The organism is Pseudomonas sp. WHRI 8519 (assembly GCF_040224055.2).
Classification (GTDB): domain Bacteria; phylum Pseudomonadota; class Gammaproteobacteria; order Pseudomonadales; family Pseudomonadaceae; genus Aquipseudomonas; species Aquipseudomonas putida_X.
The window spans coordinates 4,620,109-4,733,200 of the sequence record NZ_CP167996.1 but is presented as its reverse complement, the minus strand read 5'-3'; the positions used below and the strand labels follow the sequence as shown (position 1 = coordinate 4,733,200).

The following is a 113,092-nucleotide window of genomic DNA, read 5'->3' as shown; positions in this document are numbered from 1 at the left end:
GCTCAACCTCCCCGACAGCGCCGAATATGCGCGGGGCCTTGCGCTGTCGGTAGAGAATTTCCCGGCATTCCCCGATTCGGTAGAGGCCCTGCAACGCCTGCGTAAGCACTTCAAGCTGGTCGCCACCACCAACTCACGCATCTGGGCGCTCAACCACATGGCCCGTACCCTGGGTGAGCCTTTCGATGTGCGGGTCACCGTGGACGATGTGCGCTTCGAAAAGCCCGACCCGCAGTTCTTCGCTTACACCCGGGGCGTTCTGGCTACCCAGGGCATCGTCTTCGAGCAAATCCTGCATGTTGCGCAAAGCCAGTACCACGATATCGGTGTGGCCAAGCGTTTGGGTTACCAGGTGTGCTGGATCGAGCGCCGCCATGCGCAGAAGGGTACCGGCGGAACGCTGGAGTCCGAGCGCACCGAGCCCCACTACCACTTCACCTCACTGGCGCAATTGGCCGATGCGGTGGAGAAGGAACTGGGCTGAATTGGAATGGGGCCGCATTGCGGCCCCGGTGTCATGACATTGCGGACGAGTGCCTCATGAATATCCAGTCTCTATGGGCCGCCACTGCCGAGCCCGACGTGCCGCTCTCGTCGCTGCAAGGCGATCGCAGGTGCGACGTGGTCATTATCGGTGGCGGCTATACCGGCCTCAGCGCCGCCCGCCACATCGCCGACAGTGGCCGTGAACCGGTGGTGCTGGAGGCCAACAGCCTGGCCTCCGGTGCCAGCGGACGTAATGGCGGCGTGGTGTCGCCGAAGTTTCGCGTCAGCTTCCAGAGCGTGATGCAACGTTTCGATCGTGACACCGCACTGCACCTGTATCGCACCGGCTATGAGGCGGTAGACAGTGTGATAGAGACCGTCGATACCCTGGGCTTGAGCGAGGCCAAGCTGACACTCAATGGTCACATTGCGGCGGCGCACAACGATAAGGCGCTCGCTGGCCTGCAGGCGACGTCGCAATGGATACGGCAGGAAACCGGCACTCGCAGCTCGGTAATGCTGGATGCCGAGGAAGTCGCGCAGATGACGGGTTCCCAGCGCTTCAGGGGAGGCATGTTGACCCCCAAGGCCGGGGGGCTGCACCCGCTCAATTTTGCCCGTGGTATCGCACGCCACTTGCACGGGCGCGGGGTTCAGGTGTTCATCGACAGCCCGGCCCAGCGTGTGGAGTGCCGCGCCGATGGCGTAGTGGTTGAGACTGCCCGAGGGCGCGTGCACGCCCAGCAACTGGTGTACGCCACCAATGCCTACTCCGACCTAACCCCCGTCACCGCCAGCTTGCACCGGCGTATCGTGCCGTTTTGCAGTGCGATCATCGCCACCGAGCCACTGCCGAGCGCAGTGCTGGCCAGCCTCCTGCCCGGCGGCCAAGTGTGCGGGGATACCAAGCGCATGCTGCGCTGGTTCCGAGTGATTGGTGACCGCCTGATCTTCGGCGGGCGCGGGGCATTCGGCAAGGATGGCAGCAATGCTGCCTACAAGGCGCTGGAGGAGAACATGGCAGAGATCTTCCCGCAGTTGTCTGGCCAGCCGATCGCTTATCGCTGGTCGGGTTTGGTAGACATGACCCTGGACGGCTTGCCCCATGCCGGTAAGTTGGATGAGCGGCGTTTCTATGCCATCGGTTACAACGGGGGTGGGGTCGCCATGTCGACCTATATGGGCGCCCGCCTGGCCGAGCTTACCGCAGGTCGTCCGCTTGACTTGCGTCTTCTGGCTGGCGAGCGTCTCAACCCGATCCCCTTGCATGCCTTCCGAGCGCCGGGTGTGCGCCTGGCCGCCGGCTGGCAGCAGTTTCTCGATGCCATTGGCCATTGACCAGGAGCTTTCATGGCGCAGGTTCTGCATTACCGTCTAACCGATCCGATCAGCCATCAGTATGGGCCAGGTTACGAGGTGGGCCGTGGCGAAGGCGCGCAGGCGCTTCGTTGCGCAGCATTGGATGCTGTGCTGCTGGGGATGCTCGAAGAGGGCGAGCTGAAGCTGAGCGGGGAGGGTTTCGTGTTGCAGCTCAAGGCAGGTGACTGCTTTGTGGTGCCCCAGGGTGTGGCGCTCGACTGGCAGGCGCAAGGCGCGCTGCGTTATTGGTTCATTCGCATTCCGGGTGTGGAGGGGGCGGCCAGCCATGGCCAGCCGCTCAAGTTGGCACTCGATGGTCGCTTGCAATCCTGCAATCCGCCGTCCGCCGACGTACTGCTCAGCCCCACGCCACGCGCCTGGAGCCAGGCGGTGTTCGAGCAGGGCGCGTTACGCATTGGTGTTTGGGCGTGCGAGCCGTACCAACGGCGGCAGGTGGAGCCGGGTTACAGCGAGCTGATGCACATCATCGATGGCCAGATCACGCTGACGGAGAGTAATGGCACCCAACACACCATTGCAGCGGGTGAAACGGTAGTCGTGCCGGCCGGAGCCACCAACGCCTGGGCCAGTGAAGTGCTGGTGCGCAAGGTCTATTGCATTTACGGTTAGGCCGAAGGCCGCCTCATCGCCTTATCCAGACACGTCGGAAAACGGTCAGATTTAAAAATCCTGTTGGGCTCACGCAGATAGTTACCGAGCCCACCAGCCCCCAGCGAGCATTTCTACTGCGCTTCGATGATCATACGGCTTTGACCAGGCTACGCACTGGCACGGTGCTCTTGACCACGGGCGACTTGATCACGATGTAGCTGAAGTATTTCTCGATGCCGATGTCCTTCTCCAAAATCGATTCCATCAGTTCCTGGTAATGCTGGATGCTGCTGCACAGGAAGCGCACCAGGTAGTCGTAGCCCCCACTGATCAGATGACACTCCAGCACCTCATCGATGTTGCGGATACTCGATTCGAACTTCACGAAATCCGCACGCTTGTGGTCCTGCAGGGTAACTTCTGTGAACACGGTTACCGAGTTGGCGAACTTGGCCAGGTTCACGTGGGCTTCGTAGCCACTGATATAACCCGCTGCCTCCAGGCGTTTGACGCGCTGCAGGCAGGGGCTGGGGGAGAGCCCCACGGCTTCGGCGAGGCTGACGTTCGTCATCCGCCCGTCCTTTTGCAACTGGACAAGAATGTTGATGTCGATGCGATCAAGTTTGGTTGCCGCGTCCATCGTTGAGTCCTCAGTTGATTGCGCGCCGGTCTGCCTGCTTCAGGCCCTCAGTGCCCATTGGTGGGCATGGGCCATGTCGGCCAGGCTTGCGTATTCACAACGTTTGGCGTCGAGTGCCGAATGCGTGAGGTTCCAGGGAGTGGACTGTGCGCGCCGCAGGGTACAGATCGGGAAGTCGACCAAGCTGTTCCAAGGGTCGTCCGGTTCACTGCTGCGAACGGGCAGCATGCCCATCCGCTGTACTTCAATCTCCTGCAGAGCCTGTGCCAAGGCCGGTCGCCAGTCGTCGTCAGCCGGTTCAACGACAGCATCGAAGGCCACCGGCAAGCGCCGGGTCAGGCTTTCGATATCGATGCCGTGCCGGGGGGCGATGAGCACCAGGCGATAGAACTTGCTCAGGTACTGCAAGGCGCCAGGAGCGTCCTCGTAGATCGGCCACTGCGCTGCAGCGCTACCAAACGCCACACTTGCATCCCAGTCCGGAACAACAAGCAATTGCTGCGCCAGGCGTTGGTACAGTAGCCCGTGCAAGGCGGCCGGGCTGTTGGCCTGGCGCGCCAGTTGCAGTGTCAGCTGACGATAAGCGGCGAGTAACTGTTGGTCGTTGAGCCGCTGGGCAGATTGCGCCGCAAGGGGGCGCAGGCCCTCGAGAATGCCCCGTTCGCGGTCGACCAGGGTGGCATACGACAAGCCCAGTGCCTGGTAATGCGTGATTTTCATGGGTATTGACTCCTGTGGTGGTTCAGCGGGTCCGTCCGGGGCTATACCCAGGGCCGCGTCAGCGGCCCTGGGCGATTCATCAGGCACCCGCGGCATCCAGTGCCTGGCCAAGCATCTGCAAGGCCTCGGCCAGCTGCGCCGGGGTAGTGACCAGTGGCGCCAGGAAGCGCACTACGTTGCGGTGCACGCCACACTTGATGATCAGCAGGCCGGCATGCCGGGCCTCATCGATCACGCGTTGCGCCAAGGCCGCGTCCGGGCTGTTGGCAGCATCCCCGGCAACCATCTCGATCGCTTGCATGAAGCCCAGGCCGCGCACCTCGCCGATACGCGGGTGTGCCTGTTGCAAGGCCAGCAACCCTCGGTGCAGTTGCTGCGCCAAGGCTTCGCCCTGTGCCAGCAGGTCCTGGCTTTCAAACAGGTCCAGCACCGCGAGTGCGGCCGCGCAGGCCACACCGTTGCCGCCGTAGGTGCCGCCCAGCCCACCAGGTGCAGGGGCGTCCATGATCGCTGCACGGCCCACCACACCCGACAGCGGCAGACCACCGGCCAGGCTCTTGGCAACAGTGACCAGGTCAGGCTGGATGCCGGCGTGCTGGAAACCGAACATCTTGCCCGTGCGGCCGAAACCGGCCTGGATCTCGTCAAGGATCAATACGATGCCGTGGTGATCGCAGCGCTCGCGCAGCCCTTGCAGGAATGCTTTGGGTGCGGCGATAAAACCGCCGTCACCTTGAACGGGCTCGATCAGAATGGCCGCGACCCGGTCTGGCGCAACATCGGTGGCGAACAGTTCATCGAGGCGCGCCAGGGCTTCATCACTGTCGATGCCGCGATAGGGGTTGGGGTAGGTGGCATGGTAGATCTCGGCCGGGAAGGGGCCGAAGTTCTGCTTGTAGGGTTGGCTCATGCCGGTCAGCGTCACGCCCAGCAGGGTGCGGCCGTGGAAGCCGCCGGTGAAGGAAATGACTGCAGGGCGGTTAGTGTGGCCACGGGCGATCTTGATGGCGTTTTCTACGGCTTCGGCACCGGAAGTGAACAGTGCCGTCTTGTAATGCTCACCGTTGCCCACCAACGCGTTCAGGCGTGCGGCGACGGCGATATAGGGCTCGTATGCAACCACCTGGAAGCTGGCGTGTGAAAGCTGCTGAACCTGGCGTTGCACCGCCTCCACCACCCTGGGGTGGTTGTGCCCGGTGTTGAGTACGCCGATGCCGCCAACGAAGTCCAGGTAGCGACGCCCGTCGACATCCCACAGTTCGGCACCGCTGGCACGCGCTGCCACCAGCGGATGGGCGGTGGCGATGCCGCGTGGCACGTTCTCTTCGCGCCAGGCAAGCAGGCGTTGGTTTTCGCTCAAAGGTGGATTCATGGTGATCTCCGGGGCAAGTCAGGGAGTGGGGAGATTTCAGGATAAAGACTGGCCGGGGTGACAAGCGCTGAAGTTGGGGGAGGCGGTGGTGAGATCGGTTGTTTTGCAGGGGGGTTACGAAATATTAAGCTGGTCGGTGGTCCTGGCTGGATGGCGAGGACCACGCCAGGCTCACTCAACTCGCCTGGGGCACCACGATGGTGTCTTGCGGGTGCAGACGCATCCACAGGGGCGCGCCGACCTGCGGCAGGCTCAGGTTGCCTTCATGATGGCTGGGCTGACGCAGGCTGATGGTCGGCCCATCATCGAGGTCGACGAACACCTTCAGGCTCTCACCCTGAAAGACGATGTCCGAAACCCGGCCGTGCAAGCGGTTCCATTCCGGCCCTGCGCTGCCGTTGTCCAGCAGCAGTTTTTCCGATTGCAGGGCCAGGAACAGCGCACCACTGGCCGGGACCTCACGGCTGGTGCGCAGCGGGGTCGCGCCCAGGCTAAGGCCTGTAGCGCTGCGTTGCAGGGGCACCAGCGTGCTTTCACCGATGAAGCTGGCGACGAAGTCATTGGACGGGTGGTCGTGAAGCCTGCGCGGGGTGTCCACCTGCACCAGTTTGCCGCCACGCATGATTGCGATGCGGTCGCTCATGGTCAGGGCTTCGCGCTGGTCGTGGGTCACGTAGATCATGGTTGCCCCCAAGCGTTTATGCAGGGCACGCAGCTCGATCTGCATGGTTTCGCGCAGTTGCTTGTCCAGCGCAGACAATGGCTCGTCCATCAGGATCAACTTGGGTTCGAAGACGATTGCCCGGGCCAGGGCCACGCGCTGGCGCTGGCCGCCCGACAGGGCGCTGATCGCGCGGTCTTCATAGCCGGCCAGTTCCACCGTGGCCAGGGCCTTGGCTACCTGCTCGCGGCTGTTGCTGGCACTGATGCCGCGGGCGCGCAAGGGAAACGCAACGTTCTGCCCCACGGTCATGTGCGGGAACAAGGCGTAGTTCTGGAATACCACTCCGATGTCACGCTTATTGGGGGGCATCAATGTGACGTCACGCTCGCCAAACAAAATGCTGCCCGAACTCACCCGCAAAAAGCCGCCAAGGATACTCAGCAGCGTGGTCTTGCCCGAGCCGGAAGGCCCCAGCAACGACATGAATTCCCCGGCCTCGACCTTCAGGTCGACCTGATCCAGCGCCTTGAGGTTGCCGTAGTGCTTGCTTACCTGGTGAACGGTGACCGATTCGAAACCATCAGTGAAATGCATCGCGAATTCTCCTGCACTGGGCAACTGGGCTAGCGGGCTGTGTTCATCTGAGCACAGCCGGCCACCCGGTTCGTGCTGTTTTGCTCCGGTTCAAAAGTCAGATCTGCTGAGTCGGGCTCAGCCCAGGCCACCCATGTGCCAGGCTTTGATCTCCAGGAATTCGTCCAGCCCGTACTTGGAGCCCTCGCGGCCGGTACCCGACTGCTTCATCCCGCCGAATGGCGCCACTTCCATGGAGATGACCCCGGTGTTCAGGCCGACCATGCCGAACTCCAGGCGCTCGCCGACGCGCCAGGCACGGCGCATGTCTTGGGTAAAGTAGTAGGCGCCCAGGCCATAAGGCGTGGCGTTGGCGATTTCCAGCGCCTCGGACTCTTCAGTGAAGCGGAACAGCGGCGCCACCGGGCCAAAGGTCTCTTCGCTGGCCAGGAGCATGTCGGGGCTGGCGTCGCGCAACACGGTCGGCTGCACGAACAGGCCATCGCCTTGAGGCAGGCCACCGGCGATCACCGAGGCGCCCTTGGCCACGGCGTCGTCGATGTGCCGGCGTACCTTGTCAACGGCGGCGGTGTTGATCAGCGGGCCGAGGGTGACCCCGGGGGTGAAGGCATCGCCGACCTTGAGCTTGGCCACCTCGGCGCTGAGGCGTTCGGCGAACCGGTCATAAATGCCATCCTGCACCAGAATGCGGTTGGCGCACACGCAGGTTTGCCCGGCATTGCGGAATTTGCTCAGCATCACGCCCTGGATCGCCAGTTCAATGTCAGCATCGTCGAACACGATGAAGGGCGCGTTGCCACCCAGTTCAAGGCTCAGCCGCTTGATGGTGGCCGCGCACTGGCTCATCAGCAGTTGGCCGACCTTGGTCGAGCCGGTGAACGACAGCTTGCGCACACTGGGGTTGGCCGTCAGCTCGCTGCCCACGCCAGCGGGCAGCCCGGTCAGCACATTGAATACCCCGGCGGGAATGCCCGCACGCTCTGCCAGCGCTGCCAGCGCCAGCGCCGACAGTGGCGTCAGCTCGGAGGGCTTGACCACGATGGTGCAGCCCGCCGCCAGGGCCGGGGCGCACTTGCGCGTAATCATGGCATTGGGGAAGTTCCACGGGGTGATGGCGGCCACCACCCCGACCGGTTGCTTGAGCACCAGAATGCGCCGGTCGCTGCTGGGCGCGGGGATGGTGTCGCCGTAGATACGCCGGGCTTCCTCGGCAAACCATTTGACGAAGCTGGCGCCGTAGCCGATTTCGCCTTTGGCTTCGGCCAGTGGCTTGCCTTGCTCGGCACTCATGATCACCGCCAGGTCGTCCTGGTTGGCCAAAATTGCCTGGTGCCAGGCTTCCAGCAGACGGGCCCGCTCCGCCGGCGGCACGTCGCGCCAGGCCTGGAAGCTGGCTTCGGCGGCGGCGATGACGCGGCGGGTTTCGCTGGCCCCAAGCGCCGGAACATGGGCCAGCGTCTGACCATTGGCAGGGTTGACGACAGCCAGGGTGGCGCCATCGTCGGCGTCGATCCACGCACCATTGGCGTAGGATTTCTCCATCAGTAGAGACGGGTCACGTAATTGGGCTTTCAACATAGGGTTACCTGTAGCTCGGTTGCCGTGATAGGCAAAGTGTAAGAAGCCGGCGCCAGCGCCCGATGCCAAGTTGGCCCGGGTGGGCAGCCAGAGATGCCGAATTGAGTGAGGTGACAGCAGGACCTGCCGCTACGCTCGAGGCGAAGCGGCAGGGGGTCAGGCCTGTTTGTTGCGCCCGGCGATGACCACCAGCAGCAGGGAGGCGAGGATCAGCATGGAGCTGATGGCCGCGATGGTCGGGTCGATTTCGTCACGCAGTGCCGTGAACATGCGCTTGGTGATGGTCTGGTTGTCGCCGCCCGAGATGAACAGCGCCACCACGGTTTCATCCAGCGAGGTGATGAAGGCGAACAAGGTGGCCGACACTACGCTGGGTTTGATCTGTGGCAGGGTCACCGCCATGAATGCGCGAAAGCGGTTCATGCCCAGGCTACGCGCCACCATTTCCTGGGACATGTCGAAATTGCGCAGGCCTGCCAGCAAGGCAATGATCACGTAGGGCAGCGCCAGCATGATATGCGCCAGCACCAGGCCGGTCAGCGAGCTGACCAGGCCGACCCGGGCGTAAACGAAAAACACCCCAGCTGCGATCAGGATGATCGGCACCATCATCGGCAACAGCAGAATGATCTGCAGGGTGCGGATGATCTTGAGCGACGAATTGTTGATCGCATAGGCCGCGGCCATGCCCATGGGCAGCGAGATCAGGGTCGTGGCCAGGGCCGTGATCAGGCTGACCTTGGCGGCGCTCATCCACTCGATGCTCTGGAAGAACGCCGCATACCAGTTCAGCGACCACTCCTTGGGCGGAAACTGCAGAAAGCGTGCTTCGGAGAACGACATCGGCACCACGATAAGCACTGGCACGATCAGGTAGGCGAGGATCATCGCCACCAGCAGCCCGAACACAACGTTCGAGATGCGCAGGTTGCAAAACAAGGCTTTCATGTCAGCGCGCTCCCAGAACACGTTCGATCGGGATGAAGCGGTTGATGCCCCAGAAGATCAGGAACACCACCAACAGAAGGACCAGGCCTACAGCACTGGCAGCGCCCCACGCGTGGTACAGCTCGACGTTGCGTTGCACCAGCATCGACACCAGGATGGTGCGCCCGCCACCCAGCAACTCGGGTGTGATGAAGAAGCCCAGGCAGATCACGAATACCAGGATCGAGCCTGCCATGACGCCGGGGGCAGCCATGGGCAGGAACACCCGGCGGAACGAATAGAACGGCGAAGCACCGAGGCTGCTGGAAGCTTGCAACAGGTCCTGGGGGATCTTGCGCATGACTGCGTACAGCGGCAGTACCATGAACGGCAGCATCACATGCAAGGTACCGATCACCGTGCCGGTGGTGTTGTGCATCAGGTTCAGTGGCCTGTCGATCAGGCCCAGGTCGAGCAGGGTCTGGTTGACCAGGCCACGCCGCTGCAGCAGCACCAACCAGGCGTAGGAACGCACCAGTACGCTGGTCCAGAAGGGGATGATGACGCAGACCAGAATCAAGTTGCCCCACAGCCCCTGCAGGCGCGCCGCGGCGTAGGCGATGGGGAAGCCCAGCAGGATCGACAGCACGGTGACGATCAGGCTGATCTTGAAGGTCAGGGCGAAAGTGTCCCAGTAGATGCGCTCCTCGAAGATGCGCAGATAATTGGCCAGGGTGAAGCCATCATCACCCTGCACCGACTGCATGGCCAGCCAGCCCAGGGGCAGGATCAGCAACACCGCAACCATCAGCAACGCCGGCAGCAGCAAAAGCAACATGCTCGCGTGCTCTTTGCGCTCTTCACGCTGCAGTGCCTCGGGCGTGGTCATGGGGGCTGCCCCTGAGTCGGGTATCGAGTGTGTGAGATAAGCCTGTGTCATGTCGCCTCCGATTACTGCTTCTGCACGAACGACAACCAGCGTTCTTCAGCCTTGATTCCGGCGTCCGATGCCCACCACTGGGCCGACAGCAGGGCCTGGCGTTGCATGTTGCCGGGTGAGGAGGGCAGTTCTTCAGCACGTTGGGCCGGGATGACGCCGGTTTCGAAGGCCTTGGGGTTCAGCGGGCCGTAGTCGATGATCATCGGCAAAGCGGCCTGCAGGCGGGCATCGATCAATTCGTTGACGAACTTCATCGCGGCATCACGGTGCTTGGTGCCTTTGAGCACGCACAAGGAATTGGTTTCGAGGATGCCCTGGTCGTAGGTGAACTTCACCGGTGCACCGTCTGCTTGCACGGCGCTGATACGGCCGTTCCAGGCCTGGATCATGTCGACTTCGCCGTCGCTGATCAGCTGCGCCGATTGCCCGCCGGAGGTCCACCAGGTGGCGATGTGGGGTTTGATCTGTTCGAGCTTCTTGAATGCGCGGTCGACGTCCAGTGGGTAAAGCTTGTCGGGTGCCACGCCGTCAGCCAGCAGGGCGATCTCCAGGGTAGGGCGTGGCAGGTTGCGCAGCGAGCGTTCGCCCGGGTACTTGTCGGTGTTCCAGAAGTCGGCCCAGGTTTTCGGCGCGTTGGCCTTGTCGAAGGCATCGGTGCGGTAGGCCAGCACGGTGGAATAGCTGATGTAGCCGACGCTGTAGTCATCCTTGAGGGCTGCCGGCAGTTGCGCGGCATTTGGGATCATGGCGAGGTCGAGCTTTTCGAACAGGCCTTCCTCTTCACCGCGGATACAGTCGCCGGTGGGAAGGTCGACCACGTCCCAGCTCACATTGCCACTTTGCACTTGGGTCTTGATGATCGGGTAGGCCTTGGGCGAGCTGTCCTGCTTCAGGGTCAGGCCCAACTTCTTGGCCGCAGGCTCCAGGATCGCCTTGCTTTGTGCTTCCTGATAGGCGCCGCCCTGTGAGACGAAGGTGATCGAATCTTCAGCCTGGGCAAGCGATGCGCTGCCGATCAGCAAGGCGAGGGTGGAAACTTGCAGGGTGCGTAGCGTGGATATTGTCATGTGCATAACTCCCATTCGGATGTGGGCAGGTGCAGGAGGCGAGCAGGGGCGGTCTTGTTGGGCCGCTGAATGGATGACCCCTCGGTCTAATGTACCGGCAGGTCCCAGGCGCAAGGGCGCACAAATGGGCGCTGCAAAAGTGCTTTATTGCAAAAACCGAGGGGTTGACGGCATATCGTGCGCAGAGGCCCCAGATATGCCGGTTTCAACGCGAACAGTGCTCAATCGAGCCGGGCCAGGGTGTCACTGATGGCGGCGCCCACCTGCTGGGTGGAGAGTGAACCCCCCATGTCAGGTGTGACCGAACCCTCGGCGATCACGCGTTCGATGGCCTGGAGCATGTCGTCGTGGGCGCGCTGGTAACGCTCATCGCCTTGGCCCAGAAACTCCAGCATCATGGCCCCGGACCAGATCATTGCGATCGGGTTGGCGATGTTCTTGCCAAAGATGTCTGGCGCAGAACCATGCACCGGCTCGAACAGGGATGGGAAGGTGCGTTCAGGGTTCAGGTTGGCCGACGGTGCGATGCCAATGGTGCCCGCACAGGCCGGCCCCAGGTCCGACAGGATGTCGCCGAACAGGTTGGACGCCACCACTACATCGAAGCGCTCGGGCTGCAGGACGAACCGGGCGCAGAGAATGTCGATATGCTGCTTGTCCCAGGTGACCTGCGGGTAGTGAGCCACCATCGCTTCGGTGCGCTTGTCCCAGTAGGGCATGCTGATGGCCATGCCGTTGGACTTGGTGGCCGAGGTGACATGTTTGCGCTCGCGCTTTTCGGCGAGGTCGAAGGCGTACTTGAGGATGCGGTCGACGCCACGGCGGGTGAAGATCGACTCTTGGATGACGAATTCGTTTTCAGTGTTCTCGAACATGATGCCGCCGATGGACGAATACTCGCCTTCGGTATTTTCCCGCACCACCACGAAGTCGATGTCGCCGACCTTGCGGTTGGCCAGGGCGCACGGCACGCCCGGGAAGAGCCGCACCGGGCGGATGTTCACGTACTGGTCGAACTCGCGACGGAACTTGAGCAGCGACCCCCACAGGGAGACATGGTCAGGCACCTTGTCAGGCCAGCCTACTGCGCCGAAGTAGATGGCGTCGTAGTGCTTGAGTTGCTCGGCCCAGTCGTCGGGCATCATCTTGCCATGTTGCAGGTAGTAGTCGCAGCTGGCCCATTCGAACGTGTCGAACTGCAACGCCAGGCCGTGCTTGTGCGCCGCGGTTTCCAGCACACGAATGCCCTCAGGCAGGACTTCGAGGCCAATACCGTCACCAGGGATGGCGGCAATGCGAAAAGGGTGCGTGATCATGGGCAGGGGCTCTGTTCGATGAAGGAAGCCCTAGGCTAATCTTATTCATTTCGGACAAAATCAGCTCCTACGTTGAAACTTGGTTTCTGAATCGTGAACAATCTGCCTAACTTGCACGACCTTGAGGTATTCCTGCTGGTCGCCCGTCGGTCCAGCTTCACCGGCGTCGCAGACGAGCTGGGGATGTCACCCGCGTTCGTCAGCAAGCGTATTCGGGCACTGGAGCAAGACCTGAATCTGCGCCTGTTGCACCGCTCCACCCGCAGCGTGACGCTGACCGACGAGGGGGAACGGGTCAGCCGCTGGGCGCAGCAACTGCTGTATCAGGTCAGCCAACTGGGTGATGAGATCGATGCCCTTCACGGCGAGCCCAAAGGCTTGCTGAAGGTAGTGAGTAGCGCCGGCCTCGGGCGGCGGATGGTGGCGCCGGCATTGGCGGAGTTGGGCGCGCGCTATCCGGGCCTGGATATTCGCCTCGATGTTCACGACCGCCTGGTCGACTTGGTGGAGGAGGGCGTGGACCTGGACATCCGGGTGGGTAACGACCTTGCCCCCCATGTCATCGCCAAGCCGCTTGCGCAGAATCATCGCGTGTTGTGCGCCAGCCCGCAGTACCTGCGTGCCCATGGCACACCTGCTTCGCTGGCGGATCTCGGGCACCACGATTGCCTGGTGATCAAGGAGCGCGACCACCCCTTTGGCGTATGGAACCTGACGGGCCCCCGAGGCCCGGAGACGGTGAAGGTGACCGGCAGCTTGTCGACCAACAACGGGGAAATCGCTCGGCAGTGGTGCCTGGATGGCCGTGGGATATTGCTGCGTTCGAGGTGGGACATCAAAGATGACTTGCTATCAGAACGGTTGGTGCAGGTGCTCGGTGAGTATCGGCAGGCTGCGGATATCTGGGCCGTATACACATCGCCGTTGCTCAATTCGGCGAAGGTGAAAGTAACGGTGGAGTTTCTCAGTGAGTACTTCAGGGGCCGTTGTAGTTAAGAGGCTGCAGACAACGTCAAGTGGCCCTCAGCGGGCGAAAGTGCGCGTGAATTGCGCGCGCAAGGCTCACATGCTGGCCGGCCGGTCACCGCACATTGCCGCGAACCGCTGGCCCACCTGGGCTGAGAAACCAACCCCACACTGCTGCGCCATTGCCCGAGCAGTGTGGGGTTGGTACGACATTGCCTAGAGCGCCCCGAAACGCACCTCCACCGACAGGCTGCCCAGGTTATCGCTCAGGCCAGCCCCATAACGCCCAGCCAGGTCGTCGTTGATGCACAGCTGCAATTCACCCTGCTGGCCGCGCGGCAATTGCACCTGATCACCCACCAGGAACGGCACGCCGTTGCTGCCGATGCGCCCGATCAATGCCCCTTCGTTCTGCCCCGGCAGGGTGTAGCCCGGCTTGGCGATCAACGCCGGGTTGCCCTTCGCGCCTACCATGCCGGTGGCCGGGTTGGCCGTCCACTGCCCGCCCGTACACACCGCCAGCTGCCAGCTTTGCCCATTGACCTGCATGCCCGTGGCCTGCCATGCCTGGTTGGCCTGCACCTGCAGCGTGCGTTTGAGCAGGTCGCTGGCCACCACGTCGGCCGCCTGGAACGTCAGCGCGGTGATGGTCAAGGTTGGGTTGGCCGTGCCGGTGGTGGGGAATACGCCGTCGCCGACCAGAAACAGGTTGGGGTGGTCCCAGCTGCGCTGGTCCTTGTCCACCACCGATTTGGTGCGGTCCGCGCCCATGCGGTAGGTGCCCATCAGGTGGCCAGCGCCGAAGAACGCGTAGTTCTGGCCGTCGTAGTTGAACACTGTTTGCGAACCGGGCTTGAGTTCAGGGTTCAGGTTGGTCAGCTCGGTGGCGCCCATCAGTTTGGTGATGATATGGGTGGCGGCCAGGCGCGCTTGTTTGAAGCCCTCCTTGGTGTAGTCGGACAGCGCGTAGGTGATCTGCGGGCGGGGCAGGCCCAGGCCGTCGGTGAACTCCGTGCTGCGCTCCACCCGGCACAGCGCATGGTCAGGGTCTTCCTCCACCTGCTCGATCAAGAAGCCCAGACGGAACTGGCGGGTCAGCACGCTGTTGAGCTGTTGCACCAGCGCCTCGCCAGACAACGCCAGGTTGTTGGGGTTAGCGCCGCCGTCGTTGGTGCCGTCGATGAAATCGCAGACCGAGGCGTAGGGGTCGTTCACCGACCAGTTCCAACCTTCGTTGCCGATCTCGATACGCCAAGCGGCACGCTGGCTGCGGAACGGGCCATCGCGCATATCCTCGATCCCCGAGGTGGACAACGGCCCGCGGAACGGGAACAGCGGCTTGCCTTCGGGCATCAGGCCCCAGGCCAGGTACACCGGGTGGTCCGCCAACGCCTGGCCAACCTGGCCGCTGCTGTTGGCGACCCCTTTAGGGCTGTTGGGGCCGATGGAGTTGAGTAACAGCTTCGGCGTTTCGATCGCGTGGGCGGCGATCACGTAGCGCTTACCCTGGGCCGTGCCGGTCTGACGCGTGCCATTGTTCTGGTACTGGATGAAATCAATCCCCGTGACCCCATTGGCATCGACCTGCACCTGGCTCGCCACGGTCTGGTAAAGGATGCGCACATTGCCGGTATCCAGTGCCTTGGCCATGGTTACGGTGGCGTCGTACTTGGCCTGGATCGGGCAGATCGGCGTGCAGCTGGTGTTACCGGCACACACCCGGCGGCCGTTGTCGCTCTGTGAGTTGCGCCCGGCCGGGGTCTGCCGGACGTTGAGCGTGACACCGGGGTACGGCTTGCCGTCCGGTGCTTTCTCCGGGCTCTGGTACACCGCGCCCGTGACGTTCTTGCCCAGGCCCTGGTCGACCAGCGACGGCGGGATGCCGTGCATGCTGTATTCATACCCCTGCGGGAAGGTCACGCCCAGGTAGGCCTGCGAGGCGACATCGGCGGACACGCCCATTTCCTCCTCGGCGCGGCAGTAGGCGGTCTGCAGGTCGTCGTAGCTGATCGGCCAGTCGACCCCGACGTTGTACGCAGTGCGCATGCGAAAGTCGTTGGGCAACAGGCGCAGGGCGGTGCCCATCCAGTGCCACATGGTGCCGCCGCCTACCCGTTCGTAGGTGCTGGCGAACAGTTGCGGCCCCTTCTGTACCAGATAGCTTTTCTGCACCTTGTCAGGGTCGGTGCTGCCGGCGGTGATCAAGTCCTGGATCGTCGCGCGTGGGGCGAACTGGGTGGCCGGGGTCTGCTCGGTCTGCTCCGGCGGGTAGGGCGACTCCGGCGACTTGAGCACGGCAGTGTAGAAACGCTCCAGATACTCGCTGCGGTTGGGCGGGATTGCCGGGCCCGACTCGAGCACCAGCACTTTCAAGCCGGCCAGGCCCAACTGGTAGGCCATGACGCTGCCGGCCATGCCGGCGCCCACCACGATCACATCGGCGGTTTCGATATTCTGGGTGTGTACGTTGCTCATGGCTGCTGCCCTTCCTTGGCGTCGACACCGGTGAATTGTTTGAGGGTCGGTGGCTGCTCGGCCCAGTAGCCGAAGTGGTACTGGCTATAGCCCATGGGGTGAGACTGGGCGATCTTCCACGCCCAGCTTTGCTTGTAGGCTTGGTCAGACACCACGCGGGTGTCACCCTTGCGCTTGCTGCCTTGGTCATATGGCTGGTACCAACTGCCGAGCAGCCACAGCTTCATGATCGAACGGGCGCCTTGGGCGATCTGCGGGTCCGCATTGCCGAGTACGGCGCTGGCGATTTGCGCCGGGGTTTGGCCCTTGATACTGACGTACAGCTCCAGCAGGTTGCTGAACGCTGCGGTCCCCATCCCTTGCTGGGCGGTGGCGAAGAACACCGGCGGCAGGTTGATCGGGTCCACCGAAGGCGCCAGCAGCTCTGCTGACAGGCCGGTGAGGATGGCGGACAGGTCGATGAAGTTCTGCAGGTTAGTGTCGCTCATGGCATCACTCCTTGGCGCCAGTGGATTGGGCACGTTCAAGCAGGAAGGTGAAATCGGCGAAGCTGGTGCGCGGTGACTGGGTCACGCGGGTGGTCGCGTTGTTGTGGCACTCCATGCAACTGGATGAAGCTTGCGGCGTAGTGCCCTGGTTGTAGGTTTCCAGCGTGGCGTTGGCCAGGAAGTTCGGCGCAGGCGTGCCCAGCGGATTGGTTGGCGACGGTACTTGGCAGTCCTCGGCGGCGTCGGTCGGCCACTGGGTGCTGATCAACTGGTAGTTGGCCCACACAGTGCCCTTGAGCGCGCCTTGCCACTGCGCGTTGAGCTGCTGGGTCGCAGCGGTGAGCGGGATCTCGCGCACAATCTGCGAAGGCGTGGCTTTCTTCGAGGGGTCCCACGGCTGCGCTGGCGGCTCGTTCACCGGACGGTCGCTGGCCTGGGCGTCGTAGAACAGGTAGGGGCCTTTGCGCTCGTTCATCGGCGTGGTCTTTTCCGGCACGTTGCGCACGTGTTCGAAGCTCGACCATATCCACTGCGGCGCGCTTTTGGTCTTGTGCACGATGTGCAGGCCGACCAGCCCGACCTTCTGCGCGCTGCACGACTCGGGGATCACCGCGCCCTTGTTCGGGTCGGCGTTGCCGGGCGTGTAGACCAAGGCGTCGACGGCGTGGAAGTCCTGGGCGTTGTCGTTGCCGCCGAGTACCTTCCAGGACGACTTGACCATGATCGCGCCGACCTGTTGGGCCTCCTGCGAGCCGCAGGCAAAGGCGATGCGGTTATCGGCCTTGCTCAGGAACGCTTGCTGGCCCTCCTTGCTGTACAGGCCATTGTTGACGATGTCGTCGAACATCGGCTGGTTGACCATGATCGCGTTACGCGTGTAGGTGCCGTTCTGGTCCACCAGTGGGCCGGTCTTGAATGGCTGGATGAATTCGTCGAGCACACCGGCGACCTTTCCCATCTGTTGCAGCACGGGTAGGTCACCCTTGCCTTGGCAGGCGGCGGGCAGTGGCGCCTTCTGGTTCCAGGCGACCGGCTTCTGGCCTTGGGGCAGGAAAATCTCGTAGCTCTCCTTCCACGACTCCCACACCGTTTGCCCCGGCGCGCCGATCTTCGCCGAGGTGTTGGCGCTGCCGTCGGCGCCGGCGGGCCAGTTCAGGGCAACGAATGTCTGCCACGACAGCACGTCGAAAGCGTGTTGCAGGTTGTCCAGGGTAAAGGGGGATGTAGCGTGGACGTCGAAGGGAATTGCAGGTGAAAGCACCGGCGGGCTGGCCGCATCGGCCATGGCCAGCGCACTGGTAAAGCTCGCTCCCAGGCACGCCAACCGTTTCAGGGTTATTTTCATTATCGTCTCCTCAGCAGATAAAGCGTCGGGACGACGAGGCGTACTGGCCCTTCATGGACCGAATGTTCAGCGTTATCCCTGACGCTAGGCTGGAGGCTAGCCGTTGCTTCAGAACGCTCAGAAATATCCGACTAGCGGTAGGGGTATCACCAAGCAGGGCACCTGCAGATCAGCGCCAAGCGGCACCCGCGTGCTGTTGGCGCGCCTTATTCAGCCCACTCAGGGTCTGCGGTAAACACGACCGTCAACCAGCGGTCCGGCCCCTCACCACCCAGCGCATCGCCGACTTCACAGCGCAGCGCATCCCACGCTTCGATGCTTTTGGCTGGAAGGTGCTTGGGCACGATGAAATACAGTTCGATCTCCCGAGAGCGGCCAACCTTGGCCACATACGCCCGATAGGATTCCAGGCCGTGGCGTGCGACAAACGCACGGGCCACCTCATCCACGTGCAGCATCAGGTCGCCAGGCGTGACCAGGAAGATATCCGCCATGGCCTGGCGCACCACCGACAACGGCAGGGGAATGATGACCAGGCACACCAGCGCGAGCACCGCCGGGTCGATGTACGGCGATACCCACGCCCACTGCGTGCCCTGCACGGCAAAGCCAAAGCAGAAGGCGACGAGCAACGCTGCGGTGATGCTGGCCGACATTACCCAACCCTTGACGTCCATACGCACGAAATCCGAGTTCAGCTGGCGGTTGGCCCGGGCTTCGACCGCAGCGATGGTCGCGCAGGCGATCACGGTCAGCGCCGCATAAACCATGGCGATGCCGAACTCCAGGTGGCGGCCGCCTTCGAGCAGGCTGCTGACGGCATTGATCAGGGCGTACAGCGCCACTCCGCTGAGCAGGACGCCATTGAGCGCCAGCACCATCGGTTCCAGGTGCCAGAAACCCATGGTGAAGCGTTCGCGCAGCTTGCGTGACACGTGCCGGCTGGTGGCATGGGAAGTGATCAGCTTCACCACCACCAGCGACAGGCCGCTCATGCCAGCGTCGGCCAGCGAGTAGACACCGTCGAAAATGATCGAGAACGAACCGGAAGCCAGGCCGAAGGCGATGCCGATGGTGGCGATGAACAGGGTGACGGCGATCGAGGTGCGTAGCAGGCCCTGTTCGCTGGTGATGTCGAAGAAGGCGGATCTGTTGGGTGTTTCCATGGGTGAAACTCATTCAAAAGGTGGGTTGCCTGGGCGGGCCCCATTGCTGGCGAGCCGGTGATGGAGCCCGTACAGACTAGACGCGAAACTGCTCCATCAACGCCTGCTGCTGATTGGCCAGGCGGTTCAGCGCTTGGCTGATGCGCGCCGATTCGTCCGCCTGGCCCGAGAGCGATTCAGTCACGTCGCGGATGCCGGCCACGTTACGGTTCACTTCCTCGGCCACCGCGCTTTGTTCTTCGGCGGCTGAAGCGATCTGCAGGTTCATGTCGCTGATCACCGCCACGGCTTCACCTATGCGCTGCAGCGTCGGCAGTGCCTGTTCCATTTGCAAGGCGCTGGCCTGCGCCTGTTTCTGGCCATCGTGCATGGCGCCGACCACATCCTGAGTGCCTTGCTGCAGGCCCTCGATGACCTGGCGGATTTCTTCCACCGACACCTGGGTGCGCTGCGCCAGGCTACGCACCTCGTCGGCCACCACGGCAAAACCCCGCCCGGCCTCGCCAGCGCGGGCCGCTTCGATGGCGGCGTTGAGGGCCAATAGGTTGGTCTGCTCGGCAATGGCGCGGATCACCTCCAGTACCGAACCGATCTGCTCGCTGCGCTGCTCCAGTGCGCGTGCCTCGCCCATGGCGGCATCCATCCCGCATGCCAGGTTGTCAATCGTCTGGCGGGTGCTGGCGATCAGTTCCAAGCCTTCGCGGCTTGCCTGGTCGGCGCCACGTGCGGCCTGGGCTGCTTGCGCTGCATTGTGGGCGACATCCTGGGCCGTTGCGCTCATCTCGTTGGCGGCGGTTGCCACTTGCTCGATCTCGCGTTGCTGCTGCTGCATGCCACTGCTGGTCTGGCTGGCGATGGCAGCAGACTGGTCGGCGGTGCCGCGGGCTTCGAGCAGCGAGCCTTTGACTTGGGCAATCACAGGTTGCAGTTTGTCGAGGAAACGGTTGAACCAGCCGCTCAACAGGCCCAGTTCGTCCTGGCGCGCGTAGTCCAGGCGCCGAGTCAGGTCGCCCTCACCGCTGGCGATATCCTCCAGGCGTGCCGCTACGGCCAGAATCGGCCGGGTCACACCGCGTGCGGTCAGCCAGACCAGCAGCAAGCCGACGATCGCGGCACCCAGGCCGATCAACAGGCTGGTCAGATTGGCGCTTTGGTTGTGTTCGCTCAGCCTGTGGTTGAGAGCGACGGCGGGGGCTTGCAACACGGCTTCGGGCAGTTCCAGCAGCACCTGCCAGGGGGCAGCGCCTGGGATTGGCGCGAACGGGCGACCGACGCGAAGTACTCCCTGCGCCACGTCGTTGTCCAGCGGTTTGCCCAGCTTGCCGGCGTCGCGGCTGTGGCCAGCCAGCAAGCCGGTATCGCTGACGATGCTCACCTGGCCCTGGCCATCGAACAACTCTTGGCGGCCCGCCAGGCTCAGCTGCTGCAGGTTGTCCAGGCCGATGTCCAGGCCCACCACGCCCACTACCTTGCCGCCTTCCAGCAGGGGCAGGGCGATACTCGTCATCAATACCTGGCGGCCATTGACCTCATCGAGGTAGGGCTCGACGACACAGGCTTTGGCCGTATCCTGCGGGCAGGTCAGCCAGCGGTTCTGTGCTACGCCGTTGGCGCCGATCGTGCTGTCGGCCAGCATCGCTTCAGGCATCGCCTCCTGCTCAAGGGTGCCGGGGCTCGGTTGCGACCAGTACAGCGAAAATCGCCCGCTGTCGTTGCTGCCCACCGCGTCTTGGGCGACGAACTGGCTGTCCTGGTGGTCCAGCCCGTTGGGCTGGAACACCACATAAAGCCCGATCACGTCCGGGTTGCCAGCCAGCGCGGTGCGCGCCTGGCGGGTCAATTCGGCGCGCAGGTCGCTAGCGCCGTGGGCTTTGAGCACCTGCACCAGGCGGGCAAAGCCGTTGGCGTACTGGTAGGCGTCCATGAAGTAGCGCTGAATGCGCAGGGTCTGGGTCTCGCCTTGGGCCTGCAGGCGCAGGCGTGCGCTGTGGTCGAGCATTTCACTGTTGGCTTGGCTGACCAGGGCTGCACTGCGCTGCGCCTGGGTCAGCGAGGTGGCCACCAGCAGTGCGACGATGGCCAGCAGGCACAGGCCGGCAAGCAAGGTGATCTTCCACTGGATGGAAAGGCGACGCAGCGGCATGAGAACGTTCCTTTTCGAGCAAGGACAACGCCCGCGTTCAGGCGCGGGCGGTGGAGATGGCAAGTGTCATTCGGCAACGTAGTTCGGCGGGGCGGCAGTGAAGGCCTTGGTCAGCCAGGCCAGATACACCAGGCCAAGAAGCGCCCATACCCCGCCGAACATCAACGAGTGTTCGTTGAGGTCCAGCCACAGCGACACGATGATGCAGAAACCGATGGTCGGCAGTACCAGGTACCTGAGCTTGTTCGCCAGCCCCCGGCGATTGCCTTCACGCAGATAGCAGTGGTTGATCACCGATAGGTTGACGAAGCTGAACGCCACCAGCGCCCCGAAGTTGATGATCGAGGTGGCGGTAACCAGGTCGAAGAAGATCGCCGACAGCGATATCAGGCCGACCACGGCTATGTTCAGCACCGGTGTTTTGTAGCGCGGGTGCAGGCGAGCGAAGATGCCGGCCGGGATCACCTTGTCACGCCCCATCACGTACAACAGGCGCGAGACGCTGGTCTGCGAAGCCAGGCCCGAGGCGATGGTGTTGATCACCGTGCAGGCGATGAAGATCGACTGGAACAGCTTGCCACCCACGTAGAGGGCGATTTCTGGCAGCGCCGCTTCTTGGTCATGGAAGCGTGCCATGGTCGGGAAGTAGGCCTGGATGAAGTACGACACGGTGATGAACACCAGGCCACCGATCAGTGCAGTCAGGAAGATCGCCCGTGGGATGGTCTTGGCCGGGTCGCGGGTTTCCTCGGACAGGCATGTCACGGCGTCGAAGCCCAGGAACGAGAAGCACAGGATGGTCGCACCGGCCGCCAGGGCGCTGAACTGGGTCTGGCTGTCGGCGAACGGCAGCAGGCTCCACGCGGTCCCCAGGCCTTCACCCTGGTCCAGGCCACGCACGCACAGGTAGATGAATACGGCGATGATCGCGACCTGCACGGCCACGAACAGCAGGTTGAAGTGTGCCACCAGGTTGACGCTGCGCATGTTGATCAGGCTGATCAGGGTGACGAAGCCCGCTACCCAGATCCACTCCGGCACTTCGGGGAACATGGCCGACAGGTACAGCTTGGCCAGCAAGGCATTGACCATCGGCAGCAGCAGGTAGTCGAGCAGCGACGACCAGCCGACCAGGAAGCCCACATGCGGGTTGATGGCGCGCTGTGTGTAGGTGTAGGCCGACCCCGATTGCGGGAAGCGGCGCACCAGGGTGCCATAGCTCACGGCGGTGAACAGGATGCCGGCCAGCGCCAGGATGTAGGCACTGGGCACATGCCCTGCGGTAATCCCTGAGACGATGCCGAAAGTGTCGAACACGGTCATCGGCGTCAGGTAAGCCAGACCGATGATGATCACGTGCCAGAGGCGCAAGGTTTTACGGAGTTGGCCGTTGCCGGTGGCGCTGTGGTCAGGCTGCATACTGGCATGGCTCCTTCGGCTGGGCGTGAACGGCGGGCGAGTTGTAGTGCGCATGCGGCAATGGCGAGCGGGTGGGCTCCATGTTGTTCACCTTTATTGTTGGAGCAGAGGTAGACGCAGGCGATGCGCCGGGGTCGAGCTGGCAGTGCCTGGTCTAGGAAGGTGGAGCGTGCGGGCAGGGGCGGTGAGGCATCATGACGGCGCGTCTGTTCTTCTTCGTGGAGTGGCGCTGGGCAAGGTGGTGAAAATAAAAAACGATGGGTAGGTTGGTGTCAAGTTAAACATGACAAGATGTTGCTAGATTGAAATAATTATCGATTTATTGGCCTAAATGTTCGGTTTTTGCGCGCTTTTTTGCGGTTATGATCGATGCGGATGTTCGTAAAATTTAACGAATAGGAAGATTCCCAAGCGTGCGTCAGGCAGGTCGCGATTGCCCATTGCGTCCGCGTGGGACCCTCGGGCCAGGAGTAGGAGTGATACTATTCTGCTCCCGCGCAGCTCCTGGCTGTGAACACGCCCATATGGACATCAATCGGTTCTATTCATGAAGAAATCAGTAGGCATCCTTTCCGGCCTGGCCATCGCCATTGCCGTCGTCACCACAGCCGGCGCCTGGTACACCGGCAAGCAGCTGCCTGCGCAGCTGGAGCGCACCGTCAACCAGAGTAATGCTCAGCTGAAGAAGGCCCTTGTCGGGGTTGGCGGCAGCATGACCATCGAAGTGGCCTCGCTTGAGCAGCACCTTTTCACCAGTACCGCGCACTACCGCCTCAAGGTCCGCGATATTCGCCTGTCTGACGGTGAACCGGTCAGTTTCGAGGTGGGTGTCACCGATCATATCGAGCACGGCCCTTTCCCTTGGTCGCGGGTCAAGGCCTTCAAACTGATACCAGTGCTGGCAGCCAGCAACAGTTCGCTGGACAAAGACGACTTCACCGCGCCTTGGTTCGCCGCCGCCGGCGACAAGGCCCCGGTCAGCTCGCGAACCAGCCTGGGCTTTGACGGCAGTGTCGATGGCAGCATCCTCCTGGCGCCGGTCAAGCTGGCCGAAGACAACGGCACTAGCCTCGATTTTTCAGGCATGCAGTTGCAGGTCAGTGGCGACAGTGAAGGTAAAGCGTCGAAATTCCATGGCGCTGCCGATCGTTTCGAAATGAAGATGGTTGGGGAGGATCACCCACCGGCCACGTTCGAGCTCAAGGGGCTGAAAATCGGCGGTGAACTGGCCGCCACCCAGCATGATGCGATCTATGTCGGTAACGTCGATGTGTTGCTGGCCGAAGCCAAGGTGACGCTGGGGCCCAAGCAGCAGGTCCTGCTGCTCAAAGGCCTGGAGCAGCACGCCGTGCAGAACCTCGATGGCCCCGACACCGTCGGTGGTCGTGTGGATTACAAGGTCGCGGACATCAATTGGGATGGCCGCGCAGTCGGCAGCGGGCAGATGGCGGTCAGCATCAAGTCGCTCAACGCTCCGGCCTTCCAGTCGCTGTCGCAGTGGTATCAGGCTCATCTGCCGGAGTTCGAGCAGGCTGCCGCTGCAGGGCAGCCTATCCCGCAGATCCAGATGGGTGAACAGGAGAAGGCGGCTTTTCAGGGCGACTTGAAGCAGCTGTTGGCATCCAAGCCGCAGGTGGCGGTGGAGAATCTCTCGTTCAAGACGGCCAACGGTGAGAGCCGGTTCAACCTGGCGATGGATTTCGCCAGCCCCACCTCTTTCGACCTGCCGCCTGACCAGTTGAGCAAGCAGTTGATCACTCAGGTGAAGAGCAAGCTGTCGCTGTCCAAACCGATGATAGGTGACCTGGCGACCTTGCAGGCGTTGCTGGAAGGGCAGACCGATGCCCAAGCGATCGCCATGCAATCCAGCCAGGCGGGTGAGATGGTCGGCCTGATGGCGCTGCAGAGCGGCATGGCCACCGTGCAGGGTAATGACGTGGTGGCTAGCCTGCATTACGTCGATGGCATGGTCGACTTCAATGGCAAGAAGATGACCGTTGAAGAATTCGCCATGATCCTCGCGGCGCACTTTGCGGCGATGCAGCCGCAGGGCTGATCGATTGAGCCTGTACCGGCCTCATCGCCGGCAAGCCGGCTCCCACTGGTGCGCACGGGCCTTGAGCCTGTAGTCGTTCAGCGGGCCCCACTGGTGTGCGCATGCCCGGGGCGTGCACTAGTCGGTGGGAGCCGGCTTGCCGGCGATGAGGCCCGTGCAGGCCACACAAAAACCGCTTTAGAAATCCCCAGATTGTCTGTAGCCTTCGGCGTCCGATAATAATCCGCGCCCGCAGAGGGCCGTGGCGGCTTGCCTGCCGTCCGGCGCCCTTAGCCGATCTGTCAGGGCCGGGTGATACACTCGATTTGACGCGCATGCGCGCCTGCAGGTCCAGCGATCATGACCCAGATATCCGAACGCCTGTTGGTTCAGGCCCACCTCGACGCCAAGCAGCCCAACCCGCTGACAGCCGAGCAGGAGGCCGAATACCGTGCGGCCATTGCTGCCGAGCTCAAGGCGCAAAATGCCGTGCTGGTTGCCCATTACTACTGTGACCCGGTTATCCAGGCGCTCGCCGAAGAGACCGGCGGTTGCGTGTCCGACTCGCTGGAAATGGCCCGTTTCGGCAAGAACCACCCTGCCCAGACGGTGGTCGTCGCCGGTGTGCGTTTCATGGGCGAGACCGCGAAGATCCTCACCCCGGAAAAGCGCGTGCTGATGCCGACCCTGGAAGCCACTTGCTCGCTCGACCTGGGTTGCCCTGTCGAAGAGTTCTCGGCCTTCTGCGACCAGCATCCCGAGCGCACCGTGGTGGTGTATGCCAACACCTCTGCTGCCGTCAAAGCGCGGGCCGACTGGGTCGTGACCTCGAGCTGCGCGCTGGAAATCGTCGAAAGCCTGATGGACAACGGCGAGACCATCATCTGGGGCCCGGACCAGCACCTGGGCCGTTACATCCAGAAGCAGACCGGTGCCGACATGCTGCTGTGGGACGGTGCCTGCATCGTCCACGAAGAGTTCAAGTCGCGCCAGCTGGCAGACATGAAAGCGCTGTACCCCGATGCGGCGATCCTGGTGCACCCGGAGTCGCCAGAGGCGGTGATCGAGCTGGCCGATGCGGTAGGTTCCACCAGCCAGCTGATCAAGGCGGCGCAGACACTGCCCAACAAAACCTTCATCGTCGCCACCGACCGCGGCATCTTCTACAAGATGCAGCAGCTGTGCCCGGACAAGGAATTCGTCGAAGCCCCCACCGCCGGTAACGGCGCGGCCTGCCGCAGCTGCGCGCACTGCCCGTGGATGGCCATGAATACCCTGGAGCGGGTGCTGGAGTGCTTGCGCAAGGGGACTAATGAAATCTTCGTCGACCCGGCGCTGGTGCCAAAGGCGATCAAACCCTTGAACCGCATGCTTGACTTTACCCAGGCGGCTCGGCTGAAGCTGTCGGGTAACGCCTGAGGTTCAATCGCCGGCGCCCTTGCTATGGACTGCCCCCAAGAAGTTGGACGCCAATCCGACCCTTGGGGGAGCCACTGTCTTGCTCAACTTCTAAAAGCTGGCCCGATCCCTGTGGGAGCCGGCTTGCCGGCGATTGGGCTGCGAAAGCAGCCCCTTACCGCCCCATCATCTCCTGCACCATGCGCCGCTGCTCCATGATCTCGCGCTGACGCTGGTCGATCTGTGATGCCAGTGGGAAGTTGCTGCCGGCACGACGCTTGGCGTAATCCAGCTGCTGGATCGCCTGGTCAAAGTCCCCCACCAGGGTAAAGTACTCTGCCCGCGCCCGGTGCAAGCCGATGGTATTGCCCGCCAAGCCACGCACTTCGGCCATTTCGTACCAGACATCCGGGTCATCCGGGCGGCTCTTGAGCAGGTCGTTCAGCACCTTTTCGGCCTCGGCGGGCTTGTTCTGCTTGATCAGCAGGTCGGCACGCACCTGCTTGAGCGGGTAGTTGCCCGGATACAGGCCTTGCATGCGCTCCGCCCGCTGCTGCGCATCGGCCAGGCGGTTGTTGGTGATGTCCAGGTCGATCTGCGCCAGGTTATAGGTGATGTCATTGGGCGCCTTGGCCAGCAGTGGCTTCAGGTTCTCACGCGCTTCGTTGAGCTGGCCGCCTTTGATCTGCGCCAGGGCCAGGCCATAGCGGGCAGCGTCCAGCTTCGGATCTTCATCCAGCTGCGCGCGGAAGCGTTTGGCGGCCAGGCCCGGTGTGCCTTCATAGATGAGGGCCACGCGGGCGCGGATCAGCTGATAACGCTGGCTGTCCTCGACGCCGCCCTTGGGGGCCTGTTCGGCACGGTTGCGGGTGTCGGCGATACGCGATTCGGTGACCGGGTGAGTCAGGAGGAATTCCGGTGGTTTGGCGTCGTAGCGGTACTGGCGCGCCAGGCGCTCGAACATGGTTGGCATGTTGCGCGGGTCGTAACCGGCCTTTTCCAGGTTCTGGATACCGACCCGGTCGGCTTCCTGCTCGTTCTGCCGCGAAAAGCGCCGCTGCTCCTGGATCGCCGCTGCCTGAGTGCCGGCAATCATGCCGATGCCGGCATCACCGGCGCCCCCAGCCGCCAGGACGATACCGGCCAGCAGCGCCGCCATCATCGGCAGCTGCATGCGTTGTTGGGCCTCCACGCCACGGGCGAAGTGGCGCTGCGACAAGTGCGCCAGTTCGTGAGCCAGTACCGAGGCGTATTCGCCCTCGGTCTGGGCGTTGAGGAACAGGCCGCCGTTGACCCCGACGATACCACCCGGGGCGGCGAAGGCGTTCAGCTCGCGGCTGTCGATGAGGATGAATTCCAGGCGCCGGTCCTGCAGCTGGCTGGTTTCGGCCAGGCGGTACACGGTGGTTTCGACGTAGTCCTTGAGCTGGGGGTCGTTCAGCTGGTTGACCTGGCCACGCAGCAGGCTGAGCCAGGCACGCCCGAGCTGGTGCTCCTGCTGCGGCGAGACGATCGCGGAACTGGCGTCGCCCAGTGAAGGCAGGTCGCTAGCATGGCCGGGAACGGCCATCAGGCAGGCCAGCGTCAACAGGGTAGGGCGCAGTAGATTCATGCACGAAGCTCGCGTCGGGTCAAAGCCCCTACTGTAGCCGGCTCACACGTTGGCGACCAGTGGCGGTATGCTAGCCAGCCTGTTACCAAAGACGTCTGTTCCACGTTTGGAGACCCCCTGATGACCAGCACCCTGACCTGCGACGCCGAACTCGACGCCAGCGGGCTGAACTGCCCCCTGCCTCTGCTCAAGGCGAAGATGGAGCTCAACCGACTGGCCAGTGGCGCGGTGCTGAAGGTCATTGCGACCGACGCAGGCTCCCAGCGCGACTTCCGCACTTTTGCCCAGCTGGCCGGTCATACGCTGCTGCATGAAGTGGCCGAGGCCGGCACCTATACCTACTGGCTGCGCAAGGCCTGACCCAACCAAGGATCGTCAATGTTCAAAGTGCTTCGCGACTGGATAGAGCGCTACTTCTCCGATGAGGAGGCTGTGGTGCTGGCGGTCCTGCTGTTTCTGGCCTTTACCGCGGTCCTGACCCTGGGCGGCATGCTTGCGCCGGTGCTGGCGGGCATGGTGCTGGCTTTTCTGATGCAGGGCCTGGTCAATGCCCTGGAGCGCCTTAGGGTGCCGACGCGGCTGGCGGTGATGGTGGTGTTCGCTCTGTTTATGAGCGCGCTGGCGGTGTTCCTGCTGGTGCTGGTGCCGTTGCTGTGGCATCAGTTGATCACGTTGTTCAACGAGTTACCGGGCATGCTCGGCAAGTGGCAGTCGCTGCTTCTGCTCCTGCCTGAGCGCTACCCGCACCTGGTGTCTGACGAGCAGGTGCTGCATGCCATCGAATCGGTGCGTGGCGAGATCGGCAAGTTCGGCCAATGGGCGCTGTCTTTTTCGCTGTCGAGCCTGCCGCTGCTGGTCAGTGCCATGATCTATCTGGTGCTGGTGCCGATTCTGGTGTTCTTCTTTCTCAAGGACCGGGAGCAGATCGGCCGTTGGGTCAGTGGCTACCTGCCGCGCCAGCGGACCTTGCTGAACCGGGTTGGCAATGAGATGAACCGGCAGATCGCCAACTACATCCGCGGTAAGGGCATCGAGATTCTGATCTGCGGTATTGCCACCTACATCGCGTTCATCAGCCTGGGCCTCAACTACGCGGCGTTGCTGGCGTTGCTGGTAGGCCTATCGGTGGTGGTGCCTTATGTAGGGGCGGTGGTGGTGACCGTGCCGGTGACGCTGATCGCATTGTTCCAGTGGGGTTGGGGGGATCAGTTCATCTATCTGATGACGGTGTACGCCATCATCCAGGCGCTCGATGGCAACGTGCTGGTACCGCTGTTGTTCTCAGAGGCAGTGAGCCTGCACCCGGTGGCGATCATCTGCGCGGTATTGCTGTTTGGCGGGCTATGGGGCTTCTGGGGGATCTTCTTCGCCATCCCGCTGGCGACGCTGATCAAGGCCGTGCTCGATGCCTGGCCGCGGCACGAACCTGCCGTGGCGCCCATGCTGTGAGGTTAAGTGGCAAGCTTCGAGCTGCAAGCTGCAAGTAAAAGCAGATAGCGGTGTCCATGCGATCCGCTTTTGCTCGCAGCTTGCAGCTTGCAGCTTGCAGCTTGCAGCTCAGCGCTGGTTCAGCGCCTGTGCCGCTGCCAGGACGGCATCCACATGGCCTGGTACTTTCACGCCACGCCACTCCTGGCGCAGTACGCCATCCTTGTCGATCAGGAAGGTGCTGCGGTCCACGCCCATGTATTCCTTGCCATACAGCTTCTTCAGCTTGATCACGTCGAACAGCTGGCACAGGGCCTCGTCCTTGTCGCTGATCAGCTCGAACGGGAAGCCCTGCTTGGCCTTGAAGTTTTCATGCGACTTGATGCCGTCGCGCGACACACCGAACACCACGGTGTTGGCCGCCTCGAACGCTGCGTGCTGGTCGCGGAAGTCCTGGCCTTCGGTGGTGCAGCCTGGGGTGCTGTCCTTCGGGTAGAAATACACGACTACCTGACGGCCCTTGAGCTCGGCCAGGCTGACGGACTGGCCGCCGGTGGCCTGGGCCTGGAAGTCGGCGACGGGTTGGTCGAGTGCTACTGCCATGGATGCATTCCTTAAACGGGGTTCTGTGGGCGCCAAGGCTCGATCAGCGCATCCAGGTTGAGGGCGTCGGCAAAGTCGAGGAACTGGTCGCGCAGCCAGCTGATCTGGGTGCCGGCCGGCAGGATCACGGTGAACTGGGCGTTGAGCATGCTGCTGCCGGTCTGCGGTGCCAGGTAGGTGTCGCAGGTCATGGCTTCGAGCTCGACACGGTGGTCGAGGAAGAACTGGCACAGCTCGTTGATGATGTCCGGGCGGTAGGCCGCACTGACATAGGCCACATACGGCAGGGCCTGCGGGCGCACTTCCTGGTCGGCGCTGCGCACCACGTCGAGGGTCAGGCCGTGTTTCTTGCCCAGGCCGGGGAGGGTGGACTCAAGGCGTGCCAGGGCGTCCCAGCTGCCACCGACCTGCAATACCAGGGCGCTGGTCTCGCCATGGCGGCTCAGGCGCGAGGTGACGACCGCGCAGCGGTTCTCGAAGGCAGCGCGGCTGAGGACGTTGGCCAGCTCCATGGGGTTGGGGCCCAGGGCACTGATGACAAGGAATTGTTCGCGGACGGTGGGGGTGGACATGCAGCATTCCTAAAGCGATGAGCGGTCGGCACAGGACGGGCGAAAGCCTCCTGTCGGCAGGGCCCGGGGCTCGCATGCGAGGACGTGGACGCTGGCCGGGGAGCAAGGTCGACGGCCCGGCGGGCCGCGCTGCACCGATCAAAGGGTCAAGGGTAGCGAAATAAGGCGCCGAGGGGAATGCTCCACCCGCCTGCTTCGCTTGTGCAAGGCCGATGCCCCCAGTACCATTACCGCTCTCTTTTTCCGGCAGGAGCGTTTACATGATTGCGGGCAGTATGGTGGCATTGGTCACACCCATGGATGCACAAGGGCGTCTTGATTGGGGCAGCCTCGGCAAACTTGTAGACTTCCACCTGGAAAACGGCACTCACGCGATCGTCGCCGTCGGCACTACCGGCGAGTCAGCCACCCTGAGCGTCGAAGAACACATCGAGGTCATCGAATTCGTGGTCAAGCGGGTGGCTGGCCGCATTCCGGTCATCGCCGGCACCGGTGCCAACTCCACGTCCGAAGCCATGCACCTGACCCAGAACGCCAAGGATGCCGGCGCCGACGCCTGCCTGCTGGTGGTGCCGTACTACAACAAGCCGACCCAGGAAGGCCTGTACCTGCACTTCAAGCACATCGCCGAAGCCGTCGACATTCCGCAGATCCTCTACAACGTACCCGGCCGCACCTCCTGCGACATGCAGGCCGAGACCGTGATCCGTCTGTCGACCGTGCCCAACATCATCGGCATCAAGGAAGCCACGGGCGACCTGGCCCGTGCCAAGGCCATCCTCGATGGCGTCAGCGAGGACTTCATCGTCATGTCCGGCGACGACCCGACTGCCGTCGAGCTGATCCTGCTGGGTGGCAAAGGCAATATTTCGGTCACTGCCAACGTCGCCCCGCGCGAAATGGCCGACCTGTGCGAGGCTGCCCTTGCGGGCGATGCCGAGAAGGCCCGCGCGATCAACGAAAAACTCATGCCGCTGCACAAAGACCTGTTCTGCGAAGCCAACCCGATTCCGGTGAAATACGCGCTCGTCGAAATGGGCCTGATGCAAAAAGGCATTCGCCTGCCACTGACCTGGCTGAGCGAAGGTTGTCACGAAAAAGTCCGTACTGCCTTGCGCCAGTCCGGCGTACTGGTTTAATCGAGGAAGTACACCGCATGAAGCGATTGGCTGGTCTTTCCGCGCTCGCCCTGATCATTTCCAGCACCAGTGGGTGTGGCTGGCTGTGGGGCGAGGATGGCTATTTCCGCGACCGCGGCAGCGATTACCTGCAGGCGCACCCGACTGCACCGATGCAGCTCCCCCAGGACGTCAGCAACGTCAAGCGCCTTGACCCGCTGCTGCCGATCCCGCGCAACGTCGCCGACGATACCGCCAAGGGCGAGTTCGAAGTGCCGCGTCCGCAACCGCTGTCGGCTGGCGCCGACGTCACCGATTTCAGCCTGCAGCGCAGCGGCAGCAGCCGTTGGGTGCTGGCCCAGCGTTCCCCGGCCGAAGTCTGGCCGGTAGCGCATCAGTTCTTCGAAGACAATGGCTTCCGCATTGCCGAAGAGCGCCCGCAGACCGGCGAATTCACAACCACCTGGCAGCGTTTCGACGAACTGTCGGCATCGCTCGGCCAGCGTCTGGCGAGCACCACCAGCAGTGGCGACAGCGAGGTGCGCGTGCGTGTGCGCATGGAGCCTGGCGTACAACGCAACACCTCCGAGGTGTATGTCGTCAGTATCGAGCGCCCGGCGGGCAGCACTGCCGAGCCTGAGTTCCCGTCCACGTCCAGCAACACGGCCGCCGATGCGCTGCTGGTCGACGAAATGCTCGCCAGCATGAACCGCAGCGCCGAGAAGGGCGGTTCGGTGTCCTTGCTGGCTGCGCGCGACTTCGATGCGCCGAGCCGCGTCAGCCTGAGTGAAGACGGTAGCGGCAACCCGGTGCTGTTCCTCGGCGCCGACCTGGACCGCGCCTGGTCCGGTGTGGGGCGTGCCCTGGAGCAGGGCGGTCAATGGCGTGTGGAAGACATCAACCGCAGCCTGGGCCTGTACTACATCAACCTGTCCGAGAAGCCCGACGACAAGCAGAACCAGCCGGGCTTCTTCAGCCGGATGTTTGGCAGCGAGCCAACCAAGGAAGAGCTTGAGGCCCGCGCCGAGCGTTACCAGGTGCGCCTGAGCAAGGTTGGCGAAAGCGTGCAGGTTACCGTCGAGAAGAACATCAACACCGTGGCCCCGCCCGATGTCGCTCGCCGCGTGCTGAGCGCCATTCAGGACCACCTGGGTTAAGTGCGCTTCGCGGTACTGGGAAGCGGCAGCCAGGGAAATGGCACGCTGATCGCCAGTGGTGACACGTTCATCCTGGTCGATTGCGGGTTTTCACTGCGTGAAACCGAGCGGCGCCTGGCGCTGCTCGGGGTGCAGGCGTCTCAGCTGAGCGCCGTGCTGGTCACCCACGAACATGCCGACCATGTGCATGGGGTGGGGTTGCTGTCACGGCGCTACAATGTACCGGTCTACCTCAGCCAGGGCACATTGCGCGGCATGCGCAAGCCGGTGGAGGCGGCCGGTTTTCTTGCTTGTGGCGACAGCATGCATATCGGCAGCCTGCAGGTGAGTGCGGCGCGGGTCGAGCATGATGCCTATGAGCCGCTGCAGTACGTCATCAGTGACGGTCGCCGTCGCTTTGGCATGCTCACCGACCTGGGGTCGTACGACGCGTTGTTGCTTGAGCGCTATCAGGGCCTGGATGCACTGCTGATCGAGGCCAATCATTGCCGCGACATGCTGGCGCGCGGGCACTACCCGTACTTCCTCAAGCAGCGGGTCGGCGGCATGCAAGGACATTTGAACAACCACCAGGCCGCGCGCCTGGTGGACGAGTTGGGGTGGAGCAACCTGCAGCACCTGGTGCTGGCCCACCTCAGCAGCAAGAACAACCTGCCACATCTGGCCCGCCAGTGCTTCGTCGACACCCTCGGGTGCGACCCGGACTGGCTCCAGGTGGCGAATCAGGAACACGGGCTCGACTGGCGCGAAATCGCCTAGCCCACCCACTCAAGCAAGCGGAGCCCAATCATGGAAAAACGCGAAGAACTCTACCGCGGCAAGGCCAAATCGGTTTACAAGACCGACGACGCCGACCGCTTGATCCTGCTGTTCCGTAACGACACCTCGGCGTTCGACGGCAAGCGCATCGAACAACTGGACCGTAAAGGCATGGTGAACAACAAGTTCAATGCCTTCATCATGCAGAAGCTCGAAGAAGCCGGCGTGCCGACCCAGTTCGATAAGCTGCTGGGCGACAACGAGTGCCTGGTCAAGAAGCTGGACATGATCCCGGTCGAGTGCGTGGTGCGTAACTATGCCGCCGGCAGCCTGGTCAAGCGCCTGGGCGTGGAGGAGGGCATCAAGCTCGAGCCGTCCACCTTCGAACTGTTCCTGAAGAACGACGAGAAGGGCGACCCGTTCATCAACGAATCCCACGTTGTGGCGTTCGGCTGGGGCACTGCCGAGCAGCTGGCAGAGATGAAGAAGCTTTCGCTGAAGGTCAACGAAGTACTGAACAAACTGTTCGATGACGCCGGCCTGCTGCTGGTCGACTTCAAGCTGGAGTTCGGTGTATTCCACGGCCAGATCGTCCTGGGTGACGAGTTCAGCCCGGACGGCTGCCGCCTGTGGGACAAAGAAACCCGCAAGAAGATGGACAAGGACCGCTTCCGCCAGGGCCTGGGCGATGTGATCGAAGCCTACGAAGAAGTTGCCAAGCGCCTGGGCGTGCCGCTGTAAGCGGCGCATTCACGCAAGCGCCTGATACCACGCGATTTTTTTGAAAATAAAGGTTTGCGTTTTCAGAATTCGCTGGTATGATGCGCGGCATTGGAGAGATGCCGGAGTGGTCGAACGGGACGGATTCGAAATCCGTTGTACTGGCAACAGTACCTAGGGTTCAAATCCCTATCTCTCCGCCATACATGTAGTAGAAAAGCCCCTGAAAACGATGCGTTTTCAGGGGCTTTTTCGTTATGCCTGACTAATCCCCATCGCACGACCTTGCCATGTGCCGCTAGCGGCGGGGCCCGCCGGGCCGGGAACAGAGCGCCAGGCTGCGGCCCGATCGATAAACCGCCTCAGCCGCAGCAAGCTTGGCGTGACAACCTGCCGCTGGGACAACCTGCCGCCTTGCTTACGCGCTCGCAATTTGTTTGTGCTGGCATTTCAGATACAATCAGCGAAACGATTCAGCCCTGTCGGTCAATACGACAAAAGCCTGGGTCGTTTTCTGGTTCTTTAAGCCGCTGAACAATGATCACAAAAAGCCTGCGCACAAGAACACGAAGCACCTGGGCCAGCCACAGGCCCGTCCTCCGTTCTACAGACTGGAATTGATCAATGTTCAAGAAAGCTGGCAAAACCTTGCTGGGTTTGGCTGTCGCTGCGAGCTTCATGCAAGCGCACGCCGCAGAAACCAAAAAAGTCGATGTGCTGCTGGTCGGCGGCGGCATCATGAGCTCCACCCTGGCCGTGTGGCTGCACGAGCTGGAGCCAAGCTGGTCGATGGAAATGGTCGAGCGCCTGGATGGCGTCGCCGAAGAAAGCTCCAACGGCTGGAACAACGCCGGCACCGGCCACTCCGCGCTGGCTGAGCTGAACTACACCCCGGAAGACAAAGACGGCAACGTCAACATCTCCAAGGCCATCGAAATCAACGAAGCCTTCCAGATCTCCCGCCAGTTCTGGTCGTGGCAGGTCCGTCAGGGCGTGCTGAAGAACCCGCATTCGTTCATCAACACCACTCCGCACATGAGCTTCGTGTGGGGCGATGACAACATCAAGTTCCTCAAGAAGCGTTATGACGCGCTGCAGGCGAGCCCGCTGTTCCGCTCGATGGAGTATTCGGAGGACCACGCGCAGATCGCCAAGTGGGTCCCGCTGATGATGGAAGGCCGCGACCCGAACCAGAAGCTGGCCGTGACCTGGACGCCATTGGGCACCGACGTCAACTTCGGCGAGATCACCCGCCAGTTCGTCGGCCACCTGAAGACCCAGGACAACTTCACCTTGAAGCTGTCCAGCGAAGTCCAGGACATCACCCGCAACGAGGACGGCTCCTGGCACGTCGAGTACAAGAACCTGAAGGACGGAACCGAGTCGGCCACCGACGCCAAGTTCCTGTTCATCGGTGCCGGCGGCGGCGCGCTGAAGTTGCTGCAGAAATCGGGCATTCCTGAAGCCAAGGAATACGCAGGCTTCCCGGTCGGCGGTTCGTTCCTGGTGACCGAGAACCCGACCATCGCCATGCAGCACATGGCCAAGGCCTATGGCATCGCCTCGACGGGCGCGCCACCCATGTCGGTACCACACCTGGACACGCGTGTGCTGGACGGCAAGCGCGTGATCCTGTTCGGGCCATTCGCCACCTTCTCGACCAAGTTCCTGAAGAACGGTTCGTACCTGGACCTGCTCAGCAGCACCACGATGCACAACGTGTGGCCGATGACCAAGGTCGGCATCGATCAGTACCCGCTGGTCGAGTACCTCGCTGGCCAGCTGATGCTGTCGGACGACGACCGCTTCGAAGCGCTGCGCACCTACTTCCCGAACGCCAAGAAGGAAGACTGGAAGCTGTGGCAGGCCGGTCAGCGCGTGCAGATCATCAAGCGTGACGCCGACAAGGGCGGCGTGCTCAAGCTGGGTACCGAAGTGGTGGCCTCGCAAGACCGCACCATCGCCGGCTTGCTGGGCGCATCGCCAGGTGCCTCGACCGCTGCGCCGATCATGCTGCACGTGCTGGAAACCGTGTTCAAAGACAAAGTCGCCACCCCGCAATGGCAAGCCAAGATCAAAGAGATCGTGCCGAGCTACGGCACCAAGCTCAACGATTCGGCAGCGGCCACGCAGAAAGAGTGGAACTACACCGCTGAAGTCCTGCAACTGCAGAAGCCGCCGGTCATCGACCAGAGCGTCGAAACCAGCACAGGCGCGAGCCAGCCGGTTGAAAGCAAGCCAGAGAACGACATGGCGCTGTAAGCGTTAGTGTTTGTGAACGAAAAGCCACGGGGGAGACCTCGTGGTTTTTTTTTGCCTGTTCCGGCCGCGCTGTCAGCCTTGGCTCAGCGCTGACGCAAAATGCACTCCAGCAAACCGGGGAAGCGTGCCTCGAGCATTTCGCTGCGCAGTGAGTTCATATGCGTGGTGCCGACATTGCGTGTCTGCACCAGCCCCGCATCGCGCAGCACACGAAAATGATGGGACATGCTGGACTTCGGCCGGCCACCGTCCAGCTCGCCGCAGCTGGCTTCCGCCACGCCGGCCAGGTGGCGCACGATTTCCATACGTACAGGGTCGCTCAGCGCATACAGCAGGCGCTCGAGGATCAGGTCTTCAGCGGTGGGATGTTTGTAGGCTCGCATGGGCGTCATGATAACGGGGGTTTCATTAATTGCCATAGTTCGATTATGATCGAACTATCGTATTCAGATGACCCCGGAGTTTTCCATGTCTGCACTGTTCGAACCCTATACCCTCAAAGACGTGACCTTGCGTAACCGCATCGCCATTCCGCCGATGTGCCAGTACATGGCCGAGGACGGTGTCATCAACGATTGGCATCAGGTGCATTATGCTGGCCTGGCCCGTGGTGGCGCCGGCCTGCTGGTGGTCGAAGCCACTGCGGTGGCGCCAGAAGGGCGCATCACCCCTGGTTGTGCCGGTATCTGGAGCGACGCCCATGCCCAGGCCTTCGTGCCGGTGGTGCAGGCGATCAAGGCGGCAGGCTCGGTGCCGGGCATCCAGATTGCCCACGCGGGGCGCAAGGCCAGTGCCAACCGCCCGTGGGAAGGTGACGACCATATCGCTGCGGATGACGCGCGAGGCTGGGCCACCATCGCCCCGTCGGCCATCGCTTTCGGCGCCAACCTGCCGAAAGTGCCACGTGAAATGACCTTGGACGACATTGCCCGGGTCAAGCAGGACTTCGTCGATGCGGCACGCCGGGCGCGTGATGCAGGCTTTGAATGGATCGAGCTGCACTTCGCTCACGGGTACCTGGGGCAGAGCTTCTTCTCCGAGCACTCCAACCAGCGCACCGATGCTTACGGTGGCAACTTCGAGAACCGCAGCCGCTTCCTGCTGGAAACCCTGGCAGCCGTGCGCGAGGTGTGGCCGGAAAACCTGCCGTTGACCGCCCGCTTTGGCGTGCTGGAATACGACGGCCGTGACGAGCAGACGCTGGAGGAGTCCATCGAGTTGGCCCGGCTGTTCAAGGCTGGTGGTCTGGACCTGCTCAGTGTCAGCGTTGGCTTCACCATCCCGGAAACCAACATTCCATGGGGCCCGGCCTTTATGGGGCCGATCGCTGAACGTGTGCGTCGTGAGGCGGGTTTGCCAGTGACTTCGGCGTGGGGCTTCGGTACGCCGCAGTTGGCGGAAGGGGCGTTGAAGGCCAGTCAGCTCGACCTGGTGTCGGTGGGGCGTGCGCACCTGGCCGACCCGCACTGGGCATATTTCGCGGCCAAGGAACTGGGCGTCGACAAAGCTTCGTGGACGTTGCCTGCGCCTTACGCGCACTGGCTTGAGCGTTATCGCTGATTGCTGCAGGGGCTGCTGCGCAGCCCAATCGCCGGCAAGCCGGCTCCCACTTGGATTGCGCCGGCTTTTAGAAATGGGTAAGACCGTTGCTCACACAGGTAAAGCGCTGACTTGAAGAACTGCGCGGTCGCGGTGGGCCGGCTTGCCGGCCCACAATTGGTGTCCAACTTCTTGGGGGCAGTCCATTCTGTGGGAGCCGGCTTGCCGGCGATTGGGCCGCACAGCGGCCCCGTCTCAAAACCGATCCAGCCGGTAACGCTTCAACTCGGCCCGAGGCTCCCCTTCAGCCAACCCACCCACCCATTCCGCTGTCACCGCCGCCTGGGTCAAGCCCAGGTGCTGATGCCCAAACGCTAGCAGCACGCGCCCATCACACACCCGGTCGATCACCGGCAGCGAATCCGGCAGCGAAGGCCGAAAACCCATCCACGGCGTCGCGCCTTCGGCATTCAATTCGCGCTGGAACAAACCCTTGCTCAAGCGGTGCAACTGCCACGCCCGCTGCATGCTGGGCGGTGCATCAAGCCCGGCGAACTCCACCGTGCCAGCCAGGCGCAAGCCCTCGGCCATCGGCGTCATGATGAACTTGCGCTCCAGCGAGGTGACGGCGAATGGCAAGCGCTGGTGCTCGCCAGGCAGCATCAGGTGATAGCCACGCTCGGTATCCAGCGGGACGCTTATGCCGGTCAGAGCCGTGGTCAGTTGCGCTGAGTGCGCGCCGCAACTGATCAGCACCTGGCGCGCGTGGAACGTACCCTGAACGCTGTTGAGCTGCACGCCATTGCCATTGAGTTGCCCGCCATCGATCTGCGCCTGGACGAAGCGTACGCCAGCCGCCTTGGCGGCTTCGAACACCTCAATGACCACACGGTAAGGGTCGATGAAATGCCCGGTACGGGGGAAAAACAAGCCACCGAGGATGGACGGGGTCAACTCCGGCGCAGCAGCGCGCACCGTGTCGGCTGACCAGAATTCGGCCGGCACCGCCTGTTGCTGCATCCGGGCCAACAACGCCTCCAGAGCCGAGCGCGAATCGGCGCGCTCGAACACCAATAACGAGCCGTCTTCCTTGAACAGCTCGCTGCGGCCGATGGAGCCGAGCAAACGCTGCCAGGCGGCGAGACTGCCTTCGTTCAACGTACGGATGCCGGCTACGCTGCGCTGGAAGGGCTCCGGGCGCAGGTTGAGCAGCAGGCGGGCGAACCAGGGCAGGGCCTTGGGCAGGTATTTCCAGTCCAACCGCAGTGGGCCCATCGGGTCCAGCAGCATGCGTGGCAGGCGCTTGAGTATCGATAGGTCGGCGATGGGGAACACCTGCTCGGTGGCCAGGTGCCCGGCGTTGCCGTACGAGGCTCCGTGGCCGGGCGGTTGGCGGTCGAACAGCACTACCTGGCGCCCCTGGCGGGCCAGTTGCAGGGCGCAGGCGACGCCGACAATGCCGGCGCCGACCACGGCGATATCGGCTTCAGAGGTGTCGACCATGTTCAGCCTTCCCGGGTGCCGTCGAGCAGGCGCCGCAGCTGCAGCGGGTTACCGTGTTTCAACGCCGGCGGCAGCAGCGCATCGGGGAAGTCCTGGTAGCACACCGGGCGCAGGAAGCGCAGGATCGCCGCCGTGCCCACCGAGGTGGTGCGGGCATCGGAGGTGGCCGGGAACGGCCCGCCGTGGACCATGGCATCGCACACCTCGACACCGGTCGGCCAGCCATTGACCAGAATGCGCCCGGCCTTGCGTTCAAGGGTTGGCAACAGCGCGCGGGCGCGGTCGATGTCGGCATCGTCCAGTTGTAAGGTCGCGGTCAATTGGCCCTCCAGATGCTCAGCCACCTGACGTACCTGTTCATCGCTCGCGCAGGCCACCACCAGTGACGATGGGCCGAACACCTCGGCCTGCAAGGTTGGGTCGGCCAGGAAGGCTTCGGCCTCGGTCACGAACAACTGCGCCTGGCATTGGTTAGGGCCTTGTCCAGCCTGACCACTGGCCGCAACCTGGGCATTGGCGTTTTCCGCCATGCCACCGATACCGGCTTGGTAAGCACTGAAGATGCCCGGTGTGAGCATGGTTTGCCCAGCGGCCTGGCCAACGTGTTCGCTTGCCGCGTCGATGAACCGCTGTAACGCCGGCCCTTGGCGGGCGATCACCAGGCCGGGGTTGGTGCAGAACTGGCCGGCACCTTGGGTCAGTGAGGCGACGAAGCCTTGTGCCAGCGCCTCGGCGCGGGCCTGCAGGGCGGCCTCGAACAGGAACACCGGGTTGATCGAGTTCATTTCGGCGTACACCGGGATCGGTTCCGGGCGTGCCTGGGCCACCTTGCACAGCGCGATACCACCGCTGCGAGAGCCGGTAAAACCAACGGCTTTGATGCGTGGGTCGCTGACCAGCGTAACGCCGACTTCATGGCCGCAGCCATACAACAGCGAAAATACGCCGGCCGGCAAATCGCACAGCTGCACCGCTTGCGCCACTGCCTGGCCAACCAGTTCGCTGGTACCAGGGTGGGCGCTATGGGCCTTGACCACCACTGGGCAGCCGGCAGCCAACGCCGAGGCGGTGTCGCCACCGGCCACCGAGAAGGCCAGCGGGAAATTGCTGGCACCGAACACGGCTACCGGCCCAAGGGCGACCTGGCGCTGGCGCAGGTCGGCGCGCGGCAAGGGCTGGCGTTCTGGTAGGGCGCTGTCGACGCGCACATCCAGCCATTCACCGGCCCGCACTACACGGGCGAAGGTGCGCAACTGGGTACAGGTGCGGCCCCGCTCGCCCTGGATGCGCGCTTTCGGCAGGCCGCTCTCGGCCACCGCGCGGTCGATCAGGGGCTCGCCCAGCGCTTCGATCTGCGTGGCGATGGTTTCGAGAAACTGTGCCCGTTGTTCGAGCGTGGTTTCGCGGTACGCATCGAACGCCGCCCAGGCCTGGGCGCAGGCCTGGGCCACGTGCTCATCGCTGGCGCCCAGGTAGGCCGGCTCCAGCGCCTGGCCGGTGGCCGGGGCGATGGCGCGGATGGCTTCGCGGCTGCCGGTTACCGGCGTTTGGCCGATCAGCAGGTTGCCTGTGAGGGGCATGTAGCCTCCTTGGAAATCAGATTCGGGTATCAAGGACGTCGTGGGGGCGGGCACGGCCGCTCCCACAAGGAAAGCACCGGCGGCTCAGGCGATGTTCTGTTCGGCCGACCAGCTCGCATACCAGTTGCGGAACAGCGCGTACTGCTGTTCGGCATAGTTGCGCTGAGCGTCGGTCAGCACATCGGATTCGTTGAAGTGCAGGCTGTACTCGCTATCGCCGTTCAGCACCATCAGGTGCTTGTAATACAGCACCAGGTCGCAGCCTTCATCGAACGACGACAGCACCGCCAGCGCCGCTTCCAGCTCGCGGGCCAGGCGACGGGCCTGCGCATCGCCCTTGGCCGCCTGCTTGCTCAGGCTTACCAGGTGCAGCACCTCACGCGGCAGGGCGTTACCGATGCCGGTAATGGCGCCGGTGGCGTTGCAGTTGACGAAGCCATGCACCACTTGGGTGTCCACACCCACCATCAGGGTCACGTCGTCATCCTTGGAGGTGATGTGCTCGGCGGCGTAGCGCAGGTCGGCACCACCGCCGAACTCTTTGAAGCCGATCAGGTTCGGGTATTCGCGGCGCAGCTCGAAGAACAGGTCGGCGCGTGTAGCAAAGCCATAGTAGGGGCTGTTGTAGATCACCGCTGGCAGCTTGGGTGCGGCAGCGAGGATGGCCGAAAAGTGGTGCTTCTGGGCGATCAGCGAGGCACCGCGGCTTAGCACACGGGGGATGACCATCAGGCCGGCGGCACCGACCTTGGCCGCGTGAGCGGCATGAGAGACCGCTTCACGGGTGTTCACCGCGCCGGTGCCGACGATGGTCGGGATGCCGGCGGCCACCAGGCGGGCCACACCCTCCTGGCGCTCGGCTTCGGTGAGCAGTGGCCAGTCGCCCATCGAACCGCAGTACACCACGGCGCTCATGCCGGCCTCGATCAGCTCGCGGCCTTTGCGCACCAAGGCGTCGAAGTCCGGTTTGCGCGCGGCGGTGCACGGGGTCATCAGGGCGGGCATGGTGCCGGTGAAAATGCTATCAGTCATTGTTGTTACTCCTGGCGAAAGGGGGCGAAAACGTCGGGGCTCAGATGCCCCAGGCGAAGGGGTCTTGTTCGTCGATCAGCAGCGTGCTGTCGGCGGTCATGTAGGCGCGGCCGGTGATGAACGGGCGAATGCGCTCGCCGTCGCGCTCGTAACGGGCATGGAACTGGCTACCGGTGATGCTGGCTTGGACCCAGGTCTGGCCTTCGCCAAGCTTGCCGTCGGCGGCCAGGCAGGCCAGCTTGGCGCTGGTGCCGGTGCCGCAGGGCGAGCGGTCGTAGGCTTTACCGGGGCACATCACGAAGTTGCGGCTGTCGGCGTTGGCGTCCTCGGCGAACAGCTCGACGTGGTCGATGGCTGCGCCGTTTTCACCGGTGATGCCCTGCTGTTCGAGTGCCTTGAGCATGGCCCAGGTGTACTCGGTCAGGGCCTCACGGTTGTCCAGCTCGATACGTTGGCCGTGTTCGGAAACGAGGAAGAACCAGTTGCCGCCCCAGGCGATGTCGCCGCGTACCAGGCCATGGCCGGGCACGTCCACTGCAACCTGCTGGCGATAGCGGTAGGACGGCACGTTACCGATGGTGATGGCGCCGTCTTCATGCAGGGTCGCGCTGACCTGGCCGACCGGGGTGTCGATCGTGTGCACGCCCGGTGCGATCAGGCCCAGGTGCTGCAACGAGGCGACCAGGCCGATGGTGCCGTGGCCGCACATGTTCAGGTAGCCGGCGTTGTTGAAGAAGATCACCCCGCAGGTCGCGTCGGCCGAAACCGGTGGGCAGTACAGCGCGCCGACCAGTACATCGTTGCCACGTGGCTCCAGCAGGCAGGCGCGGCGCCATGGGTCGTGCAGCTCGCGCAGTTCGTCGCGCTGTTCGGCCATGCTGCGGCCGTGCAGTGGCGGGAAACCCTTCATCACCAGGCGGGTCGGTTCGCCGCCAGTGTGAGAGTCGATGACGTGAATCTGTTTCATGGCTTGTCCCTTGCGTAAAAGATCAGGAAGCGACGGCAGCAGGGTTGCAGGTAGCGGTGTCAGCGCTGGCTTCGCTTTCGTCTTCACCTTCCAGGCGCACAAGGTGGGCAGGCACGCCAGTCGCGGCGCCCCAGTAGTAGATGCCCAGCGCGCAAGCCGCGACGACTACAGTGTCAAACGGGTGGCCGATCACACCCAGGCCGCCGAAACTGCCAAGCCAGGACAGCAGGATGGTCACCGCGTAAAAGCCGATCAGCCAGGCGCTGGAGCGCACCTGCTGGGCCAGCGACAGGTGCTGGGTAGGGACGAAACGAGCACACAGCAGGTACAGCACGAACATCACGATCTGCAGGGCCAGCAGCCACGACACGGTGTTCCAGCCCGACCAGTACACGATCAGCGCGGCGATGATGAAAGACAGCGGGCCGAGTACGGCCATGCCCTTGACCCGGAACGGGCGCGGCATCTGTGGCGCATTGCGGCGCAGGGCGGCAACGGTGACCGGGGCCACGGCGTAGCTCAAGACCAGGGCAGCGGATACCACGTTGATCAGCGCTTCCCACGAGGGGAACGGCAGGGTCCAGAACACCGACAGGCCGAAGGTCAACCACAGGGCCGGGCGCGGGATGCCGGATTCTGCATCGATACGGGTGAAGTACTTGAAGAAGGTGCCGGTCTGGGCCCAGCCGTAGACCACACGCGGCGTGGCATTCATGTAGATGTTGCCGCAGCCGCTGGGGGAGATCACCGCATCGGCCACCACCAGGTAGGCCAGCCAGCCTACGCCCAGTGCCAGGGCGATGTCGCGGTAGGGCAAGGCCAGTTCCTTGGTCACCGCAGCCCAGCCGTCACTCAGCATTTCGGTTGGCACGCTGCCGAGGAAGGCCAGTTGCAACAGCGCATAGATCGCGGTGGACAGCAGCACGGAGAGGATCAGCGCGATGGGGATGGTGCGCTGTGGGTTTTTGACTTCGCTTGCCACCGAGATGATCGGTGTCAGGCCCAGGTAAGCGAAGATGATGCCGCCAGCCGACACAGCCATTTCCACCCCGGACATGCCGAATGGGGCGAAGCCCTGGACCTCGAAGTTCTCTGGCTTGAAGAAGCTGAACAGCACGCCGATCACCAGCAGCGGCACGATGAACTTGAACACGCTGACCAGGTTGTTGGCCTTGGCGAAGGTCTTGACGCTGCGGTAGTTCAGGAAGAAGAACAGCCCCAGCAGGGCAAACTGCACCAACCAGCCGAGCACGGTGGGGACACTGGAGCCGGCCTCGGTCAGCCCGGGGAACCAGGCCGCCGCGTACTGGCGAGAGGCGACCACTTCGATGGCGATCAGGCTAGAGAAGGCGATCAGGGTGATGAACCCCATCAGGTAGCCGAGCAGTGGGCCGTGCGAGTACACCGGGTAGCGCACCACACCCCCGGCGCGTGGCAGCGCGGCGCCGAGCTCGCAGTAAACGATGCCCAGTAGCAGTACGGCGAAGCCGCCGAGGAACCAGGAGAGGATGCCGGCCGGCCCGGCAATGGCCGAGACGTGGCTGGCGGCGAACAGCCAGCCGGAGCCGAAGATGGCGCCGAGGCCGATGAACGTGAGGTCCAGCAAGGACAGCTGTTTCTTGAATTTGCCTGACATGGGGGCGCCTTTTTGTAGGTTTTGGATAGGCAGGTCTGATGTCACCAGGTGCGGCTTCTGGGGCCGCGCTCTTATAGGTCTTGGACGGCTTGCGTGGGGCATAGAGTGGACCGAACGGGGCTACGGTTCTTGATGGTTTTCTGCAGGGGGGATGACGAAATCGGCACAATCGCAGAAAAGGCTGGCGCGCCGCTCGCCAGGCTGGATAGGCTGGAGGCCCTGTTGTTCAAGGGCTTGAGAGTTTTGCCGGCGATGGCGCCGGTGCCCCTACCAGAGAGTTGAATGATGGCCGACGCCACACTGGCAGCCCTGTACCAGAACCTCGACCAGCATCGCCCCGCTAGCCTGCAGGACCTGCTCGCGGGGGTATCCCTGCTGCTGCCGATCCTCGATGCCATCCCCAACGCCGCGATCTTCATCAAGGATCCGGATGCCCGCTATGTGCTGGCCAACAACACCCTGGTCCAGCGCTGCGGCCTCAAGCGCCTGCAGCCACTGTTGGGCAAGACCAGCGCCGAAGTCTTCCCGGCGCAACTGGGCCCCGGCTATACCGAGCAGGACCGCCGCGTGCTCAAGGATGGGCTGGTGCTGGAAGACCAGCTTGAGTTGCACCTGTACGGCAGCCGTGAACCAGGCTGGTGCCTGACCCACAAGCGCCCGCTGTACAACCAGGCGGGCGAGATCCTGGGCTTGGTCGGCATTTCGGTCGACCTGCAATCAGCCGCCGACAGCCACCCCGCCTATCAACGCCTGGCCGCGGTGGACGAGCACATTCGCAAGCACTTTCACCAGCCGATCAGCCTGGGTGAGCTGACCCGCATTGCCGGCATTTCCGTCGCGCAACTGGAGCGTTACTGCAAGCGTGTGTTCCATCTCACACCCCGGCAAATGATTCACAAGGCGCGGCTGGAACATGCCCATCGGCTGCTGCACAGCGACTTGCCGATCACCGAAGTGGCGCTGCAGTGCGGCTACACCGACCACAGCGCCTTCAGCCGGCAGTTCAAGCAACTCACCGGTTTCACCCCGCGCCAGTACCGCCAGGCGACTGCGGCTCAGGAGGGTTGAAACAGGGTGCGGGCCTCGTCAAAGCACTGTTCGGCAATGGCCGAGCGCGGCTCGCTACGGCGCAGCAGCAGGCCGACGGGGCTGTGAATGCTGGCGTCGGTGATCGGGACGATGCGCATGTGCTCGCTCAGGTCTTCCAACCCGCAATCGAGCGGCATGATTGCGCAGCACACCCCGGTATTGATGGCTTGGACCAACTGGAAGCTCGAGTCGCTTTCCAGCACGGCATTGGGTTCCAGGCTGCGGCTGCGAAAGCTCAGGTCGAGCGACTGACGGTAGTGCATCCCCTTGCTCAGCAGGCCCAGAGGGATTTCGCCCAGGTCCTCCCAGCGCAAGGTGTCGGCCTCGAACTGGAAATGCCGGGTATCGTGCAGCAGGCCCATGGTGGTGGTGCCCAGTTCGATCACCTCGAAGAAGTTGGCGTTGACCTGGTCCAGATAGCAGATCCCCAAATCGAGCTGGTTGCGGCTCAGGCCATCCATGATCTGTTCGGTGCTGTGGGAGCTGAGCTGAAACTGCAGCTCCGGGTATTTTTCGCGCAGCGGCAGCAGCAACTGCATGGGGTTGAAGCTGGCCAACGGTACTGTGCCCAAGCGCAGGCTACCAACCACTTGGCCACGGCAACTGGCCGCCTCGGCCTGCAGGCCATCATGGGCGGCGAGCAGGGTGCGGGCCCAGGCCAGGATGCGCTCGCCGGCTTCGGTGAAGCCCTCGAAGCGTTGGCCGCGCTTGACCAGCACCAGGTCCAGTTCGTCCTCCAGGTTGCGCAGGCGCATGGACAGGGTCGGCTGGGTGATATGGCACAGCGCCGCGGCCTGGCCGAAGTGGCGGGTCTGGTCGAGGGCGATGAGAAACTTGAGCTGCTTGATGTCCATGGGAGTGCCTGGGGCCTTGGTGTGCTGACCTTAACCAAGTCAGCGATAGATGTCATTGATCGGGCGGTACGGCATATCGATTGGACGCGCTCTGGTCATGTCTCTAGCGTAACGAGCCTGCCCTACAAGGAGCTTCACTGTGCGTGTTCAACCCGATGCGGTCTTCGTTCCGCTCAATATCGCCGTTCTGACGGTCAGCGACACCCGCACCTACGACAACGACACCTCCGGTGAGCTGCTCGCCAGCCGCCCGGTGCAGGTCGGCCATCGCCTGGTGGCGCGCGCGCTGCTCAAGGACGACCTGTACAAGGTCCGCGCCCAGGTGGCCACCTGGATTGCCGATGACCAGGTGCAGGTGGTGCTGATCACCGGCGGCACCGGCTTCACCGGCCGGGACAGCACACCCGAAGCGGTGGAGTGCCTGTTCGATCGGCGTATCGACGGTTTCGGCGAGCTGTTCCGGGCGTTGTCGATTCTCGATGTCGGTAGCTCGACCTTGCAGAGCCGCGCCTCGGCCGGGATGGCCAATGGCACCCTGGTGTGTTGCCTGCCAGGTTCTACCGGTGCCTGCCGCACGGCGTGGGAAGGCATCCTGGCAGAGCAGCTGGATGCGCGGCACCAGCCTTGTAATTTTGTGAAGCACCTCAAGCCCACCGCGCCCTGCACAACGCGCGGTTGAACAGCCCCGGCGATAGGGCCAGTCAGCTCAGCACATGCTCCACTGGCTGCAACGCCGGTGGCAGCGGCTCCACGCCCAAGGCCCCCAGCACATCCCGCTCGACCGTGCGCACCATGGCATCGGTCGGCAGGTCGTTCTCGTCTCGCCCGAACGGGTCTTCCAGTTCATTGCCGATGGCATCCAGCCCGAAGAAGGTGTACCCCACGATGGTGGTGAACAGCGGCGCCAGCCAGCCCAGCGGCTCGGCCAGGGCGAACGGCAGCAGCAGGCAGAAGATGTAGATGGTGCGGTGCAGCAGCAGGGTATAGGGGAAGGGCAGCGGTGTGCCCTTGATCCGCTCGCAGGTGGCCTGCACCTCCGACAGCCCGACCAGGCGTTGTTCCAACAGGCTGTAGCGCCATTCACTGATGTGCCGCTGCTCGGCCAGGCGTGAGCAGTGGGCGCCAACCTCTTGCAAGATACCGTCGCAGACATTGTGCGGACGGATCGCAGCGGGGTTGGCCAGCCACGGCCGGGCGGCGGCCACTTCATCCTCATTGCGCAACCGGGCATTGAGCGCATGGGCAAAGCCGCACAGGCTGCGCAGCAACTCGGCGCGCAGCTTTTCATCGGTGATCACCCCGCTTTCACGTATGAACGAGCGGGCCTCGATGATCATCTTCCCCCAGGCCTTGCGCCCCTCCCACCAACGGTCGTAACAGGCGTTGTTGCGAAAGCTCATGAAGATCGACAGCGACAGGCCAAGCAGCGTGAAGGGGGTAGCGCTGACGGGGTAGAAAAACGCCGGGAAGTGGCGTTCGACCAGCACGATCAGGGCGGCGAGCAAGGTGACCGTCAGGCAGCGCAAGGCAATGCGCTTGACGATCGAACCCTTGAGGGTGAACAGCACGCGCAACACGTCGGGGCGGGAGTGGACGATCATGGCGATCCAGAGACGGCGGGTCAGCCGCCGGTCATGTTCATGAAGCGCAGGATCTGCACATCGCCACCGACCTCGAAATGATGGCGATAGGGCTTGAGGTGCAGCGAATCGCGGATGGCTTTTTCCAGCCGCTCGGCATCACCCGGGTGGGCACGCAGCACCTGTTTGAGGTCCATCGAATGTTCATTGCCCAGGCACAACAACAGCCGGCCTTCGACGGTCAGGCGCACACGGTTGCAGGTGGCGCAGAAGTTGTGGCTGTGCGGCGAGATGAAGCCGACACGGGTGCTCGGCGCTTCTGCCAGGCGCCAGTAGCGCGCCGGGCCCTGGGACGACTCGGTCGATTCGATCAGGGTGAAATGTTCGGCCAGCCGCGCGCGTACTTCGTCACTGGAGCAGAACGACTCGCCGCGTTCGTGCTCGCTGATCACGCCCAGCGGCATTTCTTCGATGAAGGTGATGTCCAGTTCGCGGTCGATGGCAAAGCGCACCAGGTCGACCAGCTCATCGTCGTTACGCCCCTTGAGCACCACGCAATTGAGTTTGATGCGCTGAAACCCCGCGCGGCGGGCCGCGTCGATACCGGCAATCACCTGGGCCAGGTCGCCGGTGCGGGTCAGTTGCTTGAAACGTTCTGCATCGAGGCTGTCGAGGCTGATGTTCAGGCGTGACAGGCCTGCGTCGAACAGCGGCTGGGCCAGGCGCGGGAGCTGCGAGCCGTTGCTGGTCATGCACAGTTCTCGCAGGCCGGGCAGGGCGGCAATGCGCCCGCACAGGTCGACGATGCCCTGGCGTACCAGCGGTTCGCCACCGGTAAGGCGGATCTTGCGGGTGCCTAAGGCGACGAAGCGTTCGGCTACCTGGAACAGTTCCTCAAGGCTGAGGATCTGCTGGCGCGGCAGGAACTGCATGTCTTCGGCCATGCAATAGACACAACGGAAGTCGCAGCGGTCCGTGACCGACATCCGCAGGTAGTCGATTTTCCGGTTGAAGCCGTCGATCAGGGCCCGGCTGTTCTGTTCCACGTTCGCGCTCGGCAAGGGAGGGGGACTGGTTCCACGCTATAACCTGCGGTGTTCGCCGTCAAATTGCTTTGCCCGACCGTTTGATCAATCTCATCTATCACGGCCCACCGCGGTGCATGGCGCCAAGTGCACCCCATCATCGAAACGGCCTATCACCCCGTAAGACATTTCGATTGGACGGCACCCCGACTGTCTCCATAGGCTGGAAAAAAGCAGCGGACGACACGATCCGTTGCACTATTCGATGCCCGCGTGAGGATTGACCGCATGAGCCAGGACGAACATATCAGGGACTACAAGGGGCCTGCCGCCGGCTGGGGCGCGCTCAAGAGCGTGACCAAGAGCTGGCTGGGCAGTGACAACGCCTTCAAGAACCTGCGGGCCATGCTCAAGACCAACCAGAACGGCGGGTTCGACTGCCCCGGCTGCGCCTGGGGCGAGTCGCCGGAAAGCGACATGGTCAAGTTCTGCGAAAACGGCGCCAAGGCGGTCAACTGGGAAGCGACCGGTCGCTCGGTCGACCCGGCCTTCTTCGCCAAATACAGCGTAAGCGCGCTGAAGGACCAGACCGACTACTGGCTCGAATACCAAGGCCGCCTCACGCACCCGATGCGTTACGACGCTGCCACCGATCACTATGTGCAAACCACCTGGGAAGAGGCCTTTGCCTTGATCGCCCGGCACTTGCAGGCGCTGGATTCGCCCGATGAGGCTGAGTTCTACACCTCCGGCCGGGCCAGCAACGAAGCGGCATTCCTCTACCAGCTGTTCGTCCGCGCCTACGGCACCAACAACTTCCCCGACTGCTCGAACATGTGCCACGAGGCCAGTGGCGTGGGCATGTCGGAAACCCTCGGCGTAGGCAAGGGCACGGTAGTGTTCCATGACCTGGAGCTGGCCGACGCGATCTTCGTCATTGGCCAGAACCCCGGTACCAACCACCCGCGCATGCTCGAACCGCTGCGTGAAGCGGTCAAGCGCGGCGCCCAGGTGGTGTGTTTCAACCCGCTCAAAGAGCGGGGCCTGGAGCGCTTCCAGCACCCGCAGCACCCGTTCGAAATGCTCAGCAACGGCTCCGAACCGACCAATACCGCCTACTTCCGCCCAGCCCTGGGCGGCGACATAGCGGCCATGCGCGGCATTGCCAAGTACCTGCTGCAATGGGAGCGCGATGCCCAGGCCAAGGGGGAACCAGCGGTATTCGACCATGGCTTCATCGCCGCGCATACCAGCGGTGTGGACGCCTACCTGGCGGCCGTGGATGCCACCTCGTGGGACCATATCGTCGAGCAGTCCGGCCTGACCCTGGCCGAGATCGAGCTGGCGGCGCGCATGTACCGCAAGGCCGAGCGGGTGATCATGTGCTGGGCGATGGGCGTCACCCAGCACCGTCACTCGGTGCCTACCGTGCAGGAAATCGTCAACCTGCAGCTGTTGCGCGGCAACGTCGGCAAGCCCGGCGCGGGCCTTTCGCCAGTGCGTGGCCACAGCAACGTGCAAGGCGACCGCACCATGGGTATCGACGAGAAACCCAAGGCGGCGTTGCTCGATGCCTTGGAAAAACGCTTCCAGTTCCGCGTACCTCGCGCCCATGGGCATAACGCGGTGCTGGCGATCCAGGCCATGGAGCAACAACGCGCCAAGGTGTTCATCGCGCTGGGTGGCAACTTCGCCCAGGCGACGCCGGACACGCCCCGCACCCACGCGGCCATGCGCAACTGTGCGCTGACGGTGCAGATATCCACCAAGCTCAACCGTTCGCACCTGGTCACTGGCCGCGATGCGCTGATCCTGCCCTGCCTGGGGCGCACCGAGATCGACATGCAGGCCGGCGGGCCGCAGGGCGTGACTGTGGAAGACACCTTCAGCATGGTGCATATCTCCCATGGCCAGCTGCGCCCGCGTTCACCCCACATGCGGTCCGAACCCTGGATCATCGCCGGCATGGCCAAGGCCACGCTGGGCAACAAGCCCATCGATTGGGAATACGCGGTGGCCGACTATGGCCGTATTCGCAGCATGATCGCCGATGTCATCCCCGGTTTCGCCAACTTCAACGAGCGGCTGCAGCACCCAGGTGGTTTCCACCTGGGCAACAGTGCTGCCGAGCGCAACTGGCGCACGGCAACCGGCAAGGCGCGCTTCAGTGCCAGCCCGTTGCCCGAGCATCTGGTCAACGCCCAGGTGCTCGCCCGTGGCGACAAGCCGGACCTCATCCTGCAGACGATGCGTTCGCACGACCAGTACAACACCACGCTGTATGGGCTGGACGATCGTTACCGGGGCGTGTTTGGCCTGCGGGAAGTGGTGTTCGTCAGCGAGGCCGACATCCGCCGCCTGGGCTTCGAGCCGGGTGAGCATGTCGATCTGGTGTCGCTGTGGGAGGACGGTGTCGAACGCCGGGTGTCGGGGTTCCGCCTGGTGCCCTACGACATCCCCGATGGGCAGGCGGCGGCCTACTACCCGGAGACCAACCCGCTGGTGCCGCTGGAAAGTTACGGCGAAGGCACCTATACGCCGACCTCCAAATTCATTGCGATTCGGCTCGAGAAGGCCAAGGCGGGGAACCGCATCGAAGCGGTGGCGGCGCAGTGAAGGGGTGCTGAGGCTGGCACCGATCAGGGCCTGTGGACCGGGTAAGCCGTGGTGTATTTCATCTGTTCCATGGCAAAGCTGGACGTGATGTTGGAGAGCCCATCGGTGCTGGTGATCAGCTTTTTATAGAACCGGTCGTAGGCAGCGATATCGCCCACCACTACCCGCAGCATGTAATCCCAGTCCCCGGACATGCGATAGAACTCCATCACCTCCTCGAAGCCTTTCACCGTCTCGGCGAATTGCTCCAGCCAGGCACTGTCGTGGCGCTGGGTCTTGAGCTGGACGAACACCGTCAGGCCCAGGCCCAGGCGTTCGGGGTCGAGCAGGGCGACGCGGCCGAGGATGTAGCCATCCTCTTCCAGGCGCTTGACCCGCTTCCAGCAGGGGGTGGTGGACAGGTTGACGGCTTCGGCCAAATCCTTGAGCGAGAGCGACGCGTCGCGCTGGAGCAGGGTGAGGATGTGCTGGTCGAAACTGTCCATGGAAACCCGCTGGCGGTCAGTAAAATATTCCCCAGATTACCCCAACGATAGAAAAAATTCCCGCCACCACGGGCGTTGTGGCGGCAGGTGATTGTGCGATAGTTGCGCACTTACATCTGCCAAATGGGCCTGACCATGTCCGACAAGCCGCGCAATTTCGCCACCCGTACCATTCACGCCGGTGAGCAGTTCAGTGTCGCCGACAACGCGATCTTCCCGCCTATCTACACCGCCAGCTCGTATATCAAGCGCAGCCTCGATGACAACCCGGAATACGCCTACAGCCGGGTGGGCAACCCGACCCGGCATGCCTATGAAAGTTGTGTCGCGGCACTTGAAGAGGGTGTGGGCGCGGTGGCATGTGCCTCCGGTGTAAACGCCACCGCCACGGTGCTGGAGCTGCTCCCCAAGGACGCTCATGTGGTGGTGATGAACGGTGTGTACGGCGGCACCTTCCGCATTCTGGAAGACTACCGAGCACGCACCTCGGGCCTTACCACCACCTATGTCGACCTCAACGATGTGGCGGCCGTAGCGGCGGCGATCAAACCCGAAACCCAGTTGATCTGGATCGAGTCGCCGACCAACCCATTGCTGCACCTGGTCGACATCAAGGCGGTCTGCGACCTGGCTCGTGCGCGGGGTATTCTCACCTGCATCGACAACACCTTCTGCTCGCCGTGGAACCAGCGGCCGATCACCCTGGGTGTGGACCTGGTGATGCATTCGGCCAGCAAATACATTGGCGGCCACTCCGACCTGACCGGCGGCGTGGTGGTGGCTGCCAACGATGCCTTGCTGGGGCGCCTGCGCAAGATCAGCATGGCCGTGGGGGCGATCCAGGGCCCGTTCGACTGTTACCTGGCCTTGCGCGGCCTGAAAACCCTCGACGTGCGCATGGAGCGTCAGTGTGCCAATGCCCTGCAGGTGGCACGCTTCCTGGAAAGCCATCCGCAGGTCGAGCAGGTGTATTACCCGGGGCTGGAAAGCCACCCGCAGCACGCACTGTGCAAGCGCCAGATGCGCGCTGGCGGAGCGGTGGTGGCCATGAAGGTCAGGAACGGTGACCGGGCGGCGCTCAATCGCCTGTTGGAGGCCTTGCAGATATTTGTCCTGGCCGACTCGTTGGGTGGTGTGGAGAGCATGATCAACCACTCCTGGAGCATGTCGCACAATTCACTGAGCCCGGAACAGAAGGGGCTGATGGGCATCAGTGAGAGCGTGTTGCGGCTGTCGATCGGGATCGAGGATTACCGGGACTTGATCGAAGACCTGGACGGGGCCTTGAACGCATCGGCTGGCATGTAACGGTTGCAGGCCCTGTCGCCAGCGAGCCGGCTTGCCGGCGACAGGGCGGTTGATTCAGCAGAAAGCCATCAGGATTTCGGCGGATGAATGATTCGCTCGATCTTGTCCTTGATCAGCAGGCGCTCCTTGCGCAGGCGGTTGACGGCATCGTCGTTGGTGCCATTGCCTTCGGCGGCCACCACCTCCTTGTCTTTGGCGTTGTATTCCTTGTGCAGGGCATGCAGCGTCGGGTCCTTGTCTATCCGTGCCTGGAATGCATCGGCGGTAACGTGCAAGTCAGCGAGCAGATCATGCGGAACTGGCATTTCTTCACCTCTGTCAGGGTTGTCAGTAAGGTCCTGACCTTTGAGGATAGCCGCCTTTGCGCGGCTAGGGGACTGGGGTAGGCTGTCGCTTCCCCCAACGCCTGGAACCTGTGCCATGCCTCACCTGAACCTGGAATACAGCGACAACCTGCGCGAGCTCAATGTCGAGGTACTGCTGCTGCGCCTGAATCACGCCCTGGTCGGCAGCGGCCAGTTCGCCGATGAGGCAGACATCAAAAGCCGCGCCCAGGCGTTCGCCCATTACCGGGTGGGCACTGCGCCAGCCGAGCGGGCGTTCGCCCATGTGCGCCTGGCCATCCTCAGCGGGCGCCCGGCGGAGGTAAAGAAACAATTGTCCGCCAGCTTGCTGGAGGTACTGCGTGAGGCCATACCGGCGCAGGCTGGCCTAGACCTGCAACTGTGTGTGGAAGTGCTGGATATCGACCGCGAGCCTTACGCCAAGCATCGCTTGCCAGGCTGACCGGCAGCGCGAGCTACCCGGCGGCCGGCGCGGATGTCAGTCAGGTTTCACCCGCAGTGCCCGCGCCGTATATACTGCGCGCCAACGTTTGTGGGAGAGCCTCGTGGCCATCGAAATACACTGGATCCGTGACGACCAGACCCTGGCCGAACTCTGCCAGAGGTGGCGCACACTGCCCTTCGTGGCGCTCGACACCGAATTCATGCGGGTCGACACCTTTTATCCGAAAGCTGGCCTGATCCAGATCGGTGACGGCGAGCGCGCTTTTCTCATCGACCCGTTGCTGATCGGCAACTGGCAGCCTTTGGCCGACCTGCTGGAAGACAGCGGTGTGGTCAAGGTGCTGCACGCCTGCAGCGAAGACCTCGAAGTGCTGCTGCGCCTGACCGGCAAGCTGCCGCAGCCGCTGTTCGACACGCAGTTGGCCGCGGGCTACCTGAACCTGGGCTTCTCCATGGGCTATTCGCGCCTGGTCCAGGAAGTGCTGGGCCTTGAACTGCCCAAGGGTGAGACCCGCTCGGACTGGCTGCAGCGCCCGCTGTCGGACACCCAGATCAGCTACGCAGCCGAAGATGCCGTGCACCTGGCCGAACTGTTTGCCGCCCTGCGCCCACGTCTGTCGGACGACAAGTACGCGTGGGTGCTGGAAGACGGTGCCGAACTGGTCGCGGCCTTGCGCCGCGAGGTCGAGCCCGAAACCCTGTACCGCGATGTGAAGCTGGCCTGGAAGCTGGGCCGCCAGCAACTGGCGGTGCTGCGTGAACTGTGCGCCTGGCGCGAGCGTGAAGCACGCAGCCGCGATGTGCCGCGCAACCGCATTCTCAAGGAGCACTCGCTGTGGCCGATGGCCAAGAACCAGCCGGACAACCTGTCGGCCCTGGCCAAGATCGACGACATGCATCCGCGCACCATCCGCCAGGATGGCGCCTGCCTGGTCGAGCTGATCAAACGGGCCGCCAGCCTGCCGCCTGAGCAATGGCCGGCGACGCTGCCCGAGCCGCTTCCTATCGAAGCGGCCGGCATCCTCAAGCGCCTGCGCGCCATCGGCCAGGCCGAAGGCGAGCGTCTGGGCATTGCCCCGGAGCTGATGCTGCGCAAAAAGGCCCTGGAAGCCCTGCTCAAGAGCGGCTACCCCAATGGCCCCTATCAACTGCCCGATTCGTTGCGCGGCTGGCGCCGTGAGCGGATGGGCCAGGCCCTGCTGGACGAACTGGCGGGCGCCGGAGAAACCCGATGAAACGTATCTGCTCGATCTACAAGAGCCCGCGCAAGAACGAGATGTACCTCTACGTACTCAAGGCCGAGGGCCTGGAGCGCGTGCCCGAGGCGCTGCTGCCGTTCTTCGGCACGCCCGTACATGCCTTCGACCTGGTGCTGAGCCCCGAGCGCAAGCTCGCCCGCGAGGACATTGCCAAGGTGCTGGACAATCTTGATAACCAGGGTTACCACCTGCAGATGCCACCGGCCGAGGACGAGTACATCGAACATTTGCCGGAAGAACTTCTGCGCCGTAACGACCCGGTCTGATCCGGCCACGATCCCTCCACACCCTCAGGTAGCCCGCATGCCGGGCCGCCTTCGTTGTCTGCCAAGGTTGTCACTTTGATGCGCGTTCTGATCGCTGAGCAGGATCATGCCAACTATGCCCGGCTGCTGGCTGGCGCGGCCCCGGACCTGGAAATCCTGACCAGCGGCGATTCCGCCGAGCTGGCCTTGCAGGCACCCCAGTGTGCGGTCTGGCTGGGCCAGCCAGACTTGCTGGCAAGCCTGCTGCGCCAAGGCCACAAGCCGGCCTGGATGCAATCGACCTGGGCCGGCATCACGCCCTTGCTGGCCGATGGTCTGCCGCGTGATTACCGCCTGACCCGTGCGGTCGGCATCTTTGGCCAAGTGATGGCCGAGTACATGCTCACCTACATGCTGGGGCACGAGCGCGAAGTGCTGTCTCGCCTGGTGAGCCAGGTAGAGCGCCGGTGGGACGACCGCCCGGGGGGGACGCTCGAAGGGCGCAAGGTGTTGATCGTGGGCACCGGCGATATCGGCCAGCGTGTAGCCGAATGCCTCTTGCCGTTTGGCGTGACCCTGTATGGCATCGCCAGCACGCCCCGCGAGCAGGCGCCGTTCGTCGAGGTCGCCGGGTTGGCTGATTTGCCGCGGATGGTCGGGCAGGCCGATTACGTGCTCAACCTGTTGCCGGATACGCCGGCAACCCATGATCTTTATGATGCCGCACTGTTCAAGTGTTTCCAGCCCAGCGCGCTGTTCATCAATGCCGGGCGTGGTGTGGCGGTGGTCGATGCCGACCTGGTCCAGGCGCTGAAGCAGGGCGACCTGGCGGGCGCGGTGATCGATGTGTGCCGGCAGGAGCCGTTGCCGCAGCGTCACCCGTTCTGGACCGCGTGGGGGTTGTTGCTGACCGGGCACAGCTCGGCACCGACTTCGCCAGCGGCGATGGTACGGTTGTTTGTCGAGAACGTGCGGCAATACCAGGCAGGGCAAGGTTTGCGTGGCGAAGTGGATTTCGCGCGGGGCTATTGAACTGCAGCCATAGGGCACTGACAGGCGGTCTGGCATTGCCCAAGGCCAGGCTCTAGACTGGCGCCGCCATGGCGCCACGCTCAAAACCACAGAACAAAGCCGTATGCGCCGCAATTTGCCTGGAGCCTCCAACGTGAAGCTTGGCGCAGGCCCAATGCAGGAAACCCGTGTGATGATCGCTGAAAGCGCGCCGTTCTGGCGGCGCAAGACCCTCGAACAACTCGACCCGCAAGAGTGGGAATCGCTGTGTGACGGCTGTGGCCTTTGCTGCCTGCAAAAGCTCGAGGACGAGGACGACAACAGCGTCTATTACACCCGTATCGCCTGCAAGCTGCTGGACATGAACACCTGCCAGTGCAGCGATTACCCCAACCGTTTCGCCCAGGTGCCCGATTGTATTCAGCTCACCCCGGGCAAGGCTGACCAGTTCAAGTGGCTGCCGAGCACCTGCGGGTATCGCCTGGTCAGCGAGGGCAAGGACCTGCCGGCCTGGCACCACCTGGTCTGTGGCGATCGCACCCAGGTGCATGAACAGCGCATTTCCCAGTCCGGGCGTATGCTCAGGGAGCAGGATGTGGACGAAGACGACTGGGAAGACCACCTGATTTTTCGCGCCAGCTGAGCGGCACCCTCCGTCGCCTCTGGGGAACAAGGAGTTTCTGTATGCGTTGCCAGCTGTTGCTCCTGCTGGGCCTCGTGGCCTGCTCGCCGGCCTGGGCGAAGAAAGTCGACCTCGACTATCAGGTGCGGCTGCTGCCTGCCAATGGCCAGGCCGAAGTGCGCCTGACCCTGGCAGACGGCAGTGCCGTGCGTAGCCTGGACTTCGACCTGGGCAAGCAGGGGGCGTACAGCGGCTTCCAGGCGGACGGCCAGTGGCAGGTGCAGGGGGAGCGCGGCGTGTGGCACCCGGCGGCGGGCAAGACCAGCCTCAGCTACCGGGTCAAGCTGGACCAGAAGGTGCGCAGCGGCGCCTATTCCTCACGCATCACGCCCCACTGGGCGTTGTTCCTGGGTGACCAGCTGGTGCCACCGGCACGCCTCGACCAGCAAGACGGCACCGAACTGGTCGCGCGCCTGTCGGTCGACCTGCCTGAGGGCTGGAAAAGCATCGAAACCTCCTGGCCGCGTATCGGCAAGGACAAGTTCCGTATCGACAACGTGTCGCGCCTGTTCGATCGCCCGACTGGCTGGATGCTGGCCGGCGACCTTGGCAGCCGACGTGCGCGCCTGGGCGAGACTGACGTGACGGTGGCGGCACCGGTAGGGCAGGGCATGCGCCGCATGGACAGTCTCACCCTGTTGACCTTCGTCTGGCCGCACCTGCAGGCCGTATTCCCCCGCGACCCGGCAAAGTTGCTGCTGGTGGGGGCACGCGATGGCATGTGGCGCGGAGCAATGTCAGCGCGGGGCTCGCTGTACCTGCACAGCGCGCGGCCCATGGTCAGTGAGAGCGGTAACAGCCCGTTGCTGCGTGAACTGGTGCAGCTGTTTGCGCAGATTCGTGTGAGTGCTGACAGCGACTGGCTGGGCCAAAGCCTCAGCGATTATTACGCCAACGAGTTGCTGCGCCGGGCGGGGGGTGTGAGCGATGACCGCTATCAGGTGTGGCAGGCGCGTTTGCAGAAGCAGGGTGCCAAGGTCAGCCAGCTGCGTGGTGAGCGGGCAAGCCCGGCCCAGGTTGCCCGTGGGGTGTTGCTGCTGCAGGCGCTGGACAAGGAAATACGCATCCACACCCAGGCCAAGCGCTCGCTGGATGATGTGACGCAGGCGCTGATGCGCTTGCCGAAGGTGAGCACCGAGGAATTCGTGCAGATCAGTGAGAACGTGCTGGGGCGCCGATCCGAAGTGTTGCAGAGCAAGGCGTTGCGTTAGCGCCAGGCTGGCTCAGCCGGCCCTGTCGCCGGCAGGCCTGCTTCCACTTCTGCCACACCGTTTCAACGGTCAGGGCAGTGAGGGTGGGTGCAGGCTTGCCGGCGACAGGGCCCGTACAAGCCGCTGATCAACTACCCGTGAGCGGGTCTTTGCCCGTTACCGTCACCCCCTCCGTCGCCGCCTCGGCACTGCGTTTGAGCGCCTCCAGCTCGGTGGCACTGCGTTCGATGTCCGAGCGCAAACGGTGATATTCCTGTCGATGCTTCTGCCACCAGGCCTTGGTCGAGCAATGCCCACTGACCCCGCGCGCCACCGCAATGCCACCGACCACCATCTGCAGTAGCCCGACCAGCCCGCCGTGGCGCATACCCTTGGTGAACATCAGCGCACCACCGGCCAGTGAACCGACCCGCTCCAGGCCCTGTACGTTATGGTCCGGTGACGCCGTAGTGGAATGAATATCGAGCATGGCAAGCCCTCCATCTGAAGTGTAAGCAGCTGACCAGAGGGTTGCTGCACACGTTCAGTCGGTTTGCCAGGTGGTCACATGTGCCCATGCCGGCAGGGGCTGCGCTATTTGAACTTGGGCCCCGAGCGGGTATTGAGGCCCTTGGCCAAACGGTCGTACAACACCACGTTCACCGTCGCGGCCAGGTTCATGCAGCCTTCGGTGGGGATATAGATGGTTTCTTCGCACCACGCGCGCACGTTCGCATCGAGGCTGCCGTCTTCCGGCCCGAAGATGTAGATGGCGCGATCAGGGTGGGTGTATTCAGGCAAGGGCCGAGCACCTTCCACCAACTCCACTGCAACGGGTGTGCAACCCAGCGGGATGATGCGCTGCAGGTCGTCGATGCCGATTAACGGAATATCGTAGTGCACGCGCTTGGTGTCAGTGACGAAGTCGCGGGCGCGCTCGTAGCGCTTGCCGGTGTAGAACACCGAGTTCACGCCGTAGCAACCCGCTGCGCGCATCACCGAGCCTACGTTCTCTGCAGATTTTGGGTTGAACAGGCCGATGCAACTGTACCGTTTGTTAGCCACGTGCCGGGGCCCTTCGCAAAAAAAGCGCGATTATACGGGCTCGCCGGCGGCAGCGGGGGGCTCTGTCGACAGTCAGTCTTTCTTCAGCAAGCCAGCCAGCCCGGCGAACGGGTTGTGCGTGGCCTTGGCAATGCTCGGGGTGCTGGTGGAGCCTTCGCTGAAGTACTGCTGGTCGGTATAGCGCGAATGCTCATTGTCGTGGCAGTACAGGCACAGCAGCTCCCAGTTGGAGCCGTCCTGGGGGTTGTTGTCATGGTTGTGGTCACGGTGATGAACGGTCAGCTCGCTCAGACGCTTGCCGGCGAACTCACGGGCGCAACGGCCGCACACGTGCGGGTACATTCTCAAGGCTTTGTCGCGGTAGCCCATCTCTTTGTCGCGCTTGGCGTCGGCGAGGATACGGTCGAGGCGGGCGGTGGCGGCGGACGTGGATGCCGAACTCATGGTGTTTCCTTTGTTCTGATCAGGCAGGTAACGGTTATGCCAATGAGTCTAGCGCGCTTGCAGGGCAAGCGGACAGGCGAAAACGCGTATTAAGGCGTAGCCTGTAGAAATGTTCAGACAGGAGGTTGCTGATGTTTCGTGCGATCCTCGCCGCGCTGCTTTTAGCCGGCCTGCCCTTGGTGCAGGCCGCCGGCACGCCGCCACGTATCACCACACCGGTGCCGGGAGCACCTGGCACAGCAACGCCCACACCGTACCCTCAGATTACCCCCAGCACTGCCCCCAAGGCCTATGACAGGCAGCCCGGCGCGCCGCTGTTGCCGCCCATTCCGCTGCCAGGGCCGCCGAAGGATCAGCCACTGCCTGGGTTGCGCACCGAACCTGACAAGCCGGCTGCGAAGGATAATTAAAGCGCCAGGCGCTGCCCGTCCTGCATCCGTAGGCGTTTCGACAAGGCTACGGCCAATGCGCGGATGATCCGTGCGGCGATGCGTGGGGCTTCGTTGAGCATCTTTTCCAGCGAATCCTTGCCCAAGGTCAGCAGCAGGCAGTCGCTGGCAGCCATGCAACTGGCCGAGCGGCGCTCGCCGTCCAGCACAGCCATTTCGCCGAAGGCGCGGCCACTGCGCAGCGTGGCGATCTCCACTTGGGCACCGTGGGCGTCGGTCTTGCGCACTGAAACCACCCCCCGGTGCAGGATGCACATGAAGGTGCCGGCATCGCCTTCGTTGAAGATGGTTTCGCCTTCGACCAAGGTGGCGAGGCTGAAGTAGCCTGCGGCGGTATGGAAGTCACCGGGCTGCAAGGTATCGAACAGGTCGCAGTCCATGAGCATGTCGCGGATTTCGGCGCTGAGATGGGTCTGGTCGGGCATGTGTCGTTCTTCTTGGCGGGTGTTGTCCGAAAGTTCTGAGGCCGCCCTGATCGTCGGCTTGCCGGCAATCAGGGCCATTGGCCCTCGAAGCTATGACAACGAAAAGCGCGTTTTAAACCACGCCCAGCTCATTGAAGACGAACGCATACTCCAGTGCCACGTCTCGCAACCCCTGGTAGCGCCCGCTCATACCGCCGTGGCCGGCTCCCATCTCGGTCTTGAGCAGCAGCAGGTTGCTGTCGGTCTTGAGTGTACGCAGGCGCGCCACCCACTTGGCTGCCTCCCAATACTGCACGCGGCTGTCGTTATAGCCAGCCACCACCAGCATGGCCGGGTAGGCCTGGGCGCTGACATTCTCGTAGGGCGCGTAGGCCTTGATCCGCTCGTACACCTGTGGCTCTTGAGGGTTGCCCCATTCGTCGTACTCGGTGACGGTCAATGGCAGGTCGGGGTCGAGCATGGTGTTGAGCACGTCGACGAACGGCACTTCGGCGATGGCGCAGCGGAACAGCTCCGGGCGCAGGTTGAGCACGGCACCGATCAGCAGGCCACCGGCGCTGCCGCCACTGATGGCCAAGCGGTCGGAGGCTGTCACGCCCTGGGCGATCAGGTGCTCGGCGCACGCGATGAAGTCGCTGAAGCTGTTGGGCTTGTGCTCCTGCTTGCCGGCGCGATACCAGGCTTCACCCAGCTCGCCGCCACCGCGCACATGGGCGATGGCAAAGGCCACACCGCGTTGCAGCAGGCTCAGGCGGGCATGCGAGAACCACGGGTCGAGGCTCTCGCCGTACGCACCGTAACCGTACAGGTACAGAGGTACCGTCTTGCCCTGGTCTTGTTTGCGGCGTACCAGGCTGATCGGCACCTGGGTGCCATCGGCGGCGGTGGCCCACAGGCGTTCGCTGACGTAGTCATCGGCATCGAAATCGCCCAGCACCGGGGTTTGCTTGAGCACCGCCTGCGCGCCCGTGGCCAGATCCAGCTGACGCACCTGGGCCGGGCGGTTGAGCGCCTCGTAGCGCAGGCGGATGCGCGTGCTGGCGAACTCCAGGCTGTCCTGCACGTACAGGCTATAGGCCGCGTCAGGCAGTTCGACGCGGTAGGCCGGCGCGCCTTGCGGGCGCACTTCGATGATCGGTAGCCCGCCTTCACGCAGGCTCAAGGTGAGGGCGCTGGCGTTGAGGCTCAGGCCTTCGAGCATGACCTCGTCGCGGTGTGGTACCAGCACCTGCCATTGCTCACGGGTGGGCACCTGGTCTGCCGCTGCCTGGTACAGGGCGAAGTTGATACCGTCCTGATTGCTGCGGATGAACCATCGCCACTGGCCATCGAGCTGGCCGTGGTCGGGGAAGTACTCGTGGCCCTCGGCGCGCGGTACCAGGCAGGTGAATGCCGCCCGCGGCGTTTCAGCGTCCAGCACCCAGGCTTCGCTGGTGGTCTTGCTGTTGAGCAGCAAAACCAGCTGGCGCTCAGAGCTGGCGCGGTAACAGTGCAGGAAAAAACGCCCGTCCGGCTCTTCGAATACGGTCTGCGCGCCAGTTTCGCCCAGCGTGTGACGGCGCAGCCGCCACGGGCGGTGGGTATCGTCCAGTTCGGCGAAGAACAGCGTCTGGCTGTCATTGGCCCAGGTCAGGCTGCCGTCGCAGTCGTCGAAGGGCAGGGCGGTCAGGTTGCCGCTGGCCAGGTCCTTGACGTACAGGGTGTAGACCTCGTCGCCGCTGGTGTCGAGGCTGTAGGCCAGCAGGCGGTGATCGGGGCTGACGCTGAAGCCGCCAAGGGCCAGAAAGCCGCCGTTGGCCAGGGCGTTGGGGTCGAGCAGCAGCTGTTCCTGGCGTTCGTCCACTGTGTTGCTGTCATCGGCAGGCCGTGGGCAGCGATAGTGGCGCGGGTACTCATCGCCCGCTGTGGTGCGGGTGTAATACAGGTAGGGGCCCCAGGGGGAGGGCAATGACAGGTCAGTTTCCAGGATACGGCCCTTGATCTCTTCGAACAGCTGTTCGCGCAGGGGCGCCTGGTCGGCCAGGCACGCTTGCTGGTAGGCGTTTTCGGCCTGCAGGTACTCAAGCACCTCAGGGGTGTCGCGCTGTTGCAACCAGGCGTAGGGGTCGGCGGCCTGGTCTTGGCGGGCGATGGGGGGCTGGAGCGCGTTGGGCATCGGGGATCTCTTGGCTGGGGGGGCGCCTGCGCCCGGAAAAGTGTTTATCATAGGCAACTCTTTGCCTGGCTTGCACGATCACCATGACCGAGAACGACTATACCCTCGCCTGGGGCCTTTACGCTGTTGCTGCCCTGGGTTGTCTCTGGGTGGGTTTCAAACTCACTGGCTGGATGTGGCGCTGGCTGCGCGAGCCGCTGCGGGTGATCCTCGCGGTCCTGTTATTGACCCCGACCGTCGTTGACCCCGGTAAGGATGCCATGGCCCCGGCCATCGCCATCACTGCCCTGGACGTTGCCTTCAAGGTGGGCAACAACGCCTGGCGCGCGGTATCGGATTTTGCCATGTACGGCCTGATCGCCTTTGGCCTGTACCTGGCCTTCGTGCTGCTGCGCTGGCCGCTGGAAAAGCGTGCCCGCGAGCGTCGCGAGCAGCAGGAGGCCGCAGCCAAGCGCCTGGCTGCCGAGGACGACCCAGTGGGCGTCGGGGCACCGCTGGCCGCCGAACGCGGTGACCGTTACCGCAATGACCCACCGCCTGCCGCGGCTTCTGGTGGCCGGGTCGAGCCACGTCTGTAAGCGGAGGCAGCACCATGTGCGAACTGCTGGGCATGAGCGCCAACGTCCCCACCGACATCGTCTTCAGCTTCACCGGCCTGATGCAACGTGGCGGCCGCACCGGCCCGCACCGTGACGGTTGGGGCATCGGTTTCTACGAAGGTCGCGGCCTGCGACTGTTCCAGGACCCGGCAGCGAGCAGCGAGTCGGAAGTCGCCAACCTGGTGCAGCGTTATCCGATCAAGAGCGAAGTGGTCATTGGCCATATCCGCCAGGCCAATGTGGGCCAGGTGTGCCTGTCCAATACGCACCCGTTCGTGCGCGAAATGTGGGGCCGTAACTGGTGCTTCGCCCACAACGGCCAGCTAGGGGCGTTCCAGGGTGAGGCAACCTTCTACCGGCCAGTGGGTGACACCGACAGCGAAGCCGCCTTTTGCGACTTGCTCAACCGCATCCGTGCCGCTTTCCCTGAGCCGGTCGCGGTGGAACAGCTGCTGCCGGTGTTGGTCGAAGCCTGTGCCGAGTACCGCGGCAAGGGCGTGTTCAACTGCCTGCTCAGCAATGGTGACTGGCTGTTCTGTTTCTGTTCGACCAAGCTGGTACACATTACCCGTCGCGCCCCCTTTGGCGCGGCGCGGTTGAAGGATGTCGACCTGATCGTCGACTTTCACACCCAAACCACCCCCAATGACGTGGTCACGGTGATTGCCACCGAGGCCTTGACCGAGAACGAGACCTGGCGGCGCTACGAACCGGGCCAATGGGGCCTGTGGCGGCACGGAGAGTGCGTTACGCAAGGCCAGAGCTAAGGACGCTGCATGTTCAGAAGTTACCTGCGGTTGCTGCTGTTCACCTTCGGCCTGCTGGCCGGTATCCAGGTGCCTGGGCTGGTCAAGGACTACAGCCAGCGGGTCGAGGCGCACCTGTTCGAATCGCGCCAGGCACTCGATGGCTTCAAACAGACCGCCGAACGTTTCTTCAAGGGCGATTTGCAGGCGCTGGTGCGGCATTACCGCAGCAGTGACGATGTGGTGTTCAACAGCGATGCCAACAGCATCGAAAGCCTGCTGATCCGCAACCAGATGCTCGAGAACGAATGGCAGGCCTTGCAAGGCTCGTGGGTCAGCCGCACCTGGCATGTGCTGGTGCAGCCTGATCCGCAGATGCGCGACGAGACGCTCAAGGGGTACAGCTATCAGATTCTCCTGGTGCCGGAGGCGATTGGCTGGGGCGTGGGGGCAGGGTTTGTGCTGGCGTTTGTCGTCGAAAGCCTGTTGCTGGGAATTGGCTGGGTGATTCTTGGTGGGCGGCGTAAGGTGGTTAAAGAGAGTTGGCGTTGATCCATAGTACTTCCAAAGTTACCGGATCAATTGCCTTCTTTGAGTGGAATTTTCAGTTAGCTATGGTACGAGCTGTCAGTCTTTGCCCTATGGCGTCGTAGTCAAAGCTATTGGTGAGTTTGCCCCATGTGCGGTAGATCTCGCGGTGCAGATTGGCGCGCTCCATGTCGCTGATGACTTGGCCGTCCTGTTTCAACTAGAGCAGGTGAACGCTGCCGTAGTACCGGTGGTTGACCTTGCGTCCGCTTTGCAGGCCGAGTATTGGCGGTTCGCCCCCTAAATTAGCCCATGTAGTCATATCATAATCCGAGACGCTATTGTCGCTAGGCAACATGAAGCACCAAGTGTTGGACGCTTCTAGGCTCATGCCGCATTCCTTGCAGCCAAAACATCCAACCGCCTACGGACACCACAGCAACCAACTGTTTAAACGAAAAACTTAGATGGCAATGATTCTATCCTTTGAATACCCCACAGGCCACCTTCCTGAAAAGTACAGATCAATGACTTTGGACCAGGCGCATTTATCACCATAATAAGATTCAGATACATATTGTCTAAACGCAAAGCATGCAGCATTCCGTGCGGCAATGCTAAAGTCATGCGGCCCACAAACGAACGTGTACTTTGGAGTGCTTTTAATCGATTGCATCACTGCTTTACTAACGCTGAGTCGCGAATCCACTAACTCTTTGGGTGGCTTAGGAAACACATTGAAAGGATCCTGTTGAGTAGGCGAAGTCGGAAGCCACTCAAGATCCTTGTAACAACCTTCAAAATCGCTTTTAACAGGCTCTACAAAAACCTTAGATATACTTTCCACATAAATCACTCCACTTTTCAAATCCGAGGTGCAGCCCATTTTTGAAAAAAATTCAGTGCGCTCCACTTCATCAATTAACTTATCAACATCAAACATATCACATTCTCATGTCGGTTATTGTACCCTTCACTTAGGCGGTCCGAAGCGTCATAGGCAAAGGGTAGGCCGCGCTGTTTTCGTTGACCAGCGCAGTCAGGCGAATCGCTTTGTCGTACTCGTAACGAATCCACTGCCCTTTGGCATCCTGGCGGCTGCTGGGCAGGCCACGCGAAGTACGTTGCAAGCGCGTGGTCTGGGCACGACTGATACGATAACGCGCACTGCACCATGCAATGGCCCGCCAACTCTCTATCATTACGCCGCATGACCAACAGGCTAGATAATATCGAAATGAATGCCGGTGGAAGCAAAACGACTGGGTAGTGAGCTCGAACTTAATCGACCCATGAGCAATTTCTCGAGCACGGCAGTCAAAGTACCTTTGAAATATTCAACTTCTGGCGATCTAGAGGCAATAATCGCCACCTGCCACTCGTCGCTATTCTGCCTCGAGGTCACAACCCAAAAAATGTAATCCCCATTATCCGTTACTCCTACCGGAATTAGTCCATTCTCTACAGGATAAAGAGGGTAGTTAAAATAATCCCTATCAGACGTTACCAAATCATTAAAATTACCTAAAACTAAACTAAATTGATCAAAAAAGTTAATGTCTTCATTTTGGCTAAAAGGATTAAATACAACCAAAAAATCCGCTATCCTCCCTGACCCATATACATTTATGAATTCAACATAGTCCGACGGGAAAAACATTCCATCAATCATTGGCCACTGTTTCCCTGCACCTGCGTCATTAGGTGTGATAGGAGGCCGCAATACTGCAAGAAGATTATTTGTTGACATGATCGCATCCCTGGAAGTTTCAGAGCTGTAACATGCTCAAAAAGACCCCGTCCCCTCCGCCTTGACAGTAATCCCGGCTGGAATCCTTGAGGTACCGTGGTAAATAGGTGCTATATTAACATCCACAACCTGACCCTGCTCCAAAGCCTTACGAATCCGCCCCTAAACTGCACACATAACAGGTGTAATAGCCGGTCGCTGCTGGATAGTAATTAGGTTTCTGACATCATCTCCTGAGCCGCCTAGCTGACGGCCCAATCAGTGGCCGCGAGCCCTGTTTGGCCCTGCTCCGGCAATGAACCCTGGAAGCTGTATGCCAGGTTTCCATGTATACCTTAAATTTGCATCGAGTCGCGCTTTCGTAGGTTTTGATATCCTCGCGCGCGGCAATGAGATCGACAAAATCCCTATTGCAGATTTAAAAGGATCTCAATCAATCGGGCGTTACCGCCCCACATATATTATCTCCTATTTTAAAGAGCACCACCTCTATTTGGCTTGTAGAAAAACAAATTTTTTAGCGCTAAAGCGCATCCAATTAAGTATCATCCGCCCCATCCTGCCACGATTTCACTTAACGTCGACAAAACCTATAATTTGACCAGCATATTTTTTTGCATTTGGAATTCTAGATTTTTTTAAATATTCAAGCAGAGGCTCGAACCCTTTGATAGCCAAAGCGTACTCTATGGTATTGGTAACCAAAAAGCCTTGCGAATACTTGCCTACTTTGATTGTTTTGCTTCTCTCATCATCAGGGGGAGCCAGTCCCGGAGAATACTCTTCATCATCTTCATCTTTGGAAAGTGCAGACATTTTAATTATGGAATATTGTTTTATGGCGTCATATTTTTCGCTCATAAAAACCATTACATCTTGAGTGCTTAGACCCGCTCTAGCTAGCTTCGCTGCATCGAGCCTTACGAAGACCTCAGCATATTCTGACTCGATCTCAGTTTTAGTGACGCTAGTTAACTCTGAGATCATTTTTTGATAGAGCTCAGAGCCAACAATTTGCACCAAATTCCAATTAGCTTCGGTCACCATATATCAACTCCTTTGATAATGCGAATTAGATCTTACCCTGCGTGTCTAAATTGGTCTACTACCTCATGCTCCCACGGAGTAAGTGCCAGCAAGTTAGACGGATCATGTACCCCCGCGCCACCCACTCGCTGCGGGATATCATTATGATGTAACTCCATACTCATTTCTTTTATGGAAATCTTATCTGATTTTCGGGAAATTACTTCTATCGTCATTTTAGGAGCTTTACCCTCCGCCATCCGGGCTAGGTTTGCTGGAGAGTGTGTACGGATTGGAGCTTTAGCTTCCGCTTTCCAATAGTTTTTACGGCCAGTGCTCCAGCATTCCCACCCCCAGGGATCAATCCATCCAGTCGGACTCGGAACGTAGCGATAGAGATTAAAGCCACCATCTAAACGAATTGGATCTTGAGTAACGAAACGTTCAACTCCAGAGTCGTAATACCTAAATGTGTTGTAGTGCAAGCCAGTTTCAACATCAGAGTACTGCCCTTGGAATCGCAGATTCTGCTGGACTTTATTGACCGTCAGCTGCTCGATCGCGCCCCAAGACCGCTATGTGGCCTGCCAGACAATCTCACCCTCGCTATTGCTCATTTCTAGGGGCGTGCCGATCTGATCGGTGTGGAAGTAGTAGACTTTCTGCTCTTCTCCTTCCGCCTGGTCAACCCGTGCCAACGGCCCATAGCTACCCCCGGCTCATAGACATACAGGATGCTCTGCTCAGTCGACCGAGTGGGGCTCGTAATGCAGGTGCACCCGCACACCGCCGGGCGCGCTGATGTCGGTCAGGTCGCTGGCATAGAAGCGTGACCACTCGATTGGCATCGCCCTTGGCAGGACGGAATCCGTTTCGTTGGCCAGCAATTTGCGGCCAGTTGTCATATCTACAGGGTTACCGGTGAAACCGCCGATCGCACGTTCTATGTCCGGGCCAACGATGAAGCGCCCGGCAAGGTCAAGGTAGCTGCCCGCGATCCTCGCGCCTATTGGCGCAGCAAGATTGAGACAAGGCAGCTGATAAATTAAAACGAGGCTGACCTTGACCGACTTTAAGCATAAGGCCGGAGCCAAAAATAAAGAAGTGACTGCGGCAAAGTTGGCAGCCACTTCCACATCTAATCGTCGATGTTAATGTGCCTAGACCTGGGCAGTCTTTACACATTATTGCAGTCGTAAATTAAAGCCACTATTAGTCAATTTAAACTTTATAAGTAATTACTCACTATCACTAACCAGCTCCTTAGTCGCGCCACCATCAGTCGACCAAACCAAACAGGCAGGCATCTAAATCTTAACACCATTAATTTATCCGGCGAGACTTACAATGTAAGGGGTCGGATAATTTACCGCCCCACAGTTCTCACTTTACTTAACAGACGCTAAAAATTATAAGAATTTGCTCATAACCAGCTTCTAAAGACTAAAAGGCCTCTCCTACGCCACCCTCCCTTAAGGGTGGAGCTTCATTTGCCCAAAAACTTTGTGCATCACTTAAAGCCCATCTAGATTCGAGACGAATCGAACGCCTTTGACTGATTCCGCCTCCAGATCCTGTGCAAGGCGATCAGATAAAACAACATTAAATCTACTCTCAGACGCTCTAAAAATGTCGAAAGTTGGCAGCTTATTCAAAAGTGAAATTTTTTTGAATTTTTTTGGCCCATTTGGCATGGATTTTATAAGCGGAACATAAGTACAGTTGTCCATGTCAAAAGCTAGATCCGCATTGAGAATGTTTAGCACAAAATACTCACCAACAACCTGGTTATTAATTTTAATTTCGGCAGGTAGTAGCTGTATATCTTTAGGGCATTTATCTCTCAAGAGCTTAGCTAAATGTGCACTAACTACATCAGGACCGTCACTAAAAAGATAATCATAACTTTTTATTGACGCAATGCTAACTTTCCCTTTTGCAGTGAAGAGGACTGGGGCACCATTACCATGGATTTCTTTACCTATTGAAAACTCCATATGGTCCATGTTGGTTTCATGATCATATTTAATCCAGTAGTTTTCCGGATAGTTATCGGCTGGTACCAAAATTTTCATCTAGCAAACACCTCTGATCGAGTTTTTGTTCAGTTTTATTTCGCCACGCCTGAGCCCTTGACGGTTTTCACTGATCACATCTTTCACCGCTGAACGGTATTGCTCCTTGGTCAACCCCTGTTCGCGTCCAACCAACTCGATTTCGTTCAGACTATTGCGGACCTGCGCGTTGTAGGTAGGATGAGAGCCGCGATGAATAGTCCTTGTTGGGTGACCTTCCTCGTATTTAGGCAAGTAAATAATATTCTGCGAGGCATGGATATTCAAACCAGATGTTTTCAACACAGGGTGGTCGACCAGTTGCTGCGGGATTATATGATGCTTTTTGAATCCTGAAATCCCGGGCATAGTATTATAGGTAGCTAATCCAGTAGGATCGAGCCAAGCTTGCGGGTTTGGACCATATTGATAAAAATTAAATCCGCCCTCTAATCCTATTGAATCTTGTGTAATAAATCGGTCTATCTCAGATTGGTAATATCGAAAGGTATTCTAATGCAGTCCGGTTTCGGCGTCGAAATACTGTCCTTGGAGACGCAGATTTTGATCAACCTCATTCACAGCCAAGTGCTCAATCGCCCAGCAGCGAACGATATGCCGCCTGCCAAACAATCTCACCCTCACTTATCCTCATTTCTAGAGGCGTGTAGGCCTGACCGGCGTGGAATATAACGCCCGTTACAGCATAGCAACCAGAAATTACAGCGTAATATGCATCCCACACCCAAAAACAATCGCCATAGACAAAACGAAAAGCTATCGAGACCAATTAATTTCTAGTGGGTCAGGTTTAATGAGCGCTAAAAAAACTTTCTGCTTCTCATATTTAGCATCAACAAGGTTCTCTCCTAAGTCGGACTCGCTAAAGCTCATAATATAATCCAGTCTGTTGATCACGTTCTCAGAGCAAGCATGGAAATAATTTTCACTGTCAGTCAATACACCTTTCACAGCAAAGGTCGCTGCAGCAAGATAATCCGTCACACCCTCAGATGCATTGATATCTGACTCACTGACAGCATCTATATCCCAATCCAATGCCTCTAAAAACTTCAAATCGCACTGCAATAAATCTAAGTCGTAGTCATTAAGCCACAACTTCCTTGTCAGGGCGATAACCCTCTCCTTGGCAGAGGGGCCCAACTCCATATCAAAATAGCTAATTAACACCGACTCCGTCTCGAAGTAATACAAGCACCATGCACTGAATTTTGCTTTCTCATCAAGATCAAGCACTCTTAGTGCATCTGTAATTATCTGTTTTCTCTCGGATGGAAATGCCATTTCTACTCCCTAGTCAAATATTCCGCCAGCGATACCTACATAAGGCTGACAGCTTGCGCATGAAGCATTTCTCTGAAACCCTCCCCATGAAATACCCCACCGTGACACCACTGAGTTTTCTGGAAGACTTCGCAAAATTATACGTTCAGCCTGATTTTCAAGCCTTTCAAAATCTTTCACAAAAGCTCTACCATTGAAAACGTTTTCCTTAGGCACTCCTAATTCTTGCAACAATTCACGCTGTGCGGGCGACAATCGCCCGCCGCTACCAGCTATGCGCCGTTGGCTCGTGTTGATCTGGATGCCGGGGTTGTGCACTTGCGACAGCTTTTCCGCTGGCAAGGTCGACGCAAACTGCCACGCCTTGCGCCACATCGCGTCGTAACCAAACCAACTGGTGAGCTTCCCCTGCTTGCGATACACCTCGCGATGCAGGTCATCGCGCTCTATATCGCTGATGACCTTCCAGGTTCAGCTAGAGCCTACTAAATCAAGAGCGTCTCTTAGCATCTAACTTAGGCTCTGCAAGCAAATAACTGGTTCAGGCAGTGCCTTTGCAACAAAATTGCTCGAAATAAAAATCAAAAACGCTTCTTAATATCCGGGTTTTTCCATGAAATTAGGATGCCGGCTTCGCCCAGAGACTTATTTACGCTTTGAAGGTGACCGGCTTCGACGCACCACAGCCAAGTCGAAGAAGTTAATGTCTCGAGTGTTCCACGCCCACGATTTTCACCAATCCAATCTCTCAGTACCATCCCCTCAACTTCCCCCTCAAAATGCCGGCTACTTAATATATTAACGGGATAAACCATCCGAAGTAAACCATCCTTATAGCGCTCTCGCCCCTGAAATCTGCCAGGCACTTCTTTCTTGAAAGCAGATGATTTCTCATACGGATACATCACCGCCATGTTATTGCCAGCAGCGTAACTAAAAGCCTTGCTAACTTTTTCGCAACTATAGATAATTCCATAAGGCAGTACAATGTTAGCACTGATATCTTTAACGAACTTTATCAGGCTATCTAGCCCCACAGAGTCCTCAGAGCATTGGCCATCAAAGTGGTAGAAACTGCCAAAATCATTCGTAGAATAACCAAAGGATGCAAACCACGGGATAGTACCTGGCTTCTCGTTGTATAGCCTAAATGCAGTAGCTGTACCGTTATTTACTCTGATCTCAAGTTCGGTCAAATCCACGACTACAAAACCGTGATCACCAACATGATCCCCATCACTCAAATATTTATAATAACCCGCACCTGTAATCGACAGGTTCATGCAAGCAAAAAAGTGCTTGGCAAACTTCAGGGCCAACTTAGGGTCAATATCTTCAATGCCGTATAAAGCCAATGCAACAGACATATGCTCACCTATATTCCTGAAATCGTGGCTGAGACAAAGTTGGCAGCCGCCTCGATGGCTGATCCTTAATATTTATGACCAAAACTCGTGCTACCGTTTACGCGTCACGCCAACCGCACCTCATAACCATCACTACCCTCGAATTCACTATGCATCGAATATATAAATATGGCGGTAACTTGATGTTCAATCAACCAAAGTAGTTCCCGGTTCATTCTTGTCCTGCTGGACTAGTTTTACAACCATTTTCCAACCATTATCCTGACATTCTTTTTGACCAAAAAACACGTACGTTATCAAACCCTCGTAACGATCGCCGCTCAAGCAACCCTCCACCTCAAACTGATGTACAAAATCCATTGGCGTATTACCCAGAAATCGCCAGCTTGGCTCGTCCACCCATTTCGGCGACGCCCCGTAGCAGCGAAAACTATTGGCCAATCGGGAGGCTATCCAAGTTACGGCTTTCTTTGGACCTGCGACAATCCAGTCTACTGTCGGTACCTCCAACCCTTCGTTGATGTACTCATCAAATAAATGTTGTACAAAATCTTCGGCTTCGGCATGGCTGGTTCCGGCTTTGTATTTTTTTGCAGCCACAGCCATAACCACAGAACTGAACAATATATAAGATTTATCTCGATCTACCATGTGCCTACTCCTTTTATGACGTCAATCAACTCGTAGCCTACCTTTCTGTAAGCATCTACAGCAGCTTGCTGCCATGGGTCGACCTCCGTGAGGTTAGAAATTGTATGCACATTTGCTTCCCACCCTCTGAGGCATGTCGGTAGGATGCAGCTCATACGAGATATCCTTCACAGAAATCTTATCAGTCTTGTCACTCTTTACCTTTGCTGTAATTCTTGGGTATTACCGGAAGCCAGTTGAGCACTATTTCGACTAGAGTAAATTGCCTTGTCTTCAATTAATTCTTCTTTAGCTATGCCTTTCCAGTAATTTTTTCGCGCCGCCCGCAGCATTCCCATTCCAATGGATCAATCCAGCCAGTCAGGTTCGAACTGTAGCGATATAGATTTGACCCACCATCTAATCCGTTGCGCTTCGGGTGCTCGCCGTTTTCGCCATAGCCGATTTCGTCCAGGCGAACCAGACTGCCGCCAACGGCATAGCTGAAGCGCCGGGTCAAGTTGTCCACCCGCACTTCTTCACTCAGGCGGTCCGAAGCGTCATAGGCAAAGCGGTAGGCCGCGCTGTTTTCGTTGACCAACGCAGTCAGGCGAATCGCTTTATCGTACTCGTAACGAATCCACTGCCCTTTGGCATCCTGGCGGCTGCTGGGCAGGCCACGCGAAGTACGTTGCAGGCGCGTGATCTGGCCTTCGCCGTCGGTGTGGGTCAGCACCTGGCCGAGGGCGTTGTAGGTAAAGGATTCGGCGGTGCCATCCGGATGGCAGATGCGCAGCACTTCGCCGTCGGGTTTGCGCTCCAGCGTCGTGGTCTGGTTCAGCGCGTCGGTGACGGCGATCAGGTGCTGCCGCTCATCGTAGCGGTAGTAGGTGCTTTTGCCTGAGCAGTCCTCGAAACGATCGACCTGGGCGTAGGCGTTCCACCACAGGTACTTGGACTTGAAGGTCGCATCGATGATCGTGTGCGGCAGGCCGTCTTCGCCGTTGAGGTACTCGGTCATCTTGCCCAGCGCATCGGACTCGCCAGCAGGTTGCCCTGGTCGTCGTAGCGCGCCTGCCACGTGTTGCCGTCCGGGTAGGTTATCTTGGTCAGCAGCACGGTGTGCAGGTACAAGCGGATGCCGCTAGGGGGGGGCTGCTGTCGGCCAGCGTGCCTCACAATTATCAAGCGACAATCCTGCCACCTCAAAAATGCAACTGTTAACTGTTAAAGAACGATAAAACAAAATAATGAGGTGCAGTATAGTCTCTATGCAATCTGCACGAAGAAGCAGCCTTCAGCCATATCGTTACCCATTTGCTTATTAACAAGGAGATAACCTACAGCATCAGTCACATGTAATGCACCCTCAAATGGAGCTGGGAAGTCAGACGACTATATTTGGCAGAAAAAATTAAAAGTCGACTCCAGTACTTTGGGAGTCACCGCCCCACATGGGGCTCCACTGGAGACCAAAGATGCGACTGAGATCTCATCATCCTTAACAGCGGAGGCTTCAAGATTTGCGTATTGGAGAGGAATCGACAATCCAGGCGAATTGGTTGTAGCAACCTGATCATCATGGCCTACGTAAGTGTAGGATGCCCTCTTTTTTTGAATCTCATCAAAGGTTAGAAATCGAGAAAATAATTTTCTTTATCGCAAGTAGAGAGCTCATGTATGAATCCAGAATCTGGGAGATCCAATCTATCAAGCTGCTGCCTCGCAGCTTAAGAGCTTATAGTGAAGAGCAGCAGTAAATTGTGATTATCCAGACTTTTGGCCACGCTGAGATACGCACTATCTCCACCAAATTAAAAAACGAAATCTCACTCGAGCACTTAACCGTTATCCTGCGTGTAAAAACTATTCACCACACTGAGTATCAATTTTACTTTGCAAGTGCTAGTGCCGATTTTACGGCAATTAAATATTTTTCATCATCGCGCCTAAAAATACTCTCACCCTCAAGAAGATACGCCTTGCATAAATAGTCCACTGCATCAGGGGCTGCTTGTTCGTAAAGGCATTGGCCTAGACGAAAGATCACAAAGCAATTCTGAGGTCCGTTTGGACCATTCATAGCATCAAAAAATTCATACATCGCGCGGTGGTAGTCTCCCATGAAAAAATAGGCATCACCAATACTTGCTTTCAGCCAAACGTACGCTTCCCACTGATCGATGGGCTCAGGTAGCTTCCTCAACGCAGCAGTAAACATCTGTGCAGCGGCTGCGTAGTTACTCCGATCCATTAGAATGTTACCCTGCTCGCTTTTCAGCACAATTTCGTCATATAACTGATCCGAAAGTTCCTGCACATCACTAACCATTGAAATGGACGACGAAATTCAGATATTTTTTATCGAAGCCTTGAAAAGCTCTATCGCCTCCCATGTCGAAAGCCGTCTTGAAGGAATCAAATGCAGGCTTATTTTCGCCCAGCCCAAGCAAAGAGGCACCCAGAATTATCAAGCTAGACGTTTCTCGAGTGGGTTTGGACTCAACAGCCTTTAACGCCCATTCTTTAGCATTTTTGTAGTCGTGCCTTTTCAAATAAACCTCAGAATTACATTTGGAAATCCAATGATATAAATCCCATTTTTCCTTTGGCTCTGGAAGCATATCCCATGATTCACTATATTTCTGTAGCGCAGCATCGTAGTCACCCGACTCTTCTAGTTCGTTACCAGACTCAACAGTATCTACGATTTTTTGAGATAACTGCAGATTCGCTTCCGAAAGATCATTCATAGACACCTCAATATTGAAAGATTTCATGCGGACCAATAATGTTATCTGGTGACCTATAAAATTGATTCAGCTTTGCACCAGCGGACCTATTATACGAGTAATGCTCTAGTTCGTAGTTCTTGAGGTCAAGCATCCACTTGCGAACTTCTTTAGATTTGGCGCCGAAGAACCCACCCCTATCATTCCAATATGTCACCGCATCATATTTGTGTGACATATCAGCTTCTCGAACCGAATACCACTGCTTGTCTGTTGCGCTTTTGAACTCCATCGAGTCACCTCGGCCTCTAATCCTACCCTCATTCCTCATGTTTTCAATTACTTTTCTGCCGGTTCTGCTCGACTTGCCCGGAGTTCTACCCAAATATTCAGTGCGACAGCTCAGTCCCCATGGATCAATCCATCTTGTTGAATTAGGTGCAAAAAGATATAAGTTATCTCCACCTAACAAACTTATAGGGTCTTGCGCGGTAAATCGTCCCACCTGTGGATCGTAATACCTAAACGTATTGTAGTGCAGGCCGGTTTCACTATCAAAATACTGGCCCTGAAACCTTAGATTTTGCTCGACTTCATTGACCGCCAGCTGCTCAATCGCCCCCCAAGACCGATACGTCGCCTGCCAGACAATTTGGCCTTCGCTATCAGTTAGCTCCAGAGGCGTTCCAATCTGGTCCGTATGGAAGTAGTAGATCTTCTGCTCTTGTCCTTCCACCTGATCAACACGAGCCAACGGCGCATAGCTACCCGGCTCATAGCAATACAGGATGCTCTGCTCAGGCGTCTCCTCACGCAGCATCCTCAGCCCTTGCCAGAGGAAGCGCTTCTGCTCCGTGATGCCGTTGATCTCCGATTGCTTGGCTACCCTGCGCCCCAGGCTGTCATAGCGATACGTGCCGGTGCTTTCCAACTTGCCATTGACCAGCGTCTCCGCTCGAACCAGCCGGTTCTCGCAGTCATAGCTAAAGCTCTGCAACTTGCTATGCCCCGAGTGCTTCTCGATCAGGTTGCCCCACGGGTCATAGCGATACTCCTGGTCGCGCCAACGCTTGATGCGGTTGTCTTCGACCTTCTCAAACTGCCGCGCATTGAAGTCCAGCCTGTTGGCGGCCGGGTCGTAGCGGAACTCTTCACTACCTACGAGGGAACCGGTATCACGGCTGTGCAACTGGCCGTTGGCTTCGTACTCGTATTTGATTTCGCCACGCAATTTGTCGAGGGTGCGTACCAACTCCCCAGCCGGGTCGTACTGGTAACGGCGGTGAGTCGGGTTGTACGCATGCTCCACCAGCAACGACGTATTGATGCCGGGGTTGTGCACTTGCGACAGCTTTTCTGCCGGCAGGGTCGATGCAAACTGCCACGCCTTGCGCCCCATGGCGTCGTAACCAAAGCAACTGGTGAGCTTGCCCTGGGTACGGTACACCTCGCGGTGCAGGTCATCGCGTTCCATATCGCTGATGACCTGGCCGTCGAGATTCAGCTGGTGCAGGTGACCGCTGCCGTAGTACAGGTGGTTGACCTTGCGGCCATCCGGCAGGGTCAGCGTGGTCAGGTTGCTGAGCGGGTCGTATTTATAATCCAGTGCTCCGCTCGGGGTCAGCTCCTGCGTCAAGCGTCCCAGCAGGTCGTAGCGGTAACTCAGCGTTTCATCCGTGATGCCCAATTGTTTGCCCAGACTGCTCGGCGTGCGCTGAATGCTCAGCAATCGGTCGGCCTCGTCGTACTCGAAATCCTGGCGGGCATCACGGTTGACCTTGGCCAGCAAGCGGCCAATCGCGTCACGCTCGAACAGCGTATTGCGCTCCGGGCGCTCGCCGTTTTCGCCATAGCCGATTTCGTCCAGGCGAACCAGATTTCCGCCCGCGTCATAGCTGAAGCGCCGGGTCAGGTTGTCCACCCGCACTTCTTCACTCAGGCGGTCCGACGCGTCATAGGCAAAGCGGTAGGCCGCGCTGTTTTCGTTGACCAACGCAGTCAGGCGAATCGCTTTGTCGTACTCGTAACGAATCCACTGCCCTTTGGCATCCTGGCAGCTGCTGGGCAGGCAACGCGAAGTACGTTGCAAGCGCGTGGTCTGGACTTTGCCGTCGGTGTGGGTCTCCGCTCCCAAAACTCACATACGATTTTAAAGAGCAGTATTCCATTTTAAGAATCCTGGATGACAAACTGAGCATCTTTACACAACGCGTAGCTGGAGCCCTCAGATATCGTCCAGCTCAGACCAAGGATCGTACTTGTACGTGTCATCTATTAGCAAAAATGATATCCCTTTCAATTCTCTTGCAGCCGCAAAAAAACGCTCACTGCAAAATAGCTCCAAAGTTTCCTGACATCTAAACATATCACTCTGTATATCTTTGGATATCACAAGCAAATCTATCTTATCGATACTCACTGAGCATGGATAAAGGGAGCTATCAATTACTTTACCTGTCTCAATATCTTTCGAGACTTTGTATATTGACTTAGCTTTATCCATTGCAGCCAAGCTTTCCCCTGGAAGGAAAATAAAAAACTCACCCCGCCGAGTCTTTTGCCCTACTTGCAACTCGAGCGGGACCGCCCTATACTTGACTCCCAAACTATCGCAAACATCTAAAAATCTCTGAGAAACATAGGTAGCTCCAATCTGGTAAAAATCGAAGTCGATGTTATTAATATCTAAATTCGAATCCGTCAAATGAAGTTTGTATTTATGCTTTATTTCTAGCTCTTGTGGATTGGCTTCATAGGGATCCCATTCGAACCTTTCGCAATTAAAGAAGCCCGCCATACTTACGGGGCCTCCAGCCTCCGTTAAGTCAGTATTCATAACATAATAAATGTTTTCATTAGTGCTCATAGGAGTCGCCCCGTAATAGCATCCACAACAAACTTATTAGCCTCAAGCCCTTCCCGTGCGAAATTTTGTATTTTCCCGATACCCAAAACTAACTGCGTATCTGACAATTTTTGAGCCTCAAACAGCTTATTTAATGCCGAGACCTTTGACTCAATCACATCAGTATACTTTGCATGGTTTGACCAATGCCCCGGAAGATCTATTTTTTGCGTCAAACCTTTACTACCTGGTAGAAAAATCCCATTGGAAGGTCCATCACCGTTGAATCCTGTAGATTTAAGCCGATCAAACATTTTGGCATATTGTGGGTTATTAAGGATTTCTTCAGGTATAAGGTGATGGTTTGCCATCCCGTCACCTTTTCTAGCCCCCATGTTATTGCCCAGCTTTGTAGAGCACCACCCCAGCGGGTCAATGCTGAGAACAGGGTTTGCAGCGTACGAGTAAATATTAATCCCGCCTGCCAAACCTATTGGATCCTGCGATAAAAAACGCCCAATTTCAGCGTCGTAGAAGCGAAATGTGTTGTAGTGTAAACCTGTTTCACTATCAAAATACTGGCCTTGGAATCGCAGATTCTGCTCGACTTCATTGATCGTCAGCTGCTCAATCGAGCCCCACGAACGATACGTCGCCTGCCAGACAATTTGGCCTTCGCTATCAGTCATCTCCAGAGGCGTTCCAATCTGGTCCGTATGGAAGTAGTAGACCTTCTGCTCCTGTCCCTCCGCCTGATCAACACGAGCCAACGGCGCATAGCTACCCGGCTCATAGCAATACAGGATGCTCTGCTCAGGCTTCTCCTCACGCAGCATCCGCAGCCCTTGCCAGAGGAAGCGCTTCTGCTCCGTGATGCCGTTGATCTCCGATTGCTTGGCTACCCGGCGCCCCAGGCTGTCATAGCGATACGTGCCGGTGCTTTCCAACTTGCCATTGACCAGCGTCTCAGCCCGAACCAGCCGGTTCTCGCAGTCATAGCTAAAGCTCTGCAACTTGCTATGCCCCGAGCGCTTCTCGATCAGGTTGCCCCACGGGTCGTACCTGTACTCCTGATCCCGCCAACGCTTGATGCGGTTGTCTTGGACCTTCTCAAACTGCCGCGCATTGAAGTCCAGCCTGTTGGCGGCCGGGTCGTAGCGGAACTCTTCACTACCTACGAGGGATCCGGTATCACGGCTGTGCAACTGGCCGTTGGCTTCGTACTCGTATTTGATTTCGCCACGCAATTTGTCGAGGGTGCGTACCAACTCCCCAGCCGGGTCGTACTGGTAACGGCGGTGAATCGGGTTGTACGCATGCTCCACCAGCAACGACGTATTGATGCCGGGGTTGTGCACTTGCGACAGCTTTTCTGCCGGCAGGGTCGATGCAAACTGCCACGCCTTGCGCCCCATGGCGTCGTAACCAAAGCAACTGGTGAGCTTGCCCTGGGTACGGTACACCTCGCGGTGCAGGTCATCGCGTTCCATATCGCTGATGACCTGGCCGTCGAGATTCAGCTGGTGCAGGTGACCGCTGCCGTAGTACAGGTGGTTGACCTTGCGGCCATCCGGCAGGGTCAGCGTGGTCAGGTTGCTGAGCGGGTCGTATTCATAATCCAGTGCTCCGCTCGGGGTCAGCTCCTGCGTCAAGCGTCCCAGCAGGTCGTAGCAGTAACTCAGCCTTTCATCCGTGATGCCCAACTGCTTGCCCAGACTGCTCGGCGTGCGCTGAATGCTCAGCAGTCGGTCGGCCTCGTCGTACTCGAAATCCTGACGGGCATCGCGGTTGACCTTGGCCAGCAAGCGGCCAATCGCGTCACGCTCGAACAGCGTGTTGCGTTCCGGGCGTTCGCCGTTTTCGCCATAGCCGATTTCGTCCAGGCGAACCAGATTGCCGCCAACGTCATAGCTGAAGCGCCGGGTCAGGTTGTCCACCCGCACTTCTTCACTCAGGCGGTCCGACGCGTCATAGGCAAAGCGGTAGGCCGCGCTGTTTTCGTTGACCAACGCAGTCAGGCGAATCGCTTTGTCGTACTCGTAACGAATCCACTGCCCTTTGGCATCCTGGCGGCTGCTGGGCAAGCCACGCGAGGTGCGCTGCAGACGCGTGGTCTGGCCTTTGCCGTCGGTGTGGGTCAGCACTTGGCCGAGGGCGTTGTAGGTAAAGGATTCGGCGGTGCCATCCGGATGGCAGATGCGCAGCACTTCGCCGTCGGGTTTGCGCTCCAGCGTCGTGGTCTGGTTCAGCGCGTCGGTGACGGCGATCAGGTGCTGCCGCTCATCGTAGCGGTAGTAGGTGCTTTTGCCTGAGCAGTCCTCGAAACGATCGACCTGGGCGTAGGCGTTCCACCACAGGTACTTGGACTTGAAGTTCGCATCGATGATCGTGTGCGGCAGGCCGTCTTCGCCGTTGAGGTACTCGGTCTTGTGGCCTAGGGGATCGATTTCGGCGATCAGGTTGCCCTTGCCGTCGTATCGGGACTTCCAGACGCTGCCATCGGGGAACTGGGTTTCCGTTACCAGCGGGGTGGCGAGGTGGTGCTTGTAGCGGATCGTGCGGCCCAGCGGGTCGGTTTCTTCGACCAAGCGGCCAAAGTCGTCGTACTTGAGCGCCAGGTGATTACCGTCCGGCAAGGTGAAGCCAATGATGTTGCCGAACGCATCGAATTCCATGCCGTAGCGCTCGCCGCCAAAGTCGCGGCTGGCGACGACCCGGTGGTCTTCGTTGTAGTGGATCTCCAGCTCCCGGCCCAGTACGTCCGTGGCCCAGCTCGTGCGCAGGGCGAAGTCGTAGCGGAAATGATAATGCTCGCCGTCGGTGGTCGAGTGTTCGACCACCCGGGGTTGGCCATCGATGACTTGCCAGAGGTACTCGCTGATCAGGCCAAGGGCATTGGTGTGGCGGCACATCAGGCCGTCGGCGTAGGAAAACGTGCGGGTGGTATCGCCGTTGCGGTTGACCACCTGGGCAAGCTGCCCCTTGTTGTCGTAGCTATAACGCACCAAGGTCTCGACGGCTGCGTCGGCAATGATGCGCTTGACCGAGGCCAGTCGGCCAAAGGGGGCCTCGTAGTGCAGGTGCAGCCGTATGCCGCCTGGTGCGCTGATGTCGGTGAGGCAGCCATCGGCGTTGTGTGTTAAGTGCAGGTAATGGCCCAAAGCGTTTTCCATACGCTGCAGGGGCACTTCCTGGTTGTCGTTGGCTACTTCGCCGAAATAGAAAAACAGGTTGTCGAGTGTCTGCAAGATGTAATGGCCACCGAGGGTGCGCACCAGCGTCAACTGCTCGTGTGGATTGTAGATGCGCTCGCCCGGCTCGACATCGGCGAAAGGAACACTGCGCCCCTGGTTGTCCTTGAGGTACACGAAGCACCCATTGCGGCGCAGGCTCTGCTCCCAGGGCAGAGTCCAGCCGCGCCCTAGCACGCTGCCGGTATCGAGGTCGCTGGCGTAGAAGCGTGACCACTCGATGGGCATGAGGCCGGGGATGACGAAATCAGTTTCGTCGGCCAGTACCTTGCGCCCGCGGGTGAGGTCAACCGGGTTGCCGACGAAACCAGCGATGGCCCGCTCCACGGCAGGGCCGATCAGGTAGCGGCCTGCCAGATAGCTGCCGGCGATGGTCACCCCAACCTGCAAGGCGCAGGGCCCTGCGGCCTTGAGGCCTGCCTGCAAACCCATGGTCGCGACGTTGAATACTGAGCGCCCCATGGAGGCCACGACCATCAGCACATCGACGGTGACGCGCAGCTCGTCCGGCACTTCCTCACTGACCTTGAGGTAGCGCTGCGTGCCGCCGCCGATGAATACGTTGTTCGACCCAGCTGCGATGCTGGCACCACAGGTCAGCTTGTCACCCTTGCGTGCCGCCGCGACGCCGTTGATGAACACGTTGCTGGACCCCTCGGCAACTTGTACGGGGGCTGGGTGCTGCTCGCATACGGCGGTACTTTCGGTGACATGCGCAGCGTTGCGGCCGTTGATGAAGACGTTCGGGGAACAACCGGGCTGCTCGATCTGCCCTGTGGGTGAGCCAAAGGTCGAACCGAGATCCTCACCCAGACCGGGCAGGGCGCTCGCGCCCAGGCCAACGACCATGAGCAGCAGAAAAGCACCCAACCCGCCTGTACAGACCATGAACGTTGCGGCTGCAACCAGCGCCAACCCCGCAACCGCTCCGGCAAGGAACCCTGTGAGGGCTGAGGTGTGCTCGATGTCGTCACCCCAGCGTGCTGCTTCGAACATGGCAACTACTCCCGGGCCACGGCTGGCGCGCTGGTGATATTGGCCAGCATGGCATCGAAGGTGATCAACCAGCTGGACAAGGGCTCGTGATCGGGGTCGACGATGGTGGTGAGCGTGAGCGCCTGCGCTTCCTGGCCAACACGTTCAGGCACCAGAATCATTACCGCTCGACAGTGGCGGGCCTCTGAGCCATTGGTGAAGCGGTAGTCGAGATTGAGCGCGTCGTGCCCCGCCAAGGTGCAGGGGTGCTTGCGGATAAGGGTGACCTCCGTATGGCGCTGAAGCGCCTCTGCCAGATGCTGTTCAAGCAGATGGTCGAGTGTTTGCCCTTGTGCAACGCTTAGGCGTTTTGCAGCCAGGGTCACCTGGTGCGGACCCAGTTGCAGCGTCGTGATGGACTCGTGGAGGTTCAGGCCTGGCGGCATGACCAGGCGCAACCCGGCAGCATGCAATTCGTTGTGATCGGCTACCAGTGGCAAAGGTCGGGCGCGCTCGGCAAGTGTTGCCGCTTGCAAGGCCGCTTCAGCGGCGGCCTGTCGTTCTGCTTCTTCCTTGGCGAGTGCTTCAGCGGCTTCGCGCCTTTGTGAGAGGCGGTCGTACATGTTCCCTTTAATCATGGCCTACCGCTCTTGTTCAACGGTGCTGAGACGGCCATGCGCAGTATTGCAATACTCATATCAGACGTATCTCCCTGTCAGTATGGCCAGCCCGTCAATGCGGTGCTCCGTGCTCTGGCCTTGAAACGGGGGAAAGTAAATACCTGGATAGACAGAGCTGTCAACGCGGGCATCCAGCAAAATCGCGGCATTCATGGAGGTTACGAGATATCGAATTGCCGCTTTGGCTAGGGTTCAAGCGATGTTGTGTCCACCACGATAGGGGAGGGGGAGGGCGAATTTCAGAAGGGTCTGTAGGATGTGTTACTGCACGTCGGTGGCTGTTCCCCACCCGCATCCGTGGCTCGGGGCAGGGGTTCTGCTACAACGTCGGCAAGATCATCGCCGCGATGTTCCCCTTGCTGATCGGCCTGCTTGGCCAGAAGGTGCCGCTGGGGCTGGGCATTGGCGGGTTCGCCGCGGTGTCGTACGGTGTGGTGATCCTGGCGGCCTTGAGCCTGCCGGAAACCCGCGGCAAACACCTTCAGGCGCGTTAAGGTAGGCACATGAACATCGACACGGGAGCTCGCCAGGTGAAACGCCTGCTACTCAATTGTGACATGGGGGAAAGCTTTGGCAGCTGGCGCATGGGCCTGGATGCCGAGGTAATGCCCTACATCGACTGCGCCAACATCGCCTGCGGCTACCATGCCGGCGACCCCGGCACCATGCGCCGGACCGTGGCGCTGGCCCTGCAGCATGGCGTGACCATCGGCGCCCACCCGGCCTACCCGGACCTGGTCGGCTTCGGTCGCCGCTCCATGGCCTGCAGTACCGAGGAAATTCGCGACCTGCTGCACTATCAGATCGGTGCTCTCGACGGTATCTGCAAGGTCCAGGGTGGCCGCGTGGCCTACATCAAGCCCCACGGCGCGCTCTACAACGACATGATGGCCGACCCGCTCAAGCTGCGTGCCGTGCTCGAAGCCGTGGCGGGGTATGACCCCAGTTTGCCCTTGATGCTCATGGCCACTGCCGACGACAGCGCAGCACGGGCCTTGGGTGACGAGGTTGGCGTGCCGTTGTGGTTCGAGGCATTCGCCGACCGCGCCTACACCGCCAGCGGCCATTTGCTGTCGCGGCGCCTGCCGGGTGCGGTTCATCACGATTCGGCCCTGGTGGTCGAGCAGGCCTTGCGCCTGGCCCGTGGTGAAACGCTGGTGGCCGACGATGGCAGTGCCTTGCGCCTGCAGGCGAGTACGTTGTGCGTGCACGGTGACAATGACAGCTCGGTAGCGGCGGTGCGGCAGATCCGCCAGGCGCTCGATGCGCTGGGGTCGGCATGAAGCTGCGTATCGAGGCGGTCGCGATCGATAGCCTGATGGTGCGCCTGTTCGACCGTATCGACGAGGCCAACATGCCGTGGCTGCTCGCGGCGAGCCAACGTTTGAGTGCCGCTTTCGGTGAGCACCTGGTGGACCTGGTGCCGTCCTATACCACGCTGATGGTGCAGTTCGATATGCCGCCACGGCAGGCGAGGGCGTTGATCGGCCAGGCGCTGGAGGGGCTGCAGCCAGGCTCGGGCACCAGCGGCCGCCGGCACGAGATTGCCGTATGGTACGACGCCTCTGTGGGCCCTGAGCTGCCGTTGCTGGCCGCACGCAGTGGCTTGAGCGAGCAAGCGGTGATCCGCTTGCACAGCGAGCGCGAGTACCCGGTGTTCGCCCTTGGCTTCGCTCCGGGGTTCGGTTTCATGGGGCTGGTGGACGAACGCCTGGCATCCCCGCGGCTGAGCACTCCGCGCAAGCGCGTGGCGGCCGGCAGTGTCGGCATTGCCGAGCGCCAGACAGCGGCCTATCCGGCGGTGTCGCCGGGCGGCTGGAACCTGATCGGGCGTACCCCGGTTCGCCTGTTCGATCGCGAGCGTGAAGGCTACAGCCTGCTGCAGCCGGGTGATCGGGTGCGTTTCGTGGCGGTGTCCCATGCCGAGTTCCTGGCATTGGGCGGCGATGACAGCCCGTTGGAGGCACAGGCATGACGCTGTTGAAGATCGAAGCCAGCACTGCCTTGTGCCAGTTGCAGGACGCCGGGCGCTTTGGCGTGCGGCACCTGGGGGTGACTCAAGGCGGGGCGCTGGACTGGGTGGCGATGCAGTGGGCCAACTGGCTGCTGGGTAACCCGCTGGGCGCGCCGGTGGTCGAGGTGGCGCTGGGCGGCTTCACCGTGGTGGCCGCGCAGGATTGCGTGCTGGCCCTGGCCGGTGCCGACCTGGATGCCCGCGTCGATGACCAGCCGCTGGCACCCTGGCGCAGCTTTGCCTTGGCCAAGGGCCAGCGGCTGACCTTGAAACAACCCCGGCAGGGCGTGCGGGCTTACCTTGCGGCGCCGGGCGGGTTCGAAGGTGAAGCCGTGCTGGGTAGCTGCGCCACTGTTGTGCGTGAAGCACTGGGTGGCATCGATGGGCGAGGGGCGGCGCTGGGCAAAGGGCAATCGCTGACGTTCGCCGGCCCGCAGCCAGCCCTGCGCGAAGTGCCGGAGGTGCTGCGGCCCTGTTATCCACAAAAGCCCGTGCTCGATCTGGTCATTGGCGCGCAGATCGGTGATTTCAGCGGTAACAGCCTGTTCGAGGCGTTCAACCGTGACTGGACGCTGGACAGCCGAGCAGACCGTATGGGCATTCGGTTGCTCGGGCCGCAGTTGGTTTATCAGGGCGCGCCGATGATATCGGAGGGTATTGCGCTGGGGGCGGTGCAGGTGCCCCCGGATGGTCAGCCGATCGTGCTGCTCAATGACCGCCAGACCATAGGTGGCTATCCGCGGCTGGGGGCGCTGACGCCGTTGGCGTTGGCGCAGCTGGCGCAGTGCATGCCGGGGGCGTCGGTGCGGTTCAGGGCGGTGGTGCAGGAAGAGGCTTGGCGGGAACAGCAGGCTTGTCTGAACCGGTGGCGGTGACCCTACCGGCCCTATCGCCGGCAAGCCGGCTCCCACCGCGACCGCGCAGTTCTTCAGGCCTGCACCAGGCAGCCGTCTTGCGCAATTTCTGAAAGCCGGCGCAATCCATGTGTGAGCCGGCTTGCCGGCGATAGGGCCGGTACAGGCGAAACTACTTGGACAGATACCGCATCCCATCCTCCAACCCTTGCAAGGTCAGCGGATACATCTTGTCCTCGATCAGGTCACGCACCAGGTGTGTCGATGCGGTGTAATCCCACGCCTGTTTCGGGTAAGGGTTGATCCAGATGATCTTCTTGAATTTCTCCATGAAGCGCTGCATCCACACATACCCGGCCTCTTCGTTCCAGTGCTCCACACTGCCACCGGGCTGAGTGATCTCATAAGGCGCCATGGCCGCATCACCGACGAACACCACCTTGTAGTCATCGCCATACTTGTGCAGCAGGTCGACGGTGGAGAAGCGCTCCGAAGTACGCCGCAGGTTGTTCTTCCACACCGACTCGTAAACGAAGTTGTGGAAGTAGTAGTACTCCAGGTGCTTGAACTCGGTCTTGCAGGCCGAAAACAGCTCTTCGCAGACTTTGACATGGGCATCCATCGAGCCGCCGATGTCGAACAGCAACAGCAGCTTGACCGTGTTGCGCCGCTCAGGGCGCATCTGGATGTTCAACAGCCCGGCGTCACGTGCGGTATGGTCGATGGTGCCATCGATGTCCAGCTCTTCGGCGGCGCCTTCGCGGGCGAACTTGCGCAGCCGGCGCAGGGCCAGCTTGATGTTGCGCGTGCCCAACTCCACTTGGTCGTCGAGGTTCTTGTACTCGCGCTGGTCCCAGACCTTCACCGCCTTGCCCTGGCGTTTGCCGGCGTCGCCCACGCGGATGCCTTCAGGGTTGAAACCGCCAGAGCCGAACGGGCTGGTACCGCCGGTGCCGATCCACTTGTTGCCACCGGCGTGGCGTTCCTTCTGCTCTTCGAGGCGTTTCTTGAATTCCTCGATGAGTTTGTCCAGGCCGCCCAGCGACTGGATCTGCGCGCGCTCCTCATCCGTCAGCGAGCGCTCGAACTCCTTGCGCAGCCAGTCTTCCGGGATCAGCGCTTCGAGATGCCGGTCGAGGTTTTCCAGACCTTTGAAGTAGGCCGAGAAAGCCCGGTCGAACTTGTCGAAATGGCGCTCGTCCTTCACCAGGATGGCCCGTGCCAGGTAGTAGAACTCGTCCATGTCGGCGAACACCACACGCTGTTGCAGGGCGTTGAGCAGGTCGAGCAGTTCGCGCACCGATACCGGCACCTTGGCCGCACGCATTTCGTTGAACAGGTTGAGCAGCATGGCCGGCTCCTGTCAGCGGTTGCCGCGCCGGCTCATGAAGGCCAGGCGTTCGAGCAGTTGAACGTCCTGCTCATTTTTCACCAGGGCCCCGGCCAGCGGCGGGATGGCCTTGGTCGGGTCGCGCTCGCGCAATACCGCTTCGCCGATGTTGTCGGCCATCAACAGCTTGAGCCAGTCGACCAGCTCGCTGGTGGAGGGCTTTTTCTTCAGCCCCGGCACCTTGCGCACGTCGAAGAACACGTCAAGCGCTTCGCTGACCAGCGATTGCTTGATGTTGGGGTAGTGCACATCGACGATCCGCTGCAGGGTGTCGCGGTCCGGGAAGGCGATGTAGTGGAAGAAGCAGCGGCGCAAGAACGCGTCGGGCAGCTCTTTTTCGTTGTTGGAGGTGATGATGATGATCGGGCGTTGCTTGGCCTTGATGGTTTCGTCGATCTCGTAGACGTAGAACTCCATCTTGTCGAGTTCCTGCAACAGGTCGTTGGGGAACTCGATGTCGGCCTTGTCGATCTCGTCGATCAACAGGATGACCCGCTCTTCGGCCTCGAAGGCTTCCCAGAGCTTGCCCTTCTTCAGGTAGTTGCGCACATCGTGGACTTTTTCAGTGCCCAGCTGCGAGTCGCGCAGGCGGCTGACCGCGTCGTACTCATAGAGGCCCTGGTGGGCCTTGGTGGTGGATTTGATGTGCCAGGTGATCAGGCGCGCGCCGAACGAGGCGGCCAGCTGTTCGGCGAGCATGGTCTTGCCGGTGCCAGGCTCGCCCTTGACCAGCAATGGGCGTTCGAGGGTGATGGCCGCGTTGACCGCCAGTTTCAGGTCGTCTGTGGCGACGTAGTCGCGGGTGCCTTCGAACTTCATCGGGAATGTCCTCTGCGGGGTGCCTGTTGCGGCCCTGTCGCCGGCGAGCCGGCTCCTACAGGTACCCATCGCCCTTGAACTCAGGGAGGCTCCTGTGGGAGCCGGCTTGCCGGCGATAGGGCCAGTACAGGCAACACATGTTTATCGTTTGTCAGCGACTATACCCCGGCCCCAGGCGGCTGCAAACGCAGACCGGGTATTCAGTCCCTGAATGGCTCGTCACGCCTGTTCAGTCGGAATCAGGCGCAGGCTGCTCATAGCGTGCGTTGAACGCCTGGACGAAGCCGTTGCGCAAAATCTGCAAAAACGCCTCGAAGGCGCTGATGTTCTGCTGGTGCACGCTGCCGCTGAGCTCCACACGGGTGGCGAACTGGTTTTTCGGCTGGTTCTTCAACACCGTTTCGCTGGCCCCGACCAGTGCTTCCCACACCGAGCGGAAAAAGCCCTTGTCCTTGTCCTCTATGTCCTGCTGCCAGTTGAACACGTCCACGTCGCGCAGCAACGGCTTGATGTAGCCGTTGAGCCGGCCGTTTTCCGCCTGGGCCTCGATCACCACATCGCCGTGCCCGGCATTGAAATCGAACTTGCCATAGGCACTGGCGAAGTCGTTCAGCCTGCGCAGCTCCATGCCAGTTGCGCGCAGCCGGAATTCGAAATCATCGAAGTCGCTGAACGGGTCGAAGGTCGCGCGGCTCTCGACCTTGGCGTCGCCCAGCAGCAGGGCCTTGGCTTCGAAACTGGCATCGCGCCGGCCTTTTTCGTCACGTACGTTGGTCAGGTTGCGGATGTTGGCGTCGAGCCGGGTGGCCTTGAGATCGACCGGGGGCTTGGAGTTGAAGTTGTGAAACGTAAGCGTGCCGTCATCGATGCGCACATCGTTGAGGGTGATCGGCAGCAGCTTCTCCAGCTGTTGGCGCCAGTCGGTACCTTGGCCGGTCTGAGAGTCCTGCTTGTCGCCGCCGTCGACGAAGTTGAGCTCGGGGCGTAGGAAGGTGACTTCGGCGACCACGGCATGGTCGTACCACAGTGCGTGCCAGCTCACCGACAGGTCGATCAGTGGCGCATCGAGCAGCGGCACCGGGACTTTGCCGCTGGTCTTGACGATCTTCAAGCCCTCGATCTGGTAGGCACCGCGCCACCAGGCCAGCTCCACGTCCGTGACCTGGCCACGGTACTCACCCATATCTGCCAACTTGTCGTTCAGGTAGTCGCGCACCAGGTAAGGCAGCGCCAGGTGCAGTGCCACCAACAGCATGACCAGGCTGGCCAGACCGACCAGTGGCCAGCGATAACGGGCTTTCATCGCAGCAATCTCCAAGGCGGGTGGTGCGGTTGACCGCACGCCGCCTGGGCGAGTTCGAACGGACTTTACGGGCCAACGGGGCAGGCTTACCCTTTAAGTCTTTCCCTGCCACTTCATGCCAAGGACCCTGCCATGAGCCGTATCTACGCAGACAACGCCCATTCCATCGGCAATACGCCGCTGGTGCAGATCAACCGCATCGCCCCGCGCGGGGTGACCATCCTGGCCAAGATCGAGGGGCGCAACCCGGGCTACTCGGTCAAGTGCCGAATCGGTGCGAACATGGTCTGGGACGCCGAAAGCAGCGGCAAGCTCAAACCCGGCATGACCATCGTCGAGCCGACTTCGGGCAACACCGGTATCGGCCTGGCATTCGTTGCCGCCGCCCGTGGCTACAAGCTGGTCCTGACCATGCCGGCGTCGATGAGCCTGGAGCGGCGCAAGGTGCTCAAGGCCCTGGGTGCCGAACTGGTGCTCACCGAGCCTGCCAAAGGCATGAAAGGCGCGATCGAAAAGGCCAACGAGATCGTTGCCTCGGACCCGGCGCAGTACTTTTTGCCTGGCCAGTTCGACAACCCGGCCAACCCGGCCATCCATGAAAAGACCACAGGCCCGGAAATCTGGAACGACACCGACGGCGCTGTCGACGTGCTGGTGGCCGGCGTCGGCACGGGCGGCACCATTACCGGTGTGTCGCGCTACATCAAGCACACCCAGGGCAAGTCGATCCTGTCGGTGGCGGTGGAGCCGGTGGCCTCGCCGCTGATCAGCCAGACCCTGGCCGGCGAAGAGCTCAAGCCCAGCCCGCACAAGATCCAGGGCATCGGTGCCGGCTTTGTGCCGAAGAACCTTGACCTGTCGATCGTCGATCAGGTCGAGACCGTGACCGATGACGAGTCCAAGGCGATGGCCATCCGCCTGATGCAGGAGGAGGGGATCCTTTGCGGCATTTCCTGTGGCGCGGCGATGGCGGCGGCGGTGCGGCTTGCGGAAAAGCCGGAGATGCAGGGTAAGACCATCGTCGTGATCCTGCCCGACTCCGGTGAACGCTACCTGTCGAGCATGCTGTTCGCCGACATGTTCAGCGAGCAGGAGAATCAGCAGTAAGCGGTAAGCGGTAAGCTGCAAGCTAAAGCGGACTGTGGGGGCCTTTCGCTTGAGGCTTGAGGCTTGAAGCTTGAAGCTTGCGGCTTGCGGCTTGCGGCTTGCGGCTTGCAGCTTTCGTTTATTGCAAAATCTTCATGAGTGAGTTCTCGCCCGGGTTGTTTTTACCTGGGCGTGATGGGTTTATGATGGCCGGATGATTTTTATTGGGGGCAGGCAGCGCTGGCCTGCGCCCTCTCCAAGGAGTGTTGCATGACCTTTTCCTTCGTCGCCAAGGCAGGTGTCCTGCTGGTTTTTTTCGGCAGCGTGCTGTTCGTTCACCTGCGCGGCAAGGCTCGGTTGCCGGTCCTGCGCCAGTTCGTCAACCATTCCGCGCTGTTCGCCCCCTACAACGCGTTGATGTACCTGTTCTCCGGGGTGCCGTCCAAGCCGTACCTGGACCGCCAGCGCTTCCCTGAACTGGACGTGCTCAAGGACAACTGGCAGCAGATCCGTGAGGAGGCCATGCGCCTGTTCGATGAGGGCTACATCCGCGCTGCTGAAAAAGACAACGACGCAGGCTTCGGCTCGTTCTTCAAGAAGGGCTGGAAACGCTTCTACCTGAAGTGGTACGACAAACCGCTGCCGTCGGCCGAGGCGCTGTGCCCCAAGACCGTCGAACTGGTCAGCGCCATTCCCAACGTCAAAGGCGCGATGTTTGCCCTGTTGCCTGGCGGCAGCCACCTCAACCCGCACCGCGACCCCTTCGCCGGTTCGCTGCGTTATCACTTGGGCTTGTCCACGCCGAACTCCGACAATTGCCGCATCTACGTCGACGGCCAGGCTTACGCCTGGCGTGATGGCGAAGACGTGATGTTCGACGAAACCTACGTGCACTGGGTCAAGAACGAAACCGACGTCACCCGGGTGATCCTGTTCTGCGACATCGAGCGCCCGCTCAGCAGCCCGCTGATGACCCGCATCAACCGCAAGGTCAGTGCCTTCCTCGGCCGCGCCACCGCGCCGCAGAACACCGACGACGAGCGCGTGGGCGGGATCAACCAGGCGTATGCCTGGAGCAAGCGCTTCAGCAACAAGATCAGCACCCGCGTGAAGCAGTTCAAACGCGCCAACCCCAAGGCCTACCGCATCCTGCGGCCGGTGCTGGCGGTGGTGGTGGCCTACCTGCTGTATCACTGGTTGTTCTGAGGCTGGCCTCAGGGGCGTGGTGCCCCGTTGTTCCAGCTGAGCCTTCAACGAGTAAGCCTGGGACCGTCTCCTGCTGGCCGGCGCGCCTTCATCGGCGCCGGCCAGCCAGCATGCTTCAGCTCATGCCCGCTACCTGCCGTAGGGTGCCCGTGGCGGTCGATTCGCCCGTGATCACGGCGGTATGTGGGTGGAAGGTCCATGCGGTGTTAGCACCGATTGCCTGCCCCCAGATGGCCAGATCAGGTAGCCACTGGCTCATCTGGCTGTCGTATGTGCTTTTGAACAACGCCAACTCGGACTGACTCGGTACACGCATACCCAGCCCCCTGCACAGTGTCTCAGCTCTGCTGAAGGTCGCACTGCTAGCGAGCATTTCAAGCCCCACAAGGCCGGCTACGCTCAACGCGTACTGCCTCGTGACGCCACCCGCTAGGGTGGCGGTGATGGTGGTGTTCCCATTGCGCAACACGCTGACATTGCCCGCGCTGTCTACCGTCGCGACGCTCGCGTTACTGCTCGTGTAGCCAGTGGCACCCGTCAGCGGCCGGGCAAAATGCATTTGCGCGGGAAGGTTCTGGGGCAGTTTGATCACGCCATTGTGATAGAAAACCGGCAAACGCTGGGCTGACAGATCCACCGCGTGGACACCGGAAAAGCCGTCACTGATGTCGAGGTTCAAGGGCGCGCTTGGGCCATCCTGGCCTACCGTGTAATAGACCTGCAGCCTACCGCTGCCCCGGGTGAAATACTGGTTGGCAAAGCGCAGGGTGATGGCCTGGTCGTTATGGTTGACCGGCAGGCTTTTGCTTGCCAGTTGCGTCCCATCTGCTTTGGCCAACACTACGGTGAGTTCCTGGCCTGCATACTCAGCGTCGAGCTGGATGTCGATCGCAGCGCCCTGCGGCGGCAACCTTTCAGGGTCCAGCCAGCCGGCGACGGTGTGTTGGGAACTTGGCGCGTTGAGGTTGCTCATGCGGTGTCTCCTGTTGAGGCCGCGGCGCTTTCTTTGACGCGCCGGCCTTGTCGTTGGCCCTGTTACCTACGTTGAGCGCGCAGCTTCTGCACCAGCTGGGCCTGTAAAGGCAGGCTGTTGCCGCCATAACGGCTGTCGCCCCAGGTCACAACCCTGCCATCGTCGGTCAGGGCGATGAACGCGTAGTAGGTGGCATAGATAGCCCTGACGTTGATCAACTGCCCCGTGACAGCGCTTGAGTTGCCACCTGTCGCTGCATTCCCCCAGCTTTTGACCGAGCCGTCGGCAAACAGGGCCGCGAATGCCCTACCGCTAGCGGTGACCTGAATCACATCTGCACGCCTGGCGATGTCGGCTGGAAGGGTGCCCCCGTTGGACGGATGCCCCCACGCTACGATGTGGCCATTTTTACGGCGAGCACAGAAGGCGGTCGTTGTGGCCGTCACTTCTACGATGTCGGTCAGCCTGGCTATTTCGACAGGTACCGTACCGCCATGGCCTGCATGTCCGAACGCCAGGACCTGACCCTGACTGGTCAACAGGCAGTATGCATAATAGCCATGCGCTTCGATCGACTCGATGTCCTCCCGCTGCTGGATGGCGGCGGGCATGTTGCCAGCGCCGGATACGTTACCCCAGGAGAACACTTTCTTGCGCCCATCCGCTGTCACTCGCCGGGCAATGAAACCTCTGCTACTGCCTTGGACTTCGACCACATCGTCAAATGCCGCGTAGGCTTGGGGAAGAACAGCGCCATAATCCGGATGCCCCCAGCAAGCCAGACGGCCATTACTGCGTAATGCTGCGACAGCATACGAACTCGCGGCTACGTCAGTCACATCGCGCAGGTCGAGAATCTGTTGCGGAATCCTCCCGCCGCGCGTCGGCTGACCCCAGCCGGTCAGGCGACGTTCGCCAGCCTCACTGCCATACAACGCGACGAAAGCACCGTGGTTGGAGCGCACCTTGAGGAAGTCCCGCCTGGCGATGTCTTCAGGCCTCATGGTGCCGCCGTAGCCCGCGTGTCCCCAGCACGTAATCGCACCGTTGAGCCGCCTGGCTGCCCTCGCCAAGAGAGTGACGGATAGATCGACTATGTCATCGAGCACCGGTGCAACACCTATGCTCCCCCAGGAATGGGCGCTGTAGGCACCCGGGGTCGATGTGTCGGCCAGGGCCGTGACGCCATCTGCATTGCCTATCACGTTCGCGACGTTAAGCACTACACTGTTGGCGCGGCTGCGGACCTCGAGCAGCCGTTCAGGCTGCGTATCGCGCCAAGTCTGCCCAGGCGTCCAATCGGCATCTCCGCTGTAGCGCCATTCGGCGAGTAACGGCACCGATGTCGACGCATGGACCGCAGTAAGCCGTTGTGGGGGTGTGATATCTGCCCTTCCATCGACGTTGTAACGCGCGCCCATGACCCGCAACGGTGCAGCGCTGATCTCCTGGTTGACCGAGTACAGTCGCTCGGCTGATTGCTCCTCCCGACCATCCAGGGAGCGTATGATGCGGTAACTGAGCTTCAAACCTTGATTGAGGTTGGCGGTGATGACGGCGGTCGGGACCACCACATGCAAGGCTCGATTTTCCTCGCCACTTTGCACGGGGTGAGTGAAGTGTTCCACATGATTGGAAACCAGCCCTACCAGCTGCACCACCACTATATCGCCAAGGGCCAGCCTGGCAGCTGCGGCAATGACGACCGTCGCCTGGCCTTGGAGGTCGAATGGGTTGATATTGTCTTGCATCGCCTCATTGATCACGGCCAACGGCAAAGGACCGCGTTGTACCCGGAAGGTGACCACGCCCGACCAGTCCGAAGGGCGCCTGCGATCGAAGCGGATAATTTCATATTGAACATCCACTTCGCCATTTTCACTGGCAAGTACATAACTCAGGTCAATCGGCAAGGTGCGCGGCCTGCCTTCCTCTCCGCGGGCGACCGAGTCATGTACCTCGGTCACACTGTTCGCGTGATCGCCATCCCAGTAGACCACCACCTTGTCACCGGCAGCGAGGCCCGCGGACGCCGGGATGGTCACTGTCGCGCCATGGGTGAGGGTGGAAGGGTCGAGCGTGCTCTGTTGCAGCTCATTGACAGTAGGCAGCGCCAGGTCCAACTGCGGTTGTGCGCCCAGCACCAGTTCGAGATCGTACGAGATCTGGTCGGGTTGGTTGGGCCGTACGATGCGGTAGTAGGCTGTCACGTCCTCGGCCTGGGTCAGGCCACCCACGAGCTGGGCCCGCGGAATCCGAAACCTTATGCTAGTGGCGTTCGCGTCGCTAACGCGTTGCGTGTCGTGGTGGAACCCGCCGCTGGATGTGCTCCATTCGATTTCCACATCATAGGGTACGGCGACTGTACCGGGTAGCGTCACCACCAGATCGACGCCTGCGGCATATTCCGGCAGTGACGGGTCAAGCACGCCATTTGCGGGGGCTGGATCGAGTGATGGCGGCGCCAGGGTTTCTGGCGTTTCACCGACATCCAGTAAAGCCGACTCGGACGGGAGGCGCGCGTTGCCTCGGGTCACGGTATAGGAAATGTCCAGCGTACCGCCATCCAGCGGCAGCAGCGCCGTTGCCCTGTCGAGCCGGAACTCTACATCCTCCCCGGCCCGGCTGATAGGCAACGCAGTGCGCTGGATCAGCAGCAGTGTGGTGTCTGGCCGCATACCGCGCCATGTCAGGTTGACTATATCGTTGGGCTGCAGTTGCGCGGCTGCTGGAATCACCACGATGACCGGATCCAGGTCGGCGTCCACATAGCCTTGGCTGATGCCGTTGAGCTGTGGCGGCGGCAAACGGAGTGGGGCGCCTACGAAGTTGACCCGGGTGCGCCTGGAGCGCTCCACCTGGCCGCCCTGGATGACTTCGTAGCTGGCCGTCCCACGCCCGCCCCATAACGGCTGCAGGTGCTCGGCAGGCAGGTCGAACACCAACGTACGGTTGCGCCGCACCACCCACTGTGTGCCCAGGTCGACCACGGTGATCACGCCTTGTGCGGTCTCTGCCGTCCAGGTCATGTGGACCTGCGCACCCGGCTCAAAACCCTCTGCAGGTGGGTCTACCTCCACACTCAGCCCGCTACTGCCAGGTTCGCCCGACCTGAGGCGCAAGACGTTTCTTCCCGTTTGCGGATTGACTACGAAGGGCGCTGGCAACCCTGTTACCTGACCGTTCGGGATGACCGTGTCGGCCGACCAGTCAGCGGACTCGTTACCCACCTCGTCAACTACGTAATAGCTGATTTGCACGTTTGCATCCGAGGCTCCCTCGACCGCATCCTGGGGAATGTCGATGACCACCGCTCTGCCAACTTCGTTGGGCTTGACCTCGTGCCCAAGCTCGTGCCCCGACCAGCTCAGGTGTATGCGGTCGTGTCGACGCATCTTGGCGTAGGGCGCAATCGTTACTTTTACGTTTCTGCTATCCAACTCGATCGTGGTATGGGACACCTGGGGCGCCGCCAGCTCATCCGAATTGGCGGCATCTTCACCTGGATAATTGAACCGCACCAGCACGTTCAGGCGTGCGGACTGTTCTTCGCTATCGGTGCCTGTGCGCGTAAGGCCGTAGTGCAGTTCATTGATGCCCTCTGGGATATTTTCTGGCGGGATGTTCAGCGTTAGTGGAGAGCCGGGCTCACTGACCGTGTCAGTCCCGACCAGATCGTCACCCCAGTAGACCTTGATGACATCGCGCACCTGCATGTTCGGATACGCCTGGACAACCACCGGCAGGCCGGCACTGCCTTCGTTTATCAGATCACCACTGACACCCACTTCTGCGCCCCTGGTCTTGAGCGGTCGCACAGCGTCCGGAATGTAGATATGGCTCAGCGTTCCTGCAGTCACGTTGTTGGGGTCAAGCCCTCTCAGGTACTCGATGAAATCATCGATATCAGTTTGGAGGCCATTTTCGGTAGTCGTGTCAGTCATTACCCTATTCCTCAGCCGTTGCATGAGATATGTAATGTAGGGGTGGCGTCGATATGAAAGTTTGCAAGGGATAGACGCCTTTGTGCTCACTGTTCATCTTTGAGACGACTAGCGCTAACCTATTGCGGGTTGTTATTCGAAGTACTGATCTTCAGGTCGATATGTAACCAATTCCCCATTTGGAGCCGCCCCATTAATTCGAAGCAGTGGCAGATACCCAGTGCCGGTATCTGCATGGTATTCGCGCTGATAACGCCTTCCGCCTTCCAGGCCCTCATCCAATCTTGAGAAAAAGGCTTCCAATGGCAGGCTGGCAGGAACATTGCTAGGCCAGGCTGCCATCAGCGCTTCATTCCACGCGGTACCCCCAGGCATGTTGTAGTTCGCCCTGATATCGGCGATGGTTTGAAATGAGGAAGCGTCTGTTCCGAAAGCACACGCATAGTTCTTAGTATTACGATACCGATTCAGCCATTGTTGAGCAGTTGCAATTCCCTGGGCGGCGCAAGTGCCTCTAAATGTACACCTGTCTGCCGAGTTCGTAGTGCTGTTGTTGTTGGCGTAAATGCAGCGTAATGAAACCCGTTGTTGCGTCGGGGTACCAGAGGCTAACAATATGAAACCTTGGCGGAATAAAACGTGAGTAACATTCATGTCGGCGGCAAAGTAACTAAAAGATACCCCGTTTCCCCTGATTGAATCAGGGCTCGGATTCCACGCCCTGAAATTCCCCAGCCCCGTCGCACGAACCCACACCCCATTGCAGTTATAGCGGCTCGTACCATCGTCGCAGGTGGGTGCTGTATCAGCGAAGCGCGCATTGATGCGTGACGCTACTTCATAGCCTTCAAATAGCTGTTCTCGTTGGGCAAAACCGAACGGCGTCAGCGTGTCGTCCGGCAAATAGCGAAGTAGCGGTAGCCACTCCCCTGTTGCCTGGTACCACGCCAGTTGGTGCCTTTGCCCGCGCCATAATGCGCCCGGTGCACCTAACCGGTAATACAACGCCTGGATGGCTACTTTCCCTGGCACCGTAGCATCCCAGTTACGCACTTCTACGGTGTCCGGTTGCGGTCTTGCATGCACGTCATATTCTTTTTCCTGAGCCATCGCTTCAAAACGATTCATCAGGATAAAGCCGGTTTTCTCCTGCAGCGATGCAGCGGGCAGATCTCTGCGCAGGTAGTTGAATGTTTCGCTGCCCCGCTGGCTGGCTGCCGCATCGTGTTCCCAGAAGTTTTGCGCATGAGTTTGCGGCAAAGGCCGGGCCAGTACCCCGCTGCAGGCATAATCGGGTTGATTGGCCGCGCATTGCTCGGGTGTATCGGCCAGGCGTAAATTGAGCGCATCAGCGGTTTCGGCACCACTCATGGCCCAGGTATCAAGAGTGAACAGGCAGAGCAAGGCTAAGCCGCAGGTTCGCAGCAATACAGGACTCATCTTCGACTCCTTGGCGCGTGTAGTGAGATGTTCGTTAGCGGCTTGATGCCTTGCTCCGGCATTTATTACAGGTAGGGGACTGCCGGCCAAGTATTGCACCCTTCAGCTATAGATTGCCGATGGCTGGCATCGGGTCGCACCGGCTCCAGGTTATATGTTGGTTTATTTCGTATTGGTCGACCGTTGTTAGTACCGGCCAAATGACAGACCAGTTGCCTGCGCATGCCGCCACCATACTTGTCACCGCTCCAACGTGGATCATCACCATATTTTCTCAGCAGTTCTGCATACATGGCTTCAGTTTCATCCGCTCCTATGGTTCGTGCATGCGCCGTGGGGGTAACCGATAGCGTCCAGACGCCATTACCCAAATGAGGATCGTCACGCTGGATCCATGTTGCGCTCTGAATGTAGCCCGCGGGGGAAGTCTTGTTGATCGGTCGCGGCAGGTCTCGATGCTGCGCGTCAGCCTCGCAGGAGAACCCCGCTCTGCTATTTGCGTCCCGCGGGAAGTCCATTTTGATTACCGGCACCCATCGCCCGGTCTGCTGGTAATAGTCAAACTGGTTTTTCATTGCTTGCTTTTTCCCAGTTTGAATGCTGTAGAAAAAGGCTGCTACTGGAGCTTTGTCCTTTTCCCAGGTGACAACGCGCAACTCTGTCTGTATCTCCTTCGCCTCTGGGGTATCGGCGATTGCTTGGCGGGCAGCAATGAAGTGTTCAAACGCCTGCGTGCGCTGTGCACGTGTCAGGTTCCTGTGCAGGCTAAAGCCACATTGTTTTCTATGCCGCGAATTGCGGCTACTCGCGTTTAATGAATTGTAGTGTTGGGTCCAATTCGTAGCATTGTTGACCCCCAGCGCTTGGCAGCTATCTTCCACTTCTACAGTGCGCGAATTATCCAAGCATCCTCTTCCACTTCGAAAGTCTGTCCAGGCGTCGATCGGAAACGCACAGACTACATTCAATTTTTTTTTCCTATCGTTAACGAATTGGCGTGGCGTAAATATGATCCCGTTATTTGCGCTCAAGCCCGGATCTTTAAAGGCGATACGGTCACTCCGCATCCAGGACACCGATACGCCTCCGGATTGCACCGATGCGGGGCTGGGATTCCAAACGTAGTATTTAAGTGGATCCGTGGGCGCGGGGATTTTTTCAGGGTTACCTGACCTTTCATCCCATCGATGAGTAGCCCTTAACATGACGCCACTGCAGTCGACTGCCGGATCTACACCGCACGTCGATCTTGTGTCGGAATACCAGTTAGTAATTTCCCTGGCAACACCTTCGCATGTCGCAGCGTCAGCAATTGTGGTAAAGAAAAACAGAGGTACTATAACGGCCGAGGCAAACCCGGTTTTCATGTCTTTCATAGCGGTTTCCATCCCGGTTTTTGAAACTGAGGCCCATGCTAGGACTGCGCTGAATCTGCGCCAACTGGCAAAAATGCTAGTTTTTGTGCGCTATTTTATTGCACTTAATTAATTAACTTGGCGTTCAGAGGTGAAGGTCACTCAATCGATGACATAAGGCTAGGCGAGCAAAGCCTGGGTCTCAGGCTGCTTCGCTATTCACTGTGGAAGGAAAAGGAGGAGTACTGCGCGTTCTACGAAAGATCAGGCAGCAATTGTCAGCCGCTAAGCGCCGGGCTATAGTCCAGTTCGTCAATGTCTTTTGAAGATCCGGTAATGCCAGCCACCCCTTCCACCACAAGCTTTGCCTTCGCGCCAGTCGCGGGCACGGTCGTGCGTGGCAGCCAGCAGCCGGCCATGATCAGTCATTACCCACCACCTGTAAGTGGCCTCTTAGGCGGCGTAGCTCCGCCTCCTTGCGTGGTCGTGCTGGGCTGATCGGCTTCTGGCCGCATCCCTTCACACGCGCAGCCCACTGAACACGGTCGGCTACTTCCCTGCTGAAGTTCACGCCCACCGTTCGGCTTCTTTGCCCGAATACAGGTGCAACCATGTCTGTCTTTTCCAAAGCTAGCGTGGCCTCTGCGGCTACTACCAGCCTGTTCGTCCTGCTGTGGAGCAGTGGCGCCATCGTTTCCAAACTCGGCCTGGCCCATGCCAGCCCTTTCGCCTTCCTGCTGTTGCGCTCGGCGCTGGCCCTGGCCGGGTTGTTGCTGATCGGCCCGTTGCTGGGCCTGCGCTGGCCGCGTACCGGGGGGGCGATGTTGCGGGCCCTGGGCACCGGCTGCGTGCTGCTTGGTGCCTACCAGATCTTCTACCTGCTGGCGCTCAATACCCATGTCACCCCTGGTGTGATGGCCACGGTAATGGGTGTGCAACCGATTCTCACCGTCGTGCTGATGGAGCGCCAGCGCTCGTGGAGCCGGCTGTTTGGCCTGGGCCTTGGGCTTGGCGGGCTGGTGATGGTGGTCTATCAGGGCATCAATCTCGGCGGCGTGTCGCTGGCCGGGATGCTGTTTGCCTTGCTGGCGCTGGCCAGCATGACTTTCGGCTCGATCCTGCAGAAGCGCATCACCGACAACCCCATGGGCACCCTGCCGCTGCAGTACCTGGCGGGGTTTGCCATGTGTGCGGTGTTCGCGCCGTTGCAGCCGCTGCACATTGAGTGGGCCAGCAGTTTTATCGGTGCGCTGCTGTGGATGGGGTTGGTGGTTTCGCTGCTGGCGACCTTGCTGCTGTACCGGCTGATCGCCAAGGGCAACCTGGTCAATGTCACCAGCCTGTTCTACCTGGTGCCGGCGGTTACTGCGGTGATGGATTTCTTGATTTTCGGCAACCGCCTGGCACCGCTCAGCCTGCTGGGCATGGGGCTCATCGTGGTCGGTTTGCTGTTCGTGTTCGGCAAGCCTGCCAGTCGTCTGGCCCGAGCCTAGGCCGTCAGCGAAACTCTTCGGGGATGGGGTGGCGCAGCACGCCTTCCTCGAAGTCCAGGTTGCCGGCTTCGCGCTGTGTCAGCAGGTAGTAGAGCAGGGTGTCGAGTGAGCGCGAGGGCGGGACTTCGACGGCCAGCATCCTGACCGCTTTTTCGACTTCGCTGGTGCAGCCGAACTCTTCGAGTGCTGCACGCACCTGCTCAAGGTCGCCGGCTGTTTTCACAAGAATGCGAAATACCGAAGCGCCGCCACTGCGCAGCAAGCCTTCGAACCAGGATTGCTCGCCCTCTTCGCTGATGCTGATGGTATCGCCGGGTGCGATGCCGTAGGCATAGAACGGGAGGCTGTCGACCTGGTAGCCAGCCGCGGTGCGTTTTGCCCACAGGCCTTCGACCGATGCGGGTGGATAGCCTTGGGCATCCTGCTCCAGGCGCCAGAGCACGATCTTGTAGGCTGGGGTTTGCTCGGGGGGCATGGGCATTACGTGTCTTGAGGGCTGCTTATCGTAATGCCCTTTGGCGGTGTTGTCTGTACTGGCCCTATCGCCGGCAAGCCGGCTCCCACCGGGATTGCGCCAGCTTTCAGAAATTGGGCAAGACAGTTGCTTCCACAGTTGAAGCGCTGACCCGAAGAACTGCGCGATCGAGGTGGGAGCCGGCTTGCCGGCGATGGGCTGCGCAGCAGCCCCCTAGCAGAGCTGTAATACCCCGAGCGTGCTCGATGGGACCCGCGAGCATCTGGGGCCGCGTTGCGGCCCATCGCCGGCGCGGGCAACCAAGGCGGTTAGAAGTAATAGCCGATATTGATATTGGTGCGGTAATACCAGTCATTGCTGCCCACCGAGCTGGTGCTGGTCCAGCCTGTGCCATTTTCCGCCCCACCAAACGGGTTGGCGTTGCGCGCCCAGGTCAGGTCGACCCAGGCCATGATCGGCATGGCCAGGAACTGCGCGCCAACAGTGAACATCTGCGAATCATCCCAGCCATGCTCATCCTTCATCATCCGGCTGTAGTCGGTATAGAGCTTGATTTTCTTAAGCTGCCCAAGCTTCGGGGTCAGTACGTCATAGCCGACGTTGACCGCTGCGAGGGTGGCCTTGGCGGCGATCAGGTAGGCAGGGGTCAGGCCGTTACCGCCCATCAGCACTGCGTCATTGCTGACGCCCGCCGGGTTCTTCGGATCGTACTCATAACGGATCGCCTGGCCCGTGATCGTCCAAGGGCCTGTGTTGAGCAGCGCGTGGACCCCGCCTGCCCAGTAATCGCCATCGTCATGGGTGGTGGCGTTGTACAGCTCGGCAGCCGCCAGCGAGGCCCCCATTTCGGTCTTCCAGCCATCACCGCTGAAGGTACGGGCGACACGGGCGTTGACCTGGTTGTGTTTCTCGTTGTCCTGGCGCGATTGGCTAAACGGCACGGCATTGTCGTCCAGGTCGGCATAACGCCCGACTTCTGGTGAGTAGCGCAGGCTTGAAGGCAGCATGCGCGGGAAGTAACCCAATTGCAGATCCCACTGCGCATCCTTGTAGCTGTATTTGAGGCCTGTGCCTGCGCTGACGCCGTAACCCATGAAGAACGGTATGTGATAGCTCCAGCCAAACTGTGGGTACGGCTCCAGGCCGAACGGTTTGAACGGCGCCCCGACTTGCAGGTTGGCTTGGGCGCTGAAGCGGTAGCCGATGTAGCCACGGTCGATCGAACGCTTGCCGTCGTCCTGGAACCAGTAGCCGATATCGCTGAACAGCTGGCGATGACTGGCCTGCACGTCGAGGCGGAAGGTATCGAACAGCAAGCGGCCGTCGTTTTCGGTGGTGTCCCAGTGTTCGTCGCGGTAGTTGACGCGCAGGGCGCCACCGATATCCAGGCTGCTCTGGCCGTCCTCGCTGCGCCAGGCGATGTGCGGAAAAGGCTTTTTCGCCGTGGGTGGCTGGTCCGGGGTGGCGGGGCCGGGTTCGGACGCGAAACTTGCGCAGCTGCCGAGAATCAGACCGAGGCTTATCACATATCTTTTCATGCCATGCCCTGCAAGGTTGGGAAGTTTTCCGCAGGCAAAAGGGGAGCGTCGCCCGGTTCTGCGGGTATTTTGTTTTATGGGTGAGATGTTGTTTGACGAAGGGAATGGAGCAGATTCTGTGCCAAGTTCTCTTGTTAACTAAAAGTGTATAAATAACAATTATTTATATTTGAAACGGCCTTGTTTGTACCGTATCTGGAACAGGCTGAAAGTTTGGTTACTGTTATGCCCAGGCACTGTGCGTCGGTGCACTATTTTGTCTTGGGTTGTATCAGTACCTGCCTTGTCGCTGGCAAGTCGCCGATAAGGAATGAACAGTAATAAAATCAGGTCAAAAAAACCGGCCCATGAGGCCGGTCAAATTTACGCGTGAGCAAATGCTCGGTTTACAGGTCAAGCACCAACCGCCGGCTCTTGCACCCGGAAACACACACCATCATCGATTGGTTCGCCGCCCGTTCAGCTTTGGTCAGCACCCCGTCCCGATGGTCCACATCCCCCTCCAGCACCCGTGTCTCGCAAGAGCCACACACGCCCTCACGGCAGCTGTACTCGATATCGCAACCGGCTTCGAGCAATACATCCAGCAGGTTCAACCCAGGTTCGACGCTGACCGTCCTGCCTGAGCGGCTCAGCTCGACGCTGTAGCTGGCCTGGGCATCGTCCGAGGCCGCCACCTCGGCTGCGGTAAAGCGCTCGATATGCGCATGGGGGTAACCCAGGCGTTCGCAGGTCTGCTCGAAGGCATCGAGCATCGGCGTCGGCCCACAGCAGTAGAAGTGCGTGTCTGCAGGCCGCCCGTCCAGGTAGCCGGCCAGGTCCGGCAGGCCGCCTTTTTCGTCGTTGAAGTGGTAGATCACTTTTGCCCCAAGCCCGCTGATTTCCTCCAGCAGTGCGGCTTCGGCACGCGAGCGTGCACAGTAGATCAGCTCGGCCGAGCGCCCCAGCGCCAGCAACTGGCGGAACATGCAGTAGATCGGCGTAATGCCGATGCCACCTGCCACCAGTACGCTGTGGCTGGCGCGCGTGTCCAAGGCAAAGTTGTTGCGTGGCTGGGAGATCTGCAGTTGCGTGCCCACGCGCAGTTGCTCGTGCACATAGCGCGACCCCCCGCGGCTGGCCCGGTCACGCAGGATACCGACCACATAACGGCCCTGGTCGCTTGGCGCGTTCAGCAGCGAGTAGCTGCGCACCAGGCCATTGGGCAGGTGCAGGTCGATGTGCGAACCGGCATCGAACGGCGCGAACACAGTGTCGCCCCAGGGGCGCAGCTCGACGCTGATGATGCCTTCGGCTTCATGGCGCAGGGTGTGCACCCGTGCGCTGATGGTTGAGGAGTTGGACATCGGGCACCTCAGGCCAGTTGCTGGGTTTCGATCAGGGCCAACTGTTCCTTGGCCTTGCCCTTGAGGTAGCGGCGCAGGCGCACCACGCCAAGGTCGTGCTGGTAGAGGTTTTCCCGTTGGTTGGCGTCGAACTCCATGAACTCCAGCAGCACCCGGTCCTGCTCCAGCACCGCCCAGTGGCGCGCCTCCAGGCGGTTCTTGTAGAGGAAGCGCCAGGTGTCGCGCTGCCAGCCGGTCAGCGGCCGTGCGCGCCAGTGGAACACGGCCGACAACGCTCGGCTGCTCGGCGTGTAGCTGCCGATGATGGTGAAGTTGCCGCCTGGGCCACCGGTCTTGGGGTATGGGATTTCCAGGCGCAGCCAGTGGCAGCCATTGTCGAGGAATTCGGTCCAGTCGAAGTTGACCCCGCGCTGGCCTTCTTTCTCGAAGACAAAGCCTTGTTCGGTATCGCGGGTGACGAACCTGGCGGTGGCTTCGCCCTCGCTCATGGAATGGGACATCTTGTGCAAGTAGGTGCCGTGCATCGGGTCCATGACGTTGTCGAGCACGTAGCGGTAGTCGCCTTTCCATTCGGTGTAGCAAAGGAAGCTGCTCCACTGGGGCGAGGTCAGCTGCTCGGGCAATACCAGCTCTGGTGGTGTGTCCAGGTGCGGGTCGGCGGCGTTGAACAGAAAGATCGCCCCTGCAGCCTCGCGGGTGTGGAACATCCGTGTAGGGCGGCTGCCTTCGAGTTTGCAGCCTGGGCTACCGGGCACTTTGGTGACAGTGCCGTCGCAGCGCACCTCGATGCCGTGGTACGGGCACTGCAGGCGATCACCCAGCACCGGCCCTTGGGACAGCGGCGCGCCACGGTGCGGGCAGTGGTCCTCAAGCGCGTGCACCTGGCCATCGTTGTCGCGCCACAGGGCGATCTTATAGCCCAGGCGACGGATGGAAAGGGGTTTTTCGTTCAACAGTTCCGATGGCAGCACCGGGAACCAGAGGTCTTTCAGGCCATTGGCCAGGTGTTGTTCAACAGGGTCGACGGTTATATGCATGTTCATCTTGTTCTTCTCCGCAGGCTCATTCGCCCAGCCGTGCCATCAGGGTTACAAAGGCGTCTTCAGTCCACTCTCCGCTGGTCAGCGGGCAAGGCGGGCCGGCCAGGTTGAGGTGGGCGAGCAATTGCGCCAGCTCGCTCACGCCATTGCCGTAGGCGCGCTCGATGGAATCGCCGAGCAGGTCCTCGAACGGTGTGTTGGGGCGTTTGCGTGCCTGATGCGGCTGCAGGTAAACCTCGGGTGTGCTCATGGGATCGACCTCAGTTGTGCTTGGGCTTGTCGGTGAGGAATTTGCCTTGCGGTGCTTCTGCGTGCTGCTGGCGCCGGGTGTTGCCGTCGATGCCGCCGGCAATCGCCCATTCGGCGAACACCGTCGGGCCGGGTTCGAACTCGCGTGGCTGCCAGTCGCCGGTCAGCTGGTCTTCGTCGGCGTAGTACTCGACCAGCGCCCCGGCCGGGTTCTTGAAGTACCAGAAGAACGCCGATGAAACCGGGTGGCGGCCCGGGCCGATTTCGGTGGCCCAACCGCAGCGGGAGATATGCATGCCGCCGCCGAACACTTCGTGCAGGTCACGTACGGTGAACGCCACGTGGTTGAGGCCGGCGCGCGGGGCTGGCAGCTGGAGCATGAACAGGTCGTGGTGGCCGCCTTCCTCGGCGGTGCGCAGGAAGGCGCCGCGGTTGGGGTAACGGTCCGATGCCTGGAAGCCGAAACGTTCGTGGTAGAAAGCCTCGCAGGCGTTCACGTCCTTGACGAAGAACACCACATGGCCCACTTCGATGGGCGTGGCGCGGTCGTAGATCGGCGCCGGTTTGTTGATCCGGCCCTTGGTCTGCCAGGTGTTGTGGCCGCTGCACTCGATGTCCAGCGTGCGTTTGCGGGTGACCTGCAAGCGAATCGCCAGGCCGTTGGGGTCGGTGCAGCCGATGCGGCCATTGCCTTCGACAAAGCCCGGGTCATTGGCGACGCGCTGGCTGTACAGGGCAAGGTCCGCCTGGCTTGCCACTCCCCACACCACTTCACGCACGGTCGAACCGGGCTCGATGGCTGGCGGCAGGCCGGGTTTGTCGAGGGCGGCCAGCACCACGCGGCAGCCATTGAGGGTTTCGAAGATGACCTCGTCAGGCTGATCGCTGACCTTGCTCAAGCCCCAGTCGGTGAAGAAGCGGACGCAGGTGGGGAGGTCCTCCACGCCATAGGTGACTTCGTCGATGCCCAGTACGCTCATTGCCCTGCCTCCACGCCGGCCCAGGCCAGCGGCTGTTGGTTCATGCCCCAGTAGAGGCTTTTCTGTTCCATGTACTGCAGGATGCCCAGGCGGCCTTTTTCTCGGCCAAGGCCACTGTCCCGCCAGCCGCCGAACGGCGTCGAGATGGAGAACTGCTTGTAGGTGTTGATCCACACCGTACCGGCCTGAAGCTTGCGGCCAAGCGCCCAGGCACGCTTGTAGTCACGGCTCCAGATACCGGCGGCAAGGGCGTACAGGCTGTCGTTGGCCTGGGCCAGCAGGTCTTCTTCGCTGTCGAACGGGAGGGCCACCAGCACCGGGCCAAAGATCTCCTCCTGACATACCTGCTGGTGGTTGCCCAACCCTTCGAGGATGGTCGGCGGGTAGAAGTAACCCTGGTCGTACAGGCCGCCGCTCGGGCGCTCACCGCCCAGGCGCAGGCGGCCACCTTCGGCCAGGCCCAGGGCCACGTAGCGCTCCACCGACGCGCGGTGGCCGGCACTGATCAGCGGGCCCATCTGCGTGCGCTCGTCAGCCGGGTCACCCAGGCGCAGTTGCGCGGCGGCAGCGGTCAGCCGTGCCATGAACCGCTCGTACAGGGCACGGGCGACAAACAGCCGGGAGCCTGCAATGCATGCCTCGCCCGAGGAGCTGAAGATGCCGTACAGCACACCGGCAACGGCATGGTCGAGGTCGGCGTCATCAAGGACGATGGTCGGCGACTTGCCGCCCAGCTCCAGCGACACCGGCATCATCTTGTCGGCGGCGATATGGGCGATGTGTTTGCCGGTGCGGGTACCGCCCGTGAAGGACACACGTTTGACCAGCGGGTGGCGGGTCAATGCATCACCCAGTAAGGAACCCTTGCCTGGCAGCACGCTGACCAGGCCTTTGGGCAGCCCGGCGTCTTCACAGATGCGGGCCAGCTGCAGGGCCAGCAGCGGGGTGATTTCCGCCGGCTTGATCACCACTGCATTGCCACCGGCCAGGGCCGGGGCGACCTTTTGCGCCTCGCTGGCGATAGGCGAGTTCCATGGCGTGATCGCCGCGACCACACCCATCGGCTCGTACACGCTCATGCTGACGAAATCCCCGCGCGATGGGGTGATGGTTTCCTCCAGGGTTTCGCAGGCCGCGGCGAAGAACTGGAAAGTCCCTGCCGCGCTGGCGACCAAGGCGCGGGTTTCGTTGATCGGCTTGCCGTTGTCCTGGCGTTGCAGTTGCGCCAGCTCTTCAGCGCGCTCGCGGATCAGGCCGGCGATGCGGTACAGCACCGCGGCACGTTCGTGCGGTTTACGCTGGGCCCAGCCGCTGTGCAGGAAGGCCAGGTGGGCCCCCTGTACGGCGGCTTCGACATCCTCGAGGCTGGCGGCATTGAGCCAGGCGACGGGCTCACCGGTCGCCGGGTAGCACGAGGCGTAACGCTCGCCGCCGCCCAGGCGCCAGGTGCCGGCGATGCAGATCGGTAAGGTCTGTTCCAGAGTCATTGGCAGTCCCCTAGATGGAAATGGCATGGGCGTGGTTGCCGAGGGCGCGTACCACGCTGTAGACGGTCAGTGCCGAGGTCTTCGGGTTGGCCGGCAGCGGTTTGCCGCGCAGGCTCATTTCGAAGCGGCCGAAGGCGCCGGGGGCTTCGACCTTGTGCACGTTTTCTTCGCTGAGCGGGTCGGCGATCAAGGTCACACGGGTGCGGTCGAGGCCCAGCCCGGCCAGTGACAGGGTGGCCGCGACGTTGGCGTTTTTCGGGTACAGCCGCGCCGCCTCACGGGCGCTGCCGTCGAAGATCACGGTCGCTTCTGTGAGGGCGTCCAGCGCGCAGACTTGCTCGGCGGGTGTGTTTTGCCAGGCCTGTGCCGGTTTGCGGCCGGTGTAGCTGACTGCGTCCAGGCCGCCGACCTTGGCGGCCGACAGTGCGTCGATGCCACCAATGGCGCCGGGCAGCAGCTCGATTCGCGTGTTGCCGTGTGCCGCTGCCGCTTCCAGGCGCTCGACCAGGCCAGGCTCGGACAGCGCACCAACCGAGACGATCAGGCAGGCGATGCCGCGCTCCAGCGCTGGCAGCACGTGCTCTTCGATCGCCTTGTGGCCGGCGCATTCGACCAGCAAGTCAGGGCGCGCGTCGGCCGGCAGGGCGGTGAGGACCTGCGGTGGCCGGCGCAAGCTCGCCAGTCGCTGGCGTACCAGCGCTTCAGAGCCGGCCGAGGCAATCACCGCATCGACGCACAGCAGCGGGTCTTTCTCCAGCAGTTCAAGCACACCGACGCCAATGGCACCGCAGCCGATCATGGTGATATGCAACATGGCGGGGTCCTCAGGCCGTGGCCTTCTGCGCCTTGGTTTCGCTGTTGGGCGGGCCGGCGAACTGGGTAGCGAACCCACCCACGCTGAGCATGTCCACTTCCAGCAGGAACGGGCCTTGCGCGCCCAGCGCGCCTTCGAGCACCTCACCGAACTGCTTCAGGTCGCTGACCAGCCCATGGCGCAGGCCCAGCGATTCCGAGAGCTTGCTGTAGTTCGGCGTGTGCAGTTCGACGTAGGCGTGGCGGGCACCGTAGATGGCGTCCTGGATGTTGCGGATAACGCCATAGCGCTGGTCGTTCATGAGCAGGATGACCACGTTGGCGTTCTCCTGCACCAGGGTCGCCAGCTCACCCAGGTTGAGAATGAAGCCACCATCGCCAGCCAGGGCGAACACCTTGCGCTCCGGTGCCGTTTGCGCCGCCGCCACGGCAGCGCCGATGCCCATCGCCAGGCCTTGGCCGATGCCACCGCCGAGCGCGTGCACACCGGACAGGGGGTGATAGAGGTTGAGCAGGCGGTTGCCCCAGATGCTGTTGGACAGGGTCACGTCGCGCACCCAGGTGAAGTTGCGCCCAGTCTGCGCCTGCAACTGCTCCACCAGCGATGCGTACGGGCCCAGGTCGGCGACCAGCTGTTTGCGTGCCTGCTCGCGCACGGCCTTGAGTTCGGGCAGGAAGCTCGGGTCGATGTTCAGGCGGCCCTGCAGGCGGTCGGCCAGGCCCTGCAGGGCCAGCGCGGCGTCGCCACAGATGAACAGGTCGCTGGGGTAGCTGCGGCCTTCGATGGCCGGGTTGACGTCGATGCGCAGGGTCGTGCGCGGCAGCTTCAGGGCGTACTTGAAGGTCTCGTTGCTGCGCAGGCGCGAGCCCGCTACTACCAAGGCATCGCAGGTCTGCATGAAGCCTTCGACCAGCTTGTTCTGCGAGAAGGCTCCCAGGCAGCGCTCATCGTCTTCGTTGACCACGCCACGGCCTTGAGTCGAGGTGATCACGCCGACGCCCATGTCCAGCAGGCGCTTGACCTGCGCGCCGGCATGCCGGGCACCGCCGCCCAGCCACAGCAGTGGGCGGGTGGCGCTGGCCAGGCGTTCGGCAACCAGGTCGAGGGCTTCGGCGGCAGGTGCGGCGACCGGGATAGGCAGTGGCGACAGGTCGGTCGGCATGGGGATGAAAGCTGACTGGATATCGATCGGGATCTCCACACTGACCGGGCCGGTTGGGGCGGTCAGTGCGGTCTGCACGGCCAGCTTCAAGGTGCTCAGCGCGGTTTCGACGCTGCGCACGCGAAACGCTGCCTTGGACACGGCCTTGAGCATGGTCAGCTGGTCGCGGGCCTCGTGAATGTAGGCCAGCTCCTGGTCCAGGTAGGGGGTTTCGATCTGCCCGGTGATATGCAGCAGTGGGGTACCGGCGGTCAGCGCTTCGACCATGGCCCCGGCGGCGTTGCCGGCGGCAGTGCCGGTGGAGGTCAGGCACACGCCCAGGCCGCCGATGCTGCGGGCATAGGCATCGGCCATGTTGGTCGCCCCGGCTTCGCCGCGGGCCATGACGAAGCGTATATTGCCGCGCACAGCGAAGGCATCGAGGATCGGCATGTTGTGAATCGAGATCACGCCAAACGCCGCCCTGACGTCGCATTGCTCCAGGAACGCGGTGATGACGGCACCGACGGTGACAGTATTTTCGTTACGCATGACGGGACAGGCCTCCGGATACATCGATATGACTGCCAGTGGTGTAGGCCGACAGAGGCGAAGCCAGGAACAGGATCGCCTGCGCCGCTTCCTTCGGCAGGCCAAGGCGGCCCAAGGGAATGTGTTTGCGTTGCGCCAGCTGTGCGGTCCATTGCGACCAGTCCAGGTCGCGCTCCTCGCGGGCTTCGAAGCGGCGGCGCCATTGCCCGGACTCGACCAGGCCGATGAGGATGCCGTTGACCCGGATGCCGTGTTCGGCGAATTCGAACGCCATCGAGCGCACCAGGTTCTTCAGCCCGGCACGGGCGGCCGAGGTGGCGACCATATGCGGTTCGGGCTGGCTGGCCAGCAGCGAGTTGACGCACACGATCGAGGCGTTGGGCTGGCCCTGCAGTTGCGCCATGAACGCGCGTACCGGGTGGATGACCGAAAAGAATTTGAGTTGCAGCTCGTCGTTCCAGGCCTGGTCGGTGGTGTCGGCAAACGTCGATACACGGCCTTGGCCGGCATTGTTGACCAGCGCCTGGGCCGGGCCCAGCGCGGCTTGGCTGGCGGCGGCGAAGGCCTGTACCGACTCGGCATCGAGCACGTCGCACACCTGGGCCAGCAGGCCTGCCCCGGGGAAGCGTTGGCGCAGCCGGGTTTCGGCACTGCGCAGGCGGTCTTCATTGCGCCCGCAGAAGGCGACGCGGGCGCCGGCTTCGAGCAGCAGCTCGACACAGGCGTAACCGATGCCGGACGAGCCGCCGGTGACGATCACCGTGCTGTCTTGAAGTGGGTAGGGGTTCATCTCAGTCCCTCATCAGCGCGGTGACGCGGTGGTGGCCGGTGTTGGGCGTGTAGTTGAGCAACCGCGACAACTCATCGGCGCTGCCCCGTACCTGGCCCAGCAGGTTGTCGAAATTGACGTGGCCGATCTGCACGGTCGGGATGGTCAGGCCGAGCGCGGCGACTACCTGGCCGCTGTCATCACGCACGGGTGCAGCCACCGTGGAGATGGTCGACTCGAAGAAGCCTTCGCCACTGACATAGCCGCGCAGGCGGTCGGCCTGGACGAGGTCGAACAGCTCCAGCACGGTTTTGGGCGTGCACGGCGAGAACTGCTCCAGGTGTTCTTCGGGATACAGCTCACGCAACTCGCTCAGGCTCAGGTCGGCCAGCAGGATGCGCCCAAGCACCGTGGCATGGGCAGGCAGGCGTGTGCCGACGGTGACTGCGCTGGAGAACACCGAGGGCGGTGAAACCTTGGCCACGTAGACGATCGAGCGGCCGTCGCGCACCACCAGGTTGCTTGGGTAATTCAGGCGATCGCACAGCCGTGCCAGCAGTGGTTGGCCCAGTTCGGTCAGCTCCAGCGAGGCCAGGTATTCGAAGCCCAGGCGCAGCACCGACATGCCCAGGCGGTATTCGTTGCCGCTGCGGGTGACGAAGCCCATGGTTTCCAGGGTGGTCAGCAGGCGGAAGATGGTCGAGCGCGGCAGCGACAGGCGCCGGGCCAGTTCGGGGGCGGTCAGGGTACGGTTCTGCCGGCTGAATTCGCACAGCAGCAGCAGGCCGCGTTCCAGGCCCGGGACAATGTACTTGTCCTGGTTTTCCTTCGACGGATCCATTTCGTTCATAGCGCGCTACCTGTGAGAGAGGCGTCGAGGGCGCGGGCCAGCAGGCCCGTCACCGTGTCAGGTTGTTCGATGGCGCAGGCATGGCCGGCGCCGGGTATCAGTTGGAAAGGGGCGCCCAGAGCGTCGGCCAAGGCCTGGCAGTCGTCGGCGCGGGTGATGCTGTCGGCGCTGCCGCAGTGCACTTCGCAGGGCACTGCCAGCGGCGCGTGGCGCAACAGGTGGTCGCCGCACAGCAGCTCGATGGCCTGGCGGTAGCCGTGCGGCTGTAGCCGCGCCATGTTCCACTGCACCCAGGCCAGCGCCTGGGCACCTGCGTCTGGCGAGAGCAAATGTGCACTGCGCTCGCGGGCCATTTGCCCGATGCCCAGGTGCGCCAGGCTGTGCAGGCGTTTGCTGCGCACGGCCAGCCCTTGCGCCGGTTGCGCGCCGTAACCGCGTGCCGGGCTGAGCAGTACCAGGCGCTTGACCCGCTGCGGGTGGGCCTGGGCGAACGCGGCGGCAGTCAGCGCCCCCAGGGAATGGCCGACCAGCACACAGCGCTCGATGCCCAAGGCATCGAGTGTCTGCAGCAAGCGCCCGGCATAGTCGCCGGCGCCCGGCACAGCCTTGGGCAGTGGC

The 113,092-nt window shown here is 60.9% G+C and carries 101 protein-coding genes, 1 tRNA gene and 8 pseudogenes (2 of these 110 running past the window's edge); 36 read left to right on the top strand and 74 right to left on the bottom strand.

The window, feature by feature from the left end:
- The 3 genes in view from ABRP30_RS21565 to ABRP30_RS21555 are tightly spaced (at most 56 nt apart) and all read left to right on the top strand, a layout consistent with a single transcriptional unit that may run on beyond the window.
- Positions 1-484: the 3' portion of an HAD-IA family hydrolase gene (locus ABRP30_RS21565; RefSeq protein WP_267818119.1), read on the top strand. The gene continues 221 nt to the left of window position 1, outside the view; only the last 484 of its 705 coding nucleotides appear in the window; its start codon lies off the left edge, out of view; the stop codon is at positions 482-484.
- A 56-nt stretch (positions 485-540) separates the two neighbouring features.
- Entirely contained in the window at positions 541-1,824 is a 1,284-nt protein-coding gene (locus ABRP30_RS21560) for an FAD-binding oxidoreductase (RefSeq protein ID WP_349974721.1), read from the top strand.
- Between the two features lie 12 nt (positions 1,825-1,836).
- Positions 1,837-2,475, top strand: a complete 639-nt coding sequence (locus ABRP30_RS21555) for a cupin domain-containing protein (protein WP_349974720.1) — start codon at positions 1,837-1,839, stop codon at positions 2,473-2,475.
- A 130-nt stretch (positions 2,476-2,605) separates the two neighbouring features.
- Here ABRP30_RS21555 and ABRP30_RS21550 read toward each other — a convergent pair whose 3' ends face one another.
- The 9 genes from ABRP30_RS21550 to ABRP30_RS21510 form a co-directional block, all read right to left on the bottom strand.
- Positions 2,606-3,097 (bottom strand): Lrp/AsnC family transcriptional regulator, encoded by a 492-nt coding sequence (locus ABRP30_RS21550; RefSeq protein WP_267818113.1) that lies wholly within the window; start codon positions 3,095-3,097, stop codon positions 2,606-2,608.
- Between the two features lie 39 nt (positions 3,098-3,136).
- Positions 3,137-3,817 (bottom strand): hypothetical protein, encoded by a 681-nt coding sequence (locus ABRP30_RS21545; RefSeq protein ID WP_349974719.1) that lies wholly within the window; start codon positions 3,815-3,817, stop codon positions 3,137-3,139.
- Between the two features lie 79 nt (positions 3,818-3,896).
- Entirely contained in the window at positions 3,897-5,189 is a 1,293-nt protein-coding gene (gene gabT, locus ABRP30_RS21540) for a 4-aminobutyrate--2-oxoglutarate transaminase (protein ID WP_349974718.1), read from the bottom strand.
- A 175-nt stretch (positions 5,190-5,364) separates the two neighbouring features.
- A complete protein-coding gene (locus ABRP30_RS21535; protein WP_349974717.1) occupies positions 5,365-6,447 on the bottom strand; it encodes an ABC transporter ATP-binding protein in 1,083 nt (360 codons plus the stop codon).
- Between the two features lie 117 nt (positions 6,448-6,564).
- Complete coding sequence (locus ABRP30_RS21530; RefSeq protein WP_349974716.1) at positions 6,565-8,025, bottom strand: NAD-dependent succinate-semialdehyde dehydrogenase; 1,461 nt, start codon at positions 8,023-8,025, stop codon at positions 6,565-6,567.
- Between the two features lie 156 nt (positions 8,026-8,181).
- Positions 8,182-8,973: an ABC transporter permease gene (locus ABRP30_RS21525; RefSeq protein ID WP_349974715.1), complete on the bottom strand. Its 792-nt coding sequence runs from the start codon at positions 8,971-8,973 to the stop codon at positions 8,182-8,184.
- Position 8,974: 1 nt separating this feature from the next.
- Complete coding sequence (locus ABRP30_RS21520) at positions 8,975-9,841, bottom strand: ABC transporter permease (RefSeq protein WP_267818101.1); 867 nt, start codon at positions 9,839-9,841, stop codon at positions 8,975-8,977.
- 62 nt (positions 9,842-9,903) lie between these two features.
- The gene (locus tag ABRP30_RS21515) at positions 9,904-10,959 is read right to left on the bottom strand and encodes an ABC transporter substrate-binding protein (RefSeq protein ID WP_349974714.1); all 1,056 of its coding nucleotides are present in this window, start codon (positions 10,957-10,959) and stop codon (positions 9,904-9,906) included.
- A gap of 221 nt (positions 10,960-11,180) precedes the next feature.
- Complete coding sequence (locus ABRP30_RS21510; RefSeq protein ID WP_349974713.1) at positions 11,181-12,275, bottom strand: tartrate dehydrogenase; 1,095 nt, start codon at positions 12,273-12,275, stop codon at positions 11,181-11,183.
- 93 nt (positions 12,276-12,368) lie between these two features.
- On the opposite strand from ABRP30_RS21510, the gene ABRP30_RS21505 reads away from it, so the two are divergent.
- Positions 12,369-13,271, top strand: a complete 903-nt coding sequence (locus ABRP30_RS21505) for a LysR substrate-binding domain-containing protein (RefSeq protein ID WP_349974712.1) — start codon at positions 12,369-12,371, stop codon at positions 13,269-13,271.
- Positions 13,272-13,457: 186 nt separating this feature from the next.
- On the opposite strand, the gene ABRP30_RS21500 is transcribed toward ABRP30_RS21505, so the two are convergent.
- The 7 genes and pseudogenes from ABRP30_RS21500 to ABRP30_RS21470 form a co-directional block, all read right to left on the bottom strand.
- The gene (locus tag ABRP30_RS21500) at positions 13,458-15,716 is read right to left on the bottom strand and encodes a GMC family oxidoreductase (RefSeq protein ID WP_349974711.1); all 2,259 of its coding nucleotides are present in this window, start codon (positions 15,714-15,716) and stop codon (positions 13,458-13,460) included.
- The gene (locus ABRP30_RS21495) at positions 15,713-16,204 is read right to left on the bottom strand and encodes a sorbitol dehydrogenase (RefSeq protein WP_241805979.1); all 492 of its coding nucleotides are present in this window, start codon (positions 16,202-16,204) and stop codon (positions 15,713-15,715) included. Before ABRP30_RS21495 ends, ABRP30_RS21500 begins: the two co-directional genes overlap by 4 nt.
- 4 nt (positions 16,205-16,208) lie before the next feature.
- Positions 16,209-17,549 (bottom strand): cytochrome C, encoded by a 1,341-nt coding sequence (locus tag ABRP30_RS21490; protein WP_349974710.1) that lies wholly within the window; start codon positions 17,547-17,549, stop codon positions 16,209-16,211.
- Between the two features lie 206 nt (positions 17,550-17,755).
- Positions 17,756-18,715: a cation transporter gene (locus tag ABRP30_RS21485; protein ID WP_349974709.1), complete on the bottom strand. Its 960-nt coding sequence runs from the start codon at positions 18,713-18,715 to the stop codon at positions 17,756-17,758.
- 76 nt (positions 18,716-18,791) lie between these two features.
- Positions 18,792-19,301 (bottom strand): annotated as a pseudogene (locus ABRP30_RS21480) (methyl-accepting chemotaxis protein); the annotation flags it as partial.
- A gap of 396 nt (positions 19,302-19,697) precedes the next feature.
- A pseudogene (locus ABRP30_RS21475) lies at positions 19,698-20,639 on the bottom strand (chemotaxis protein); the annotation flags it as partial.
- Between the two features lie 285 nt (positions 20,640-20,924).
- Positions 20,925-22,277 (bottom strand): APC family permease, encoded by a 1,353-nt coding sequence (locus ABRP30_RS21470; RefSeq protein WP_241805983.1) that lies wholly within the window; start codon positions 22,275-22,277, stop codon positions 20,925-20,927.
- A 547-nt stretch (positions 22,278-22,824) separates the two neighbouring features.
- Here ABRP30_RS21470 and ABRP30_RS21465 point away from each other — a divergent pair.
- Positions 22,825-24,333, top strand: coding sequence for a YdgA family protein (locus ABRP30_RS21465; RefSeq protein WP_349974707.1), 1,509 nt, complete (start codon positions 22,825-22,827; stop codon positions 24,331-24,333).
- Positions 24,334-24,672: 339 nt separating this feature from the next.
- Positions 24,673-25,731 carry a quinolinate synthase NadA gene (nadA, locus tag ABRP30_RS21460; protein WP_267818079.1) on the top strand — a complete coding sequence of 353 codons (1,059 nt, stop codon included), beginning with the start codon at positions 24,673-24,675 and terminating at the stop codon, positions 25,729-25,731.
- A gap of 154 nt (positions 25,732-25,885) precedes the next feature.
- Here nadA and ABRP30_RS21455 read toward each other — a convergent pair whose 3' ends face one another.
- Entirely contained in the window at positions 25,886-27,322 is a 1,437-nt protein-coding gene (locus ABRP30_RS21455; RefSeq protein WP_349974706.1) for a M48 family metalloprotease, read from the bottom strand.
- A 120-nt stretch (positions 27,323-27,442) separates the two neighbouring features.
- Between ABRP30_RS21455 and ABRP30_RS21450 the strand changes: the two genes are divergently transcribed.
- Both ABRP30_RS21450 and ABRP30_RS21445 read left to right on the top strand, forming a co-directional pair.
- The gene (locus tag ABRP30_RS21450; RefSeq protein ID WP_241805987.1) at positions 27,443-27,682 is read left to right on the top strand and encodes a sulfurtransferase TusA family protein; all 240 of its coding nucleotides are present in this window, start codon (positions 27,443-27,445) and stop codon (positions 27,680-27,682) included.
- Between the two features lie 18 nt (positions 27,683-27,700).
- Positions 27,701-28,771 carry an AI-2E family transporter gene (locus ABRP30_RS21445; protein ID WP_241805988.1) on the top strand — a complete coding sequence of 357 codons (1,071 nt, stop codon included), beginning with the start codon at positions 27,701-27,703 and terminating at the stop codon, positions 28,769-28,771.
- 108 nt (positions 28,772-28,879) lie between these two features.
- Here the strand turns inward: ABRP30_RS21445 and ABRP30_RS21440 are convergent, their stop codons facing one another.
- Entirely contained in the window at positions 28,880-29,353 is a 474-nt protein-coding gene (locus ABRP30_RS21440) for a peroxiredoxin (protein WP_349974705.1), read from the bottom strand.
- A gap of 11 nt (positions 29,354-29,364) precedes the next feature.
- A complete protein-coding gene (locus tag ABRP30_RS21435; protein ID WP_008097509.1) occupies positions 29,365-29,925 on the bottom strand; it encodes a glycine cleavage system protein R in 561 nt (186 codons plus the stop codon).
- A gap of 260 nt (positions 29,926-30,185) precedes the next feature.
- On the opposite strand from ABRP30_RS21435, the gene dapA reads away from it, so the two are divergent.
- The 6 genes from dapA to mqo all read left to right on the top strand — a co-directional run bounded on the left by dapA (position 30,186) and on the right by mqo (position 35,941).
- Positions 30,186-31,064 carry a 4-hydroxy-tetrahydrodipicolinate synthase gene (gene dapA / locus ABRP30_RS21430; RefSeq protein WP_349974704.1) on the top strand — a complete coding sequence of 293 codons (879 nt, stop codon included), beginning with the start codon at positions 30,186-30,188 and terminating at the stop codon, positions 31,062-31,064.
- Between the two features lie 17 nt (positions 31,065-31,081).
- Positions 31,082-32,200 carry an outer membrane protein assembly factor BamC gene (bamC, locus tag ABRP30_RS21425; protein WP_267818073.1) on the top strand — a complete coding sequence of 373 codons (1,119 nt, stop codon included), beginning with the start codon at positions 31,082-31,084 and terminating at the stop codon, positions 32,198-32,200.
- The gene (locus tag ABRP30_RS21420; protein ID WP_349974703.1) at positions 32,201-32,959 is read left to right on the top strand and encodes an MBL fold metallo-hydrolase; all 759 of its coding nucleotides are present in this window, start codon (positions 32,201-32,203) and stop codon (positions 32,957-32,959) included.
- Between the two features lie 30 nt (positions 32,960-32,989).
- Positions 32,990-33,700 (top strand): phosphoribosylaminoimidazolesuccinocarboxamide synthase, encoded by a 711-nt coding sequence (gene purC / locus ABRP30_RS21415; RefSeq protein WP_012315794.1) that lies wholly within the window; start codon positions 32,990-32,992, stop codon positions 33,698-33,700.
- 92 nt (positions 33,701-33,792) lie between these two features.
- Positions 33,793-33,882: transfer RNA gene (locus tag ABRP30_RS21410), tRNA-Ser, on the top strand.
- A gap of 421 nt (positions 33,883-34,303) precedes the next feature.
- On the top strand, positions 34,304-35,941 hold the full coding sequence (mqo, locus tag ABRP30_RS21405; protein ID WP_267818069.1) for a malate dehydrogenase (quinone): 1,638 nt from the start codon (positions 34,304-34,306) through the stop codon (positions 35,939-35,941).
- A gap of 83 nt (positions 35,942-36,024) precedes the next feature.
- Here mqo and ABRP30_RS21400 read toward each other — a convergent pair whose 3' ends face one another.
- Positions 36,025-36,360, bottom strand: a complete 336-nt coding sequence (locus ABRP30_RS21400) for a helix-turn-helix transcriptional regulator (protein ID WP_267818067.1) — start codon at positions 36,358-36,360, stop codon at positions 36,025-36,027.
- A gap of 49 nt (positions 36,361-36,409) precedes the next feature.
- Between ABRP30_RS21400 and xenA the strand changes: the two genes are divergently transcribed.
- Positions 36,410-37,501 (top strand): xenobiotic reductase XenA, encoded by a 1,092-nt coding sequence (gene xenA / locus ABRP30_RS21395; RefSeq protein WP_349974702.1) that lies wholly within the window; start codon positions 36,410-36,412, stop codon positions 37,499-37,501.
- Positions 37,502-37,735: 234 nt separating this feature from the next.
- On the opposite strand, the gene ABRP30_RS21390 is transcribed toward xenA, so the two are convergent.
- The 5 genes from ABRP30_RS21390 to ABRP30_RS21370 form a co-directional block, all read right to left on the bottom strand.
- The gene (locus ABRP30_RS21390; RefSeq protein WP_349974701.1) at positions 37,736-38,983 is read right to left on the bottom strand and encodes an FAD-dependent oxidoreductase; all 1,248 of its coding nucleotides are present in this window, start codon (positions 38,981-38,983) and stop codon (positions 37,736-37,738) included.
- Between the two features lie 2 nt (positions 38,984-38,985).
- The gene (locus ABRP30_RS21385; RefSeq protein ID WP_349974700.1) at positions 38,986-40,563 is read right to left on the bottom strand and encodes an aldehyde dehydrogenase (NADP(+)); all 1,578 of its coding nucleotides are present in this window, start codon (positions 40,561-40,563) and stop codon (positions 38,986-38,988) included.
- An 84-nt stretch (positions 40,564-40,647) separates the two neighbouring features.
- On the bottom strand, positions 40,648-41,595 hold the full coding sequence (locus ABRP30_RS21380) for a dihydrodipicolinate synthase family protein (protein ID WP_349974699.1): 948 nt from the start codon (positions 41,593-41,595) through the stop codon (positions 40,648-40,650).
- A gap of 40 nt (positions 41,596-41,635) precedes the next feature.
- Positions 41,636-42,562, bottom strand: a complete 927-nt coding sequence (locus tag ABRP30_RS21375) for a 4-hydroxyproline epimerase (RefSeq protein WP_349974698.1) — start codon at positions 42,560-42,562, stop codon at positions 41,636-41,638.
- A gap of 22 nt (positions 42,563-42,584) precedes the next feature.
- Positions 42,585-44,198, bottom strand: a complete 1,614-nt coding sequence (locus tag ABRP30_RS21370) for an APC family permease (RefSeq protein WP_349974697.1) — start codon at positions 44,196-44,198, stop codon at positions 42,585-42,587.
- Positions 44,199-44,483: 285 nt separating this feature from the next.
- On the opposite strand from ABRP30_RS21370, the gene ABRP30_RS21365 reads away from it, so the two are divergent.
- A complete protein-coding gene (locus ABRP30_RS21365) occupies positions 44,484-45,266 on the top strand; it encodes an AraC family transcriptional regulator (RefSeq protein ID WP_241806005.1) in 783 nt (260 codons plus the stop codon).
- Here the strand turns inward: ABRP30_RS21365 and ABRP30_RS21360 are convergent.
- A complete protein-coding gene (locus ABRP30_RS21360) occupies positions 45,254-46,141 on the bottom strand; it encodes a LysR family transcriptional regulator (protein ID WP_267818053.1) in 888 nt (295 codons plus the stop codon). The two genes, ABRP30_RS21365 and ABRP30_RS21360, sit on opposite strands and share 13 nt — an antisense overlap.
- 139 nt (positions 46,142-46,280) lie before the next feature.
- On the opposite strand from ABRP30_RS21360, the gene moaB reads away from it, so the two are divergent.
- Positions 46,281-46,820 (top strand): molybdenum cofactor biosynthesis protein B, encoded by a 540-nt coding sequence (gene moaB / locus ABRP30_RS21355; RefSeq protein WP_267818051.1) that lies wholly within the window; start codon positions 46,281-46,283, stop codon positions 46,818-46,820.
- Between the two features lie 22 nt (positions 46,821-46,842).
- Here moaB and ABRP30_RS21350 read toward each other — a convergent pair whose 3' ends face one another.
- Both ABRP30_RS21350 and moaA read right to left on the bottom strand, forming a co-directional pair.
- Positions 46,843-47,742: a bestrophin family protein gene (locus ABRP30_RS21350; RefSeq protein WP_349974696.1), complete on the bottom strand. Its 900-nt coding sequence runs from the start codon at positions 47,740-47,742 to the stop codon at positions 46,843-46,845.
- Between the two features lie 20 nt (positions 47,743-47,762).
- Positions 47,763-48,767, bottom strand: a complete 1,005-nt coding sequence (gene moaA / locus ABRP30_RS21345) for a GTP 3',8-cyclase MoaA (RefSeq protein ID WP_241806009.1) — start codon at positions 48,765-48,767, stop codon at positions 47,763-47,765.
- A gap of 267 nt (positions 48,768-49,034) precedes the next feature.
- On the opposite strand from moaA, the gene ABRP30_RS21340 reads away from it, so the two are divergent.
- Positions 49,035-51,362 (top strand): FdhF/YdeP family oxidoreductase, encoded by a 2,328-nt coding sequence (locus ABRP30_RS21340; RefSeq protein ID WP_349974695.1) that lies wholly within the window; start codon positions 49,035-49,037, stop codon positions 51,360-51,362.
- Between the two features lie 23 nt (positions 51,363-51,385).
- Here the strand turns inward: ABRP30_RS21340 and ABRP30_RS21335 are convergent, their stop codons facing one another.
- Positions 51,386-51,847, bottom strand: coding sequence for an Lrp/AsnC family transcriptional regulator (locus tag ABRP30_RS21335; RefSeq protein WP_241806011.1), 462 nt, complete (start codon positions 51,845-51,847; stop codon positions 51,386-51,388).
- Between the two features lie 123 nt (positions 51,848-51,970).
- On the opposite strand from ABRP30_RS21335, the gene ABRP30_RS21330 reads away from it, so the two are divergent.
- On the top strand, positions 51,971-53,155 hold the full coding sequence (locus ABRP30_RS21330; RefSeq protein ID WP_349974842.1) for a PLP-dependent aspartate aminotransferase family protein: 1,185 nt from the start codon (positions 51,971-51,973) through the stop codon (positions 53,153-53,155).
- 68 nt (positions 53,156-53,223) lie between these two features.
- Here the strand turns inward: ABRP30_RS21330 and ABRP30_RS21325 are convergent, their stop codons facing one another.
- On the bottom strand, positions 53,224-53,460 hold the full coding sequence (locus tag ABRP30_RS21325) for a YdcH family protein (protein ID WP_267818042.1): 237 nt from the start codon (positions 53,458-53,460) through the stop codon (positions 53,224-53,226).
- A gap of 115 nt (positions 53,461-53,575) precedes the next feature.
- On the opposite strand from ABRP30_RS21325, the gene ABRP30_RS21320 reads away from it, so the two are divergent.
- The 6 genes from ABRP30_RS21320 to ABRP30_RS21295 all read left to right on the top strand — a co-directional run bounded on the left by ABRP30_RS21320 (position 53,576) and on the right by ABRP30_RS21295 (position 58,351).
- Positions 53,576-53,941 carry a 5-carboxymethyl-2-hydroxymuconate Delta-isomerase gene (locus tag ABRP30_RS21320; protein WP_267818040.1) on the top strand — a complete coding sequence of 122 codons (366 nt, stop codon included), beginning with the start codon at positions 53,576-53,578 and terminating at the stop codon, positions 53,939-53,941.
- 103 nt (positions 53,942-54,044) lie between these two features.
- Positions 54,045-55,178 carry a ribonuclease D gene (gene rnd / locus ABRP30_RS21315; protein WP_241806014.1) on the top strand — a complete coding sequence of 378 codons (1,134 nt, stop codon included), beginning with the start codon at positions 54,045-54,047 and terminating at the stop codon, positions 55,176-55,178.
- Positions 55,175-55,468 carry a YcgL domain-containing protein gene (locus ABRP30_RS21310; RefSeq protein WP_241806015.1) on the top strand — a complete coding sequence of 98 codons (294 nt, stop codon included), beginning with the start codon at positions 55,175-55,177 and terminating at the stop codon, positions 55,466-55,468. The genes rnd and ABRP30_RS21310 overlap by 4 nt, the downstream gene beginning before the upstream one ends.
- A gap of 78 nt (positions 55,469-55,546) precedes the next feature.
- Positions 55,547-56,479 carry a D-2-hydroxyacid dehydrogenase gene (locus ABRP30_RS21305; RefSeq protein ID WP_349974694.1) on the top strand — a complete coding sequence of 311 codons (933 nt, stop codon included), beginning with the start codon at positions 55,547-55,549 and terminating at the stop codon, positions 56,477-56,479.
- Positions 56,480-56,651: 172 nt separating this feature from the next.
- Entirely contained in the window at positions 56,652-57,101 is a 450-nt protein-coding gene (locus ABRP30_RS21300) for a YcgN family cysteine cluster protein (protein WP_241806017.1), read from the top strand.
- A 41-nt stretch (positions 57,102-57,142) separates the two neighbouring features.
- Entirely contained in the window at positions 57,143-58,351 is a 1,209-nt protein-coding gene (locus ABRP30_RS21295) for a hypothetical protein (RefSeq protein ID WP_349974693.1), read from the top strand.
- Between the two features lie 127 nt (positions 58,352-58,478).
- On the opposite strand, the gene ABRP30_RS21290 is transcribed toward ABRP30_RS21295, so the two are convergent.
- From ABRP30_RS21290 to ABRP30_RS21280, 3 genes are all read right to left on the bottom strand, one after another.
- Positions 58,479-58,820, bottom strand: a complete 342-nt coding sequence (locus tag ABRP30_RS21290) for a YgaP-like transmembrane domain (protein ID WP_241806019.1) — start codon at positions 58,818-58,820, stop codon at positions 58,479-58,481.
- A gap of 104 nt (positions 58,821-58,924) precedes the next feature.
- Positions 58,925-59,395, bottom strand: coding sequence for an RNA methyltransferase (locus ABRP30_RS21285; protein ID WP_039602101.1), 471 nt, complete (start codon positions 59,393-59,395; stop codon positions 58,925-58,927).
- A 72-nt stretch (positions 59,396-59,467) separates the two neighbouring features.
- Positions 59,468-59,839, bottom strand: coding sequence for a YajD family HNH nuclease (locus ABRP30_RS21280; RefSeq protein ID WP_012315716.1), 372 nt, complete (start codon positions 59,837-59,839; stop codon positions 59,468-59,470).
- A gap of 131 nt (positions 59,840-59,970) precedes the next feature.
- Between ABRP30_RS21280 and ABRP30_RS21275 the strand changes: the two genes are divergently transcribed.
- On the top strand, positions 59,971-60,249 hold the full coding sequence (locus ABRP30_RS21275; RefSeq protein ID WP_349974692.1) for a hypothetical protein: 279 nt from the start codon (positions 59,971-59,973) through the stop codon (positions 60,247-60,249).
- On the opposite strand, the gene ABRP30_RS21270 is transcribed toward ABRP30_RS21275, so the two are convergent.
- Entirely contained in the window at positions 60,246-60,713 is a 468-nt protein-coding gene (locus tag ABRP30_RS21270) for a cyclic nucleotide-binding domain-containing protein (protein ID WP_241806021.1), read from the bottom strand. The genes ABRP30_RS21275 and ABRP30_RS21270 overlap by 4 nt on opposite strands.
- Before the next feature lie 112 nt (positions 60,714-60,825).
- Entirely contained in the window at positions 60,826-62,868 is a 2,043-nt protein-coding gene (locus ABRP30_RS21265) for a S9 family peptidase (protein WP_349974691.1), read from the bottom strand.
- 83 nt (positions 62,869-62,951) lie between these two features.
- Here ABRP30_RS21265 and ABRP30_RS21260 point away from each other — a divergent pair, with 83 nt between their 5' ends.
- The 3 genes from ABRP30_RS21260 to ABRP30_RS21250 are packed head-to-tail and all read left to right on the top strand — an operon-like array spanning position 62,952 to position 64,765.
- Entirely contained in the window at positions 62,952-63,446 is a 495-nt protein-coding gene (locus ABRP30_RS21260; RefSeq protein WP_267818023.1) for an MFS transporter, read from the top strand.
- 14 nt (positions 63,447-63,460) lie between these two features.
- Positions 63,461-64,234, top strand: a complete 774-nt coding sequence (locus ABRP30_RS21255) for a class II glutamine amidotransferase (RefSeq protein ID WP_241806024.1) — start codon at positions 63,461-63,463, stop codon at positions 64,232-64,234.
- A 9-nt stretch (positions 64,235-64,243) separates the two neighbouring features.
- Positions 64,244-64,765: a DUF2937 family protein gene (locus tag ABRP30_RS21250; RefSeq protein WP_349974690.1), complete on the top strand. Its 522-nt coding sequence runs from the start codon at positions 64,244-64,246 to the stop codon at positions 64,763-64,765.
- Between the two features lie 439 nt (positions 64,766-65,204).
- Here ABRP30_RS21250 and ABRP30_RS21245 read toward each other — a convergent pair whose 3' ends face one another.
- The 20 genes and pseudogenes from ABRP30_RS21245 to ABRP30_RS21150 form a co-directional block, all read right to left on the bottom strand.
- On the bottom strand, positions 65,205-65,684 hold the full coding sequence (locus ABRP30_RS21245) for a hypothetical protein (RefSeq protein WP_349974689.1): 480 nt from the start codon (positions 65,682-65,684) through the stop codon (positions 65,205-65,207).
- A gap of 34 nt (positions 65,685-65,718) precedes the next feature.
- Positions 65,719-65,871, bottom strand: a complete 153-nt coding sequence (locus ABRP30_RS21240) for a hypothetical protein (RefSeq protein ID WP_349974688.1) — start codon at positions 65,869-65,871, stop codon at positions 65,719-65,721.
- 92 nt (positions 65,872-65,963) lie between these two features.
- Positions 65,964-66,491, bottom strand: a complete 528-nt coding sequence (locus ABRP30_RS21235) for an SMI1/KNR4 family protein (RefSeq protein ID WP_349974687.1) — start codon at positions 66,489-66,491, stop codon at positions 65,964-65,966.
- Positions 66,492-67,061: 570 nt separating this feature from the next.
- Positions 67,062-67,538, bottom strand: coding sequence for a hypothetical protein (locus ABRP30_RS21230; protein ID WP_349974686.1), 477 nt, complete (start codon positions 67,536-67,538; stop codon positions 67,062-67,064).
- Positions 67,539-67,570: 32 nt separating this feature from the next.
- A pseudogene (locus tag ABRP30_RS21225) lies at positions 67,571-68,259 on the bottom strand (RHS repeat domain-containing protein); the annotation flags it as partial.
- 1 nt (position 68,260) lies between these two features.
- Positions 68,261-68,653, bottom strand: a complete 393-nt coding sequence (locus ABRP30_RS21220) for a DUF6531 domain-containing protein (protein ID WP_349974685.1) — start codon at positions 68,651-68,653, stop codon at positions 68,261-68,263.
- Positions 68,654-69,031: 378 nt separating this feature from the next.
- Complete coding sequence (locus ABRP30_RS21215) at positions 69,032-69,592, bottom strand: hypothetical protein (RefSeq protein ID WP_349974684.1); 561 nt, start codon at positions 69,590-69,592, stop codon at positions 69,032-69,034.
- The gene (locus tag ABRP30_RS21210) at positions 69,593-69,940 is read right to left on the bottom strand and encodes an AHH domain-containing protein (RefSeq protein WP_349974841.1); all 348 of its coding nucleotides are present in this window, start codon (positions 69,938-69,940) and stop codon (positions 69,593-69,595) included.
- A gap of 12 nt (positions 69,941-69,952) precedes the next feature.
- Positions 69,953-70,259: pseudogene (locus tag ABRP30_RS21205) on the bottom strand (RHS repeat-associated core domain-containing protein); the annotation flags it as partial.
- An 89-nt stretch (positions 70,260-70,348) separates the two neighbouring features.
- Positions 70,349-70,876, bottom strand: coding sequence for a hypothetical protein (locus ABRP30_RS21200; RefSeq protein ID WP_349974683.1), 528 nt, complete (start codon positions 70,874-70,876; stop codon positions 70,349-70,351).
- A gap of 285 nt (positions 70,877-71,161) precedes the next feature.
- Positions 71,162-71,341: pseudogene (locus tag ABRP30_RS21195) on the bottom strand (hypothetical protein); the annotation flags it as partial.
- A gap of 116 nt (positions 71,342-71,457) precedes the next feature.
- Positions 71,458-72,243, bottom strand: coding sequence for a hypothetical protein (locus tag ABRP30_RS21190; protein WP_349974681.1), 786 nt, complete (start codon positions 72,241-72,243; stop codon positions 71,458-71,460).
- 186 nt (positions 72,244-72,429) lie between these two features.
- Positions 72,430-72,894 carry a hypothetical protein gene (locus ABRP30_RS21185; RefSeq protein ID WP_349974680.1) on the bottom strand — a complete coding sequence of 155 codons (465 nt, stop codon included), beginning with the start codon at positions 72,892-72,894 and terminating at the stop codon, positions 72,430-72,432.
- Between the two features lie 406 nt (positions 72,895-73,300).
- Positions 73,301-73,995, bottom strand: a pseudogene (locus tag ABRP30_RS21180) (type IV secretion protein Rhs); the annotation flags it as partial.
- Between the two features lie 769 nt (positions 73,996-74,764).
- Positions 74,765-75,193: a hypothetical protein gene (locus tag ABRP30_RS21175; RefSeq protein ID WP_349974679.1), complete on the bottom strand. Its 429-nt coding sequence runs from the start codon at positions 75,191-75,193 to the stop codon at positions 74,765-74,767.
- A gap of 4 nt (positions 75,194-75,197) precedes the next feature.
- The gene (locus ABRP30_RS21170) at positions 75,198-75,626 is read right to left on the bottom strand and encodes a hypothetical protein (RefSeq protein WP_349974678.1); all 429 of its coding nucleotides are present in this window, start codon (positions 75,624-75,626) and stop codon (positions 75,198-75,200) included.
- Between the two features lie 7 nt (positions 75,627-75,633).
- Positions 75,634-77,727 (bottom strand): annotated as a pseudogene (locus ABRP30_RS21165) (RHS repeat-associated core domain-containing protein); the annotation flags it as partial.
- 102 nt (positions 77,728-77,829) lie between these two features.
- Positions 77,830-78,471, bottom strand: a complete 642-nt coding sequence (locus ABRP30_RS21160) for an imm11 family protein (RefSeq protein ID WP_349974677.1) — start codon at positions 78,469-78,471, stop codon at positions 77,830-77,832.
- Positions 78,468-82,697, bottom strand: a complete 4,230-nt coding sequence (locus ABRP30_RS21155; RefSeq protein WP_349974676.1) for an RHS repeat-associated core domain-containing protein — start codon at positions 82,695-82,697, stop codon at positions 78,468-78,470. The genes ABRP30_RS21160 and ABRP30_RS21155 overlap by 4 nt, the downstream gene beginning before the upstream one ends.
- A 5-nt stretch (positions 82,698-82,702) precedes the next feature.
- Positions 82,703-83,314: a DcrB-related protein gene (locus tag ABRP30_RS21150; protein ID WP_349974675.1), complete on the bottom strand. Its 612-nt coding sequence runs from the start codon at positions 83,312-83,314 to the stop codon at positions 82,703-82,705.
- Between the two features lie 320 nt (positions 83,315-83,634).
- On the opposite strand from ABRP30_RS21150, the pseudogene ABRP30_RS21145 reads away from it, so the two are divergent.
- The 4 genes and pseudogenes from ABRP30_RS21145 to ABRP30_RS21130 form a co-directional block, all read left to right on the top strand.
- A pseudogene (locus ABRP30_RS21145) lies at positions 83,635-83,850 on the top strand (MFS transporter); the annotation flags it as partial.
- A 9-nt stretch (positions 83,851-83,859) separates the two neighbouring features.
- Positions 83,860-84,639, top strand: coding sequence for a 5-oxoprolinase subunit PxpA (locus tag ABRP30_RS21140; RefSeq protein ID WP_267818017.1), 780 nt, complete (start codon positions 83,860-83,862; stop codon positions 84,637-84,639).
- Positions 84,636-85,331: a 5-oxoprolinase subunit PxpB gene (gene pxpB / locus ABRP30_RS21135; RefSeq protein WP_349974674.1), complete on the top strand. Its 696-nt coding sequence runs from the start codon at positions 84,636-84,638 to the stop codon at positions 85,329-85,331. Before ABRP30_RS21140 ends, pxpB begins: the two co-directional genes overlap by 4 nt.
- The gene (locus ABRP30_RS21130) at positions 85,328-86,245 is read left to right on the top strand and encodes a biotin-dependent carboxyltransferase family protein (protein ID WP_349974673.1); all 918 of its coding nucleotides are present in this window, start codon (positions 85,328-85,330) and stop codon (positions 86,243-86,245) included. The genes pxpB and ABRP30_RS21130 overlap by 4 nt, the downstream gene beginning before the upstream one ends.
- 151 nt (positions 86,246-86,396) lie before the next feature.
- Here ABRP30_RS21130 and ABRP30_RS21125 read toward each other — a convergent pair whose 3' ends face one another.
- The 3 genes from ABRP30_RS21125 to ABRP30_RS21115 form a co-directional block, all read right to left on the bottom strand.
- Positions 86,397-87,575, bottom strand: a complete 1,179-nt coding sequence (locus ABRP30_RS21125) for a VWA domain-containing protein (protein ID WP_349974672.1) — start codon at positions 87,573-87,575, stop codon at positions 86,397-86,399.
- Positions 87,576-87,587: 12 nt separating this feature from the next.
- Positions 87,588-88,433 carry a MoxR family ATPase gene (locus tag ABRP30_RS21120; protein ID WP_349974671.1) on the bottom strand — a complete coding sequence of 282 codons (846 nt, stop codon included), beginning with the start codon at positions 88,431-88,433 and terminating at the stop codon, positions 87,588-87,590.
- 229 nt (positions 88,434-88,662) lie between these two features.
- Positions 88,663-89,736 (bottom strand): DUF748 domain-containing protein, encoded by a 1,074-nt coding sequence (locus tag ABRP30_RS21115; protein WP_349974670.1) that lies wholly within the window; start codon positions 89,734-89,736, stop codon positions 88,663-88,665.
- 132 nt (positions 89,737-89,868) lie between these two features.
- Here ABRP30_RS21115 and cysK point away from each other — a divergent pair, with 132 nt between their 5' ends.
- Positions 89,869-90,843 carry a cysteine synthase A gene (cysK, locus tag ABRP30_RS21110; protein ID WP_267818008.1) on the top strand — a complete coding sequence of 325 codons (975 nt, stop codon included), beginning with the start codon at positions 89,869-89,871 and terminating at the stop codon, positions 90,841-90,843.
- A gap of 249 nt (positions 90,844-91,092) precedes the next feature.
- A complete protein-coding gene (locus tag ABRP30_RS21105; protein ID WP_267818006.1) occupies positions 91,093-92,028 on the top strand; it encodes an aspartyl/asparaginyl beta-hydroxylase domain-containing protein in 936 nt (311 codons plus the stop codon).
- 115 nt (positions 92,029-92,143) lie between these two features.
- On the opposite strand, the gene ABRP30_RS21100 is transcribed toward ABRP30_RS21105, so the two are convergent.
- The 4 genes from ABRP30_RS21100 to ABRP30_RS21085 all read right to left on the bottom strand — a co-directional run bounded on the left by ABRP30_RS21100 (position 92,144) and on the right by ABRP30_RS21085 (position 99,761).
- Complete coding sequence (locus ABRP30_RS21100) at positions 92,144-93,001, bottom strand: Ig-like domain-containing protein (protein WP_267818004.1); 858 nt, start codon at positions 92,999-93,001, stop codon at positions 92,144-92,146.
- 62 nt (positions 93,002-93,063) lie between these two features.
- Positions 93,064-96,945, bottom strand: a complete 3,882-nt coding sequence (locus tag ABRP30_RS21095; protein WP_349974669.1) for an RCC1 domain-containing protein — start codon at positions 96,943-96,945, stop codon at positions 93,064-93,066.
- 132 nt (positions 96,946-97,077) lie between these two features.
- The gene (locus ABRP30_RS21090; protein ID WP_349974668.1) at positions 97,078-98,385 is read right to left on the bottom strand and encodes a hypothetical protein; all 1,308 of its coding nucleotides are present in this window, start codon (positions 98,383-98,385) and stop codon (positions 97,078-97,080) included.
- A gap of 65 nt (positions 98,386-98,450) precedes the next feature.
- Positions 98,451-99,761, bottom strand: a complete 1,311-nt coding sequence (locus ABRP30_RS21085; protein ID WP_267817998.1) for a DUF2599 domain-containing protein — start codon at positions 99,759-99,761, stop codon at positions 98,451-98,453.
- Between the two features lie 590 nt (positions 99,762-100,351).
- On the opposite strand from ABRP30_RS21085, the gene ABRP30_RS21080 reads away from it, so the two are divergent.
- Positions 100,352-101,233 (top strand): DMT family transporter, encoded by an 882-nt coding sequence (locus ABRP30_RS21080; protein ID WP_267817996.1) that lies wholly within the window; start codon positions 100,352-100,354, stop codon positions 101,231-101,233.
- A 4-nt stretch (positions 101,234-101,237) separates the two neighbouring features.
- Here ABRP30_RS21080 and ABRP30_RS21075 read toward each other — a convergent pair whose 3' ends face one another.
- From ABRP30_RS21075 to ABRP30_RS21020, 12 genes are all read right to left on the bottom strand, one after another.
- Positions 101,238-101,708 (bottom strand): DUF4265 domain-containing protein, encoded by a 471-nt coding sequence (locus ABRP30_RS21075; RefSeq protein ID WP_267824061.1) that lies wholly within the window; start codon positions 101,706-101,708, stop codon positions 101,238-101,240.
- 308 nt (positions 101,709-102,016) lie between these two features.
- Entirely contained in the window at positions 102,017-103,246 is a 1,230-nt protein-coding gene (locus ABRP30_RS21070; protein WP_349974667.1) for a hypothetical protein, read from the bottom strand.
- Positions 103,247-103,632: 386 nt separating this feature from the next.
- Positions 103,633-104,592 (bottom strand): PDR/VanB family oxidoreductase, encoded by a 960-nt coding sequence (locus ABRP30_RS21065; RefSeq protein WP_349974666.1) that lies wholly within the window; start codon positions 104,590-104,592, stop codon positions 103,633-103,635.
- A gap of 8 nt (positions 104,593-104,600) precedes the next feature.
- The gene (locus ABRP30_RS21060) at positions 104,601-105,635 is read right to left on the bottom strand and encodes an aromatic ring-hydroxylating dioxygenase subunit alpha (RefSeq protein ID WP_241806040.1); all 1,035 of its coding nucleotides are present in this window, start codon (positions 105,633-105,635) and stop codon (positions 104,601-104,603) included.
- Positions 105,636-105,654: 19 nt separating this feature from the next.
- On the bottom strand, positions 105,655-105,882 hold the full coding sequence (locus ABRP30_RS21055) for a recombinase-like helix-turn-helix domain-containing protein (RefSeq protein WP_241806041.1): 228 nt from the start codon (positions 105,880-105,882) through the stop codon (positions 105,655-105,657).
- Positions 105,883-105,892: 10 nt separating this feature from the next.
- Positions 105,893-106,861, bottom strand: a complete 969-nt coding sequence (locus ABRP30_RS21050) for a VOC family protein (protein ID WP_349974665.1) — start codon at positions 106,859-106,861, stop codon at positions 105,893-105,895.
- A complete protein-coding gene (locus ABRP30_RS21045; RefSeq protein ID WP_349974664.1) occupies positions 106,858-108,348 on the bottom strand; it encodes an aldehyde dehydrogenase in 1,491 nt (496 codons plus the stop codon). Before ABRP30_RS21045 ends, ABRP30_RS21050 begins: the two co-directional genes overlap by 4 nt.
- A gap of 10 nt (positions 108,349-108,358) precedes the next feature.
- Complete coding sequence (locus ABRP30_RS21040) at positions 108,359-109,162, bottom strand: aspartate dehydrogenase (RefSeq protein ID WP_349974663.1); 804 nt, start codon at positions 109,160-109,162, stop codon at positions 108,359-108,361.
- A 10-nt stretch (positions 109,163-109,172) separates the two neighbouring features.
- Entirely contained in the window at positions 109,173-110,855 is a 1,683-nt protein-coding gene (locus ABRP30_RS21035; protein ID WP_241806045.1) for a thiamine pyrophosphate-binding protein, read from the bottom strand.
- Positions 110,848-111,645, bottom strand: a complete 798-nt coding sequence (locus tag ABRP30_RS21030) for an SDR family oxidoreductase (RefSeq protein ID WP_349974662.1) — start codon at positions 111,643-111,645, stop codon at positions 110,848-110,850. Before ABRP30_RS21030 ends, ABRP30_RS21035 begins: the two co-directional genes overlap by 8 nt.
- 1 nt (position 111,646) lies before the next feature.
- Positions 111,647-112,465, bottom strand: coding sequence for an IclR family transcriptional regulator (locus tag ABRP30_RS21025; protein WP_241806133.1), 819 nt, complete (start codon positions 112,463-112,465; stop codon positions 111,647-111,649).
- 5 nt (positions 112,466-112,470) lie between these two features.
- Positions 112,471-113,092, bottom strand: the 3' portion of a protein-coding gene (locus ABRP30_RS21020; protein ID WP_349974661.1) for an alpha/beta fold hydrolase. It continues 236 nt past the right edge of the window; only the last 622 of its 858 coding nucleotides appear in the window; the start codon falls outside the window, past its right edge; it ends in the stop codon at positions 112,471-112,473.

Coding starts and splice junctions, on each gene's coding strand:
- ABRP30_RS21105 (WP_267818006.1), top strand. CDS start 91,093: ATGACCTTTTCCTTCGTCGCCAAGGCAGGTGTCCTGCTGGTTTTTTTC.
- ABRP30_RS21400 (WP_267818067.1), bottom strand. CDS start 36,360: ATGGCAATTAATGAAACCCCCGTTATCATGACGCCCATGCGAGCCTAC.
- ABRP30_RS21235 (WP_349974687.1), bottom strand. CDS start 66,491: ATGTCAACAAATAATCTTCTTGCAGTATTGCGGCCTCCTATCACACCT.
- mqo (WP_267818069.1), top strand. CDS start 34,304: ATGTTCAAGAAAGCTGGCAAAACCTTGCTGGGTTTGGCTGTCGCTGCG.
- ABRP30_RS21090 (WP_349974668.1), bottom strand. CDS start 98,385: ATGAGTCCTGTATTGCTGCGAACCTGCGGCTTAGCCTTGCTCTGCCTG.
- ABRP30_RS21340 (WP_349974695.1), top strand. CDS start 49,035: ATGAGCCAGGACGAACATATCAGGGACTACAAGGGGCCTGCCGCCGGC.
- ABRP30_RS21320 (WP_267818040.1), top strand. CDS start 53,576: ATGCCTCACCTGAACCTGGAATACAGCGACAACCTGCGCGAGCTCAAT.
- ABRP30_RS21465 (WP_349974707.1), top strand. CDS start 22,825: ATGAAGAAATCAGTAGGCATCCTTTCCGGCCTGGCCATCGCCATTGCC.
- ABRP30_RS21250 (WP_349974690.1), top strand. CDS start 64,244: ATGTTCAGAAGTTACCTGCGGTTGCTGCTGTTCACCTTCGGCCTGCTG.
- ABRP30_RS21170 (WP_349974678.1), bottom strand. CDS start 75,626: ATGAATGATCTTTCGGAAGCGAATCTGCAGTTATCTCAAAAAATCGTA.
- ABRP30_RS21300 (WP_241806017.1), top strand. CDS start 56,652: ATGATCGCTGAAAGCGCGCCGTTCTGGCGGCGCAAGACCCTCGAACAA.
- ABRP30_RS21350 (WP_349974696.1), bottom strand. CDS start 47,742: ATGATCGTCCACTCCCGCCCCGACGTGTTGCGCGTGCTGTTCACCCTC.
- ABRP30_RS21440 (WP_349974705.1), bottom strand. CDS start 29,353: ATGGCAGTAGCACTCGACCAACCCGTCGCCGACTTCCAGGCCCAGGCC.
- purC (WP_012315794.1), top strand. CDS start 32,990: ATGGAAAAACGCGAAGAACTCTACCGCGGCAAGGCCAAATCGGTTTAC.
- ABRP30_RS21495 (WP_241805979.1), bottom strand. CDS start 16,204: ATGAGCGACACTAACCTGCAGAACTTCATCGACCTGTCCGCCATCCTC.
- ABRP30_RS21545 (WP_349974719.1), bottom strand. CDS start 3,817: ATGAAAATCACGCATTACCAGGCACTGGGCTTGTCGTATGCCACCCTG.
- ABRP30_RS21025 (WP_241806133.1), bottom strand. CDS start 112,465: ATGGATCCGTCGAAGGAAAACCAGGACAAGTACATTGTCCCGGGCCTG.
- ABRP30_RS21490 (WP_349974710.1), bottom strand. CDS start 17,549: ATGAAAATAACCCTGAAACGGTTGGCGTGCCTGGGAGCGAGCTTTACC.
- ABRP30_RS21230 (WP_349974686.1), bottom strand. CDS start 67,538: ATGGTGACCGAAGCTAATTGGAATTTGGTGCAAATTGTTGGCTCTGAG.
- ABRP30_RS21060 (WP_241806040.1), bottom strand. CDS start 105,635: ATGAACATGCATATAACCGTCGACCCTGTTGAACAACACCTGGCCAAT.
- ABRP30_RS21030 (WP_349974662.1), bottom strand. CDS start 111,645: ATGAACCCCTACCCACTTCAAGACAGCACGGTGATCGTCACCGGCGGC.
- ABRP30_RS21360 (WP_267818053.1), bottom strand. CDS start 46,141: ATGGACATCAAGCAGCTCAAGTTTCTCATCGCCCTCGACCAGACCCGC.
- ABRP30_RS21085 (WP_267817998.1), bottom strand. CDS start 99,761: ATGAAAGACATGAAAACCGGGTTTGCCTCGGCCGTTATAGTACCTCTG.
- bamC (WP_267818073.1), top strand. CDS start 31,082: ATGAAGCGATTGGCTGGTCTTTCCGCGCTCGCCCTGATCATTTCCAGC.
- ABRP30_RS21040 (WP_349974663.1), bottom strand. CDS start 109,162: ATGTTGCATATCACCATGATCGGCTGCGGTGCCATTGGCGTCGGTGTG.
- ABRP30_RS21560 (WP_349974721.1), top strand. CDS start 541: ATGAATATCCAGTCTCTATGGGCCGCCACTGCCGAGCCCGACGTGCCG.
- ABRP30_RS21310 (WP_241806015.1), top strand. CDS start 55,175: ATGAAACGTATCTGCTCGATCTACAAGAGCCCGCGCAAGAACGAGATG.
- ABRP30_RS21330 (WP_349974842.1), top strand. CDS start 51,971: ATGGGCCTGACCATGTCCGACAAGCCGCGCAATTTCGCCACCCGTACC.
- ABRP30_RS21275 (WP_349974692.1), top strand. CDS start 59,971: ATGTTTCGTGCGATCCTCGCCGCGCTGCTTTTAGCCGGCCTGCCCTTG.
- ABRP30_RS21390 (WP_349974701.1), bottom strand. CDS start 38,983: ATGGTCGACACCTCTGAAGCCGATATCGCCGTGGTCGGCGCCGGCATT.
- ABRP30_RS21470 (WP_241805983.1), bottom strand. CDS start 22,277: ATGCAGCCTGACCACAGCGCCACCGGCAACGGCCAACTCCGTAAAACC.
- ABRP30_RS21510 (WP_349974713.1), bottom strand. CDS start 12,275: ATGATCACGCACCCTTTTCGCATTGCCGCCATCCCTGGTGACGGTATT.
- ABRP30_RS21155 (WP_349974676.1), bottom strand. CDS start 82,697: ATGTTCGAAGCAGCACGCTGGGGTGACGACATCGAGCACACCTCAGCC.
- ABRP30_RS21150 (WP_349974675.1), bottom strand. CDS start 83,314: ATGATTAAAGGGAACATGTACGACCGCCTCTCACAAAGGCGCGAAGCC.
- ABRP30_RS21305 (WP_349974694.1), top strand. CDS start 55,547: ATGCGCGTTCTGATCGCTGAGCAGGATCATGCCAACTATGCCCGGCTG.
- ABRP30_RS21515 (WP_349974714.1), bottom strand. CDS start 10,959: ATGACAATATCCACGCTACGCACCCTGCAAGTTTCCACCCTCGCCTTG.
- ABRP30_RS21380 (WP_349974699.1), bottom strand. CDS start 41,595: ATGACTGATAGCATTTTCACCGGCACCATGCCCGCCCTGATGACCCCG.
- ABRP30_RS21255 (WP_241806024.1), top strand. CDS start 63,461: ATGTGCGAACTGCTGGGCATGAGCGCCAACGTCCCCACCGACATCGTC.
- ABRP30_RS21520 (WP_267818101.1), bottom strand. CDS start 9,841: ATGACCACGCCCGAGGCACTGCAGCGTGAAGAGCGCAAAGAGCACGCG.
- ABRP30_RS21295 (WP_349974693.1), top strand. CDS start 57,143: ATGCGTTGCCAGCTGTTGCTCCTGCTGGGCCTCGTGGCCTGCTCGCCG.
- ABRP30_RS21290 (WP_241806019.1), bottom strand. CDS start 58,820: ATGCTCGATATTCATTCCACTACGGCGTCACCGGACCATAACGTACAG.
- ABRP30_RS21065 (WP_349974666.1), bottom strand. CDS start 104,592: ATGTCCAACTCCTCAACCATCAGCGCACGGGTGCACACCCTGCGCCAT.
- ABRP30_RS21160 (WP_349974677.1), bottom strand. CDS start 78,471: ATGAGCACTAATGAAAACATTTATTATGTTATGAATACTGACTTAACG.
- ABRP30_RS21050 (WP_349974665.1), bottom strand. CDS start 106,861: ATGAGCGTACTGGGCATCGACGAAGTCACCTATGGCGTGGAGGACCTC.
- ABRP30_RS21055 (WP_241806041.1), bottom strand. CDS start 105,882: ATGAGCACACCCGAGGTTTACCTGCAGCCGCATCAGGCACGCAAACGC.
- ABRP30_RS21325 (WP_267818042.1), bottom strand. CDS start 53,460: ATGCCAGTTCCGCATGATCTGCTCGCTGACTTGCACGTTACCGCCGAT.
- ABRP30_RS21215 (WP_349974684.1), bottom strand. CDS start 69,592: ATGAAAATTTTGGTACCAGCCGATAACTATCCGGAAAACTACTGGATT.
- nadA (WP_267818079.1), top strand. CDS start 24,673: ATGACCCAGATATCCGAACGCCTGTTGGTTCAGGCCCACCTCGACGCC.
- ABRP30_RS21070 (WP_349974667.1), bottom strand. CDS start 103,246: ATGAAAAGATATGTGATAAGCCTCGGTCTGATTCTCGGCAGCTGCGCA.
- ABRP30_RS21500 (WP_349974711.1), bottom strand. CDS start 15,716: ATGAGCAACGTACACACCCAGAATATCGAAACCGCCGATGTGATCGTG.
- ABRP30_RS21045 (WP_349974664.1), bottom strand. CDS start 108,348: ATGACTCTGGAACAGACCTTACCGATCTGCATCGCCGGCACCTGGCGC.
- ABRP30_RS21035 (WP_241806045.1), bottom strand. CDS start 110,855: ATGCGTAACGAAAATACTGTCACCGTCGGTGCCGTCATCACCGCGTTC.
- ABRP30_RS21125 (WP_349974672.1), bottom strand. CDS start 87,575: ATGCTGCTCAACCTGTTCAACGAAATGCGTGCGGCCAAGGTGCCGGTA.
- ABRP30_RS21080 (WP_267817996.1), top strand. CDS start 100,352: ATGTCTGTCTTTTCCAAAGCTAGCGTGGCCTCTGCGGCTACTACCAGC.
- ABRP30_RS21115 (WP_349974670.1), bottom strand. CDS start 89,736: ATGAAAGCCCGTTATCGCTGGCCACTGGTCGGTCTGGCCAGCCTGGTC.
- ABRP30_RS21385 (WP_349974700.1), bottom strand. CDS start 40,563: ATGCCCCTCACAGGCAACCTGCTGATCGGCCAAACGCCGGTAACCGGC.
- ABRP30_RS21100 (WP_267818004.1), bottom strand. CDS start 93,001: ATGAGCAACCTCAACGCGCCAAGTTCCCAACACACCGTCGCCGGCTGG.
- ABRP30_RS21190 (WP_349974681.1), bottom strand. CDS start 72,243: ATGTCTGTTGCATTGGCTTTATACGGCATTGAAGATATTGACCCTAAG.
- ABRP30_RS21185 (WP_349974680.1), bottom strand. CDS start 72,894: ATGGTAGATCGAGATAAATCTTATATATTGTTCAGTTCTGTGGTTATG.
- ABRP30_RS21530 (WP_349974716.1), bottom strand. CDS start 8,025: ATGTTGAAAGCCCAATTACGTGACCCGTCTCTACTGATGGAGAAATCC.
- ABRP30_RS21485 (WP_349974709.1), bottom strand. CDS start 18,715: ATGGAAACACCCAACAGATCCGCCTTCTTCGACATCACCAGCGAACAG.
- pxpB (WP_349974674.1), top strand. CDS start 84,636: ATGAAGCTGCGTATCGAGGCGGTCGCGATCGATAGCCTGATGGTGCGC.
- ABRP30_RS21245 (WP_349974689.1), bottom strand. CDS start 65,684: ATGTTTGATGTTGATAAGTTAATTGATGAAGTGGAGCGCACTGAATTT.
- ABRP30_RS21525 (WP_349974715.1), bottom strand. CDS start 8,973: ATGAAAGCCTTGTTTTGCAACCTGCGCATCTCGAACGTTGTGTTCGGG.
- ABRP30_RS21260 (WP_267818023.1), top strand. CDS start 62,952: ATGACCGAGAACGACTATACCCTCGCCTGGGGCCTTTACGCTGTTGCT.
- ABRP30_RS21095 (WP_349974669.1), bottom strand. CDS start 96,945: ATGACTGACACGACTACCGAAAATGGCCTCCAAACTGATATCGATGAT.
- ABRP30_RS21210 (WP_349974841.1), bottom strand. CDS start 69,940: ATGCCCGGGATTTCAGGATTCAAAAAGCATCATATAATCCCGCAGCAA.
- ABRP30_RS21375 (WP_349974698.1), bottom strand. CDS start 42,562: ATGAAACAGATTCACGTCATCGACTCTCACACTGGCGGCGAACCGACC.
- ABRP30_RS21200 (WP_349974683.1), bottom strand. CDS start 70,876: ATGGCATTTCCATCCGAGAGAAAACAGATAATTACAGATGCACTAAGA.
- ABRP30_RS21535 (WP_349974717.1), bottom strand. CDS start 6,447: ATGCATTTCACTGATGGTTTCGAATCGGTCACCGTTCACCAGGTAAGC.
- cysK (WP_267818008.1), top strand. CDS start 89,869: ATGAGCCGTATCTACGCAGACAACGCCCATTCCATCGGCAATACGCCG.
- ABRP30_RS21140 (WP_267818017.1), top strand. CDS start 83,860: ATGAACATCGACACGGGAGCTCGCCAGGTGAAACGCCTGCTACTCAAT.
- ABRP30_RS21280 (WP_012315716.1), bottom strand. CDS start 59,839: ATGAGTTCGGCATCCACGTCCGCCGCCACCGCCCGCCTCGACCGTATC.
- ABRP30_RS21550 (WP_267818113.1), bottom strand. CDS start 3,097: ATGGACGCGGCAACCAAACTTGATCGCATCGACATCAACATTCTTGTC.
- ABRP30_RS21555 (WP_349974720.1), top strand. CDS start 1,837: ATGGCGCAGGTTCTGCATTACCGTCTAACCGATCCGATCAGCCATCAG.
- ABRP30_RS21075 (WP_267824061.1), bottom strand. CDS start 101,708: ATGCCCCCCGAGCAAACCCCAGCCTACAAGATCGTGCTCTGGCGCCTG.
- gabT (WP_349974718.1), bottom strand. CDS start 5,189: ATGAATCCACCTTTGAGCGAAAACCAACGCCTGCTTGCCTGGCGCGAA.
- ABRP30_RS21450 (WP_241805987.1), top strand. CDS start 27,443: ATGACCAGCACCCTGACCTGCGACGCCGAACTCGACGCCAGCGGGCTG.
- ABRP30_RS21120 (WP_349974671.1), bottom strand. CDS start 88,433: ATGAAGTTCGAAGGCACCCGCGACTACGTCGCCACAGACGACCTGAAA.
- ABRP30_RS21370 (WP_349974697.1), bottom strand. CDS start 44,198: ATGTCAGGCAAATTCAAGAAACAGCTGTCCTTGCTGGACCTCACGTTC.
- ABRP30_RS21270 (WP_241806021.1), bottom strand. CDS start 60,713: ATGCCCGACCAGACCCATCTCAGCGCCGAAATCCGCGACATGCTCATG.
- xenA (WP_349974702.1), top strand. CDS start 36,410: ATGTCTGCACTGTTCGAACCCTATACCCTCAAAGACGTGACCTTGCGT.
- ABRP30_RS21445 (WP_241805988.1), top strand. CDS start 27,701: ATGTTCAAAGTGCTTCGCGACTGGATAGAGCGCTACTTCTCCGATGAG.
- ABRP30_RS21130 (WP_349974673.1), top strand. CDS start 85,328: ATGACGCTGTTGAAGATCGAAGCCAGCACTGCCTTGTGCCAGTTGCAG.
- ABRP30_RS21365 (WP_241806005.1), top strand. CDS start 44,484: ATGGCCGACGCCACACTGGCAGCCCTGTACCAGAACCTCGACCAGCAT.
- ABRP30_RS21265 (WP_349974691.1), bottom strand. CDS start 62,868: ATGCCCAACGCGCTCCAGCCCCCCATCGCCCGCCAAGACCAGGCCGCC.
- ABRP30_RS21435 (WP_008097509.1), bottom strand. CDS start 29,925: ATGTCCACCCCCACCGTCCGCGAACAATTCCTTGTCATCAGTGCCCTG.
- ABRP30_RS21455 (WP_349974706.1), bottom strand. CDS start 27,322: ATGAATCTACTGCGCCCTACCCTGTTGACGCTGGCCTGCCTGATGGCC.
- ABRP30_RS21335 (WP_241806011.1), bottom strand. CDS start 51,847: ATGGACAGTTTCGACCAGCACATCCTCACCCTGCTCCAGCGCGACGCG.
- dapA (WP_349974704.1), top strand. CDS start 30,186: ATGATTGCGGGCAGTATGGTGGCATTGGTCACACCCATGGATGCACAA.